Origin of the sequence: Streptomyces sp. GQFP, from assembly GCF_021545335.1 — a bacterium.
Lineage (GTDB): Bacteria > Actinomycetota > Actinomycetes > Streptomycetales > Streptomycetaceae > Streptomyces.
Genome location: NZ_CP089312.1, coordinates 2,526,800 through 2,642,142, shown reverse-complemented (window position 1 = coordinate 2,642,142; position 115,343 = coordinate 2,526,800). Strand labels below are relative to the sequence as shown.

The 115,343-nt window shown below is 69.8% G+C and carries 100 protein-coding genes, 5 tRNA genes and 2 pseudogenes (2 of these 107 running past the window's edge); 70 read left to right on the top strand and 37 right to left on the bottom strand.

What is annotated here, in order from left to right:
• Both LUX31_RS11395 and LUX31_RS11390 read right to left on the bottom strand, forming a co-directional pair.
• Positions 1-567, bottom strand: the beginning of a protein-coding gene (locus LUX31_RS11395) for a multicopper oxidase family protein (RefSeq protein ID WP_235474665.1). 987 nt of this gene lie to the left of the window's left edge; only the first 567 of its 1,554 coding nucleotides appear in the window; the start codon lies at positions 565-567; the stop codon falls past the left edge of the window.
• Between the two features lie 211 nt (positions 568-778).
• A complete protein-coding gene (locus LUX31_RS11390) occupies positions 779-1,531 on the bottom strand; it encodes an N-acetylmuramoyl-L-alanine amidase (RefSeq protein ID WP_235474664.1) in 753 nt (250 codons plus the stop codon).
• A 59-nt stretch (positions 1,532-1,590) separates the two neighbouring features.
• Between LUX31_RS11390 and mnmA the strand changes: the two genes are divergently transcribed.
• Complete coding sequence (gene mnmA / locus LUX31_RS11385) at positions 1,591-2,715, top strand: tRNA 2-thiouridine(34) synthase MnmA (RefSeq protein ID WP_235474663.1); 1,125 nt, start codon at positions 1,591-1,593, stop codon at positions 2,713-2,715.
• A 210-nt stretch (positions 2,716-2,925) separates the two neighbouring features.
• Here mnmA and LUX31_RS11380 read toward each other — a convergent pair whose 3' ends face one another.
• The gene (locus LUX31_RS11380; protein WP_235474662.1) at positions 2,926-3,567 is read right to left on the bottom strand and encodes a hypothetical protein; all 642 of its coding nucleotides are present in this window, start codon (positions 3,565-3,567) and stop codon (positions 2,926-2,928) included.
• A gap of 40 nt (positions 3,568-3,607) precedes the next feature.
• Entirely contained in the window at positions 3,608-4,012 is a 405-nt protein-coding gene (locus tag LUX31_RS11375; RefSeq protein WP_235474661.1) for a hypothetical protein, read from the bottom strand.
• A 244-nt stretch (positions 4,013-4,256) separates the two neighbouring features.
• On the opposite strand from LUX31_RS11375, the gene LUX31_RS37450 reads away from it, so the two are divergent.
• Complete coding sequence (locus LUX31_RS37450; RefSeq protein WP_268828143.1) at positions 4,257-4,391, top strand: hypothetical protein; 135 nt, start codon at positions 4,257-4,259, stop codon at positions 4,389-4,391.
• On the opposite strand, the gene LUX31_RS11370 is transcribed toward LUX31_RS37450, so the two are convergent.
• Complete coding sequence (locus LUX31_RS11370) at positions 4,378-4,707, bottom strand: DUF427 domain-containing protein (RefSeq protein ID WP_235474660.1); 330 nt, start codon at positions 4,705-4,707, stop codon at positions 4,378-4,380. The genes LUX31_RS37450 and LUX31_RS11370 overlap by 14 nt on opposite strands.
• Positions 4,708-4,777: 70 nt before the next feature.
• Between LUX31_RS11370 and LUX31_RS11365 the strand changes: the two genes are divergently transcribed.
• From LUX31_RS11365 to gatB, 9 genes are all read left to right on the top strand, one after another.
• Complete coding sequence (locus LUX31_RS11365) at positions 4,778-5,317, top strand: TIGR00730 family Rossman fold protein (RefSeq protein WP_235474659.1); 540 nt, start codon at positions 4,778-4,780, stop codon at positions 5,315-5,317.
• Between the two features lie 18 nt (positions 5,318-5,335).
• Entirely contained in the window at positions 5,336-6,034 is a 699-nt protein-coding gene (locus tag LUX31_RS11360; RefSeq protein ID WP_235474658.1) for an SDR family oxidoreductase, read from the top strand.
• A gap of 345 nt (positions 6,035-6,379) precedes the next feature.
• A complete protein-coding gene (locus LUX31_RS11355; RefSeq protein ID WP_235474657.1) occupies positions 6,380-7,381 on the top strand; it encodes a methionine synthase in 1,002 nt (333 codons plus the stop codon).
• 15 nt (positions 7,382-7,396) lie between these two features.
• Entirely contained in the window at positions 7,397-9,610 is a 2,214-nt protein-coding gene (ligA, locus tag LUX31_RS11350; RefSeq protein WP_235474656.1) for an NAD-dependent DNA ligase LigA, read from the top strand.
• A gap of 218 nt (positions 9,611-9,828) precedes the next feature.
• Positions 9,829-12,162, top strand: a complete 2,334-nt coding sequence (locus tag LUX31_RS11345; protein ID WP_235474655.1) for a putative bifunctional diguanylate cyclase/phosphodiesterase — start codon at positions 9,829-9,831, stop codon at positions 12,160-12,162.
• A 148-nt stretch (positions 12,163-12,310) separates the two neighbouring features.
• Positions 12,311-12,607 carry an Asp-tRNA(Asn)/Glu-tRNA(Gln) amidotransferase subunit GatC gene (gene gatC / locus LUX31_RS11340; RefSeq protein WP_037622623.1) on the top strand — a complete coding sequence of 99 codons (297 nt, stop codon included), beginning with the start codon at positions 12,311-12,313 and terminating at the stop codon, positions 12,605-12,607.
• A gap of 5 nt (positions 12,608-12,612) precedes the next feature.
• Complete coding sequence (gatA, locus tag LUX31_RS11335) at positions 12,613-14,106, top strand: Asp-tRNA(Asn)/Glu-tRNA(Gln) amidotransferase subunit GatA (protein WP_235474654.1); 1,494 nt, start codon at positions 12,613-12,615, stop codon at positions 14,104-14,106.
• A gap of 5 nt (positions 14,107-14,111) precedes the next feature.
• A complete protein-coding gene (locus LUX31_RS11330; RefSeq protein WP_235479877.1) occupies positions 14,112-14,345 on the top strand; it encodes a hypothetical protein in 234 nt (77 codons plus the stop codon).
• A 16-nt stretch (positions 14,346-14,361) separates the two neighbouring features.
• Positions 14,362-15,879 carry an Asp-tRNA(Asn)/Glu-tRNA(Gln) amidotransferase subunit GatB gene (gatB, locus tag LUX31_RS11325; RefSeq protein ID WP_235474653.1) on the top strand — a complete coding sequence of 506 codons (1,518 nt, stop codon included), beginning with the start codon at positions 14,362-14,364 and terminating at the stop codon, positions 15,877-15,879.
• A gap of 66 nt (positions 15,880-15,945) precedes the next feature.
• Here gatB and LUX31_RS11320 read toward each other — a convergent pair whose 3' ends face one another.
• Positions 15,946-16,731, bottom strand: a complete 786-nt coding sequence (locus LUX31_RS11320; RefSeq protein WP_235474652.1) for an SAM-dependent methyltransferase — start codon at positions 16,729-16,731, stop codon at positions 15,946-15,948.
• A 191-nt stretch (positions 16,732-16,922) separates the two neighbouring features.
• On the opposite strand from LUX31_RS11320, the gene LUX31_RS11315 reads away from it, so the two are divergent.
• From LUX31_RS11315 to LUX31_RS11280, 8 genes are all read left to right on the top strand, one after another.
• Entirely contained in the window at positions 16,923-17,231 is a 309-nt protein-coding gene (locus LUX31_RS11315) for a hypothetical protein (protein WP_235474651.1), read from the top strand.
• Between the two features lie 220 nt (positions 17,232-17,451).
• On the top strand, positions 17,452-19,746 hold the full coding sequence (locus tag LUX31_RS11310) for an MMPL family transporter (RefSeq protein WP_235474650.1): 2,295 nt from the start codon (positions 17,452-17,454) through the stop codon (positions 19,744-19,746).
• Positions 19,724-20,299, top strand: a complete 576-nt coding sequence (locus LUX31_RS11305) for a GNAT family N-acetyltransferase (RefSeq protein WP_235474649.1) — start codon at positions 19,724-19,726, stop codon at positions 20,297-20,299. Before LUX31_RS11310 ends, LUX31_RS11305 begins: the two co-directional genes overlap by 23 nt.
• Positions 20,300-20,334: 35 nt before the next feature.
• On the top strand, positions 20,335-20,946 hold the full coding sequence (locus LUX31_RS11300; RefSeq protein WP_235474648.1) for a hypothetical protein: 612 nt from the start codon (positions 20,335-20,337) through the stop codon (positions 20,944-20,946).
• Between the two features lie 213 nt (positions 20,947-21,159).
• Complete coding sequence (locus LUX31_RS11295; protein ID WP_235474647.1) at positions 21,160-21,345, top strand: hypothetical protein; 186 nt, start codon at positions 21,160-21,162, stop codon at positions 21,343-21,345.
• A 143-nt stretch (positions 21,346-21,488) separates the two neighbouring features.
• Positions 21,489-24,530: a helix-turn-helix transcriptional regulator gene (locus tag LUX31_RS11290; protein WP_235479876.1), complete on the top strand. Its 3,042-nt coding sequence runs from the start codon at positions 21,489-21,491 to the stop codon at positions 24,528-24,530.
• A gap of 45 nt (positions 24,531-24,575) precedes the next feature.
• Positions 24,576-24,779 carry a DUF6191 domain-containing protein gene (locus tag LUX31_RS11285; protein ID WP_235474646.1) on the top strand — a complete coding sequence of 68 codons (204 nt, stop codon included), beginning with the start codon at positions 24,576-24,578 and terminating at the stop codon, positions 24,777-24,779.
• 6 nt (positions 24,780-24,785) lie between these two features.
• A complete protein-coding gene (locus LUX31_RS11280) occupies positions 24,786-25,043 on the top strand; it encodes a hypothetical protein (RefSeq protein WP_235474645.1) in 258 nt (85 codons plus the stop codon).
• A gap of 15 nt (positions 25,044-25,058) precedes the next feature.
• Here the strand turns inward: LUX31_RS11280 and LUX31_RS11275 are convergent, their stop codons facing one another.
• Together LUX31_RS11275 and LUX31_RS11270 are read right to left on the bottom strand one after the other, a co-directional pair.
• Complete coding sequence (locus tag LUX31_RS11275) at positions 25,059-26,264, bottom strand: PQQ-dependent sugar dehydrogenase (RefSeq protein WP_235474644.1); 1,206 nt, start codon at positions 26,262-26,264, stop codon at positions 25,059-25,061.
• Between the two features lie 103 nt (positions 26,265-26,367).
• Positions 26,368-27,366 (bottom strand): aldo/keto reductase, encoded by a 999-nt coding sequence (locus LUX31_RS11270; RefSeq protein ID WP_235474643.1) that lies wholly within the window; start codon positions 27,364-27,366, stop codon positions 26,368-26,370.
• Between the two features lie 99 nt (positions 27,367-27,465).
• On the opposite strand from LUX31_RS11270, the gene LUX31_RS11265 reads away from it, so the two are divergent.
• The 6 genes from LUX31_RS11265 to serA all read left to right on the top strand — a co-directional run bounded on the left by LUX31_RS11265 (position 27,466) and on the right by serA (position 37,623).
• A complete protein-coding gene (locus tag LUX31_RS11265) occupies positions 27,466-28,416 on the top strand; it encodes a 2-hydroxyacid dehydrogenase (protein WP_235474642.1) in 951 nt (316 codons plus the stop codon).
• Between the two features lie 402 nt (positions 28,417-28,818).
• A complete protein-coding gene (locus tag LUX31_RS11260) occupies positions 28,819-31,863 on the top strand; it encodes a putative bifunctional diguanylate cyclase/phosphodiesterase (RefSeq protein ID WP_235474641.1) in 3,045 nt (1,014 codons plus the stop codon).
• A gap of 249 nt (positions 31,864-32,112) precedes the next feature.
• Complete coding sequence (locus tag LUX31_RS11255) at positions 32,113-33,966, top strand: acetolactate synthase large subunit (protein WP_235474640.1); 1,854 nt, start codon at positions 32,113-32,115, stop codon at positions 33,964-33,966.
• Positions 33,967-33,986: 20 nt separating this feature from the next.
• Positions 33,987-34,514, top strand: a complete 528-nt coding sequence (gene ilvN / locus LUX31_RS11250; protein ID WP_105970583.1) for an acetolactate synthase small subunit — start codon at positions 33,987-33,989, stop codon at positions 34,512-34,514.
• Positions 34,515-34,633: 119 nt separating this feature from the next.
• Positions 34,634-35,632 carry a ketol-acid reductoisomerase gene (gene ilvC / locus LUX31_RS11245; RefSeq protein WP_235474639.1) on the top strand — a complete coding sequence of 333 codons (999 nt, stop codon included), beginning with the start codon at positions 34,634-34,636 and terminating at the stop codon, positions 35,630-35,632.
• Between the two features lie 401 nt (positions 35,633-36,033).
• Positions 36,034-37,623: a phosphoglycerate dehydrogenase gene (gene serA / locus LUX31_RS11240; RefSeq protein WP_235474638.1), complete on the top strand. Its 1,590-nt coding sequence runs from the start codon at positions 36,034-36,036 to the stop codon at positions 37,621-37,623.
• Positions 37,624-37,926: 303 nt separating this feature from the next.
• Here serA and LUX31_RS11235 read toward each other — a convergent pair whose 3' ends face one another.
• The gene (locus LUX31_RS11235) at positions 37,927-39,432 is read right to left on the bottom strand and encodes an MFS transporter (protein WP_235474637.1); all 1,506 of its coding nucleotides are present in this window, start codon (positions 39,430-39,432) and stop codon (positions 37,927-37,929) included.
• A gap of 96 nt (positions 39,433-39,528) precedes the next feature.
• Between LUX31_RS11235 and LUX31_RS11230 the strand changes: the two genes are divergently transcribed.
• Positions 39,529-40,119, top strand: a complete 591-nt coding sequence (locus LUX31_RS11230; RefSeq protein ID WP_235474636.1) for a TetR/AcrR family transcriptional regulator — start codon at positions 39,529-39,531, stop codon at positions 40,117-40,119.
• Between the two features lie 109 nt (positions 40,120-40,228).
• Here the strand turns inward: LUX31_RS11230 and LUX31_RS11225 are convergent, their stop codons facing one another.
• Positions 40,229-41,443 (bottom strand): PucR family transcriptional regulator, encoded by a 1,215-nt coding sequence (locus tag LUX31_RS11225; RefSeq protein ID WP_235474635.1) that lies wholly within the window; start codon positions 41,441-41,443, stop codon positions 40,229-40,231.
• 112 nt (positions 41,444-41,555) lie between these two features.
• Between LUX31_RS11225 and LUX31_RS11220 the strand changes: the two genes are divergently transcribed.
• The 4 genes from LUX31_RS11220 to LUX31_RS11205 are packed head-to-tail and all read left to right on the top strand — an operon-like array spanning position 41,556 to position 45,050.
• On the top strand, positions 41,556-42,482 hold the full coding sequence (locus LUX31_RS11220) for a proline dehydrogenase family protein (protein ID WP_235474634.1): 927 nt from the start codon (positions 41,556-41,558) through the stop codon (positions 42,480-42,482).
• 32 nt (positions 42,483-42,514) lie between these two features.
• Entirely contained in the window at positions 42,515-44,146 is a 1,632-nt protein-coding gene (pruA, locus tag LUX31_RS11215; RefSeq protein WP_235474633.1) for an L-glutamate gamma-semialdehyde dehydrogenase, read from the top strand.
• A 44-nt stretch (positions 44,147-44,190) separates the two neighbouring features.
• Positions 44,191-44,835 (top strand): alpha/beta fold hydrolase, encoded by a 645-nt coding sequence (locus LUX31_RS11210; RefSeq protein WP_235474632.1) that lies wholly within the window; start codon positions 44,191-44,193, stop codon positions 44,833-44,835.
• The gene (locus LUX31_RS11205) at positions 44,769-45,050 is read left to right on the top strand and encodes an alpha/beta fold hydrolase (RefSeq protein WP_235474631.1); all 282 of its coding nucleotides are present in this window, start codon (positions 44,769-44,771) and stop codon (positions 45,048-45,050) included. The genes LUX31_RS11210 and LUX31_RS11205 overlap by 67 nt, the downstream gene beginning before the upstream one ends.
• Here LUX31_RS11205 and LUX31_RS11200 read toward each other — a convergent pair whose 3' ends face one another.
• Positions 45,051-46,973, bottom strand: a complete 1,923-nt coding sequence (locus LUX31_RS11200; RefSeq protein ID WP_235474630.1) for a glycoside hydrolase family 97 protein — start codon at positions 46,971-46,973, stop codon at positions 45,051-45,053. It abuts the gene before it with no gap.
• Positions 46,974-47,108: 135 nt separating this feature from the next.
• Between LUX31_RS11200 and LUX31_RS11195 the strand changes: the two genes are divergently transcribed.
• Positions 47,109-47,651: a GNAT family N-acetyltransferase gene (locus LUX31_RS11195; RefSeq protein ID WP_235474629.1), complete on the top strand. Its 543-nt coding sequence runs from the start codon at positions 47,109-47,111 to the stop codon at positions 47,649-47,651.
• A gap of 244 nt (positions 47,652-47,895) precedes the next feature.
• Complete coding sequence (locus LUX31_RS37445) at positions 47,896-48,027, top strand: hypothetical protein (protein WP_006374903.1); 132 nt, start codon at positions 47,896-47,898, stop codon at positions 48,025-48,027.
• 22 nt (positions 48,028-48,049) lie between these two features.
• Here LUX31_RS37445 and LUX31_RS11190 read toward each other — a convergent pair whose 3' ends face one another.
• A complete protein-coding gene (locus LUX31_RS11190) occupies positions 48,050-49,606 on the bottom strand; it encodes a purple acid phosphatase family protein (protein ID WP_235474628.1) in 1,557 nt (518 codons plus the stop codon).
• Between the two features lie 143 nt (positions 49,607-49,749).
• On the opposite strand from LUX31_RS11190, the gene LUX31_RS11185 reads away from it, so the two are divergent.
• The 7 genes from LUX31_RS11185 (at position 49,750) to LUX31_RS11155 (ending at position 59,588) form a co-directional block, all read left to right on the top strand.
• Complete coding sequence (locus LUX31_RS11185) at positions 49,750-50,790, top strand: 3-isopropylmalate dehydrogenase (protein ID WP_235474627.1); 1,041 nt, start codon at positions 49,750-49,752, stop codon at positions 50,788-50,790.
• A gap of 255 nt (positions 50,791-51,045) precedes the next feature.
• The gene (locus LUX31_RS11180; protein ID WP_235474626.1) at positions 51,046-52,134 is read left to right on the top strand and encodes a branched-chain amino acid aminotransferase; all 1,089 of its coding nucleotides are present in this window, start codon (positions 51,046-51,048) and stop codon (positions 52,132-52,134) included.
• A gap of 173 nt (positions 52,135-52,307) precedes the next feature.
• Positions 52,308-53,384 (top strand): hypothetical protein, encoded by a 1,077-nt coding sequence (locus LUX31_RS11175; protein ID WP_235474625.1) that lies wholly within the window; start codon positions 52,308-52,310, stop codon positions 53,382-53,384.
• A gap of 15 nt (positions 53,385-53,399) precedes the next feature.
• Entirely contained in the window at positions 53,400-54,725 is a 1,326-nt protein-coding gene (locus LUX31_RS11170; protein ID WP_235474624.1) for a KamA family radical SAM protein, read from the top strand.
• Positions 54,726-54,896: 171 nt separating this feature from the next.
• Positions 54,897-56,207 (top strand): TolB family protein, encoded by a 1,311-nt coding sequence (locus LUX31_RS11165; RefSeq protein WP_235474623.1) that lies wholly within the window; start codon positions 54,897-54,899, stop codon positions 56,205-56,207.
• A gap of 308 nt (positions 56,208-56,515) precedes the next feature.
• Positions 56,516-58,129: a citramalate synthase gene (cimA, locus tag LUX31_RS11160; RefSeq protein ID WP_235474622.1), complete on the top strand. Its 1,614-nt coding sequence runs from the start codon at positions 56,516-56,518 to the stop codon at positions 58,127-58,129.
• A 97-nt stretch (positions 58,130-58,226) separates the two neighbouring features.
• Complete coding sequence (locus tag LUX31_RS11155) at positions 58,227-59,588, top strand: hypothetical protein (RefSeq protein WP_235474621.1); 1,362 nt, start codon at positions 58,227-58,229, stop codon at positions 59,586-59,588.
• 264 nt (positions 59,589-59,852) lie between these two features.
• Here LUX31_RS11155 and LUX31_RS11150 read toward each other — a convergent pair whose 3' ends face one another.
• From LUX31_RS11150 to LUX31_RS11130, 4 genes are all read right to left on the bottom strand, one after another.
• On the bottom strand, positions 59,853-60,638 hold the full coding sequence (locus tag LUX31_RS11150; RefSeq protein WP_235474620.1) for a serine protease: 786 nt from the start codon (positions 60,636-60,638) through the stop codon (positions 59,853-59,855).
• Positions 60,639-60,837: 199 nt separating this feature from the next.
• Positions 60,838-61,335, bottom strand: a complete 498-nt coding sequence (locus tag LUX31_RS11145; protein WP_235474619.1) for an N-acetyltransferase — start codon at positions 61,333-61,335, stop codon at positions 60,838-60,840.
• A gap of 396 nt (positions 61,336-61,731) precedes the next feature.
• Complete coding sequence (locus LUX31_RS11135) at positions 61,732-61,932, bottom strand: DUF397 domain-containing protein (RefSeq protein ID WP_235474617.1); 201 nt, start codon at positions 61,930-61,932, stop codon at positions 61,732-61,734.
• Complete coding sequence (locus tag LUX31_RS11130) at positions 61,929-62,750, bottom strand: helix-turn-helix domain-containing protein (RefSeq protein WP_235474616.1); 822 nt, start codon at positions 62,748-62,750, stop codon at positions 61,929-61,931. The genes LUX31_RS11135 and LUX31_RS11130 overlap by 4 nt, the downstream gene beginning before the upstream one ends.
• Before the next feature lie 112 nt (positions 62,751-62,862).
• Between LUX31_RS11130 and LUX31_RS11125 the strand changes: the two are divergent.
• The 3 genes and pseudogenes from LUX31_RS11125 to LUX31_RS11115 all read left to right on the top strand — a co-directional run.
• Positions 62,863-63,030, top strand: a pseudogene (locus LUX31_RS11125) (ATP-binding protein); the annotation flags it as partial.
• Positions 63,031-63,566: 536 nt separating this feature from the next.
• Positions 63,567-65,369: a reverse transcriptase/maturase family protein gene (locus LUX31_RS11120; RefSeq protein ID WP_235474615.1), complete on the top strand. Its 1,803-nt coding sequence runs from the start codon at positions 63,567-63,569 to the stop codon at positions 65,367-65,369.
• Positions 65,362-65,736 carry an ATP-binding protein gene (locus LUX31_RS11115; RefSeq protein ID WP_235474614.1) on the top strand — a complete coding sequence of 125 codons (375 nt, stop codon included), beginning with the start codon at positions 65,362-65,364 and terminating at the stop codon, positions 65,734-65,736. The genes LUX31_RS11120 and LUX31_RS11115 overlap by 8 nt, the downstream gene beginning before the upstream one ends.
• Position 65,737: 1 nt before the next feature.
• On the opposite strand, the gene LUX31_RS11110 is transcribed toward LUX31_RS11115, so the two are convergent.
• Complete coding sequence (locus tag LUX31_RS11110; protein WP_235474613.1) at positions 65,738-67,951, bottom strand: tetratricopeptide repeat protein; 2,214 nt, start codon at positions 67,949-67,951, stop codon at positions 65,738-65,740.
• A 210-nt stretch (positions 67,952-68,161) separates the two neighbouring features.
• Here LUX31_RS11110 and LUX31_RS11105 point away from each other — a divergent pair, with 210 nt between their 5' ends.
• Positions 68,162-69,649 carry an ATP-binding protein gene (locus LUX31_RS11105; RefSeq protein WP_235474612.1) on the top strand — a complete coding sequence of 496 codons (1,488 nt, stop codon included), beginning with the start codon at positions 68,162-68,164 and terminating at the stop codon, positions 69,647-69,649.
• A gap of 2 nt (positions 69,650-69,651) precedes the next feature.
• Here the strand turns inward: LUX31_RS11105 and LUX31_RS11100 are convergent, their stop codons facing one another.
• On the bottom strand, positions 69,652-70,866 hold the full coding sequence (locus LUX31_RS11100; RefSeq protein WP_235474611.1) for a Cmx/CmrA family chloramphenicol efflux MFS transporter: 1,215 nt from the start codon (positions 70,864-70,866) through the stop codon (positions 69,652-69,654).
• Positions 70,867-71,199: 333 nt separating this feature from the next.
• Here LUX31_RS11100 and LUX31_RS11095 point away from each other — a divergent pair, with 333 nt between their 5' ends.
• Positions 71,200-71,826, top strand: a complete 627-nt coding sequence (locus LUX31_RS11095; protein ID WP_235474610.1) for a YdeI/OmpD-associated family protein — start codon at positions 71,200-71,202, stop codon at positions 71,824-71,826.
• A gap of 120 nt (positions 71,827-71,946) precedes the next feature.
• Here the strand turns inward: LUX31_RS11095 and LUX31_RS11090 are convergent, their stop codons facing one another.
• Positions 71,947-72,555, bottom strand: coding sequence for a YceI family protein (locus tag LUX31_RS11090; RefSeq protein ID WP_235474609.1), 609 nt, complete (start codon positions 72,553-72,555; stop codon positions 71,947-71,949).
• A 311-nt stretch (positions 72,556-72,866) separates the two neighbouring features.
• Between LUX31_RS11090 and LUX31_RS11085 the strand changes: the two genes are divergently transcribed.
• Together LUX31_RS11085 and LUX31_RS11080 are read left to right on the top strand one after the other, a co-directional pair.
• The gene (locus LUX31_RS11085; RefSeq protein WP_235474608.1) at positions 72,867-74,474 is read left to right on the top strand and encodes an acyl-CoA carboxylase subunit beta; all 1,608 of its coding nucleotides are present in this window, start codon (positions 72,867-72,869) and stop codon (positions 74,472-74,474) included.
• Between the two features lie 71 nt (positions 74,475-74,545).
• On the top strand, positions 74,546-74,734 hold the full coding sequence (locus tag LUX31_RS11080; RefSeq protein WP_235474607.1) for an acyl-CoA carboxylase subunit epsilon: 189 nt from the start codon (positions 74,546-74,548) through the stop codon (positions 74,732-74,734).
• 208 nt (positions 74,735-74,942) lie between these two features.
• Here the strand turns inward: LUX31_RS11080 and LUX31_RS11075 are convergent, their stop codons facing one another.
• From LUX31_RS11075 to LUX31_RS11040, 8 genes are all read right to left on the bottom strand, one after another.
• Entirely contained in the window at positions 74,943-75,524 is a 582-nt protein-coding gene (locus LUX31_RS11075) for a GTP-binding protein (protein WP_006375305.1), read from the bottom strand.
• Positions 75,505-76,101, bottom strand: coding sequence for a DUF742 domain-containing protein (locus LUX31_RS11070; protein ID WP_235474606.1), 597 nt, complete (start codon positions 76,099-76,101; stop codon positions 75,505-75,507). Before LUX31_RS11070 ends, LUX31_RS11075 begins: the two co-directional genes overlap by 20 nt.
• 97 nt (positions 76,102-76,198) lie before the next feature.
• Complete coding sequence (locus tag LUX31_RS11065; protein WP_005479603.1) at positions 76,199-76,612, bottom strand: roadblock/LC7 domain-containing protein; 414 nt, start codon at positions 76,610-76,612, stop codon at positions 76,199-76,201.
• A gap of 10 nt (positions 76,613-76,622) precedes the next feature.
• Entirely contained in the window at positions 76,623-79,964 is a 3,342-nt protein-coding gene (locus LUX31_RS11060; protein ID WP_235474605.1) for a sensor histidine kinase, read from the bottom strand.
• Between the two features lie 378 nt (positions 79,965-80,342).
• The gene (locus tag LUX31_RS11055; RefSeq protein WP_006375318.1) at positions 80,343-80,918 is read right to left on the bottom strand and encodes a GTP-binding protein; all 576 of its coding nucleotides are present in this window, start codon (positions 80,916-80,918) and stop codon (positions 80,343-80,345) included.
• Positions 80,899-81,297 carry a DUF742 domain-containing protein gene (locus LUX31_RS11050; RefSeq protein WP_235474604.1) on the bottom strand — a complete coding sequence of 133 codons (399 nt, stop codon included), beginning with the start codon at positions 81,295-81,297 and terminating at the stop codon, positions 80,899-80,901. The genes LUX31_RS11055 and LUX31_RS11050 overlap by 20 nt, the downstream gene beginning before the upstream one ends.
• 108 nt (positions 81,298-81,405) lie before the next feature.
• Entirely contained in the window at positions 81,406-81,819 is a 414-nt protein-coding gene (locus tag LUX31_RS11045) for a roadblock/LC7 domain-containing protein (RefSeq protein ID WP_044471908.1), read from the bottom strand.
• A gap of 9 nt (positions 81,820-81,828) precedes the next feature.
• Positions 81,829-85,722, bottom strand: coding sequence for a sensor histidine kinase (locus LUX31_RS11040; RefSeq protein ID WP_235474603.1), 3,894 nt, complete (start codon positions 85,720-85,722; stop codon positions 81,829-81,831).
• A gap of 609 nt (positions 85,723-86,331) precedes the next feature.
• Here LUX31_RS11040 and LUX31_RS11035 point away from each other — a divergent pair.
• The 3 genes from LUX31_RS11035 (at position 86,332) to gltX (ending at position 88,928) form a co-directional block, all read left to right on the top strand.
• Positions 86,332-86,520 carry a hypothetical protein gene (locus tag LUX31_RS11035; protein ID WP_235474602.1) on the top strand — a complete coding sequence of 63 codons (189 nt, stop codon included), beginning with the start codon at positions 86,332-86,334 and terminating at the stop codon, positions 86,518-86,520.
• Between the two features lie 151 nt (positions 86,521-86,671).
• Complete coding sequence (locus LUX31_RS11030) at positions 86,672-87,451, top strand: fumarylacetoacetate hydrolase family protein (protein WP_235474601.1); 780 nt, start codon at positions 86,672-86,674, stop codon at positions 87,449-87,451.
• Positions 87,444-88,928 (top strand): glutamate--tRNA ligase, encoded by a 1,485-nt coding sequence (gene gltX / locus LUX31_RS11025; protein ID WP_235474600.1) that lies wholly within the window; start codon positions 87,444-87,446, stop codon positions 88,926-88,928. The genes LUX31_RS11030 and gltX overlap by 8 nt, the downstream gene beginning before the upstream one ends.
• Before the next feature lie 63 nt (positions 88,929-88,991).
• Here gltX and LUX31_RS11020 read toward each other — a convergent pair whose 3' ends face one another.
• The gene (locus tag LUX31_RS11020) at positions 88,992-89,276 is read right to left on the bottom strand and encodes a hypothetical protein (protein ID WP_235474599.1); all 285 of its coding nucleotides are present in this window, start codon (positions 89,274-89,276) and stop codon (positions 88,992-88,994) included.
• A gap of 49 nt (positions 89,277-89,325) precedes the next feature.
• On the opposite strand from LUX31_RS11020, the pseudogene LUX31_RS11015 reads away from it, so the two are divergent.
• The 6 genes and pseudogenes from LUX31_RS11015 to LUX31_RS10990 all read left to right on the top strand — a co-directional run.
• Positions 89,326-89,575 (top strand): annotated as a pseudogene (locus tag LUX31_RS11015) (HAD family hydrolase); the annotation flags it as partial.
• A 91-nt stretch (positions 89,576-89,666) separates the two neighbouring features.
• Positions 89,667-89,738, top strand: a tRNA-Gln gene (locus LUX31_RS11010).
• Between the two features lie 49 nt (positions 89,739-89,787).
• Positions 89,788-89,860: transfer RNA gene (locus tag LUX31_RS11005), tRNA-Glu, on the top strand.
• A 62-nt stretch (positions 89,861-89,922) separates the two neighbouring features.
• A tRNA-Glu gene (locus tag LUX31_RS11000) sits at positions 89,923-89,995 on the top strand.
• A gap of 20 nt (positions 89,996-90,015) precedes the next feature.
• A tRNA-Gln gene (locus LUX31_RS10995) sits at positions 90,016-90,087 on the top strand.
• Between the two features lie 44 nt (positions 90,088-90,131).
• Positions 90,132-90,204, top strand: a tRNA-Glu gene (locus LUX31_RS10990).
• Between the two features lie 64 nt (positions 90,205-90,268).
• Here LUX31_RS10990 and LUX31_RS10985 read toward each other — a convergent pair.
• Entirely contained in the window at positions 90,269-90,910 is a 642-nt protein-coding gene (locus LUX31_RS10985) for a MerR family transcriptional regulator (RefSeq protein ID WP_235474598.1), read from the bottom strand.
• A 238-nt stretch (positions 90,911-91,148) separates the two neighbouring features.
• Positions 91,149-91,865 carry an IclR family transcriptional regulator NdgR gene (gene ndgR / locus LUX31_RS10980; RefSeq protein ID WP_210588063.1) on the bottom strand — a complete coding sequence of 239 codons (717 nt, stop codon included), beginning with the start codon at positions 91,863-91,865 and terminating at the stop codon, positions 91,149-91,151.
• Positions 91,866-92,059: 194 nt separating this feature from the next.
• Between ndgR and leuC the strand changes: the two genes are divergently transcribed.
• The 4 genes from leuC (at position 92,060) to LUX31_RS10960 (ending at position 95,387) form a co-directional block, all read left to right on the top strand.
• Positions 92,060-93,490 (top strand): 3-isopropylmalate dehydratase large subunit, encoded by a 1,431-nt coding sequence (gene leuC / locus LUX31_RS10975; RefSeq protein ID WP_235474597.1) that lies wholly within the window; start codon positions 92,060-92,062, stop codon positions 93,488-93,490.
• 6 nt (positions 93,491-93,496) lie between these two features.
• Positions 93,497-94,090 carry a 3-isopropylmalate dehydratase small subunit gene (gene leuD / locus LUX31_RS10970; RefSeq protein ID WP_235474596.1) on the top strand — a complete coding sequence of 198 codons (594 nt, stop codon included), beginning with the start codon at positions 93,497-93,499 and terminating at the stop codon, positions 94,088-94,090.
• Positions 94,091-94,379: 289 nt separating this feature from the next.
• Positions 94,380-94,610 carry a hypothetical protein gene (locus LUX31_RS10965; RefSeq protein WP_235474595.1) on the top strand — a complete coding sequence of 77 codons (231 nt, stop codon included), beginning with the start codon at positions 94,380-94,382 and terminating at the stop codon, positions 94,608-94,610.
• A gap of 138 nt (positions 94,611-94,748) precedes the next feature.
• Positions 94,749-95,387 carry an HU family DNA-binding protein gene (locus LUX31_RS10960; protein ID WP_235474594.1) on the top strand — a complete coding sequence of 213 codons (639 nt, stop codon included), beginning with the start codon at positions 94,749-94,751 and terminating at the stop codon, positions 95,385-95,387.
• A 158-nt stretch (positions 95,388-95,545) separates the two neighbouring features.
• Here the strand turns inward: LUX31_RS10960 and LUX31_RS10955 are convergent, their stop codons facing one another.
• Both LUX31_RS10955 and cofC read right to left on the bottom strand, forming a co-directional pair.
• On the bottom strand, positions 95,546-95,758 hold the full coding sequence (locus tag LUX31_RS10955; RefSeq protein ID WP_235474593.1) for a hypothetical protein: 213 nt from the start codon (positions 95,756-95,758) through the stop codon (positions 95,546-95,548).
• Positions 95,759-95,767: 9 nt separating this feature from the next.
• Complete coding sequence (cofC, locus tag LUX31_RS10950) at positions 95,768-96,406, bottom strand: 2-phospho-L-lactate guanylyltransferase (RefSeq protein WP_235474592.1); 639 nt, start codon at positions 96,404-96,406, stop codon at positions 95,768-95,770.
• Between the two features lie 215 nt (positions 96,407-96,621).
• Between cofC and LUX31_RS10945 the strand changes: the two genes are divergently transcribed.
• From LUX31_RS10945 to LUX31_RS10935, 3 genes are read left to right on the top strand one after another with little or no spacing between them, the layout of a single operon-like run.
• Positions 96,622-97,461 carry a lysophospholipid acyltransferase family protein gene (locus LUX31_RS10945; protein WP_235474591.1) on the top strand — a complete coding sequence of 280 codons (840 nt, stop codon included), beginning with the start codon at positions 96,622-96,624 and terminating at the stop codon, positions 97,459-97,461.
• Entirely contained in the window at positions 97,458-98,468 is a 1,011-nt protein-coding gene (locus tag LUX31_RS10940; protein WP_235474590.1) for an NAD(P)H-dependent glycerol-3-phosphate dehydrogenase, read from the top strand. The genes LUX31_RS10945 and LUX31_RS10940 overlap by 4 nt, the downstream gene beginning before the upstream one ends.
• 59 nt (positions 98,469-98,527) lie before the next feature.
• Positions 98,528-99,685 (top strand): D-alanine--D-alanine ligase family protein, encoded by a 1,158-nt coding sequence (locus LUX31_RS10935; RefSeq protein WP_235474589.1) that lies wholly within the window; start codon positions 98,528-98,530, stop codon positions 99,683-99,685.
• Positions 99,686-99,770: 85 nt separating this feature from the next.
• Here the strand turns inward: LUX31_RS10935 and LUX31_RS10930 are convergent, their stop codons facing one another.
• Both LUX31_RS10930 and LUX31_RS10925 read right to left on the bottom strand, forming a co-directional pair.
• Positions 99,771-100,280 carry a DUF3515 domain-containing protein gene (locus LUX31_RS10930; protein ID WP_235474588.1) on the bottom strand — a complete coding sequence of 170 codons (510 nt, stop codon included), beginning with the start codon at positions 100,278-100,280 and terminating at the stop codon, positions 99,771-99,773.
• A 14-nt stretch (positions 100,281-100,294) separates the two neighbouring features.
• A complete protein-coding gene (locus LUX31_RS10925) occupies positions 100,295-100,528 on the bottom strand; it encodes an Lrp/AsnC family transcriptional regulator (protein ID WP_003997603.1) in 234 nt (77 codons plus the stop codon).
• A 230-nt stretch (positions 100,529-100,758) separates the two neighbouring features.
• On the opposite strand from LUX31_RS10925, the gene LUX31_RS10920 reads away from it, so the two are divergent.
• Entirely contained in the window at positions 100,759-101,724 is a 966-nt protein-coding gene (locus tag LUX31_RS10920) for a thiamine-phosphate kinase (RefSeq protein ID WP_235474587.1), read from the top strand.
• A 14-nt stretch (positions 101,725-101,738) separates the two neighbouring features.
• Positions 101,739-102,524, top strand: a complete 786-nt coding sequence (gene thiD, locus LUX31_RS10915) for a bifunctional hydroxymethylpyrimidine kinase/phosphomethylpyrimidine kinase (RefSeq protein WP_235474586.1) — start codon at positions 101,739-101,741, stop codon at positions 102,522-102,524.
• Between the two features lie 88 nt (positions 102,525-102,612).
• Here thiD and rpmB read toward each other — a convergent pair whose 3' ends face one another.
• Positions 102,613-102,798: a 50S ribosomal protein L28 gene (rpmB, locus tag LUX31_RS10910; RefSeq protein WP_105970634.1), complete on the bottom strand. Its 186-nt coding sequence runs from the start codon at positions 102,796-102,798 to the stop codon at positions 102,613-102,615.
• Between the two features lie 276 nt (positions 102,799-103,074).
• On the opposite strand from rpmB, the gene LUX31_RS10905 reads away from it, so the two are divergent.
• On the top strand, positions 103,075-104,796 hold the full coding sequence (locus LUX31_RS10905; protein WP_235474585.1) for a DAK2 domain-containing protein: 1,722 nt from the start codon (positions 103,075-103,077) through the stop codon (positions 104,794-104,796).
• Between the two features lie 206 nt (positions 104,797-105,002).
• Here LUX31_RS10905 and LUX31_RS10900 read toward each other — a convergent pair whose 3' ends face one another.
• Positions 105,003-107,939 carry a tetratricopeptide repeat protein gene (locus tag LUX31_RS10900; RefSeq protein ID WP_235474584.1) on the bottom strand — a complete coding sequence of 979 codons (2,937 nt, stop codon included), beginning with the start codon at positions 107,937-107,939 and terminating at the stop codon, positions 105,003-105,005.
• Positions 107,936-109,780: an HSP90 family protein gene (locus LUX31_RS10895; protein ID WP_235474583.1), complete on the bottom strand. Its 1,845-nt coding sequence runs from the start codon at positions 109,778-109,780 to the stop codon at positions 107,936-107,938. Before LUX31_RS10895 ends, LUX31_RS10900 begins: the two co-directional genes overlap by 4 nt.
• A gap of 171 nt (positions 109,781-109,951) precedes the next feature.
• Between LUX31_RS10895 and recG the strand changes: the two genes are divergently transcribed.
• The 5 genes from recG to LUX31_RS10870 form a co-directional block, all read left to right on the top strand.
• Positions 109,952-112,174: an ATP-dependent DNA helicase RecG gene (recG, locus tag LUX31_RS10890; RefSeq protein ID WP_235474582.1), complete on the top strand. Its 2,223-nt coding sequence runs from the start codon at positions 109,952-109,954 to the stop codon at positions 112,172-112,174.
• A 142-nt stretch (positions 112,175-112,316) separates the two neighbouring features.
• Complete coding sequence (gene rsmD, locus LUX31_RS10885) at positions 112,317-112,928, top strand: 16S rRNA (guanine(966)-N(2))-methyltransferase RsmD (RefSeq protein WP_268828254.1); 612 nt, start codon at positions 112,317-112,319, stop codon at positions 112,926-112,928.
• Between the two features lie 26 nt (positions 112,929-112,954).
• Positions 112,955-113,434, top strand: a complete 480-nt coding sequence (coaD, locus tag LUX31_RS10880) for a pantetheine-phosphate adenylyltransferase (protein WP_235479875.1) — start codon at positions 112,955-112,957, stop codon at positions 113,432-113,434.
• A 114-nt stretch (positions 113,435-113,548) separates the two neighbouring features.
• Positions 113,549-114,625 (top strand): ATP synthase F0 subunit B, encoded by a 1,077-nt coding sequence (locus LUX31_RS10875; RefSeq protein WP_235474580.1) that lies wholly within the window; start codon positions 113,549-113,551, stop codon positions 114,623-114,625.
• A 129-nt stretch (positions 114,626-114,754) separates the two neighbouring features.
• Positions 114,755-115,343 carry the 5' portion of a YceD family protein gene (locus LUX31_RS10870; protein WP_235474579.1) on the top strand. It continues 62 nt past the right edge of the window, so 589 of the gene's 651 nt are visible here — the first part of the coding sequence; its start codon is at positions 114,755-114,757; the stop codon falls past the right edge of the window.

Below are 115,343 nucleotides of genomic sequence, written 5' to 3'. Positions count from 1 at the left end.
GTGGTACCAGAGGGTCTTGGCCTCGTCCTTGATCTCGAAGGTCGGCGACCAGGTCTCGCCGTCGGCGAAGGCGTTCTGCGGGCCGCCGTCCATCTCGGCCGGGATGTGGGCGCCGTGGAAGTGGACGCTGGTGTCGTCGCCCAGGTTGTTGGTGATGTTCAGCAGGACCGTGCTGCCGTTGGTCCACTTCATGGTCGGGCCGAGGATCGACCCGTTGTAGCCGGCCGTCGTACTCGTGACACCGCTGATCACCTCCGCCGTGCCGGTCTGCGCGGCCAGGGTGAAGGTCGTGGTGCCGTCGGCGGTGGTGCCCTCCAGCAGGTCCGGGATGTTCAGGGTGGTGTCGGCCGCGGCGGCCTTGAAGGTGTTGCCGTCGGTCAGCAGGGCGAAGGTCCCCGTCGCCGCGCCGACGGCCGCGAACCCGACCCCGGCCATGCCGCCGAGGAACTTCCGCCGGTGCAGGCCCTTGCGGTGTCGTTCGCCCTTGTCGCCGCCCCGGTCGTGCTTCGCGTGGGCACCCTTGCGCTGCTGTTCCGTCGAGTCGACGGGCTCGTTTGTGTGGCTCATGGCAGCGGAGCCTTGGCCTAAGGACTGTGTAAAGACTGAGGCGAACCTAGGAGCCCCCGCAGCAACCTGTGGAACCTGAGATCGCCGACCGGATCGTCAACTCCATGAGAGACAAGGCGAGTTGGCGTCCCGCAGGTCAGGATCGGCGGGCGGGACAGTTCGGGCGACCCGCTCTCATCAAAGGCTCATGATCCGAGGTGTGTGATGTGTGTCACGCTGATTGCTGGGTGAGCGCAGTGCTCGCCCGGGCGACGAGCCCCATGTACTTCTCCCAGTCCCACCCCTCGCCCGGGTCGGTGTGGTCCGTCCCCGGCACCTCCACGTGCCCGATGATGTGCTCCCGGTCGACGGGTATGCCGTACCGCGCGCAGACCCTCGCCGTCAGCCGCGCCGAGGCCGTGTACATCGCGTCCGTGAAGTTCTCGGGCTTGTCCACGAAGCCCTCGTGCTCGATGCCGACGCTCCGCTCGTTGAACTCCCGGTTGCCCGCGTGGAACGCCACGTCCAGCTCGCGGATCATCTGGGTGACGTGCCCGTCCTTACGGACGATGTAGTGCGCCGCGGCCCCGTGCGCCGGGTTCTGGAAGACCTTCACCGCGCTGTCGAAGCTGCCCTGGGTGACATGGACGATCACCCGGTCCACGGCGTAGTCGTCGGGCCGGTCCGCCATCCGCCAGTTCGCCGAGGAGGCCGCAACCCAGCGCGCCCCCGTGTAGTCGACCTCGCCCTCCTTGCGCGGCTTCGCCATCCCGGGCACCCGCCACCACATGCGCCCAAGCTCGTCCCGCGCGAGCACGCCCGTTGCCACGGCGGCCACCGCGCCGCCGATGAGCAGGGCCCGCCGCCCGATCCGCCGGTCGCCGTCCTTCGGGGCAGCTCTCCGGTGGCCCTCGCCGCGCGACTGCCGGGGAATGTCCTGTGGAAGGCCTTGGCCGGTGTCGTGACGAGCCTGTGTTTCCTCCATGTGATCCCAACGGATACTCGCGCGCCCCGGTTCCCGGCGCCCCGTACCCTGGAAGGGTTATGACTCACACCTCGCAGCAGCCCCTCCGCGTACTGGCCGCCATGTCCGGCGGCGTGGACTCCGCCGTAGCCGCCGCCCGGGCGGCGGAATCCGGCCATGACGTCACCGGCGTCCATCTCGCCCTGTCCGCGAACCCCCAATCGTTCCGCACGGGTGCGCGTGGCTGTTGCACCATCGAGGACTCCCGCGACGCCCGCCGCGCGGCCGACGTCATCGGCATCCCCTTCTACGTCTGGGACCTCGCCGAGCGCTTCCGCGAGGACGTGGTGGACGACTTCGTCGCCGAGTACGAGGCGGGCCGTACCCCGAACCCGTGTCTGCGCTGCAACGAGAAGATCAAGTTCGCCGCGCTCCTCGACAAGGCCCTCGCCCTCGGCTTCGACGCGGTCTGCACCGGCCACTACGCGCAGGTCGTCACCCTGGCCGACGGCACCCGCGAGCTGCACCGCGCCTCGGACATGGCCAAGGACCAGTCGTACGTCCTCGGCGTGCTCGACGACCGTCAGCTCGCCCACGCGATGTTCCCCCTCGGTGACACCCTCACCACGAAGGACGAGATCCGCGCGGAGGCCGAGCGGCGCGGTCTCGCGGTCGCCAAGAAGCCCGACTCGCACGACATCTGCTTCATCGCCGACGGCGACACCCAGGGCTTCCTCGCGCACCGCCTGGGCAAGGCCGAGGGCGACATCGTCGACGAGTCCGGCGCGGTCGTCGGCACCCACGAGGGCGCGTTCGGCTTCACCATCGGCCAGCGCAAGGGCCTGCGCATCGGCACCCCGGCCGCCGACGGCAAGCCGCGCTACGTCCTCGACATCTCCCCGGTCGACAACACGGTCACGGTCGGCCCGGCCGCCTCCCTCGACGTCGACGCCCTCACCGCGATCAGGCCCCGCTGGTGCGGAGCGGCCCCCACCGGGCCCGGCACCTACACCGCCCAGCTGCGCGCCCACGGCGGCGAGACCGAGGTGACCGCCGAACTCGTCGACGGCACCCTGGAGGTCACGTTCACCGAGCCGGTGCGCGGGGTGGCACCAGGCCAGGCGATCGTCCTGTACGACGGCACCCGCGTGGTGGGGTCGGCGACGATCGCCACGACGGTGCGGGCGACGGCGTCGGTCGGCTGAGGGGAACCCGGCAGAGCGAGGGGCCGTTTCGGCTTGCTGGGGCGACGTATTCCGCTGTCCTCGGGGTCGACACGCCCGGCTGCCAACGGTCGCTGACGCCCTTCGGCAGCAAGTCGCTCTTCGGCATGTGCTTGTTCCTGGGCTCCGACGGCATGCTGATCGCCGCCCCCGAATACGTCGAGGTCGAGGAGGGCGGCGGCCCGGACGACTTCAATGGGCCGTCCCGGGGAGTCGGAGCGTCCGCGCGAAGTCGTCCAGTGCCTCCATCGCGGCGGCGATCACTTCCGGATCGTCGTGGTGGCCACGGAGGACGACGTCGGGGAGGCCGGGCGGGGTGTGCCAGTGGTACGTCACCGAGGTCATCATGATGGTGCTGTCCGCAGGGTAGGAGCGGGTGACCCGGACCCCGTCAGACCCCAGGTGCGGAGAGGCGAATGGCATGCTGCCGGTTCGCTGCTGCCACTCGGGGATTTCCGGGTGCGGCACTGTGAACGCGGTGCTTCCCTCGCAGGAGGCCGCGTCAGGGGCCTCACACTGGAGGCGGGTGGCGTGCATGACCAGCGGCATGTAGGTCAGTGGAACGGGGTGGTAGACGAATGCCTCGTCGGCCTGGAGTTTGTCCCGGAGGGTGACGATCGTCTGCTCGTAGAAACTCTTGTGGAAACGCCGCAGTTTGCGGGTGAGTTCTATGTCGTGGACAGCGGCCAAGCCAGTCAGGTGCAGGCCCAGCCATTCCTTGAAGTTCTTCTTGTCGATCTGGAGGTGAAGATAGCCCCAGAGGTCTGGGCTGGCATCCGTGTCGATGTGGAGCGGGGCGCCGAGGTCGGTGCTCCACAGGGTGCCTTCGGACATGGGCGGTCTCTTTCTTCGGGGGTACGGCAGAAGGGAGCCGTCAGGCGTAGGTCCAGCGGAAGGTGCCCATCACGGCATCGAACAACTCCACGAGGGTGTCGTAGAAAGCGGGATCCGATCCGGGCGCGATCAGGGCACTGAAGGAGAAGGCGAGGTACTGGTCGGGCGTGCTGTCCGGGATGGGAAGGAAGTACTCGACCCGGCGGTGAGCGACGTCGACGCCCTGCGCCGCGTCGGCGGGTACGTCTCGCTCCGAGCGCAGGGCCGCGGTGCCGTCCAGCGTCCGCGTCTCGGCACCGGGGATCTCGGAGGCGAGCGCGGCCAGGACTGCCTCCGGGCCGCTGTCGGGCCTTACCCGGGGGATCTCGATCGCGGAGCGGATACCGCCCGTGCGGCTCACCGCGGCCGACTTCCTGGACGCGTCCTCGCGAACCCGGACGTCCATGGTTCGTCCGCGAACGCGATCTGCCCGGTGCCGCGTTGGGCCTGTTCTGGGTAGCGGGCGGGATCGGTCTGCTGATCGGTGCCCGCAGCGCGCGGTCCATCGCGGCCCATCGCGGTGCGGTGCGGCTTCGGCCAGGAACATCCTCGGACTCGCCGGGATGTTCCTGGCCCCGGCGGGACCGCCCGTACCCCTCGTCGGCCGGGGGCCGTGGCTTGATGCTGCGGGCGCCGGGTGGTGCCTGGCCATGTTCAAGGTGGGCATGGCCGACGTCCTCGGCGTCAGCCTGTCCACGGTCCGGGTACGCAGGGTCCTGCCGGACCCGGTCCGCGAGCCGCCCCGCACGCAGGGGGCGCAGGGAGCGCCGACTACGCCCGCGTGAACTCCACCTCGTAGAAGCAGAGGTGGTCCTTGATCTGGGCCACCTCGGGCTTCGGCTCGGGGTACGCCCAGACGAGGTCGGCGGAGTCAGGGAGGGACCAGTAGGACGCCGTGCCCTTGAAGGGGCAGTACGTGTGGGTTTCGGAGGGGGTCAACAGGTCGAGGCGGACGTCCTCCGCGGGGAGGTAGTAGCGCGGGGGACAACCGGTCTCACGCAGGACGAGGGCCCGCTCGCTCTCGGCGAGCACCTCGCCGCCGTGGACGACCCGTACGCGGTCGTCGGTCTGCTCGATGGTGATCGTGTGTCCTTCAGCCATATCCGAAGAGCGTTCGGGAAGGCCGGATTGTTCCCTGAACGACCATGGTCCTCCCGCGTACGGTGACGGCATGAACATCTGTGTCTTCCTCTCCGCCGCCGACCTGGACGACCGCTACACGCGCCCCGCGCGGGAGTTCGCGAAACTGCTGGGCAAGGGCGGGCACACCCTGGTCTGGGGCGGCTCGGACGTCGGTCTGATGAAGGTGGTCGCGGACGGGGTCCAGGAGGCGGGCGGCCGGCTGCTGGGCGTCTCGGTGGACTTCCTCGCGGCGAAGGCCCGGCCGGGCGCGGACGAAATGGTGATCGCGGGGGACCTCGCCGAACGCAAGCGGCTCCTGCTGGAGAAGGCCGACGCGGTCGTGATCATGGTCGGCGGGACCGGGACGCTCGACGAGGCCACGGAGATCCTGGAGCTGAAGAAGCACGGTAAGACGGACAAGCCGGTGGTCCTGCTGAACACCGCGGGCTTCTACGACGGCCTGAAGGAACAGTTCCGCCGCATGGAGACCGAGGGTTTCCTGCCCCGGCCGCTCACCGACCTGGTGTTCTTCGCGGAGGAGCCGGTGGGGGCGCTGGCGTACCTGGAGGAGAGCCAGGGCGTCGAGTGAGCACTGTGTGATGCGAGCATGGCGGGCATGGCTACACATGTGATCACCGGGGCGGGGTCGGGTATCGGGGCGGCGGTCGCGCGGCGGCTGCACGCGCGCGGGGACGAACTCGTGCTGCACGCGCGTGACGCGGGGCGGGCGAAGGAGTTGGCGGCGGAGTTCCCCGGGGCTCGGACTCTGGTGGGTGACCTGTCGGACCCGGATCGCCTGTCCTGGGCGTTCTCGCACCAGTCGCTGCCGGACCGGGTGGACTCCCTGCTGCACATCGCGGGCGTGGTGGACCTCGGCCCGGTGGGCGACCTGACCCCCAAGACCTGGCGCCACCAACTGAACGTCAACCTGATCGCCCCCGCCGAACTGACCCGGCACCTGCTGCCCCAACTCCGCCTCTCCCAGGGCCAGGTGATCTTCGTCAACTCGGGCGCGGGGCTGAGCGCGAGTGCGAACTGGTCGGCGTACGCCGCGTCGAAGCACGGGCTGAAGGCGCTGGCGGACTCGTTGCGGCAGGAGGAGCGGGGCGCGGGGGTGCGGGTGACGACGGTCTATCCCGGGCGCACGGCGAGCCCGATGCAGGCGAAGGTCCACCAACAGGAGGGCAAGGAGTACGACCCGTCGAAGTGGATCGACCCGGAGTCGGTCGCGACGACGATCCTGCTGGCACTGGACCTGCCCCGGGACGCGGAAATCAACGACGTGACGGTACGCCCGGGCCACTGACGGATTGTTCCTCGCCCCCGCCGCCCCTACCCGTCCCATCCCTGGGGGCTGCGCCCCCAGACCCCAGCTGTCGGCCTGAACGGCCTCGTCCTCAAACGCCGGACGGGCTGAGTGGTGCCGGCCGGTGCTGAAGTGCGGCGGGGGTGGGTGGGCGGGGAAAAGGATGGGCTGAGCGCGGTTGTCCTCGAACGCCGGCCCGCACCCCCACCCAGCCCGTCCGGCGTTTGAGGACAAGGCCCGTTCAGGGCCGGAGCGGGGGTTTGGGGGCGCAGCCCCCAGAAGGATGGGACGGGTAGGGGCGGCGGGGGCGAAAAACCGCCCCGCGGACTACGTACGCTTCCCCACGTGAACGCGAACCCCACCTTCGGCCCCGCCACCGGCATCGGTTCCCTCCCCGGCGGTGATGCCCGGGAAGCCGTGAAGGCGGCCACCGGGTCCTTCGACGACTTCCCCTTCCTGCCCGAACTCCCCGCCCGAGGCCCCGGCGCCGACATGATCGGCCGCACCGCCGGACTCCTCGTCGAGATGTACGCACGCGTGGAGCCCAGCGGCTGGAGATTGGGGGACAGGCCGGGGCGCGACACCAAGCGCGCCCGCTCCTGGCTCGGCGAAGACCTCGACGCGCTGGAGGAGTTCACCCAGGGATACGAGGGGCAGGTGAAGGTGCAGGCCGTCGGGCCTTGGACACTGGCCGCAGCCATCGAGCTCAGGAACGGCGAACTCGCCCTCTCCGACCCCGGCGCCTGCCGCGACCTCGCCGGCTCCCTCGCCGAGGGCATCCGCCTCCACCTCGACGAACTCCGCCGCCGCATCCCCGGCGCCCAACTCGTCCTGCAACTCGACGAACCCTCCCTCATCGCCGTACTCCGAGGACAGGTCAAGACCGCCAGCGGCTACCGCACCCACCGTGTCCCCGACCGCCAGGTCGCCGAGGCGATCCTCCGGGACGTCATCGGCGTGCACGACGGCGGGCCCGTCGTCGTCCACTCCTGCGCGCCCGACGTGCCCTTCGCCCTCCTCCGCAGGGCCGGCGCCGCCGCCGTCTCCTTCGACTTCTCGCTTCTCACCGAGCGTGACGACGACGTGATCGGGGAGGCCGTCGAAAGCGGTACGCGGCTCTTCGTCGGTGTCGTGCCGGGCACGGATGCCCCGTTGTCAGACCCTGCCGGTAGCGTCAGTGGTGTCAGGTCGTTGTGGCGCAGGCTGGGGCTGCATCCGGGGCTTCTCACGGAGGCGGTCACGGTCACCCCGGCGTGCGGACTCGCGGGCGCTTCCCCGCAGTACGCACGCAAGGCACTCGCCCACTGCGCCCAGGCGGCGAGATCACTCGCGGACAACCCAGAGTAACGGGAGGACAACACGGTGGCCGGCGAACAGCACGCACAGACCACATCGGTGCCCGCCGAGGCGCGCGACAGGCACGCCCAGCTCGCCGAGCGCATCGAGGAACACCGCTTCCGGTACTACGTGAACGATGCTCCGGTCGTGAGTGACGCGGAGTTCGACAAGCTTCTGCGTTCACTGGAGGCGCTGGAGGAGGAGTATCCGGAGCTGCGTACGCCCGACTCGCCGACCCAGAAGGTCGCGGGCGCGTACGAGACGGAGTTCACCTCCGTGGAGCACCGCTCACGCATGCTCTCCCTCGACAACGCCTTCGACGACCTGGAGCTGGCGGCGTGGGCGGAGCGCGTCCACAAGGACGTCGGAGCCTCCGAGCACCACTTCCTGTGCGAGCTGAAGGTCGACGGCCTCGCCGTCAACCTGACGTACGAGAACGGCCGTCTCACGCGCGCGGCGACCCGCGGCGACGGCCGCACCGGCGAGGACATCACGCCCAACGTGCGCACGATCGCCGAGATCCCGGACCGGCTCAAGGGCGACCGTGTCCCGGCGCTGGTCGAGATCCGCGGCGAGGTCTACTTCCCGATGGACAAGTTCGCCGAGCTGAACGCCCGGCTCGTCGAGGGCGGCGACAAGCCCTTCGCCAACCCCCGTAACGCGGCGGCCGGTTCGCTCCGCCAGAAGGACCCGCGCATCACGGCCTCCCGTCCGCTGCACATGGTGGTCCACGGCATCGGCGCCCTGGAGGGCTTCGAACCGCTGACCCGCCTCTCCGCCGCGTACACCCTGCTGCACGAGTGGGGCCTGCCGACCACGCGGTACGCGAAGCTGGTCGACGACCTCGACGGCGTACGGGCGTTCATCGCCAACTACGGCGAGAACCGGCACTCCGTGGAGCACGAGATCGACGGCGTCGTCGTCAAGCTCGATGAAATCCCGCTGCAGGGGCGCCTCGGGTCGACCTCGCGCGCCCCTCGCTGGGCCATCGCCTGGAAGTACGCGCCCGAAGAGGTCAACACCAAGCTCATCAACATCCGTGTGGGCGTGGGGCGTACGGGTCGCGTCACGCCGTACGCGCAGGTCGAGCCGGTGACGGTGGCCGGCTCCGAGGTCGAGTTCGCCACCCTGCATAACCAGGACGTCGTCAAGGCCAAGGGCGTCCTCATCGGCGACACCGTGGTGCTGCGCAAGGCCGGTGACGTCATCCCGGAGATCCTCGGCCCGGTCGCCGACCTGCGCGACGGCACGGAGAAGGCCTTCGAGATGCCGGCCAGGTGTCCCGAGTGCGGCGAGCCGCTCCGGCCGATGAAGGAGGGCGACATCGACCTCCGCTGCCCCAACGCCCGTACCTGCCCTGCCCAGTTGAGGGAGCGGCTGTTCTATCTCGCTGGGCGCAAGAGCCTGGACATCGAGAACTTCGGTTACGTGGCCGCCGCCGCGCTCACCAAGCCGCTGGAGCCTTCCGAGCCGCCGCTCGTCGACGAGGGCGACCTCTTCGACCTCACCATCGAGCAACTGCTGCCCATCAAGGCGTACGTCCTGGACCAGGACAGCGGGCTGCCCAAGCGGGACCCGAAGACCGGCGAGGAGAAGATCGCCACGGTCTTCGCCAACCAGGAGGGCGAACCCCGGAAGAACGCGGTCGCGATGCTCGCCAACATCGCCGCCGCCAAGGACCGTCCGCTGGCCAGGGTCCTCACCGGGCTGTCGATCCGGCACGTCGGTCCGGTCGCCGCCGAGGCGCTGGCCCGTGAATTCCGCTCGATCGAGCGCATTGAGCAGGCCTCCGAGGAGGAGTTGGCCACCACGGACGGGGTCGGCCCGATCATCGCGGCCTCCCTCAAGGAGTGGTTCGCGGTCGACTGGCACCAGGAGATCCTGCGCAAGTGGCGGGCCGCCGGGGTCCGGATGGAGGAGGAGGGCTCCGGCGAGGACGAGGGACCACGCCCGCTCGAAGGGCTCACCGTCGTGGTGACCGGCACCCTCGAACACCACACCCGGGACGGCGCGAAGGAGGCGCTGCAGAGCCGTGGAGCAAAAGTGACCGGTTCTGTTTCGAAGAAGACGTCTTTCGTGGTTGTGGGTGACAATCCTGGTTCGAAGTTCGACAAGGCGATGCAGTTGAAGGTGCCTGTTCTGGACGAGGACGGCTTCGCCGTCCTGCTGGAACAAGGTCCCGATGCGGCTGTCGATGCGGCACTTCCGACCGAAGCGGCACTTCCGGCAGAGGAGTAGCGGTTGAAGACCACCCGATCGGCGCATACCAGATGCATACGGGTGGCCGGGTCGCATTCGGGCAACCGTCGGCGACCGCTGCCCGTGGAAGCCTTCTGCGGCCTACTGTTGACGTATGCGCCTGCCGTGCCCGGATGCGGTTCGGACGCGGTCCCGTCGACGGTTGACGGACATCGGACCGCGTGGCGTGGGCACCGCCGGCTGTGAGAGGGACGGGAATGGAACCGACCGATAGCGCCGCCCCTCCTTCACGGCTGCGCGGAAGCCGGATATCCGGCGCCTGGCGCCGGGGTTCCGCCCTCTTCAAGAGCCGTCGCCCCGAACCCGGCCAGGAACAGGGCATGGTCCGCCGCACGGCACGGTTCCTGGAACGGGCGGGCGTCGGCGGCCGTACGACCGGACCGGTGAGCGGGGCCGGCGGCACCGGACAGCGCATCGTCGCCGACAGCAGGGTCTCGCCCCAGCTGACGGCCCACCTCACCGCCGAGCAACGCGCCGCACAGCTCCACGCCCAGGACCCCGAACGCCAGCTGTCCTGGCCCGCGCTGCCCGCGGCGGTCGTCGCGGCGGCCGGGTTCGTCCTCGGCGCCGGCTTCTACCGCGGCTTCACCGGCCACAACGCGCTCTTCCCGTCCGGCACCGTCGGCTGGGCCCTCGCCGTCCTCACCGGCGTCATCGTCGGCCACCTCGTCGCCCTCGGCCGCGCCCGCTGGTGGGGCGGCACCGGATCGGGCGCCGCCCTCACCCTCGCCGTACTCCTGCTGTACGGCTGGGTCCCGGCCGGCATGGTCAGCCTCACCGTCGTCGTCCTGGTCGGCATAGCCCGGCGCCACCGCTGGCGTCAGGGCGTGCTGGCCGGCGCGGTGGACATCCTCGGCATCGGTGCCGGCGCGCTGGTGCTCGCCGCGTTCGGCCGGGTCCCGTCCGTCGAGACCCCGTGGAACCCGCAGACCTGGAGCGTCTACACGGCACCCGAGGTGGTGCTGATCGCGATCACCTACCTCGGGGTCACCCGCACCCTCCTCTGGTATCTGCACACCCCGCGCGGCGGACTGCCCACGGTCGCCCGCTCCGCCCTGGTCAGACAGGGCCTGGTCGCGGTCGCCCTGCTCGCCATCGCACCCCTGATCTGCGTCGTCGCCGTCGCCCTGCCGGTCCTGCTGCCGCTGTTCGCCATCCCCCTCATCGCCCTCGACTCCACCCTGTGGATAGCCAGGGCCCGGGCCGAGGAACAGCTGCGCGACCCGCTCACCGGACTGCCCAACAGACAGTGGCTCCTGGAGCGCACCTGGACGGCCCTCGACGATGCCGAACGCATCGACGCGCGGGCCGCGTTGATGCTCATAGACCTCGACCGCTTCCGCTCCGTCAACGACACCCTCGGCCACCTCGCAGGTGACCGGCTCCTCCTCCAGATAGCGGACCGGCTGCGGCTCGCCCTGCCGCGCGGCGCGGAGGCGGCACGGCTCGGCGGCGACGAGTTCGCCGTCTTACTGCCGGTCGTCGACTCCACGACGTCCGCCACCCGCGTCGCCCGCAACCTGGTCACCGTGCTCGGCTCCCCGCTCGACCTCGACGGACTCACCCTCGTCCTGGAGGCCAGCGCGGGCCTCGCCGTCTTCCCCGACCACGCGCTCGACGCGGAGGGGCTGCTGCGGCGCGCGGACGTCGCCATGTACCAGGCGAAGCGGGACCGTACGGGCGTAGAGGTGTACGAGTCCAAGCGCGACTCCAACACCCCGGACCGCCTCGGCCTGCTGGGCGATCTGCGGCGCGCGCTCGACGCGCACGAGGTCGAGCTGCACTACCAGCCCAAGGTGCGCTTCGACGGACAGGTCGCGGGCCTTGAGGCGCTCGTGCGCTGGGTGCACCCGGAGCGCGGGAAGGTGCCGCCGGACGAGTTCATAGCGATCGCCGAGTCCTCCGGGCTGATGCCCCACCTCACGGAGTACGTGCTGGAGACGGCGCTGGAGCAGGTCGCCAAGTGGCGTGCCCAGAAGCTGTTCGTCCCCGTCGCCGTCAATGTCTCCCCGCGTGACGTCCACACCCCCGGCTTCGCCGGTTCCGTCGCCGCGCGCCTTGCCCGCCACGGGGTCCCGGCGGGGTCGCTGCAGCTGGAGATAACGGAACACGTGCTCCTGGAGGACCCGCAGAAGGCCGCGGCCACGCTGGCCGCGCTGACCGCGCACGGCGTGAAGATGTCCCTGGACGACTTCGGCACCGGGTACTCGTCGCTGGTGCACCTGCGGCGGCTGCCGGTGAGCGAGCTGAAGATCGACCGGTCGTTCGTGGCACGGCTGGCGGTGGACACGGAGGACGCGGAGATCGTGCGGTGCACGGTCGATCTCGCGCACTCCCTGGGGCTGCTCGTCGTCGCCGAGGGCGTGGAGGACGACGAGACGTGGGAGCGGTTGCGGGATCTCGGGTGTGACGCCGTGCAGGGGTGGCTGGTCGCCGCCGCCATGCCTCCCGAGGAGGCCACCGCGTGGTTGCTGGCGCGGGGGACCCGCGGCTGGCAGCGTCCGCGGGCGGCCCTGCCCGCCGCGGAATAGAGGCGGAACCGGAGCCGGGGGAGAAGGCGGAACAGGGGGAGATCTCCCGCCCGCGCACCACCCGTGGCAAACCCGTGCGCGGGTTGTCTCCCGTGCCCCCTAGGATTGGGGCCAAAACCACACCGCACTCACCCCAGAGGATCGCTGCATGCCTGGCATCACGCGCGAGGAGGTCGCCCACCTCGCACGGCTGGCGCGTCTGGAGCTGAAGGGCGAAGAGCTCGACCACTTCGCAGGCCAGCTCGACGACATCATCGGCGCGGTCGCCCGCGTCAGCGAGGTCGCCGACCAAGACGTACCGCCGACCTCGCACCCGCTGCCGCTGACGAACGTCATGCGCGTGGACGAGGTCCGTCCGTCGCTCACCCCCGAGCAGGCGCTCTCCGGCGCCCCGGCCCAGGAGCAGCAGCGTTTCAAGGTGCCGCAGATCCTGGGGGAGGACTAATCACCATGACGGACATCATCAAGCTCACGGCCGCCGAGACCGCCGCGAAGATCGCCTCCGGCGAGCTGACCGCCGTACAGGTCACCGAGGCGCACCTCGCCCGCATCGAGGCCGTCGACGAGAAGGTGCACGCCTTCCTGCACGTCGACCGGGAGGGCGCCCTCGCCCAGGCCCGTGCCGTCGACGCCAAGCGCGAGCGCGGGGAGACGCTGGGCCCGCTGGCCGGCGTACCCCTCGCGCTCAAGGACATCTTCACCACCGAGGGGATCCCGACCACCGTCGGCTCCAAGATCCTCGAAGGGTGGATCCCGCCGTACGACGCGACCGTCACCCGGAAGCTGAAGGCGGCCGACGTCGTCATCCTCGGCAAGACCAACATGGACGAGTTCGCCATGGGGTCGAGCACCGAGAACAGCGCGTACGGGCCGACCGGCAACCCGTGGGACCTGACCAGGATCCCCGGTGGTTCCGGTGGCGGGTCGAGTGCCGCCCTCGCCTCCTTCCAGGCGCCCCTCGCCATCGGCACGGACACCGGCGGTTCCATCCGCCAGCCCGCCGCCGTCACCGGCACGGTCGGCGTCAAGCCGACGTACGGGGCCGTCTCGCGGTACGGCATGGTCGCGTTCTCCAGCTCCCTCGACCAGGGCGGGCCCTGCGCCCGTACGGTCCTGGACGCCGCGCTTCTCCACGAGGTCATCGCCGGGCACGACCCGCTCGACTCGACCTCGATCGACGCGCCGGTCCCGGCGGTCGTCGAGGCCGCCCGCAACGGCAGCGTCGCGGGCATGCGCGTCGGCGTCGTCAAGCAGTTCCGCGGCGAGGGTTACCAGGCCGGCGTCATCCAGCGCTTCGACGAGTCCGTGGCCCTGCTGAGGGACCTCGGGGCCGAGATCGTCGAGCTGGACTGTCCGTCCTTCGACCTGGCGCTTTCTGCCTATTACCTGATCGCGCCCTCCGAGTGCTCCTCCAACCTCGCGCGCTTCGACGGCCTGCGCTACGGCCTCCGTACGGGCGACGACGGCACGCACTCCGCCGAAGAGGTCACCTCGCTCACCCGCGCGGAGGGCTTCGGCCCCGAGGTCAAGCGCCGCATCATGCTCGGCACGTACGCGCTCAGCTCCGGCTACTACGACGCGTACTACGGCAGCGCCCAGAAGGTCCGTACGCTCATCACGCGGGACTTCGAGAAGGCGTTCGAGTCGGTCGACGTGATCGTGTCGCCCACGACCCCGACCACCGCCTTCCCGATCGGCGAGCGCGCCGACGACCCGATGGCGATGTACCTCGCGGACCTCTGCACCATCCCGACCAACCTGGCCGGCAACTCGGCCATGTCCCTGCCCTGCGGTCTCGCGCCCGAGGACGGACTGCCGGTCGGGCTCCAGATCATCGCCCCGGCGCTCCAGGACGACCGCCTTTACAAGGTCGGCGCCGCCGTCGAGGCCGCCTTCGTGGAAAAGTGGGGGCACCCGCTGCTAGAGGAGGCACCGTCGCTGTGAGCGCCATGGCCAAGAAGGCGAAGAACTTCAAGAAGTCGAAGACCGGGCTGTACGTCTCGCTCGGCAGTACCGCGTTCGGCGCGATCAGCGTCGCCAAGCAGGTCAAGCTGGCCCGCGAGGACGGGGACACCCTGCGCCTGATCGACGCCGCCGTATCCGCCGCCGCCATCGTCACCGGCCTCGCCATCCTCTACCGCGAGCTGAAGCGGCTGGGCGACGACGACGTCCTGCTGGGCTGAGAGGGAAGTTTTCACCGTGACCACCACGACCGACGAGTTGGTGTCGTACGAGGACGCCCTGGCGACCTACGACCCCGTCATGGGCCTCGAAGTCCACGTCGAACTCGGCACCAAGACCAAGATGTTCTGCGGCTGTTCGACCGAGCTGGGCGCCGAGCCCAACTCGCAGACCTGCCCGACCTGCCTCGGCATGCCCGGCTCGCTCCCGGTCGTCAACGCGACCGGCGTCGAGTCCGCCATCAGGATCGGCCTCGCGCTGCACTGCGAGATCGCCGAGTGGTGCCGCTTCGCCCGGAAGAACTACTTCTATCCGGACATGCCGAAGAACTTCCAGACCTCCCAGTACGACGAGCCGATCGCCTTCAACGGCTACCTCGACGTCCAGCTGGAGGACGGCGAGACCTTCCGCGTGGAGATCGAACGCGCCCACATGGAGGAGGACACCGGCAAGTCGCTGCACGTCGGCGGCGCGACGGGCCGCATCCACGGCGCCTCGCACTCGCTGCTCGACTACAACCGCGCCGGCATCCCCCTCATCGAGATCGTCACCAAGCCGATCGAGGGCGCCGGCGAGCGCGCTCCCGAGGTCGCCAAGGCGTACGTCGCCGAACTGCGCGAACTCATCAAGGCCCTCGGTGTCTCCGAGGCCCGCATGGAGCAGGGCCAGATGCGCTGCGACGTCAACCTGTCGCTGCGCCCGCACGGCCGCGAGAAGTTCGGCACCCGGAGCGAGACCAAGAACGTCAACTCGCTGCGTTCCGTGGAGCGGGCGGCCCGGTTCGAGATCCAGCGGCACGCCGCCGTACTGAACTCGGGCGGGACGATCATCCAGGAGACCCGGCACTTCCACGAGGACACCGGGTCGACGACCTCGGGCCGCGTGAAGGAGGAGGCCGAGGACTACCGGTACTTCCCCGAGCCGGACCTCGTACCGGTCGCCCCCACCCGCGAGTGGGTCGAGGAGATCCGTGCCGGGCTGCCCGAGCTGCCGCTGGTCCGCCGCAACCGGCTCCGCGAGGAGTGGGGCATCAGCGCCACCGACATGCAGTCGATCCTCAACGCCGGTGCGATCGACCTGATCGTCGCCTCGATCGACGCCGGTGCCGACGCGGCCTCCGCGCGCAAGTGGTGGATGGGCGAACTCGCGCGCAGCGCCAACGAGTCGGGCACCTCGCTCGACGCACTGGCCATCACGCCCGAGCAGGTCGCCCGCGTCACCGCGCTGGTCACCTCCGGCGACCTGAACGACAAGCTGGCCCGCCAGGTCATCGAGGGCGTCCTCGCGGGCGAGGGCACCCCGGACGAGGTCGTCGAGAAGCGGGGCCTGAAGGTCGTCTCCGACGACGGCGCGCTCACCACCGCCGTCCAGGAGGCCATCGCCGGCAACCCGGGCATCGCCGACAAGATCCGCGGCGGCAAGGTGGCCGCGGCGGGCGCCCTGGTCGGCGCGGTCATGAAGGCGACCCGCGGCCAGGCCGACGCGGCCCGCGTCAAGGAACTCATCCTTGAGCAGCTGGGCGTCAGCGAGGGCTGAGTCACACGACAAGGCTGAGGGGCGCATCGGGATTCCGATGCGCCCCTCAGCCGTCGCTTCACTCGATCACGTACGACGGCCCACGACCCGTACGAAGCCCAGGGACCGCCCCTGGTCGGCGCGCACCAGTTCCACCGACTCACGGGCCATGTTCGCCATGAACTCCTCGCTGCTCTCCGCGGCGCAGACCTCGCTCCACAACAGCCAGTCCCGCCAGCCGTCGGGCAGCCAGTCGGCGGCCTCCACCGTCACGGCCCCGCTGCGTGTCCACTGGCGCCGCCACCAGTCGGCGGAGTGGAACGCCCAGAAGTCCGGGTCCCAGAACGGCTTGAGATGCTCGGGCGGCTCCACGCCGTCCGGCTCCTCGCGCAGGGCCGGCATGACGACCCCGATCCGCCCGCCCGGCTTCAGCAGCCGGGTGAGACTCGGCAGATACAGGTCGTTCGTGCCGAAGTACTGGTACGCGTCGATGCTCACGATCGCGTCGAACGACCCGTCGCCGAACGGCAGCTGATGTGCCTCGGCGTACACGGGCAGCACCCGGTCGCCGACGCCCGCCTCGGCGATGCGGCGCGCGTTCTTGCCGGGCTCGATCCACAGGTCGGCGGCGGTGACCTGGACGTCGTACTCCTTGGCGAGGAAGACCGACGTCATGGCCTTGCCGCAGCCCAGGTCGAGCACGCGGGCGCCCGGCGGGAGGGTGTCGAGGCCGAGCGCGGGGGCCAGCCACTCCAGCAGCCAGAGAGCGTGCGGGCCCATCTGGTTGTCGATGGTCCAGCGGGCGTCGTAGCGGCTGCTGCGTGGGTAGTTCGGGTGGTTCAGGCGGTCAGTCCTGGATGTGATGTCGGACATCGGTGAACGGGCTCCTTGGGTTCTGCAAAAGAGAAGAACGGGACGCTTCGGAGCTCGGTCGGACCTTCAAAAAAATGCACCTGCTCGGGTCGCCGGCGAAGCCGGATACGGACAGTCGACGGCCGGACGCTAACAGTGGGCCTCCGCGACCGCATCCGGATTCTCAGGTGGGCGCGCTACGCTCCCGCGCCATGGACGTGCACGAGAATGTGGGTGAGAACGGGGAGGACCACGAGGAGTACGAGGACGCGGAGCTGGACGCGCGGCGGGCCCGTTGGACGGCGACCGGAACCGGGGCGCTGCTGGCCCTCGTGGGGCTCGCGGCCTCGACGCTCCGCCTCACGGGCTCGGCGCCCGCGCTCGTACCCGGTGCGTACGCCTTCGGCGCCGCGGTCTGTGCGCTCGCGTCGGTGCTCGGGGCGCGGGGGCGTACCCGGAGGGCACTATGGTTGTTGATCGTCGGGGTGATGGTGATGGCCCTCGGAGACCAGTTCGACTGAGTTGCTTATCGCGCTTTTACCGGGGCGACAGAGCTCATCTGATTGTCCTGTGATGTGACTCGCAGTCTTGTGAGTAAGGGCACGAACGTCTCAAACGATCATCATCGCCTGCGAGAGTGGTTGGCATCGTTCTTGCCTCTTTTCGTTTCTTTGCGGGCCGTTCTGTTCATTCACGACTGTTCCCGGTCAAAGATCCATATGTCACCCAGGGAGCACGTCTGTGGCAGTCCTCGCACGCTGGTGTGTCAGGCACCGCCTCGTCGTCGTACTGATCTGGCTCGCCGCCTTCGCCGGAGTGACCGCCGCCGCGGCCGTCGCCGGCTCGGCGTACTCGAACGACTACGAGGCACCCGGCACCGAGTCGGGCCGCGCCACCCAGCTCCTCGAGGACGGCTTCCCCGGTCTCGGCGGCGACACAGACACCGTCGTCTGGCACACCGGCTCCGGCACGGTCCGTGCCGCCGACGTCGAGCAGACGATGAGCGACACCCTGGACCGGATCGCCGACCTGCCCGGCGTGGCCTCGGTCGTCAGCCCGTACGAGGGCCGCGGCGGCAGCCAGATCAGCGGCGACGGACGTACGGCGTACGCCACCGTCACCTTCGAGAAGTCCGCCGAGGACATCGACGCGGGCGAGGCGCGGGCCGTCGTCGACGCGGCCGAGGCCGCCCGGGCCGACGGGCTCCAGGTGGAGCTGGGCGGCAGCGCCATCGCGCTCACCGAGTCGTCCGGCGGACACCTCGCCGAGGCTCTCGGCGTGGTCGTCGCGGCCGTCGTGCTGTTCCTCGCCTTCGGCTCGCTCGCCGCCTCCCTGCTGCCCATCGCCACCGCCCTGGTGAGCGTCGGCACGGCGTACGCCGGGATCGTGCTGCTCGGCCACATGATGACCGTCGCCGACTTCGCGCCCATGCTCGGCATGCTGATCGGGCTCGGCGTGGGCATCGACTACGCCCTGTTCATCGTCACCAGACACCGACGCGGCCTCAAACGCGGCCTGTCCGTGACCGAGGCCGCCACCAACGCCGTCACGACCACGGGACGCGCCGTCGTCTTCGCGGGTGCGACCGTTTGCATCGCCCTGCTCGGGATGCTGATCCTGCGCCTCGGTTTCCTCAACGGCGTCGCGATCGCCGCCTCCCTGACAGTGGTCCTGACCGTCGCGGCCTCCGTGACCCTGCTGCCCGCCCTGCTGTCCTTCATCGGACCGCGCGCCCTGAGCCGCCGCGAACGGCGCAGGCTGGCCGAGCACGGGCCCGAGCCGGAGCTGCCCACCGGGCTCGCCGCCCGCTGGTCCGCGTTCGTCGAGCGCCACCCCAAGCTGCTCGGCGCCGCCGCCCTGGTCGTCATGGCGCTGCTCGCCCTGCCCACCCTCTCGCTCCACCTCGGCACCTCCGACCAGGGCAACAACCCGAGCACGACGACCACACGCCAGGCCTACGACCTCATCGCCGACGGTTTCGGCCCCGGCGTCAACGGCCCGCTCACCCTTGTCACGCCCGTCGCCGACGCCGAGGACCAGCTCGTCCTCGACAACCTCGCCGCGACCCTCAGGACCACCAAGGGCGTCGCGTCGGCCTCGCCGGTGACCTACAGCGCGGACGGCTCCACCGGGTACCTCACCGTCGTACCGACGTCCTCCCCGCAGTCCGCGAAGACCAGTGACCTGGTGGAGCGGCTGCGCGAAAAGGTGCTCCCGCGCGCGGAGACCGGCACCTCCCTCGACCTCCAGGTCGGCGGGGTCACGGCGAGTTACGACGACTTCGCGGATGTGATCGTCGGCAAGCTGCCGCTGTTCGTCGGGGTCGTCATCGGCCTGGGCTGTCTGCTGCTGCTTCTCGCGTTCCGCTCGATCGGCATCCCGCTCAAGGCCGCCGCGATGAACGTCGCCGCTGTCGCCTCCGCGTTCGGGGTCGTCGTCGCGATCTTCCAGTGGGGCTGGGGGAGCGAACTCCTCGGCCTCGGCAGCGCGGGCCCGATCGAACCCTTCCTCCCCGTGATCATGGTCTCGGTCCTCTTCGGGCTCTCCATGGACTACCAGGTCTTCCTGGTCAGCCGGATGTACGAGGAGTGGCTGGAGACCGGCGACAACCGGCGGGCCGTCCGGGTCGGCCTCGCCGAGACCAGCCGCGTGATCAACTCCGCGGCCGTCATCATGATCTCCGTCTTCCTCGCCTTCGTCCTCTCCGGCGACCGCGTGATCGCCATGTTCGGCATCGCCCTGGCCGCCGCCGTCGCCCTCGACGCCTTCGTCCTGCGTACGCTCCTGGTGCCCGCCCTGATGCACCTGCTCGGCGGCGCCAACTGGTGGCTGCCCCGCTGGCTCGACCGGCGCCTGCCGCGCATCAGCATCGAGCCGCCCGAGTGCCGCGTCCCCGCAGGCGAATTGGCGGGCGTCGAGGAGGCCGCCCGTGCGAGCATCGCCGACGTAACCGATGCACCTGACGTGGGCGTCATGGACGTACGAGATGTACTCGTGAAGGAGCGACCGCAGGATGTACGCGATATCCCTGGGTGACGACGGCGCCGAACTGCGGCCCCTGGAACCCTGGCACGCCGAGGAGTTCCTCGCGCACCTCGACCGGGGGCGGGAGTTCATCACCCGGCACATCCCCTTCGGCATGAACTCCACGGACGTCGACTCCGCCCGGGAGCAGCTCCAGGGGTACGCGGACCAGCGCGCCGCCGACACCGGGTCGCTGCACGGGATCTGGCTGGACGGGAAGCTCGTCGGCGGGGTGCTGTTCCTCAACTTCAGCGCGGAGCACGGCAACTGCGAGGTCGGCTGCTGGCTGGAACCGGCCGGCACCGGACGCGGCCTGATCACGCGCGCGATGCGGGTCCTCATCGACTGGGCGATTGACGTACGGGGCATGCACCGTGTGGAGTGGCACGCGTCGTCCGTCAACGAAGCGAGTATCAACGTGGCGCGACGGCTGGGCATGAGCCGTGAGGGCCTGCTGCGGGAGAACTACCCGCACCGGGGGGTCCGCGCGGACACCGAGATCTGGTCGGTACTCGCGCCCGAGTGGCAGGCCGCACGCGCGCGTGCCGCTCACAAGGATCATTAAGAGACTTCTCAGACGACGTCCGTACGGTGCGAGGTATGGGAACCAAGACAGCAGACGAGACCGGCGCCGAGACCGGTACCGAGGCACAGAGCGACGACGCCAAGAGCGGCAAGGAGACGGTGGACATCACCAAGGACGAACAGCCGACGGAGGCCACGGCTGAGACCGAGGCCGAGGTCCTGGGCGACGCGGACGAGTACGAGGGCGAGGACCTCGACGAGACGGACCTCGCGCCCGAGAAGGAGAGCCCCTCCGGCGTCGGCCAGGGTGCCGCCGCCGTCGTGGCCGCCGTACTCGGCTTCGTCTCGCTCACCGGCAGCTGGCTGGGCACGGTCGCCTCCGCGCGCGCGAACATCACGGGCCAGCTGGAGATGCAGAGCGCGACGTCCGCGAGCGTCGCCGCCCAGATCGACGCGCTCTACGGCGACGCCTGGCAGGCCACCGCGCTGTGGGGCGGCATCTTCGCGCTCGCCGCGCTGCTCGTCGGTGTCGCGGTCCTCGCCCGGCCCGCGTTCGGCACCCCGGGCAAGCCGCAGGCCGTCTGGATCAAGTCGGTCTCCTGGGCGGGCGTCGCGCTCGGCGTCCTCGGGCTGCTTCTCGCGGTCCTGAAGTACACCGACGTACTGCTGAGCCTGCCCTCGGCCTGATCCGGGGCGGAATCACCGCAGGTCATGAGGGGCCTTAGGCCGGTCGTAAGCACCTTACGGCCCGTCTGAGGCCCCTCACCTGTTTCTAAGGCCCCCACCCCCTCGGAAGATGCGGAACTCTCCCGATGTGGCGGACCCCCCTGGGAGACGAAGGTTGGGACATCGCAGAAAGCGAAGTCCGACCGATCTCGTCACAGACCCGAGGGACACCACATGTTCGAGTACGAGCTCCAGCAGATCCGTTCCGCCGAACTGCGCCGCGAGGCCGCGAACGAGCGCCTCGCCCGGCAGGCGGTCCGCAGCGCCCGCGCCGCCCGTCGCGAGGCAGCGGGCCGAGCCGCGGAGGGCGAGGTGCATACCGACCACCGGCGCCGGCACTGGTTCACCCGGGCCGCGTGAACACCGGGGGACGGGCGGACGGTCGTACGGCGGCGCTCCTCCCCGCGCACGCCTCGACCGTCCGCCCGACCGTCCCCACCGCCCCCACGGTCGTTCCGGCGGACGGCGCGATAACCAGTCCCGCGATGTCAGAGCCCTGTGCGATGCTCTGGCCCGTGGAGACCAGGTCCGTCAGTCCGGTGTTCGTCGGTCGTGTCGACGAGTTGGGGGTGTTGCGGGACGCGCTCGACCGTGCCGACGGCGGTGAGCCGCAGGCCCTGCTGCTCGGCGGGGAGGCCGGGGTCGGGAAGACGCGGCTGGTCGAGGAGTTCGCGACCGTGGCCTGCGACCGCGGTGCCGTCGTCGTGCTCGGCGGCTGTGTCGAGATCGGCGCCGACGGGCTGCCCTTCGCGCCCTTCTCCACCGCCCTGCGCGCCCTCCTGCGGGCGCTGCCCGACGAGTTGGCCGCCGCCGCTGCCGGACAGGAACAGGAACTGGCCCGGCTGCTCCCGGAGTTGGGCGAGACCGGCGCCGGACGGCACGACGAGGAGGGCATGGCCCGCCTCTTCGAACTCACCGCGCGCCTCCTGGAACGCGTCGCCACCGACCGTACGGTCGTCGTCGCCCTCGAAGACCTCCACTGGGCCGACGCCTCCACCCGCCACCTCCTCGCCTACCTCTTCCGCACCCTGCGCACCGGCCGTCTCGTCGTCCTCGCCACCTACCGCGCCGACGACATCCACCGCCGCCACCCCCTGCGCCCCCTCCTCGCCGAACTCGACCGGCTGCGCACGGTCCGCCGGATCGAGCTGAGCCGCTTCAACCGCGCCGAGGTCTCCTGCCAGATCGCCGGCATCCTCGCCGCCGAACCCGAACCGGCCCAGGTCGACGAGATCTTCGACCGCTCCGACGGCAACGCCTTCTTCGTCGAGGAACTCGCCGTCGCCGCCCACGAGGGCTGCCGCACCCGCCTCACCGACACCCTCCGCGACCTGCTCCTCGTCCGAGTCGAAAGCCTGCCCGAGAGCGCCCAGCGGGTCGCCCGGATCGTCGCCGAGGGCGGCTCCACCGTCGAGTACCGACTCCTCGCCGCCGTCGCGGGCCTCGCCGAGGACGACCTCATCGAGGCGCTGCGCGCGGCCGTCGGCGCCAACATCCTGCTCGCCACTCCGGCCGGCGACGGCTACCGCTTCCGCCACTCCCTGGTCCGCGAGGCCGTCGGCGACGACCTGCTCCCCGGCGAACGCTCCCGCCTCAACCGCCGCTACGCCGAGGCCCTGGACGCCGACCCGGCCCTCGTCCCCGCCGACGAACGCACCATGCGTCTGGCCAGCTACTGGTACCACGCCCACGACCCGGCCAAGGCCCTCCCCGCCGTCCTGGACGCCTCGGTCACCGCCCGCCGCCGGTACGCCTACGCCGAGCAACTACGGCTCCTGGAACGGGCGATGGAGCTGTGGGACGTCACTCCTGACGCCGTACGGGCCACACTCCGCCCCGTCGACTACACCGAGGTCTACCCGCCCTGCGGCTGCGACCCGGCCACCACCCCCCTGAGCTACCTCGACCTCATGGCCGAGGCCGCCGTCGCGGGCCGGCTGTGCGGGGAGCGCGAACGGGCCCTGAAGATCACCAAGCGCGCACTGCACCTCCTGGAGGACGACGGCGACCCCCTGCGCGCCGCCTGGTTCTGGTGCCAGCGCTCCCGCCTGGTCCAGGCCCTGTCCCGGGGCGACGGCTGGCAGGAACTGGGCACCGCCCAGGAACTCGTACGGGGTCTGCCGCCCTCGGAGGTCCACGCCGAGGTCCTGGCCAGTGTCGCCACCTGGTCGATGCTGCACTGCCCGGGTCCCGAAGCCCTCACCGCCGCCGAACAGGCCGTCGAGTACGCGTGCATGGTGAGCGCCCACGAGACCGAGATGGGTGCGCGTATCACCCTCGGTGTCCTCATGGCCCAGTCGGGCGGTATCGAACGGGCCCTCGCGGAGATGCACGAGGTGAAGGAGCGCGCGGTCGAGGGCCACATGCCGTTCGTCGTGGGGCGCGCCTATGTGAACCTGCCGGGCTCCCTCGAAGGGGTCGGCCGTTCCCGCGAGGCCGTTCCGATCCTGGAGGAGGGGATCGCCTACACGCGGAAGTTCGGGCTGCTGGACTCCGAGGCATGGATGTGGGGCAACCTCTCCGAGTCGCTGTACTCCCTCGGCCGCTGGGACGAGGCCGTCGAGGCCGCGGCGAACGCGCTGCAGCGCGGCCAGAGCGACAACCCTCAGGGAGCCAGCGCCATCTGTCTGGCCCATCTCGCGCTGAGCCGGGGGGACGTGACCGAGGCGGCGAACCGACTGGCCGCCGCCCGGGCCCACTTCGGCTCCCACGACCGCATGCCCCAGCACTCGCTCCCGCTCGCCCACATCGCCCTCGGCGTCGCCGCCGCGGAGGGCCGCCTCCTCGACGCCCGCACGGAACTGGGCCAGGTCCTGGACGCAGGCTTCCCGCCCGGCACCCACAGTTACGGCTGGCAGCTGCTCCTAGCCGCCGCCACCGCCGAGGCAGACGCCCGCGACCTGCCCGCCGCCGAGGCAGGCCGCCGCGAAACCCTCGAACGCATCCTCGACACCGTCAAGAAGCTCACCACGGACGCCCCCGTCTGGCTCGCCCATGAGCAGTGGGTCCGCGCCGAACTCCGGCGCGCCGACGGCACGGCAGAACCGGACACCTGGTCGCCGGTCGTCACCGCCTTCGAGGCCCTGGAGCGCCCGTACGACCTCGCCCGCGTCCGCCACCGCCTCGCCGAGGCTCTGCTGACGGACGGCGCCGACCCCGACGACCGCGCCCGTGCGACGGACCTCCTGCGCCTGTCCGCCGCCGTCGCCGACCACCTGGGCGCCCGCCCCCTCGCCGACGCCGTCACCCTTCTGGCTCAGCGCGCCCGCCTCACCCTGACCGGCGCCCCGGCCCGCCCGGCCCTCGACCCGGCCGAGTCCCTGGGCCTGACCAGTCGCGAACGGGACGTCCTGCGCCTGGTCTCCGCAGGCCGCACCAACCGCCAGATCGCCGAGGAACTCTTCATCTCCCCGAAGACCGCGAGCGTCCACGTCTCCAACATCCTGGGGAAACTGGGCGTCTCGGGGAGGGGTGAGGCTGCGGCGGTGGCGCATCGGCTCGGGCTGTTCCCGCCGGGGGCGGTCGCCGCCCGGACGGCCGGGTGAGGGCGAGAGTTACGCTGCAAGGGACTCAGGCCCAGGGGAGGCCCCGTGTTCAACATGTTCGAGGAGCTCTTCGCACCGGGACGCAAACACACCCGCGACGAACAGAACCGGCTGGAGCTGACCCGCGAGGACGTCGGCGACGGCGACCCGGGCCGCGGCCCGATAGACCTCGCGTCCGGAAAGGTCGTCGTACGCCGGGCCGAGCAGCCGGAGGATCCGGAGCGGCCGGATGCTCCGGAGGTCACCTGAGGAGCCGTGTTGTACCAGATCGAATTCACCGAACGCGCTGCCGCGAAGCGCGACGCACTCCCCGAGGACCGGCGCGGGCTCCTGGAGCGCGGACTCCAGAAGCTGACCGAGGACCCCTTCACGCCGGTCTCCCAGGCGGTGAGCGGCGAGGACATCCGTGTCGTGTCCGTCGCCACGGGCCTGACCGTCGGCTACATGGGCCACCGGGCCTTCCTGATCCTCGTCTCCGTGGCGAACCTCGACCAGTCGTTGACGGACGAATAGGCCACCGCCGGACCGCTACGTCACCTGAAGCTCCAGGATCCGGTCGTCCCCGTCCTTCGGGTCGCCCCGCCCGTCCGTCGCGCTCGTCACCAGCCACAGCTTGTCGCCGCCCGCCGAGACCACCGTACGGAGCCTGCCGTACTCGCCCGTCAGGAACGCCTGTGGGTCGGCCGCGGCCTTTGTGCCGTCCAGGGGGATGCGCCACAGGCGCTGGCCCTTCAGGCCCGCCATCCAGATGGAGCCCTCGGCGTAGGCGATGCCGCTGGGGGAAGCGTCGTCCGTGCGCCACTGGGCGAGGGGGTTGTGGAAGGCGTCGTCGTCGCTGTCGCCCTCCGCCTCGGGCCAGCCGTAGTTGTCGCCCGGCGCGATCTGGTTCAGCTCGTCCCAGGTGTCCTGGCCGAACTCCGAGGCGAACAGCCGCTGTTCGGAGTCCCAGGCGAGGCCCTGCACATTGCGATGGCCGTACGAGTACACCGCGGAGTCGGGGAAGGGGTTGCCCGGAGCCGGTTCGCCCTCCGGGGTCATCCGCAGGATCTTGCCGCCCAGGGAGTCCTTGTCCTGGGACAGCCCGGTGTCACCGCTCTCGCCGGTGCCCGCGTACAGCATCTTGTCAGGGCCGAAGGCGATCCGGCCGCCGTTGTGGATGTATCCCTTCGGGATACCCCGGAAGACCGTGTTCGGGGCGCCCAACTGCTCGCCCGCCGGCTTCTCCTCCTCGTACAGCATGCGGGCGATGCGGTTGTCCGACTCCGTCGTGAAGTACGCGTAGACCATGTGGTCCGACGCGAAGGAGGGGGACAGGGCCAGGCCCATCAGGCCGCCCTCGCCCGCCGGGGAGACCCCGGGCACCTCGCCCAGCTCCGTCTTCTTCCCCGTCTCCGTGTCGACCCTCGTGATCGTGCCCTCGTCACGGGAGGAGACCAGCAGGTCGCCGTCCGGGAGCGGGGCCAGGCCCCAGGGGCTCTTCAGGTCCTCCGTGACCGTCCGCAGCACCTTCACCGTGCCCTTGGCCGGCGGGGCGGCCTGCGCGGTCGCCCGCTCGGAGGGCGACGACGTGGACGGCGTACGCGTACCGCTCGGTGACGCGCTCTCGTCGCCTCCTCCTCCCTCGTCGGAGGAGCAGCCGGCCGTGAGCAGGAGCGTGGCTGCGGCCAGTACGGCCGTCACAGCTCGACGTTGCACGATCATGGTCCCTTCGACGCGGCACGTTCTCCTTGTCATACACCGCTCGCGCCCCACGAGTTCCCGATCCCCGAAGCCTGATGCCCCGGCCCGGGTTCCCGCGGTACCCACTTGTCTACTTATCCACCCGCATCGGTCCGTATCAGTCCCACGATCCCTGCGCCCGGGGCAGTTCCGCGACCTCCGTCAGATCCGCCGCCGACAGCCGCAGCTCCGCCGCCCGCGCGTTCTGCGCCACCCACCGTTCCCGCTTGGCCCCCGGTACCGGCACCACGTGCCGGCCCTGCGCGAGCACCCACGCCAGCGCCACCTGGGCCGTTGTGACCTCCGGACCGAGACGCGCCGCCACCCGGCGCAGGCCCGCCACGATCGGCTGGTTCGCGGCCATCATCTCGGCCGTGAAACGGGGGTGGCGGGCCCGGATGTCCTCCGGCTCGAAGCCCCCGCCCGGTGTCAGCGTCCCGGTCAGGAAACCGTTGCCCAGGGGCATCGCCGCCAGAAAGCCCACCCCGCGCGCGGAGCACCACGGCAGCAGCGACTCCAGCGCCTCGGTCGACCACACCGACAGCTCGGCCTGTACGGCGCTGACCGGAAACACCTGCTGTACGCGCTCCAGTTGACGGATCGTCGCGTCGTACAGCCGCGCCTGCGACCGGCGCCCGGTCCGCGCGCCCATCGCGGACAGCCCCAACGCCCGTACCTTTCCGGCCTGTACGAGTTCCGCCAGCGCGCCCCAGGTCTCCTCGACGGGAACCTCCGGGTCCGCGCGGTGCAGCTGGTACAGGTCGATGACGTCCGTCTGGAGCCGGCGCAGCGACGCGTCGCACGCCCGTCTCACGTATCCCGGGCGGCCGTTGGCCACGATGTGCTGATCGCCCACCAGCAGACCGACCTTCGTCGACACGAAGGCGTCCGGGCGCCGTTCCCGCAACACCCGCCCCACCAACAGCTCGTTGGTGAACGGCCCGTACATGTCGGCCGTGTCCAGGAGCGTCGAGCCCTCGTCCAGGGCCCGGTGCACAGCCCGCACCGACTCCTCGCCGCGCTGCCTGGACGCGCTGTACGCCCAGCTCATCGGCATGCACCCGAGGCCCACGGCCCCCACTTCGAGCGCCGCCGCGCCGATCGTCCTGCGCTCCACCTGGTCGTGAACCTCTCTCTCCCTGCGCCCCAAACCTAACCTCTGTACGCACAGGGGTTCGCCCAGGACCGATCGACCATCTGCCCTAGCCTCGTGACCATGACTGCTGACGTGTGGCTTCCCATCCCGCCGGAAGAGATCGAGGGCCTCCCCGAAGGGCCGAACTACCTCTTCTGGAACGGCGATCACGACTACCCGGGGGACCCGGCCGACTGCGCGTTCTACGTGGTGCCGTACATGAAGCCCGTCGAGGTGTGTGTACGTCCCCTGCCGGAGATGACCGGCGTCCAGGTGCTGCAGACGCTGTCCGCCGGCGTCGACAACATCCAGCCGGGGCTCGGCCGACTGCACCCGGGCGTACGGCTGTGCAACGCGCGCGGTGTGCACGAGGCGAGCACCGGTGAGCTGACCCTCGCCCTGATCCTGGCCTCGCTGCGCGGCATCCCCGACTTCGTGCGGGCGCAGGCCAAGGGGGAGTGGCTGGGCGGGTTTCGGCCGGCGCTCGCCGACAAGAGCGTCCTCATCGTCGGGTACGGCTCGATCGGCGCCGCCATCGAGGACCGGCTCGCGCCCTTCGAGCTCGCGCGGGTGGCGCGCGTCGCGCGCTCTGAGCGCACCACGGCGCGCGGACCGGTGCATCCGCTCACCGAACTGCCCGCCCTGCTCCCCGAAGCCGACATCGTGATCCTCGCCACGCCCCTCACCGATCAGACGAGAGGACTGGTGAACGGCGACTTCCTGGCGCGCATGAAGGACGGCGCACTCCTCGTGAACGTGGCCCGCGGGCCCGTCGTCGACACCAAGGCGCTGCTGGCCGAGCTGGAGGCCGGGCGCCTCACGGCCGCCCTCGACGTCACCGATCCGGAACCGCTGCCGCCGGGACACCCCTTGTGGCAGGCGCCCGGCGTGCTCATCAGCCCCCATGTCGGCGGCCCCACCTCCGCGTTCCGGCCACGCGCCGAGCGGTTGCTGGTGGACCAGTTGAGTCGTTTCGTGAACCGGGAACCGCTGCGGAACGTGATCCTTACGACGGGGACGATCGACACATAATCCGGTTCGGGCACCCTCCGCATTCCCCCGGATGCGAGGTGTGTCCGTATTGCCGCTGATCGTCACGGAGAGTAGAGGAACTATGTCCCTGAGTGACGAGACTGGTGTATCGTCCCGACAGGGGCTGCGCCGCGAACCGTTCGGCGCCGGGGACGGACATTTCAGACTGTGAGGGGGGCGACGGGCGATGCACGGCCTATGGGCGAACGATCCGACGCGGCGGGGCCGCCGACGGCGACCCTGGCGCACGGCCGCGCGCAGACGCGGTCACTGCAGCCATCACCACCACCGCCGGCACAGCGGTCGCCGGAGGCACACGCACGCCTCGCCCCCGGTACCAGGCGCGCACCCGGCGCACCGGGTCGCGCGGGACGCGGGAGCGGCGCGGGTCCGGAGGGTCCGGTGAGTTCCCCGGGGGCGCTGTTGAGCCGCCGCCGGCCGGTCTCCGGCGGGGGGACGAGCCTGGTCTCGCAGCTCGTACTGGCCTTGGTCTGCGCGGGATACGCCTTCGGTTCCGCGCTCGGCTGGGGCTCCCCCCGACTCGCCCTGATCATGGGCGACTTCGGGCTGAGCGCGGCGGCGGCCACCGCGGCCGTGTCCTGCTTCCTCTACGCCCGCAGCCGTATCCGCTTTCGACCCGCGTGGCTGCTGTTCGCGCTGTCGTCCGCCATGGCCTCCGTGGGCAATCTGATCTGGGGCTGGTACGAGGTCGTGCTCGGCGTGGCCGTGCCCAGCCCGAGCTATGCCGACCTGTTCTTCCTGTGCTTCGCCCCGCCCGCCATCGTGGGACTCCTGGTCCTCGCCAAGCGGCCGGTGACGAAGGCCGGCTGGGTCTGCATGGTCCTGGACGCCTGGCTGATCGGCGGCTCGCTGCTCACCCTGTCCTGGAGCCTCGCCCTCGCGCAGACGGCGAAGTTCGACGGACCGAGCGTCGCGCACACCGCGCTGTCACTGGCGTACCCGCTGCTCGACATCGCTCTCGTCAGCATGGTCCTCGCGCTGCACTTCCGGCGCTCCACCGTGAACCGTTCCGCGGTCAACACCGCGATCGGCGCCCTCGCCCTGACCGTGGGCTGCGACGCCCTGTTCACCTCGCCCCTGATGCACAACAACTACCACTCGGGCCAGTTGCTCGACGCGGGCTGGTTCGCCGGCTCGCTGCTGCTGGCGTACGCGCCATGGGTGGGCTCCGGCCACGAGGGTCCCGGTGAGTCCGGCGGGCACACGCGCGTGGTGCACGAGCACCTCCCCGGACAGCAGCGCCCGGGCGGCCGTCCCGGCGGCCACCAGCACCCGTCCCACACACCTCACACGCCTCGCCAGGGCCATCCGTCCGCTCCGGGGCAAGGGCATCCGCCCGCACCGGGCGGTGATCACAGCCGGTATCCGGCCACCCGGCCCATCACCGGCTCGCTGGCCGCGCTCACGCCGTATCTGGCCGCCGCGGTCTGCACGCTGGGCATCCTCTACAACGTCCTCAACGGCCGCAGCCCCGACCGCGTGGTGCTCATCACCGCGGGCGCCGTCGTCCTCGCGCTCGTCGTGCGCCAGGGCATCATGCTGCTCGACAACATCACCCTCACCCAGGAACTGGCCCAGAAGGAGAACCACTTCCGCTCCCTGGTCCAGGGCTCCAGCGACGTCATCATGATCGCCGCACCCAACGGGATGCTGCGGTACGTCAGTCCGGCCGCCGCCGGGGTCTACGGCCGGCCCGCGGAGGAGCTCGTCGGCACCGAACTGGCCCATCTCATCCACCCGGAGGACCTGGGCTGCGTGGTGCACGAAGTGCGCCGCTTCCTCGCCGCCAGCCCCGGCGAAGAACCCACGACCCGTATCGAGTGCCGCTTCAAGTCCGGCGACGGCGGCTGGCTGAACGTGGAGTCCACGGTCAACCGGCACCACGGCGGCCTCATCTTCAACAGCCGTGACGTCACCGAACGGGTGCGGCTCCAGGCCCAGTTGCAGCACAACGCCGAGCACGACCCGCTCACCGACCTGCCCAACCGCGCGCTGTTCACCCAGCGGGTGCAGCAGGCTCTGTCCGGCCGCCGCTCCACCGACCGCGGCACGGCCGTCCTCTTCATCGACCTCGACGGCTTCAAGGCCGTCAACGACACGATCGGGCACCAGGCCGGGGACGAACTGCTCGTCCAGGCCGCCCGCAGACTCCAGGACGCGGTCCGGTACGGGGACACCGCCTCCCGCCTCGGCGGCGACGAGTTCGCCGCCCTGATCGTCGGCGACGGCACCCGGGACCGTACCGCCCGCGAGCGCCACATAATGGAACTGGCCGACAGGCTGCGGCTCACCCTCTCGCAGCCGTACGACATCGACGGCAACGACGTCCGGGTCAACGCCTCCATCGGCGTCGCCTTCGCCGAACCCGGTCTCGGCGCCGGCGAGCTGCTGCGCAACGCCGACCTGGCGATGTACCGCGCCAAGGCCTCCGGCAAGGGCCGCGTCGAGCTGTACGCGCCCCAGATGCAGCAGGACGTCGTACGGAAGGCGGAACTGGCCACGCGGCTGCGCGCCGCACTGCACGACGGCGAGTTCGCGCTGCTGCACCAGCCGGTGGTGGCCCTGGAGAACGGCCGGATCACGTCGGTCGCCGCCCAGGCGCGCTGGCGCTCCTCCCAGGGCGTGCTGTTCACGCCCGCCGAGTTCCTGCGCGTCGCCGAGGACAGCGACAAGACCGCCGAGCTGGACCGCTGGATGCTGGAGGAGGCCGTGGAACAGGCCGCCGAACGCGCCGCGACCGGGCTCGCCGTACCCGTCGCCGTCCGGATGAGCGCCCGGCGGCTCCTCGACCGCTCCCTGCCCCTCGGATCGATCGAGACCCTGCTGACCCGGCACGGGCTGCCCACCGGCGCCCTGATGATCGAGCTGGCGGACACCGACCCCCGGGTCTCCCTGGACGAGCTGGAACGCCGGCTGAACGCCTTCAGACGGCTCGGCGTACAGATCGCGCTGGACGGCTTCGGCAGCGGCTACGCGGCGATCACGGCACTGCGGCGGCTCCCCGTCGACGTCCTGAAACTCGACCGCGGGCTGGTCGAGGGCGTCGTCGAGTCCGCGCGGCTGCACAAGATCACCAGCGGGCTGCTCAGAATCGCGAACGACCTCGGGCTCCAGTCCGTGGCCGACGGCGTGGACCTGCCGGAGCAGGTGACCGCCCTGCGCGCGATGGGCTGCACACACGGGCAGGGCATGGCCTTCTCCGGGCCGCTGGACGAGTACCGGCTGCGCCGGGCCCTGTCCACCGGCCGCTATCCCGTGCCCAATGGTCCGGCCGAGCCCGCGTTCGCGGGAGGCGGCTCCGGGGTGTACACAAGTACGGGTGTGTCCGCCGGTACAACCGTGTCCGCGAGTACGGCCGTGCCCGCCGTTCTCGGGGGCGGAACGGCCCTCCGCTCACATAATGAGACTCCCGTCCCACCCACTTGACAGTCGGTGCGTGCCGGGGAGAGGGTCGACCTCATGCGCACCCGAATTCTCGTACTTGGAAAGCGCGTCGGCTGACGCTGGTGAACGTTTCGGACGGACCCGGAACTCCCAGCGACCGCACCCGGCGCGCTCCCCTCGCTTGCCTCACGGCACGAGGGGTTTTTTGTTGCACCGACACCAGTCGGGCCGCGACGAAAACGCAACGCACACCGCACAAAACTCGCAAAAACCCTCAGCATCGAGAAGAGAATGCCGATGACCGAGCAGGCCACCGGGGCCCATCACCCGCAGCCGCGGCCCCGTTCCGGAGGACAGCAGTCCGCCCCCGAGCACGTCACGGGTGCGAAGTCCCTCATCCGCTCGCTTGAGGAGGTCGGGGCCGAGACGGTATTCGGCATTCCCGGCGGTGCGATCCTTCCCGCGTACGACCCGCTGATGGACTCCACGCGGGTGCGGCACGTGCTCGTGCGGCACGAGCAGGGCGCGGGCCACGCGGCCACCGGCTACGCGCAGGCCACCGGCAAGGTCGGCGTCTGCATGGCGACCAGCGGCCCCGGCGCCACCAACCTGGTGACCCCGATCGCCGACGCGCACATGGACTCGGTGCCGCTCGTGGCGATCACCGGGCAGGTCGCGTCCAAGGCGATCGGTACGGACGCCTTCCAGGAGGCGGACATCGTCGGCATCACCATGCCGATCACCAAGCACAACTTCCTGGTCACCAAGGCCGAGGACATCCCGAAGACCATCGCCGAGGCCTTCCACATCGCCTCCACAGGGCGGCCGGGTCCGGTCCTGGTCGACATCGCTAAGGACGCCCTCCAGGCCCAGACCGTCTTCCAGTGGCCGCCGGCCGCCGACCTGCCCGGCTACCGCCCGGTGACCAAGCCGCACGCCAAGCAGATCCGCGAGGCGGCCAAGCTGATCACCGCCGCCAAGCGGCCGGTCCTCTACGTCGGCGGCGGTGTCATCAAGGCACAGGCCACCGCCGAGCTGAAGGTCCTCGCAGAACTCACCGGAGCGCCCGTCACCACCACCCTGATGGCGCTCGGCGCATTCCCCGACAGCCACCCGCTGCACGTGGGAATGCCGGGCATGCATGGTGCGGTCACCGCCGTCACCGCGCTGCAGAAGGCCGACCTGATCGTCGCCCTCGGAGCCCGCTTCGACGACCGCGTCACCGGCAAGCTGTCCAGCTTCGCCCCGCACGCCAAGATCGTCCACGCCGACATCGACCCGGCGGAGATCGGCAAGAACCGCGCCGCCGACGTCCCGATCGTCGGCGACGCCCGCGAGGTCATCGCCGACCTGGTCCAGGCCGTGCAGAAGGAGCACAGCGAGGGCCAGACCGGCGACTACACCGCGTGGTGGAAGGACCTCAACCGCTGGCGCGAGACCTACCCGCTCGGCTACGAGCAGCCCGACAACGGCTCGCTCTCCCCGCAGCAGGTCATCGAGCGCATCGGACAGCTCGCCCCCGAGGGCACGATCTTCGCGGCGGGCGTCGGCCAGCACCAGATGTGGGCCGCGCACTACATCCAGTACGAGAAGCCCGCGACCTGGCTGAACTCCGGCGGCGCCGGAACGATGGGGTACGCGGTCCCGGCCGCGATGGGAGCCAAGGCCGGCGCCCCGGACCGTACGGTCTGGGCGATCGACGGCGACGGCTGCTTCCAGATGACAAATCAGGAACTCACCACCTGCGCGCTCAACAACATCCCGATCAAGGTCGCCATCATCAACAACGGCGCCCTCGGGATGGTCCGCCAGTGGCAGACCCTGTTCTACAACCAGCGGTACTCCAACACCGTGCTGCACTCGGGCCCGAACGACGTCAACCCGGACGCCAAGGGTACCCGGGTCCCCGACTTCGTGAAGCTGTCCGAGGCGATGGGCTGCTACGCGATCCGCTGCGAGTCCCCCGACGACCTCGACAAGGTCATCGAGGAGGCGAACTCGATCAACGACCGCCCCGTCGTGATCGACTTCATCGTCCACGAGGACGCCATGGTGTGGCCGATGGTCGCCGCAGGCACCTCCAACGACGAGATCCTGGCCGCCCGGGACGTCCGCCCCGACTTCGGCGACAACGAAGACGACTAAGAGAGAGCCTTGTCAACGCCATGAGTAAGCACACACTCTCCGTCCTCGTCGAGAACAAGCCAGGTGTCCTCGCCCGGATCACCGCCCTGTTCTCCCGGCGCGGCTTCAACATCGACTCGCTCGCCGTCGGCGTCACCGAGCACCCCGAGATCTCCCGCATCACCATCGTGGTCAACGTGATCGAGGAACTCCCCCTCGAACAGGTGACCAAGCAGCTCAATAAACTCGTCAACGTGCTGAAGATCGTCGAACTGGAATCCGGCTCGGCCGTTCAGCGTGAACTCGTTCTGGTGAAGGTGCGCGCGGACAACGAGACGCGTTCCCAGATCGTCGAGATCGTCCAGCTGTTCCGCGCCAAGACGGTCGACGTCTCCCCGGAGGCCGTCACCATCGAGGCCACCGGCAGCAGCGACAAGCTGTCGGCGATGCTCAAGATGCTGGAGCCGTACGGCATCAAGGAGTTGGTGCAGTCCGGCACGATCGCGATCGGGCGCGGCGCGCGCTCGATCACGGACCGGTCGCTGCGCGCGCTGGACCGGTCGGCCTAGCCGACGGATTCGGGCGGTCGGGGGACCCCGGCCGCCCGTATTGCGAGACCCCCGAACTTCACTTCCCCCCGCCGTCATACGGTGGGACGCAACACCTGCACTCAAGGAGAGAACCCAAAGTGGCCGAGCTGTTCTACGACGCCGACGCCGACCTGTCCATCATCCAGGGCCGCAAGGTCGCGGTCATCGGTTACGGCAGCCAGGGCCACGCCCACGCGCTGTCGCTCCGTGACTCGGGTGTCGACGTCCGCGTCGGTCTGCACGAGGGCTCCAAGTCCAAGGCGAAGGCCGAGGAGCAGGGCCTGCGCGTGGTGACCCCCGCCGAGGCCGCCGCCGAGGCCGACGTCATCATGATCCTCGTCCCGGACCCGATCCAGGCCCAGGTCTACGAGGAGTCCATCAAGGACAACCTCAAGGCGGGCGACGCGCTGTTCTTCGGCCACGGCCTGAACATCCGCTTCGACTTCATCAAGCCCCCGGCCGGCATCGACGTCTGCATGGTCGCCCCCAAGGGTCCGGGCCACCTCGTGCGCCGCCAGTACGAGGAGGGCCGCGGCGTTCCGTGTATCGCGGCCGTCGAGCAGGACGCGACCGGCAACGCCTTCGCGCTCGCCCTCTCGTACGCCAAGGGCATCGGTGGCACCCGCGCCGGCGTCATCAAGACGACGTTCACCGAGGAGACCGAGACCGACCTGTTCGGTGAGCAGGCCGTTCTCTGCGGTGGTACGGCCGCGCTGGTCAAGGCCGGTTTCGAGACGCTGACCGAGGCCGGCTACCAGCCGGAGATCGCGTACTTCGAGTGCCTGCACGAGCTGAAGCTGATCGTCGACCTGATGTACGAGGGCGGCCTGGAGAAGATGCGCTGGAGCGTCTCCGAGACCGCCGAGTGGGGCGACTACGTCACCGGTCCCCGCATCATCACGGACGCCACCAAGGCCGAGATGAAGAAGGTCCTCGCCGAGATCCAGGACGGCACCTTCGCGCGTGAGTGGATGGCCGAGTACCACGGCGGTCTGAAGAAGTACAACGAGTACAAGTCGCAGGACGAGGCGAGCCTCCTGGAGACCACGGGCAAGGAGCTGCGCAAGCTGATGTCCTGGGTGAACGACGAGGCGTGAGTCTGTTGGTCGGGCCGTGACGCCGGTGCGGTTCACCGGGGTCACGGCCTGGCTGTCTGCCGGGGGCGCGCGCCGCGGGGCTCTGCCCCGGACCCCGCTCCTCAAACGCCGGAGGGGCTGAACCAGGCACGTGCGAGTGATCCTTCTGCGCAGGCGCAAGAACGTCCTCGCCGCGCCACTACACTGCCGTACTACATTCGCGTCAGGCCCACAGCGTCGTGCGTCTCCAACGCGGCTAAGCGACACCAGCGAATTTCAGGCACGCCCCCACGCCGCCCGGCACGCCGAGAGCACGCACCGAACGACGCGGGAGCACACCTGAAATTCCCCGGCGCCGCTTCCCCCTCCACCGCCTGCGGCCGTCGGGACGGCCGTCCGCAAAGGACTGAGTGAGGACTCACGTGAGCTCGAAACCTGTCGTACTCATCGCTGAAGAGCTGTCGCCCGCGACCGTCGACGCGCTCGGCCCGGACTTCGAGATCCGGCACTGCAACGGAGCGGACCGAGCCGAACTGCTCCCCGCAATCGCCGACGTCGACGCGATCCTGATCCGCTCGGCCACCAAGGTCGACGCGGAAGCGGTCGCCGCCGCACGCAAGCTGAAGGTCGTCGCACGAGCCGGCGTCGGCCTGGACAACGTCGACGTGCCGTCCGCCACCAAGGCCGGCGTGATGGTCGTCAACGCCCCCACCTCCAACATCGTGACCGCGGCCGAACTGGCCTGCGGTCTCCTGCTCGCCACCGCCCGCCACATTCCGCAGGCCAACTCGGCGCTGAAGAACGGCGAGTGGAAGCGCAGCAAGTACACGGGCGTGGAGTTGGCCGAGAAGACCCTCGGTGTCGTGGGTCTGGGTCGGATCGGTGCGCTGGTCGCCCAGCGCATGTCCGGCTTCGGTATGAAGGTCGTCGCGTACGACCCGTACATCCAGCCCGCGCGTGCCGCGCAGATGGGCGTCAAGGTCCTGTCGCTGGACGAGCTGCTCGAGGTCTCCGACTTCATCACCGTCCACCTGCCGAAGACCCCCGAGACGGTCGGTCTCATCGGCGACGAGGCGCTGCACAAGGTCAAGCCGAGCGTCCGGATCGTGAACGCCGCGCGCGGCGGGATCGTCGACGAGGAGTCGCTGTACTCGGCGCTCAAGGAGGGCCGCGTCGCCGGCGCCGGTCTCGACGTGTACGCGAAGGAGCCCTGCACGGACTCCCCGCTGTTCGAGCTGGACCAGGTCGTCTGCACCCCGCACCTCGGCGCCTCCACGGACGAGGCGCAGGAGAAGGCCGGTATCGCCGTCGCCCGCTCGGTGCGGCTCGCGCTCGCCGGTGAGCTGGTCCCGGACGCGGTCAACGTCCAGGGCGGGGTCATCGCCGAGGACGTCAAGCCGGGTCTGCCGCTCGCCGAGAAGCTCGGCCGGATCTTCACCGCGCTCGCGGGCGAGGTCGCGGTCCGCCTCGATGTCGAGGTGTACGGCGAGATCACCCAGCACGACGTCAAGGTGCTCGAACTCTCCGCGCTCAAGGGCGTGTTCGAGGACGTCGTCGACGAGACGGTGTCGTACGTCAACGCCCCGCTGTTCGCGCAGGAGCGCGGCGTCGAGGTACGGCTGACGACCAGCTCGGAGTCGGCCGACCACCGCAATGTGGTCACCGTGCGCGGCACGCTCAGCACCGGCGAGGAGGTGTCGGTCTCCGGCACGCTGGCCGGTCCGAAGAACCACCAGAAGATCGTCGCGGTGGGGGAGTACGACGTGGATCTGGCGCTCGCCGACCACATGGTCGTGTTCCGGTACGTCGACCGTCCCGGTGTCGTCGGCACGGTCGGGCGCATCTTCGGTGAGGCGGGCATCAACATCGCTGGGATGCAGGTGTCCCGGTCGGTGGCCGGTGGGGAAGCGCTGGCTGTCCTGACCGTCGACGACACGGTTGCCCCCGGGGTGCTGACGGAGGTCGCCGAGGAGATCGGCGCGACGTCTGCTCGATCGGTCAACCTGGTCTGAGGGTGACCGTCGTCTGGGGGCTGCCGCCCCCAGGCCCCCGCTGTCGGCCCTGAACGGGCCTTGTCCTCAAACGCCGGACGGGCTACTGCATCTCCCGGGGGATACCCCCCGGACCCCCAGCCGAAAGCGGGTTGGCTGGGGTGACCGGCGCGGCTGCTGTGAGCCGAGCCCAGGCACCCCAGCCCGTCCGGCGTTTGAGGACGAGGCCGTTCAGGCCGAAAGGGGGGTCTGGGGGCGCAGCCCCCAGGGATGGGACGGGTAGGGGCGGCGGGGGCGAGAAAAAGCGCGACGAGCCGAGGCCCCTCACTCGTCCGGCGTTTTCACCTTCAACGCCAGCACCGCCGCCCCCAGCAACACCACCACCCCCGCGACCGCAGCCGCCTGCATCCCGTGGACGTACGCCTCCCTCGCCGCCATGACCAGCGCGTCTCCCGTGCGCGCCGGAAGCTGCTGGGCCACCGCCAGCGCGCCGCCCAGGGTCTCCTGGGCCGGGGCGGGCGCCGAGGACGGGATGCCGTGGCGGTAGACCGCCGTACCGATCGAGCCCAGTACGGCCATGCCCAGCGCGCCGCCGAACTCCGCGCCCGTCTCCAGCAGGGAGGCCGCGGTGCCCGCCTTGTCGACCGGGGCGGTGCTCAGGCCCAGGTCCATCAGCTGGGACATCACGGTGACGATGCCGGCCGCGAGGACGCCCGCGCCGGCCAGGACCAGCCACAGGGAGTCGGTGCCCACCAGGGCCAGCAGCCCGTATCCGCAGGCCGCCGTCACGAAGCCGCCGGCGACGACATGGGCGCGCGGTACGCCCCGCTGGACCAGGGCCGCGGCGACGGGGGCCGCGACACCGACCAGGACCGTCGGCAACAGGCCCCACAGCGCGGCCTCCAGGGAGCTCTTGCCCAGCACCGACTGGAGGTACTGCGTGGTGAAGTACGCCGAGCCCATCATCCCGAACGCCGAGATCAGGTTCAGGGAGACGGCCGGGCCGAAGCCCCGCCCCCGGAACAGCGCGGGGGAGATGAGCGGTGAGGCGGCCGTGCGCTGGCGCTGGACGAAGAGGTACGCGAAGAACAGGCCGACGGTGACCGACATGACGTACCGCGTGTGCCAGCCCTCCGCCGCGATCTCCTTGAGGCCGTAGATCACGGGGAGGACCGCCGCCATCGACAGGGGGACGCTGAGGAGGTCGAAGCGGCCGGGGTTCGTGGTCTTCGACTCGGGGAGCAGGGCCGGGCCCAGGATCAGGAGCAGGGCCATCGCGGGCAGGTTGACCAGGAAGACCGAGCCCCACCAGAAGTACTCGACGAGCAGTCCGCTCATCACCGAGCCGAGGGCGACGCCGCCGGTCATCACACCGGACCACATGCCGATCGCCTTGGCGCGCTGGCCGGGGTCGCGGAACATCGTGCGGATCAGGGCCATCGTCGACGGCATCAGGGTCGCGCCGCCGATGCCGAGGACCGCGCGGGCCCCGATCAGGGTCTCGGCACTGTTCGCGTACGCGGCGAGCAGGGAGCCCGCGCCGAAGGCGGCGGCGCCGATGAGGAGGAGCCTGCGGCGGCCGACGCGGTCGCCCAGGGAGCCCATCGTCATCAGCAGGCCGGCCAGGACGAAGGCGTAGATGTCGAAGATCCAGAGTTGCTGGGTGCCGGTCGGGGCCAGGTCCGCGCTGATCGCGGGGACCGCGAAGTAGAGGACGGAGACGTCCATCGAGACCAGCAGCAGCGGCAGCATCAGCACGCCGAGCGCGGTCCATTCGCGGCGGCCGGCCCGGGGGCCGGGGGAGGTCGTCATGCAGGTCGGGTTCGTCATGGCGAGCAATGTACGGGTGTTTTAAACGTTCGTCTAGGACGGGTGTGTAAATCGGTTGTCTAGGACGGTTGTATGGATCGCGGGTAGGGTGGCCGCATGGGACACCGTGAGGATCTGCTCGAAGGCGCCAGGCGCTGCCTGCTGGAGAAGGGGTTCGTGCGCACGACCGCGCGCGACATCGTCAAGGAGTCGGGGACCAACCTGGCGTCCATCGGCTACCACTACGGCTCGAAGGACAAGCTCCTCGCGGAGGCGTACGTCTCCCTGGTGGAGGAGCTCTCCGACGACTTCGCGCCTGCCGTGGGGCCGGCCGAGGGCAGTGAGCCCGGCTCGCTCGACCGGTTCCAGGATGTCTGGTCGAACATCATCGGCACGATGCAGAGGCCCGGTTCGCTGTGGCGACTCAGTGTGGAGATCGTGGCCATGGGGGATCAACTGCCCGCGGTCCGCGACCACTTGGCGCTGGCCCAGCGTGAGGCGGCGCGCGGGATCATCCCGCTGTTCCTCGGTGGCCGCGAGGAGGACGTCCCGGAAGAGGACGTCGACTCCGTCGGCAAGTTCTACAACACCCTGATGACCGGGCTGATCACCCAGTGGGTCTTCGATCCGGCCACGGCGCCGACCGCGGATCAGCTCACCGAAGGACTGCGGCGGGTGATCGGGGCGTCGGCGGAGGCGGCGGGCTGATCCGGGGTGGCGGGCTGGCCGGAACCCGTCGGCCGGGCGACGGATTTCGCCCGGCGGCTGTCCGGACCGACGGAACTCCGACAGGCGGGGCCGGCCGAACAGCCTGCGGTCACAGCCGCGCCCCCTTCAGCGCCATGTGCAGCAACAGCCTGTCCTCGCCCTCGTCCAGATCCAGGCCCGTCAACCGCTCCACCCGGGACAGGCGGTAGTACAGGGTCTGGCGGTGGATGCCCAGCGCCGCCGCCGTACGTGTCGCCTGGCCCGCGCAGTCGAGATACGTCTCGGCCGTGCGGGCCAGTTCGCGATGGGCGGGGGAGAGCAGCGGGGTGACCGCCGGGTCGTGGGTCGCGTCCGGGGGGAGTGCCGTCAGCAGGCGGTACGGGCCGATCGTCCGCCACTCCGCGACCGGGCCGAGCCCCGGTTCCGCGCCCACCGCCCGCGCCGCCGCCGACGCCTCCCGCCAGGCCGCCCCCAGCTCCGCCAGACCGACCCGCGCCGCCGCGATGCCGGCCCCGCCCCGCTCACCCGCCCGCTCCAGCAACCGCCCCGCCGCTGTCGTCGCCGGCGTCAGCGTGTCCGGTGCGCGCAGCCGGAGCAGCACCGCCAGGGACTGGGCCGAGGTCCCCCACGGCATCGTGCACAGGGCCGTCGCACCCTGCACCGTACGCACGGAGGGCGCGTCGGACGACGGCCAGGGGGCCACACAGATCAGCGTGTGGGGAGCGTCGGCCCGCGGCCCGAGCGCCGTACGGAGTTCCGCGATCGCCGTGTCCCGCTGCCAGTCGCGCTCCGCCGTGAGGACGGCCCGCAGCTCACGGGTCAGATCCGTGCCGTGCTGCGCCTCGTCCGCCAGCAGCGCGCCGATCCGCGCCGTCACCGCCATGGCCGTGGCCAGCTGGGCGTCGGACGGGCCCGGGTCGTCGTCCAGCAGCCAGACATAGCCGAGGACGACACCCCGATGGCGTACCGGGAGACAGATCCGTCCCCGGTAGACCCCCGCCTCGGGGGTGGGCGGGATGCGCACCGGCCCCGTCGCCCGGGTGATCCCGAAGCCCTCGAACCACTCCCGGACCACCGTCGTCGAGCGCCGGGTGAGGATCGAGCGCGTGCGTACAGGATCCAGCGCCGACTCGTCCAGCTCGCCCTCACTGTCGTACGCGCCGAACGCGATCAGCTCGAAACCCCGGTTCTCCAGGGTCGCGGGCGCCCCGAGCAGCTCCGAGATCTCGTCGACGAGGTCCTGGTAGTCACCGGCGTGGTGGGAGGAGGCGGCATCGGCAGTCACCCGCCCATTCTCCCCTGCCCGATGCTCACCTTCATACATCTGTCTGAGATCCGTGGCACGGATGCGTGACAGCTGTCGATGGCTGACGATCGGAGGGATCCTTAGATTTCACGGTGGTTCTCCGTTTACCGGCCTTTTGTGGAGGTGCCCCGTGCTGGGTCCCGTGATTCTCGCCGCCTCGCGCAGCGACCGGATGCGCCGAGTGATCTCGGCCGCCCCGGTGACCAGGCCGGTCGTCGACCGCTTCATCCCCGGCGAGACGGTCGACGACGTCGTCCCGATCGTCCAGGACCTCACCGGCCGGGGCCTGGAAGTCACCCTGGACGTGGTCGGCGAGGACATCACCACCCCCGAGCAGGCCGCCGCCGCCCGGGACGCCTACCTGGAGCTGGTCGAACGGCTCGGCGAACTGGACCTCGGCACCCGCGCCGAGATGTCCGTCAAGCTGTCGCTCTTCGGCCAGGCACTGGAGGGCGGCCACGACCTGGCCCTCGCCAACATCCGGCCCGTCGTCGAGGCGGCAGCCGCGATCGGTACGACGGTCACCCTGGACGCGGAGGACCACACCACCCTGGACTCGATGTTCGCCATCCACGACGAACTCCGTAAGGACTTCCCGCAGACCGGCTGCGTCATCCAGGCCTACCTGTACCGCACCGAGGCCGACGCCCGCCGCCTCGCCGACAACGGCAGCCGCGTACGGCTCGTGAAGGGCGCGTACAAGGAGCCCGCCGAGGTCGCCTACCAGCAGAAGTCCGAGACCGACAAGGCGTACGTCCGGATCCTCCGCATCCTGATGGAGGGCACCGGGTACCCGATGATCGGGTCCCACGACCCCCGCCTCATCTCCATCGCCCAGGAACTCGCCCGCCGCGCGAGCCGCAAGCCCGACGAGTACGAGTTCCAGATGCTGTACGGGATCAGGAGCGACGAGCATCTGCGCCTCGCCGCAGAGGGGCACCGGATGCGCGTCTACACGGCGTACGGGACGGACTGGTACGGGTACTTCATGCGGCGGCTCGCTGAACGCCCCGCCAACCTGCTGTTCTTCGGCCGCTCGATCCTCACCAAGGGCTGAAACCCCCCGCTCGCAAAGGAGTTACGGACACCATGGACGCCGTCACCCAGGTCCCCACCCCCGTCAACGAGCCGGTGCACGGCTACGCCCCCGGATCGCCCGAGCGCGCGCGGCTCGAAGCCAAGCTGAAGGAGCTGGCCGAGAACCCCGTCGACCTGCCGATGACCATCGGCGGCGAGCGGCGCATGGGCGGCGGCGAGCGGGTCGACGTCGTGCAGCCGCACAACCACAAGGCCCGCCTCGGCACCTACGCCAACGCCACCCAGCAGGACGCCCAGGACGCGATCGACGCGGCCCTCGCAGCGGCCCCCGCCTGGCGCGCGATGGCGTTCGACGACCGCGCCGCGATCATCCTGCGCGCCGCCGAACTCCTGGCAGGACCCTGGCGCGAGACCCTCGCCGCGTCCACCATGCTCGGCCAGTCGAAGACCGCCCAGCAGGCCGAGATCGACTCCGCCTGCGAGCTGATCGACTTCTGGCGCTTCAACGTCAAGTACGCCCGCGACCTGCTCGCCGAGCAGCCGCCCGCCAACTCCCCGGGCGTCTGGAACCGCCTCGACCACCGCCCCCTCGAAGGCTTCGTCTACGCGATCACGCCCTTCAACTTCACGGCGATCGCGGGCAATCTGCCGACCGCGCCCGCGCTGATGGGCAACGTGGTCGTGTGGAAGCCGTCCCCGACGCAGACCCATGCCGCTGTCCTCCTCATGCAGCTGCTGGAGGAGGCAGGTCTTCCCAAGGGCGTCATCAACCTGGTCACCGGTGACGGCATCGAGGTCTCCAAGGTGGCCCTGGAGCACCGGGACCTGGCCGGCATCCACTTCACCGGTTCGACCAAGACCTTCCAGTACCTGTGGAAGACGATCGGCTCGAACATCGAGAAGTACCGCTCGTACCCGCGGCTCGTCGGCGAGACCGGCGGCAAGGACTTCGTGGTCGCCCACCCGAGCGCGGACAGGGCGGTGTTGAAGACGGCCCTCACCCGAGGCGCCTTCGAGTACCAGGGCCAGAAGTGCAGCGCGACCTCCCGCGCCTACATCCCCGCGTCCATCTGGAACGACGGTTTCCGTGAGGAATTCGCCGCCGAGGTCGACTACTTGACCATGGGTGACGTCACCGACCTGTCCAACTTCATCGGCGCCGTCATCGATGAGCGGGCCTTCGCCAAGAACAAGGCCGCCATCGACCGCGCGAAGGCCGACCCGACGTGCACGATCGTGGCGGGCGGCTCGTACGACGACTCGGTCGGCTACTTCGTCCGCCCGACGGTCGTGGAGTGCACGGACCCGGCCAACGAGGTCTTCACGACGGAGTACTTCGGCCCGTTCCTGGCCGTGCACGTCTATGAGGACGGGGCGTACGACGAGATGCTGACCCAGATGGAGTCCGTGTCCGACTACGCCCTGACCGGCTCGGTCATCTCCGGTGACCGCGCGGCAGCCGCGTACACGATGGAGAAGCTGCGCTACGCGGCCGGCAACTTCTACATCAACGACAAGTCGACCGGCGCGGTCGTCGGCCAGCAGCCGTTCGGCGGCGGACGCGCGTCCGGCACCAACGACAAGGCGGGCGCCCCCCAGAACCTGATGCGCTGGACCCTGACCCGCGCCATCAAGGAGACCCTGGTCGCCCCGACCGACTACACGTACCCGCACATGGGTTGAATCGCCCTCGCACAACAGGTCGTGGGCCGGGCAGACTTCGGCCCATGACCTGGACGGAGAGTGTGCTGACCAGTGACGGGACCGGGCTGTGGGCCCGTCGTTCGGGGCGCGGCGCGGAGCCGCTGGTGCTGTGCCACGGCGGGCCCGGCCTGTGGGACATGTTCGAGGACGTCACCGAACTCCTCGGCGACCTGGCCTCGGTGATCCGCTGGGACCAACGCGGCTGTGGCCGCTCGGACCCGTCCGACGGGCCCTGGACGAGCGAGCAGGCAGTCGCCGATCTCGACGCCGTACGGGCCCACTTCGGCCTGGAACGGATGACCCTGCTCGGGCACTCCTGGGGCGCGCAGCTCGCCCTCACCTACGCGCTGACCCATCCCGAGCGGGTCCGGGCCCTCGTCTATGTGAGCGGTACGGGAATCGGCCCGGACGCCGACTGGCACGACGCCCACCATCGCAACTTCCGCGCCCGGCTTGCCGAGTCGCCCGAACTCCTCGCCCGCTGGGGCGAGTTGACGGACCGTCGGTCGCAGCTGTCGGACGCGGAGGCGCGGGAGGTCGCCGTACTGCGGTGGTCGGCCGAATTCCCGGACCGGGAGCGGGCGTTGGAGATGCGCGGCGCATGGCCGAACCCTGGTTCGGCGTCAACTTCGCCTGCAACCAGGCCTTCAACGCCGAGCGGAAGCTGATCTGGGGCACTCCCGACCTGTACGACCGCTGCCGGGCGCTCGACGTCCCCGTGGTCATCGTCGACGGGCCGGCGGACATCCGCCCCCGAACGGCGGTGGACTCCCTGGAGCGGGCCCTGCCACGCGTACGCAGGGCGGTCCTGCCGGAGGCCGGTCATCTCCCCTGGGTCGAGGATCCGACCGGCTTCCGGCAGGCGGTCGCATCAATACTGTGATCAGTTCTCGCAGGTCGTACGGCCCGGGTGCCACCGGCAGGCCAGCGCGGCGAAGCCGCCGTCCGCGATCACCGGTACGGCGATGGTCGCGCCGCCCTTCGCGACCTGCGTCCCGCGCACCAGGCCCGCCGAACCGTCCGTCACCGTCTCCACCAGCCAGCGCCCGGCGCCGAGCCGCAGCGGTACGTCCGCCGTGTGCGCCGCGCCCGCGAACGTACCGCCGATGAACCACCGTCCGTCCGCCGCCCGTCGGGCGAGTACGGCGGCCCGGCCCGGGTCACCGGTCAGCAGCCGTGTCTCCTCCCAGCGCGCCGGCAACTGCTCCAGGTAACTGCGGGCCTCGGGACGCGCCTCGTACGACTCCGGAGTGCCGGCGAGGTTCTGGATGCCCGACTCGTACAGCACCGTCAGCCCCAACTCACCCGCGTCGGAAGCCACGTTGGGGCGGAACGGACGGTGGAAGGCACCCGGGGTGAAGTCCATCGAGCCGATCACATTGCGGGTGAAGGGGAGTGCGGCCAGCTGCTCGGCCGTGTTGTTGCGCTTCTCCTCGCCGCCCACGCCCTCCATCGTCATGACCTGCGGCCAGGTGCGCTGCATGCCCTTGGGGATCGTGGAGCCGTGGAAGTTGACGAGGAGGTGGTGACGGGCCGTCGACTCCAGGGCCTCGTCGTACCAGCGCATCCGTTCCTGCGACTCCGAGTCCATGAAGTCGATCTTCACGCCCTTGACGCCCCAACTCGCCAGCGTGCCAAGCCACTTCTCGCGCTCCACCGGGTCGGTGAGGAGCGTGTAGTGCAGCCAGACCTGGACGCCGACGCCCTTCGCCGCCGCGTACCGCACCAGCTCCGGCATCCAGCTGTTCGTCTGCCAGTCGGGGTCGATGACGTCCCACTCGCCGGGCTTGTAGTACCAGCCCGCGTCGACGACCTCGTACGGCCACTTCCGCTCGGCCGCGTAATCGACGTATTCCTTCTGCGCCGCCAGGCTCTGCCCGGCCTCCTTGCCGCCCGCGAGCCAGGTCCACAGGGCCGGGCCCGGCTTGATCCAGGACGTGTCCCGGACCTTGGACGGCGGCGCGAGATCGTCGACGAGGGTCGACTCCGTCACGGTGGTCAGGTCACCGGTGACGATCGTGCGCCAGGGCGTCTTCAACGAGCCCTCGACAGCGACGGGTTCGTCGTTCCAGAGGCTAACCTTGTACGTCGGTGAGTTCGCCTCGTGCGTCAAGTGGGCGCCCGCGTAGGAGCCGTTGAGGTCCGACTCCGCGATCAGCGCGTAGCCGCCGGGTGTGTTGAACAGAGCCTGCATCGAGTACGGGCCCGCCGGTGCCGTCGCCGCCGACTCGTAGCGTTTGAAGGGGAGTTCGTTGTCGGCACGGTAGGCGTTGACGACCGCCTGGCTGTCCGTGGGGAGCGTGAAGGCGGAGGCCTCGCGCAGGACGTTCCCGGTGCTGCGCGGCAGGACGTAGCGATAGGCGACGCCGTCCCGGGCCACCCGCACCAGCAGGTCGAGCCGGGCGCCCTCGGCCGTACGGAAGCGGAAGCGGGCCTCGGTCATCCGGGCAACCCGCTCGCGGGACTTGCCCGTTGTGGACGTATAGCGCTCGGTGACCGTCCGGGTCGTGCGGCCCGCGTACTCCAACCCCTTGGAGAAGTCGGCCTGTTCGGTGACCAGGCCCAGCGGCGAGGGGGCGAGGACCTGTTCGCCGGCGCGTCTCACGGTGAGGGTCGGGTGGCCGTCGGCCGGGTCCAGCGCGACGACGGCCGTGGGGGAGGAGCCGGGCGGGGCCTTCACCTCCCAGGCCGCCGCCGAGTCGCCGGTATGCGCGCCTGCCGGGAGAGCCGTCACCGCGGTGGCGAGTAATGCGGAGCAGAGAGTCAGCGCGATCGACATGAAGTACCCCTTCAGCCGTTCAGTCATCCGATGACTGTGAGGCTGCTGGGTGGAATTGGGGCTGTCAAGGTGTCGCGCAGCGCTATCTGTGGGCTGGAGGTCGGATCAATCAGGTCTGGAAGTGTCGGTGAACATCCTGCGACGGCTCGGGATACTGGACCCATGGCCCCCACCCTGCGCACCGCCCACACGGCCGACCTCACCCCCGCCGAACTCGCCGCCGCTCGTGACCTCATGGACGCGGCCTTCGACGGAGGCTTCGCCGACGAGGACTGGGAACACGCGCTCGGCGGCATCCACGCCCTCGTCCACGACGAGACGGGCCGCCTTCTCGCCCATGGCTCGGTCGTCATGCGCCGCGCGTTGCACCGGGGCCACTGGCTGCGCGTCGGCTATGTGGAGGCGGTCGGGGTCCGCGCCGACGCCCGCCGTCGAGGCCTCGGCGGGCTGGTGCTGGGGGCGCTGGAGCGGATCGTCGACGGCGGCTACGACTTCGGCGCGCTGTCCGCGAGCGCCGACGGCGCCTCCCTCTATCTCGCCAGGGGCTGGCAGCTCTGGCCGGGCCGGATCAGCGCCCTCGGCCCGGACGGCGTGGTCCACCTTCCGGGCGAGGAGGGCGATGTCTTCGTACGCCCTGCCGCAGTCGGGTCGCTGGACCCCTCCGACGGTCTGGTCTTCGACTGGCGGGACGGTGACGTGCTGTAGGGCGTGCAGCCAAAAGGCCAGGTCAGGTGGGCGTGACCCAATCCGCCGTCTCAGATAGTAGGAAGTCCGACTAATTGTGGAGACAGATGCCCTGTCCTCACTTAGCTTTGTAGAAGCCGAACGTGTCGCTGGACCAAGCGAATGACGGTCGCGAGCCGGAGCCCGTGCAGGCAACCCCTGTGGCACCGACGCTCCCCGTCCGACCCGGCGTCTCGAATCCCCCCTCCCTAGGAGTCGATTTCCCATGGCCGAGACGACCGTCCGCCGCCGAGTCCGCCACGTCTCCCCGACGAGCGAGTCCGACCGCAAGAACGCCGCAGCGGCGCTCCAGCGCGCCCTCGACCGCAGGGACAACGGCGGCCAGACAGGCCACTGAGGACCGCCTCCGAGCGGTCTCGTTACGCCCGCCGCACCTCGAAGTGGTCGATCCGCTCCCCGCTCTCCGCCAGCGCGGACACCTTGAGCCGGGGAGCCGCGCCCGGTGCGCCGGCCTCCGCCTCCACGGAGAGGAACGAGTAGCCGGTGTAGCGCACCCGCGACCACTCGACGGTGTCCTCGTGCCGCTCCTGCGACTTGGTCCAGTAGTAGCTCTCCACCGACTCCCGGTCGACGACCTTCCCCTCGAAGCTGTCCTTCACCCCGACCGGGAAGCTGTACAGACTCCGGCCCGCGCCGCCCGCAGTGACGTACACGGTCCCGTCCCGCGTCGGATCGGTCGACGCGCCGACCGGCACCTTCCTGCCCACCCGGCCGCCCCTCAGGGCATCCGTCCGCTCGTACACATGGTTGTGGCCGTTGATCACCAGATCGACCTGGTGCTTGTCGAAGAGCGGCAGCCAGGCGTCCCGTACCCCGCCGTCGGAGGCGTGGGTGGACGTCGAGTACGTGCAGTGGTGGAAGAAGACCACGACGAAGTCGATCCCGCCCGACGCGCGCAGCTCGGCCAGCCGCCGGTCCAGCCACGCCGTCTGGCGGCCGTCCGTGTGCCCCAGGTTCGCGGGGATCTCGTACGACACGTCGTTCGCGTCCAGCGCCACGACGCCGACATTGCCGTACGTGAACGAGTAGGCGCCCGGGGTGTTCCGGGCGTCGAAGCCGTTCTCCGGGAGCGACCAGCGGGCCGACTGGCCGCCGTAGCCGTTCGGTGAGTACCAGGCCTCCATGTCGTGGTTGCCGGTCGTCACCATCCACGGCACCGACTTCGCGACCGTCTCCGTCTGCTTCAGGAACAGGTCCCAGGCGGTCGGGTCGTAGGTGTCCGACTTCTCGCCGTGGCCGGTGACGTCCGCGTAGCAGATGTCCCCCGCGTGGAGATGGAAGGCGGGCTTCCGGCCGAGGATCAGCTTGTCGTTGGCGAGCGCGTCGGGCGTCACGCCCTGGTCGCCGAAGGCCGTGAACACGAAGCTCGCGGGCGCGGTCGCGGGCGCCGTACGGAACGTGCCCAGGGTGGACCGGTGCGCGCTCGACGCCGGGTCGAAGCCCTCGTGGCCGACGCCGTAGTAGTACGTCGTCCCGGGGCGCAGCCCGTCGAGCGCCGCGTGCACGTAGTACTGGTCCAGGTCGAGGCGGATACCGGGCAGGCCCGGTGTGTGCAGCGGGCGCAACTCGGCGTCGATGCGGCGGCTCAGGTCGCCGGGCGTCGGTCCGACTCGCACGTACGGCTTCCTGACCGCGAACGGGACCTGCCAGGAGATCCGCATCTGCGTCTTCGGGTCGGCGCCGAAGGCCAGATGGCGGCCGAAGGGCGTGACGGCGGAGCCGGGCACCTTGCTGGTCGCCGGGTTCGCCGTGCCCGTGCTCGACGAGCAGCCGGTGAGCAGCCCGCCGCCGGCCAGCGCGCCCGCCGTCACCAGCGCGCGGCGCCGCGTGAACCGCGTCCGCAGATACTCGTACTGCTCCGCCATGCTCATCCGGCGGGCCAGTTGCGGCGGAATGCCGACGTTCGGGGTGTCCATAGGATGCGAACTTCCCAGCAATCCCCAACGTCCGCCACACATACGGGTGAACGGCAGTCGAAGAGCGGTCGCCGCGGCACGCCCTCGTGTCCGTATCGCGGACATGGCGTGTCATCCCATGGGACCAGGAGTACGGTGCCGTTATGTCTCGCAGCATCAATCTCGCAGTGATTCCCGGTGACGGCATCGGCCAGGAGGTCGTGGCCCAGGGGCTCAAGATCCTCTCCGCCGTCCTTCCGCAGGATGTGAAGCTGGAGACCAAGGAGTTCGACTTCGGTGCCCGGCGCTACCACGCCACCGGTGAGACCCTCACCGAGGCCGACCTGGACGCGCTCAAGAAGCACGACGCCATCCTGCTCGGTGCGATCGGTGACCCGAGCGTGCCGTCCGGTGTCCTGGAGCGCGGCTTCCTGCTGAAGCTCCGCTTCGCCTTCGACCACCACGTCAACCTGCGTCCGTCGAAGCTCCTCCCCGGTGTCGCCACCCCGCTGGCCGGCCAGCCCGAGATCGACTTCGTGGTCGTCCGCGAGGGCACCGAGGGCCCGTACACCGGCAACGGCGGCACCATCCGCAAGGGCACCCCGCACGAGGTCGCCACCGAGGTCTCCGTGAACACGGCCTTCGGTGTCGAGCGAGTCGTCCGTGACGCCTTCGCGCGTGCCCAGGCCCGCCCCCGCAAGAAGCTGACGCTGGTCCACAAGAACAACGTGCTGACCTTCGCGGGCCACCTCTGGACGAACATCTTCAACAAGGTGGCCGAGGAGTTCCCCGAGGTCACCACGGACTACATCCACGTGGACGCGGCGACGATCTACCTCGTCACCGACCCCGCCCGCTTCGACGTGATCGTCACCGACAACCTCTTCGGCGACATCATCACCGACCTCGCCGCGGCCGTCTCCGGCGGCATCGGCGTCGCCGCGAGCGGGAACATCAACCCGTCCGGCGAGTACCCCTCGATGTTCGAGCCCGTGCACGGCTCGGCCCCGGACATCGCCGGTCAGGGCAAGGCCGACCCCAGCGCCACCGTCCTGTCCGTCGCCCTTCTGCTCCGCCACCTCGGCTACGAGGCGGAGGCCGTCCGTATCGAGGACGCCGTCACCGCCGACCTCGCGGAGCGCGGCACCACGACCCGTACGACGGACGAGATCGGCGACGCGCTCGCCGTACGAGTAGCCGGCTGACCCCGCGGCGCTCCACTCGAAGTTTCGAAGCCGCCGGGTCGCATATGCACCCGGCGGCTTTTCCTACGTCCCCGCCGGGTGTCACCATCATCCCCTGGGTCGCATTCACGCCCTTTTCGTCCATGGCCTCGCCCACGCGATAATCGAACGCGGAGCCGCGGACTGAGGGAATGCTCGGACGTCCTGACACTGGCCACTGGCAGTAGAGGCGTGAGCGCGGCCCGTCACACACAAACCGGTGAAGGACACCCACTCATGACGACGCCCACGATCGAGCTAAAGCCCTCGGCCTCGCCACTTTCCGGCGCGGAGCGCGAGGCGATCCTGGCCAGCCCCGGCTTCGGCCGCCACTTCACCGACCACATGGTGACGATCAAGTGGACCGAGGGCCGCGGCTGGCACGACGGCCAGCTCGTCCCGTACGGCCCGCTCTCCCTCGACCCCGCCAACATGACCCTGCACTACGCGCAGGAGATCTTCGAGGGACTCAAGGCCTACCGCCGTCCCGACGGCACCGTCGCCACCTTCCGCCCGGAGAAGAACGCCGAGCGCTTCCAGAACTCCGCGCGCCGGCTCGCGATGCCCGAGCTGCCCGTCGAGACGTTCATCGAGGCCATTGACGCGCTGGTCCAGCAGGACCGCGACTGGGTGCCCGCGCACGGCGGCGAGGAGTCCCTCTACCTGCGCCCCTTCATGATCGCCACCGAGGTCGGCCTGGGCGTCAAGCCGGCCAACGAGTACCTGTTCCTGGTGATCGCGTCCCCCGCCGGCGCCTACTTCCCCGGTGGCGTCAAGCCCGTCTCCATCTGGCTCTCCGAGGACCGCGTCCGCGCCGTCCCCGGCGGCATGGGCGACGCCAAGACCGGCGGCAACTACGCGGCCTCCCTGCTCGCCCAGGCCGAGGCCGCCGAACAGGGCTGCGCCCAGGTCTGCTACCTCGACGCCGTCGAGCACAAGTGGATCGAGGAACTCGGCGGTATGAACCTGTACTTCGTGTACGGGGACCGCATCGTCACCCCGTCGTTGACGGGCTCCATCCTGGAGGGCGTCACCCGCGACTCCCTCCTCACCGTCGCCCGCGACCTCGGCTACACCTCCGAGGAAGGCCGTATCTCCATCGACGACTGGCAGCGCGACGCCGAGAACGGCTCCCTGACCGAGGTCTTCGCCTGCGGTACGGCGGCCGTCATCACCCCCGTCGGCACGGTCAAGCGCACCGGCGCGGAGTGGCAGCAGAGCGGGGGCGAACCCGGCGAGGTCACGCTGCGCCTGCGTGAGGCGCTGCTCGACATTCAGCGGGGTACGGCGGAGGACGCGCACGGTTGGATGCACGTTCTCGGCTGAGGGCTCGGCGGGGTGGGTTGTTGTTTGGCTGCCGGCCGGTGGGGGCTGGTCGCGCCCCGCGGCGGAGCCGCAGATCGACACAGCCCCGCGCCCCTTCGGGGGCGCCATTCGCACCCGGCATAACGCGGTCCCCCGGTGGGTATCCACTCATTCCACCGGGGGAGGGGGAACACATGACCGCACGGCCGCCGCGCCGCTCGCGTCTGCGTGGGCTCCTGCGTGAGTTACGTAAACCCCGGCGCCCGCAGAGCCTCTCCGTGCTCGTCCTGCTCGCCGCGCTGGCCGGATTCCTGCTCTGGAACAGCTCCGGCATGGACAACTACGGCGAGAACCTCGCCCTCAACCTCGGCACCGACATCCTCGGCGTCGCCGTCACCGTCTTCGTCATCGGGCCGCTGATCAGCCGCGCCCAGGAGGGCCGGGTCCGCGAGCACACGCGGCTCGACTACGAGTGGTTCAGCGCCCAGGTGCACGGCTCGAACTCCAACGTGAAGATCCTCGACACCTTCTCCAACGTCTTCGGCCCCCAGTTCTCCGAGCGCCTCTTCCGCGGTATCCGCTCCGCCACCGCGCACGGCGCCCGCGTACAGATCCTGCTCCTCGACCCCGACTCCCTCGCCGTCCTCCTGCGCGGCCAGGAACTGGGCGAACGGCACGCCGACATCCGCCGGGACATCCTGCGCAACCTCCGCACCCTGCACTCCTTCCGGGACCGCCTCGACGACCACGCCCGCACCCTGCTCGACGTACGGCTGTGCTCGACCTCGCCCGGAGTGACCCTCTACCGCTGGGACGGCCACTCCCTCGTCTCCTTCCTCACCGTCGGCCGCCTCTCCGGCGAGGGCGTCCAGCTGGAGGTCGCCGTCCGCTCCCCGCTCGGCGCGTTCGTCGAGCAGCGGTTCGACGAGCTGTGGCAGCAGAGCAAACCCATGGAACGCTTCACCCACATGCCGGTCACCCTGGTCGACGCGGCCGCCGCCCGGCGGGAGTTCACCTGCCGGTTCGTGGTCGTCGACGAACGGTGGTACGTCGCCGGGCACGACCTCGTGTCCTACCTGGCCCGCCACCGCCTCGACCAACTCTCCGCGTACAGCGACGCCTTGGGGACACCCTCGGCCGCGTACGAGGTGATCGTGGTCGACGACGAGACCGAGCTGCACGCGCAGCTCACCACGCACTACGCGGAGAAGTACGATGCACCAGCGGCGGCCTTCGTCTGGCTGCGACCGCCGGCCCTGGTCACGGAATAGAGGCCCTTGCACAGCATGCGCTCATCGCACGACCCGGCCCCGCGCGGCGGCCCGAGATTCCGCGCCCTCACCCCCCGTGACCTGGACGGTCTGCTCCAGCGCGTCGGCGCCTTCTCGCCCGCCGACCGGCTGGCGCTGCGCGCGGTCGCGACGGTGCTGCCGTTCCGTACGAACGCCTATGTCGTCGACGAGTTGATCGACTGGTCGGCCGTACCCGACGGCGACCCGATCTTCCGGCTCACTTTCCCGCAGACGGGCATGCTCCCCGCACCGGACGTCCGCGAGATGGCGGACCTGCTGGCCACCGGCGCCCCCGCCCGCGAACTCCAGCGCGCGGCCCACGAGATCCGGATGCGCCTCAACCCGCACCCCTCCGGCCAGTTGGACGCCAACGTCCCCGTGCACGAGGGCGTCCGGCTGCCGGGCCTCCAGCACAAGTACCCGGAAACGGTGCTGGTCTTCCCGCGCCAGGGCCAGACCTGCCACGCCTACTGCACGTACTGCTTCCGCTGGCCGCAGTTCGTCGGCGAGTCCGAACTCCGCATCGCCACCGACGACATCATCACCACCACGGCCTACCTCCGCGCCCACCCCGAGGTCAGCAGCGCGCTGATCACCGGCGGCGACCCGCTGGTGATGAGTACGGAGGTACTGAGCCGGTACGTCGACCCGCTGCTGGAGATCGAGAGCATCCGCTCGATCCGCGTCGGCACCAAGTCCCTCGCTTTCTGGCCGTACCGGTTCACCACCGACCGGGACGCCGACGACCTGCTGCGGCTGTTCGAGAAGGTCGTGGCGAGCGGCCGTCACCTCGCCCTCATGGCCCACTTCACGCATCCGCAGGAGCTGCGCCCGGCCGTCGTACGGGAGGCCATGCGGCGCGTGCGCGACACCGGCGCCGTGATCCGCTGCCAGGGGCCGCTGGTGGCCGGGATCAACGACAACGCCGACGCCTGGGCCGAGTTGTGGGACGTGACGACCACACTGGGCGCGGTGCCGTACTACCAGTTCGTGGAACGGGACACGGGCCCGCAGGGCTACTTCGGCGTCCCGCTCGCCCGCGGCCACCAGATCTTCCGGGACGCCCACTCCCGCGTCTCCGGCCTCGCCCGTACCGTGCGCGGCCCGGTGATGTCGGCGATGCCCGGCAAGGTGTGCGTGGACGGTGTCGCGGAGGTGGCCGGCGAGAAGGTCTTCGTGCTGCACCTCATCCAGGCGCGCGATCCCGCCCTGGTCGACCGCCCGTTCTTCGCCGCGTACGACGAGGACGCGACCTGGTTCACCGACCTCAAACCGGCCTTCGGGGCAGCGGAGTTCCTGCCCGGCCTGCAGGCGGGATGAGAACCACACGGACGCGTGAACCCTCGTCCAGGTTGTACGCAATAAGACCGATTGACCCTTACCGTGAAGGTGCGTTTGCATCGCAGTGAGCCCGCGGCACGGGGCCGGGGGAACAGTGCACAGGGGAAATGTGCACAGGGGAAATGTGCACCGGGGGAAACGGGGAAACACATGACCAGCAGAGCCATGCGGTTCGTGCGGGCGACGACCATCGCCGCACTCGCCGTCAGCACACTCGCACTTCCCACGACCACGGCGTCGTCGGCGCCGGGGAAGGCGCCACGACCGGGCGTCACCGAGCGGGTCACCGTGTCGGCCAAGGGCGTGCAGTCCGACGGCGACTCGGGCGGGCCGACCCTCAGCGACGACGGCCGCTTCGCCGCGTTCGCCACCTACGGCACCACCATCGTGCCGGGCGACACCAACGGCGACGGGGACGCGTTCGTGCGCGACCTGCGCACCGGAAAGGTGACCCGCGTCAGCGTCGCCTCGGACGGCACCCAGTCCACGGGCGGTGACACGCACAACGCGCGCATCAGCGGCAACGGCCGGTACGTCGTCTTCACCTCCGACGCGACGAACCTCGTCGACTGGGGCGGAAAGCCGCCCACCGGCTTCTCCCACGAGGACGTGTACGTCCACGACCGCCGCACGGGCCGCACGGAACTGGTGAGCACGACACCCGACGGCGGGACCGCCAACGCGTACGGCAGCGTCGGGATCTCCGACGACGGCCGGTACGTCGCCTTCAACGCCCCGATCGCCCGCGTGGAGGGCGGCACGAGCTACCACCTCGCCGCGTACGTCACGGACCGCCGCACCGGCAAGGTCACCCGGATCAGCCACGAGCACCCCGAGTGGACGGTCTACAGCACCGGGATCAGCGGCAACGGCCGCTATGTCGAGTACGAGATCCGCCACCCGCGCGGCGGCCCGAGCGAACTGATGGTGTTCGACCGCCGGACCGGCAAGGAGGAACAGGCCAACGTCGACAGCGCGGGCTCGCCGTCGCAGGCCGACGCCGGCGCCGTCGGCGGGTCGCTCTCGGACGACGGCCGGTACATCGCCTTCAGCTCCCTCACCGACCTGGTCGGCGACCCGACCCCGAACGGCTTCTACCTCTACGTACGGGACCTGCGCACGGACGTCACCCGCCGTATCCAGCACGACGGCCCGGGGGAGCGGAGCCTGAGCGGCAATCTCCTCAGCGGCGACGGCCGGTACCTGGCGTACAACTTCCCGGTGCGGACACCGGCCGGCGACTACGTCGACAACGTCTATCTGCACGACCTGCGCACCGGAGCCACCCGCCTCGTCAGCAGGACGATCACGGGCGGTATCGCGACCGAGCCGACCGGGTACAGCGCGCCCTCGTCGCTCAGCCGCGACGGCAGGCTGGTGGGCTTCCTGTCGTCCGCGACCGACATCGTCAAGGGCGACACGAACGGTCACTCGGACGGGTTCGTCCGCCGTGTGAGCTGAGCACCGGGGGTTCGCATACTGAGACACCCACGAGGCGCGGGGACGGTCTGTGCCAGACTGCCCCCGTGCTCTCGTTCGCCACGATTATTGGCAGCAGGCGCGCCGGTCCGCAGTGACCGCCTCGTACGACCAGGTACGGGCGGCCATCGTCGTCTTCGACCCGCGCGCAGACCTCTCGCACCCGCGAGGGGTTTTTCGCTTTTCTGGCCCACATTCAGCCGGAGAAGAAGCGTGAGGGATCATCGGAGGACGGTGGAGCCGGTCATTCCGGTACAGACCGAGATCGACATCCCAGGAGCCTTGAGATCATGACGGAATCCAGCGAACCCAGCGAACTCGACGACTCGTTCCACGTCTTCGACACCACCCTGCGCGACGGCGCCCAGCGCGAGGGCATCAACCTCACCGTCGCCGACAAGCTGGCCATCGCACGGCACCTGGACGACTTCGGCGTCGGCTTCATCGAGGGCGGCTGGCCGGGCGCCAACCCGCGCGACACCGAGTTCTTCGCCCGCGCCCAGCAGGAGATCGACTTCAGGCACGCCCAGCTGGTGGCCTTCGGCGCCACCCGCCGGGCCGGCGGCAAGGCGAGCCAGGACCCGCAGGTCAAGGCCCTCCTCGACTCGGGCGCGCCCGTCATCACCCTGGTAGCCAAGTCCCACGACCGCCATGTGGAACTGGCGCTGCGCACCACGCTCGACGAGAACCTGGAGATGGTCCGGGACACCGTCGCCCACCTCCGCTCCCAGGGTCGCCGGGTCTTCGTCGACTGCGAGCACTTCTTCGACGGCTACCGCGCCAACCCCGAGTACGCGAAGGCCGTCGTCCGGGCCGCGTCCGAGGCCGGCGCCGACGTCGTCATCCTCTGCGACACCAACGGCGGGATGCTCCCGGCCCAGGTCCAGGCGGTCGTCGCCACGGTCCTCGCCGACACCGGAGCCCGCCTCGGCATCCACGCCCAGGACGACACGGGCTGCGCGGTCGCCAACACCCTCGCCGCCGTCGACGCGGGCGCGACCCACGTCCAGTGCACGGCGAACGGCTACGGCGAGCGCGTGGGCAACGCCAACCTGTTCCCGGTGGTCGCGGCCCTGGAGCTGAAGTACGGCAAGAAGGTCCTCCCTGAGGGCGCGCTGCGCGAGATGACCCGCATCTCCCACGCGATCGCCGAGGTGGTCAACCTGACGCCTTCGACCCATCAGCCGTACGTGGGAGTCTCGGCCTTCGCCCACAAGGCGGGCCTGCACGCCTCGGCGATCAAGGTCGACCCGGACCTCTACCAGCACATCGACCCCGAGCAGGTCGGCAACACCATGCGGATGCTGGTCTCCGACATGGCGGGCCGCGCGTCGATCGAGCTGAAGGGCAAGGAACTCGGCGTCGACCTGGGCGACGACCGCGAGCTGGTAGGCAGGGTCGTGGAACGGGTCAAGGAACGCGAACTGCAGGGCTACACGTACGAGGCGGCGGACGCGTCCTTCGAACTGCTGCTCCGCGCGGAGGCCGAGGGCAGGGCCCGTACGTACTTCGAGGTCGAGTCCTGGCGCGCGATCGTCGAGAACCGCCCCGACGGCAGCCACGCCAACGAGGCCACGGTCAAGCTCTTCGCCAAGGGCGAGCGCATCGTCGCGACGGCGGAGGGCAACGGCCCGGTGAACGCCCTCGACCGCGCCCTGAAGGTCGCCCTGGAGAAGATCTACCCGCCGCTCGCCAAGCTGGACCTGGTCGACTACAAGGTCCGCATCCTGGAGGGCAAGCACGGCACCCAGTCCACGACCCGAGTCCTCATCTCGACGTCGGACGGCAAGGGCGAGTGGTCGACGGTGGGCGTGGCCGACAACGTGATCGCCGCGTCGTGGGAGGCCCTGGCGGACGCGTACACGTACGGGCTGCTGCGGGCGGGAGTGGAGCCGGCCGAGTAGCGGAGACGGTGGGGGGTGGACCCCAGACCCCAGGGCCCACCCTCCCACTCCCCCCGAGGGTGCCCGTTTCCGTCCCGTTTCGGGTAGCTTCGAAGATATGAAGGCCGTACTGGTCCGTCCTCTCGTACGCCTACTGCTGGTGCCCTTCGTAGCGACACTCGCGGTACTCGCGCTGCTGACGGCCGCCGCGCCCGGCGCCCAGGCGGCCACCGACCTATCCAAAGTCGCCGAGGCACTGCGAGCGGACCCGGTGTACGTGGACCCGGAGGCCAAGGACCTCCTCTCCTCCGCCGACGCGGACGCGCTGGCCGCCAAGATCAAGGACGCGGACAAACCGCTGTTCGTGGCCGTTCTCCCGGCCGACTACCCGGCGGAGAACCTCTTCACGAACCTCCGTACGGAGACGGGCATCACGGGCCTGTACGCCGTACGCCTGGGCGACCTTTTCAGCGCACGGGCCGACAGCGGCGTGCTGAGCAAGCCGGCGGTAGCCAACCTCGTCACAGCCGTGCAGGGCACGGACGACCCGAAGGCCCAGCTCAACGACTTCGTCGACGCGGCACTGCGCGGCAGTGTCGGCGGTTCGGCACCGGCCACCTGGAGCGGTGGGGACTCCGGTGGCGGGGTGGACGCCGGTGCGCTGATCGCGGTAGGCGCGGTGCTGGCGGCGGGCGGCGCGGGCGCGTACGCACTGGTCCGGCGCAACCGGCGACGGCACGAGGAGGAGCAGCGGGCAGCCCTCGCCAAACTGTCGGTCGTCGTGGACGAGGACATCACGGCGTTCGGCGAGGAACTGGACCGGCTGGACTTCCACCCCGCCGAGACGGGCGCCGACGACGCGATGCGCGCGGACTACGAACGAGCGCTGGACTCCTACGACAAGTCGAAGTCACTGATGGCGGCCACGAGGCGCCCGGAGGAAGTACGCGCGGTGACACAGACGCTGGAGGACGGCCGCTTCTCGCTGGCGCAACTGGCGGCACGCCGCGAGGGCCGCCCGCTGCCCGAACGCCGTGGCCCCTGCTTCTTCGACCCGCGTCACGGCCCGTCGGTCACCGACGCGACCTGGACCCCGGCGGGCGGCGCACCCCGGGAGGTCCCGGTCTGCGCGGCCGACCAGGCCCGCCTGGCCGACGGCCGGGACCCGGCAGTCCGCGAGGTGGAGACGGCCTCGGGCCCCCGCCCGTACTGGGACGCGGGCCCGGCATATGGCCCCTGGGCAGGCGGCTACTTCGGCGGCGGCATCCTGCCCGGCCTCCTGGTCGGCACGATGCTCGGCAGCATGATGGCCACCCCGTCCTACGCGGCCGACTACGGCGAGGGCTACGGCGACTTCCGAGGCACCGCCGGCTCCGATGGCGGCGACATGTCCGGCGCGGACTTCGACTCCGGGGACTATGGCGGCGGTTTCGGCGGAGGGGACTTCGGGGGTGGCGGGGACTTCGGCGGGGGGTTCTGAGCAAGTGCCGGGTGGGCATCACCCAGCCCGCCCTTCTGCGGTACAGGCGGTGCCTCTTCAGCGCCGGCCGGGGCATTTCAGCCCGTCCGGCGTTTGAGGACGAGGCCGTTCAGGCCGAAAGGGGGGTCTGGGGGCGCAGCCCCCAGGGATGGGAACGGGTAAGGGCGGCGGGGGCGAAAAACTCCCCACGACGTACGCGCACGGACCCGGCGCCGAAAAGCGCCGAGCCCGTGGACGTCGTACGGAGCCTGATACGAAGGACCGTCAGAGAGTCGCAGCCGCCGCAGTGATCGCCGAGGCGAAGGTCGAGACCTCGGAGTAGACACCGGGCGCGTTGGCCCGAGCGCAGCCGATACCCCAGCTGACGATGCCGACCTGCACCCACTCGTTGGCGCTGTCCCGACGGAACATCGGACCACCGGAGTCACCCTGGCAGGTGTCGACGCCACCGGACGCGTATCCGGCACAGATCTCGTCAGCCGCGACGAGCCCGCTGTAGCCGCTGTAGGACCGGCAGGTGGCGTCGCTCACGAACGGCACGGTCGCCTTGAGCATGTACCGCTGCTGGGCGCCACCCTCAGAGGCCGAACCCCACCCGGCGATGGTGAAGGTGCCGGTGTTGTAGGCCGTGGTGGTGGCGATCTTCAGCGTGGACTGGGTGGTGATGGGCGAGGCGAGCTTGATGAGCGCCCAGTCCTTGCCGTTGCCGTTGTAGCCGGGGGCCTGGTACACGTACGTGGACCTGACCTGGACCCGGCCGGTGGTCGACTGGAGGTCCACGACACCGGCGGTCGCCGTGATGCTGGTGTTGGCGCCGGTGCCGCTCACACAGTGCGCGGCGGTGAGCACGATCTGCTGGGTGAGCAGCGAGCCGCCACAGCCCATGGAGAGCCGGACCATGAACGGGAACTCGCCCTGCGCGGCCCGGGTTCCACCGACGACGGGCGCCGGAGCGGCCTGGGCGGAGGAGAGGGGCTGCAGGCTGATGATGGCGAGCGCGGCGGCGCCGGCGGCTGCGGCTCTCTTGAGCGCGGTGATGAGCTTCTTCAACGTGATGCCTTCCGTGGGGGGTTGGACATACGCAGAAATGTCAGGCTCATGCCAAACAAACAGAAAGAACTCGTGCACTTGATGGCATGAGCTGGTCAAAATCTGTTGAAGGATTATGGGAACGCTGTGAGCGCGCCCACAAGGGGCGAAATCCAGCCGCGCCCATCGAGCCACCGGCCCCGGCCGGGGCTACACAGGCCTACGCACCGGCGTCGGGCAACCGCAGCCACTCCGCCCAGGACAGATCACGCCCGATGAACCGAGGCCGGACGAACGGCCACTCATCCCCGATCCACCGAGGCACAAGCTCATCAAGCGCCTGCTCGACCGCACCCCCCACGGCACTGTCGACAACCCACCAGGAGACCTCGGCATCGGCCCCGGCCTTCTCGGGCGGATCGATGTACACACACCCGAGTTCGACGGTCTCCTCGCCATTGAGCAGCACGTAGTTGAAGGACTCATGGGCGTCGATCTCGGCGGCATGCCGCTCCAGATCGGCGAGATTGGCCTCGTACGTGATGGAGGCGGCCGGCCACCCCCAGGCCTCCCCGAAGATGCCCCACAACCGCTCACGCGACCCCATGACAGTCGGGTAGTCGATGACGGCATCGGCCCCACGAATCGGCCGCAGGTGATACCCACCGGCCACGTCGACGTGCAGCGGGTGAACGAAGTCGCGGGGGAGCCAGGTCATGACCGGAGGCTAACGCCCACGTGGGCGCCTCGCACCGGGATGTCCCGGGGGAGTGTCCACCGACGACCGTACCGCTCCCCGGCGGCGTGCCACCAGGCGGGCGGGGAGACGCCGTCGCCGCGAGGGGCCGACGCCTGCCCGGGATGCAGTCCGACGGCGAGTAGTGCGTCCGACGCCACGTACACGGTGAACCATCCGCGCCAGTGCCCATCGACTCCGGGCTCGCACGCGAGGTCGTACCGAACCTCGTCAGGCGCGAACGGCATCCAGTCGATACCGCGTTCCCGCAGTCAAGCGCGCAGGGCGGCGAGGGGGCCGGGATGCCCGGGAAGGTTTTCGCAGGAGGTGATGGTGATCCACGCTGTGTTGTCCATGGGGCGGTCGTCCTCTGGGTGGTCAGGCCCGGTCCAGGAACGCGGTCCAGGTGCCGGGGGCGACGGTGAGGACCGGGCCGGAGGGGTTCTTGGAGTCACGGATGTGGATGGCGGAGGGGTTGGCGGCGACTTCGAGACAGTTGCCGCCCTCGTTGCTGCTGTAGCTCGACTTGAACCACGCCAGGTTGCCCGCGGGGAGGTGTTGTCGCGCTGCGGTGTTCATGACTCTCCAAGCAGTCTGTCCAGGAGGCATGCGCTCTCTTCGGGGGAGAGGGCCTGTGACCGCAGCATTCCATATTTCAGCTGATACACACTTACTTCGGCAGGATCATCGACCAGGAAGCTGGCGCGCTGCACTTCCAGGTACACCATGTGGTCGTGGTCCGGGTTCTCCAGCAGCAGCATGGGGCCCGCAAGGCCAGCGTGTGGCACGCGCCCCATGGGCATGACCTGAATCCCTACGTGGTCGAGGTCGCTGTACTCGCGCAGCGCGCGGATCTGCTCGCGCATCACGTCACTTCCGCCGAGGGCTGTGCGCAGGATCCCCTCCTCCAGGATGAAGTGGCCGAACGGGGGCTGCCTGCGCTGCCAGATCTGCTGCCGCTCGATGCGAGAACTCACCCATTGCTCAGCCGTCTCGTCCTCGAAGCGCGGGAAGCGGGAGTCGAAGGAAGCGCGGCAGTAGTCCTTGGTCTGGAGGAGCCCCGGCACCATCTGTGTCTCGTACGACAGAACACTGACGGCCTCCTGCTCGATGTCGACGAGCCCCTGCGCGAACGTCGGAATCCGCTCCCGCATCGGCATCTTGGCCACGGCGATGGCCAACACCCCACCTGTACACAGCAGTTCGTCGAACTGTTCGGCCCGATCCAGTTGCAGGGCAAGTCGTCCCTGCTCAATCGACCCGACCGTGTCGACGTGGAGGTTCGCCAGCTCGGCGAACTGCTCCTGAGTGAGCCGGGCCGCCCTCCGGAAGTGGGCGACCAGCGCACCGATGGCCTGCCATGAACTGCCCCGCTTGGGCTTCTTCGCCGAATGCATGCGTGTCCCTTTCCCCCGTTTCCACCCGAACCCCTCGTAGTGGAGTCGTAGCAATCGGAACTACGACTTCACGTACTGCTCCACAGTAGTGACTCCCTGTGACAGTGGCCTCATGAACGCACAACCCCAACTCCTCCACGCCCGCCAGGCGTTCTACCGCCGCGACCGCAGGTCGGTACGCCTGGCCCGCGACTTCACCCGCGAGACCCTCACCGACTGGGGCACCCCCGAGCGCACCGACGACGTGCTGCTCTGCGTGAGCGAACTGACCACGAACGCCCGTGCGCCATGAGGCGCTCTGTTGTATCCCCGGTTGAGCCGGGAGGAACTGAAGGGAGGTTCTTGGGCCTGATGACTTACCTGGACTCGAAAGGGGAAGGGGACCGCAGCATGTCAGGAAACCAGCGATCGTGTTCAAGTGTGGAAGCGATGCGCTGGGGGGCCCGCGCGATATGGCGAAAGCTGGATTGCCTGAACCCCAATCTCCAAAGGATGAAATGTGTCGCATCCGCCGGAAACCTGCACTTGCCACCGGCGCCGCATCCTGCGGTGGAGTAAATGCGTATCCACCGCACCCTTCGGATAGCGGAATGATTCCCAATGAGGGAATTCAAGGAGATGAGTGGGGCGCCTAAGTCGCGCTAGACACGTACAACAGAGACGAACATGGGATCACCTAAAGGATGCGAATCCCAAGGTGACGGAGGCCCCGTAGTAGTCGCAGGAGTAACGACCTGCCAAGGAGGACGGGAAAGCCGTCTACAGGGCGAAGGGGGCCAGGTGATTCGGACATCACGATGCTGGGAGGTATGCGTAATGCAGAGCGCCGAAGCGGTACTTGATGTCCTGCGTGAACGCGGCAGGCGCGGCCTGCCGTGCGATGAGCTGTATCGACAGCTGTTCAACCCGAACCTGTATCTGCTGGCCTACGGGCGCGTCTACGCCAACCATGGCGCGATGACCCCCGGGGCCTGCGGGGAAACCGCAGACGGCATGTCCGAAGCCAAGATCGGGCACATCACCGAAGCCATGCGCCACGAGCGCTACCGCTTCCGTCCGGTACGGCGCGTCCACATTCCAAAATCCAACGGAAAGACGCGCCCCCTCGGCCTGCCGTCCTGGTCGGACAAACTTGTCGGCGAAGTAATGCGTCTCCTGCTGGAGGCATATTATGAGCCGCGGTTCTCCGGCCGCTCCCACGGTTTCCGTCCCGGCCGGGGCTGCCACACGGCACTGTCCGAGGTGGCACACAAATGGACCGGGACAACCTGGTTCATCGAGGGAGACATCTCCGACTGCTTCGGCTCGCTCGACCATGAGGTCCTGCTGGCCATCCTGTCGGAGAAAATCCGCGACAACCGGTTCCTCCGCCTCATCCAACAGATGCTCAAGGCGGGATACCTGGAGGACTGGAAATGGCACGCCACCCTGTCGGGTTCCCCGCAGGGAGGTGTCCTCTCTCCACTCCTGTCCAACATCTATATGGACCGGCTGGACACCTTCGTCGAAACAGTTCTCATCCCGGAATACACCCGAGGGACCACCCGGAGGAAGAATCCGGAGTACCAGAAGCTGGAAAACGCGATCTGGAACACCCGGCAGCGGCTCGCCAAGAGAAAGGAGCACACCGAGTCCGCTCAAGTCCGCCAGTGGCGCAAGGAGTTGCGCCGTCATCCGGTCGGTGATCCGCATGATCCCGGCTACCGGCGGCTGCGCTACATCCGCTACGCGGACGATCACCTCCTCGGGTTCACCGGTCCCAAGGCCGAAGCCGAGACGGTCAAACAGCGCCTGGCCGCGTTCCTGCGTGACGATCTCAAGCTGGAGCTCAACCAGGGCAAGACGCTGGTCACCCACGGCCGCACCCAGGCGGCCCGCTTCCTCGGCTACGACATCACCGTTCAGCACGCCGACGCCAAGGTCTCCCGGGGCGGCCGTGTCAATCGCGGCATGCGCTCCATCAACGGGAAGGTGTCGCTCCGCGTGCCCAAGGACGTGATCAAGGCCAAATGCGCCCCGTTCCTCAAGCGCGGCAAACCCGCGCACCTGGACCCGCTGACTGGATGCACACCCTTCGACATCGTCAGTCTCTACGGAGCCCAGTACCGGGGCATCGTCCAGTACTACCTGCTGGCCGGCGACGTCTGGAAACTCGACCGGCTCAAGGGGGTCATGCTGACCTCCCTGCTCAAGACCCTGGCCGCCAAGCACCGGTCAAGGGTGACCTCGATGGCCAACCGCTACAAGACGACTATCAAGACACCCCAAGGACCGCGCAGGTGCTTCGAGGCCAGAATCGAACGAGAAGGCAGGAAACCACTGGTCGCACGGTTCGGTGGAATTCCCCTCACCCGGAAACGGACGGCCGTCCTCGACGACCTTCCGTCCACTATGTTCACCCCGCGCAGCCGCCCGCGCGGCAGCCAACTCATCGATCGGCTCCAACGCGGACGGTGTGAACTCTGCGAGAGGCGAACTGAGGTGCAAGTACACCAAGTTCGTTCCCTCGCGGAGCTACACGGCCAGAGAGAACAGCCAGCCTGGACGCTACTGATGCTCAAGAAGCGGCGCAGAACGCTCGTGGTCTGCCCGCCTTGTCACGGAAGCATCCATGCATGACCCGGGTGACGAACACGCAGTAGTCACTGGAGAGCCCGCTGCACCGAAAGGGTGCACGGCGGGTTCGGGCCGGAGGCCACTGGAAAAGGACCCGCACAGCGGAAACCTCGCCAGTGGCCTACCGGTACTCCTGCACGGCGTACCGCCGGGCCGGGGCTTCCTCCTGCAACTGGCCCTGGCCACCGACGGCGTACTGCGCGTCGAGGTCCACGACAGCGGCACGGGCGAGATCCGTATGCCGGACGTCGGCCCGGAGGCCGAGGCGGGGCGGGGGCTGCTCATCGTGGCGGGGCTGGCGGACAGGTGGGGGGTGGGGGAGCGGAACCCGGGTAAGTCGGTGTGGTGCGAGTTCAGGGTGCTGCGGTGAGTCATTCGGCGTACTGGCGTGCCTCGGTGGCCAACTGCTCGTCCCCGGCGAGGTCATAGGCGTCGGCGGAAGACATCCAGGCGGCCTTTGCGCGGAGGTCTTGACCTTGCGCTGCATGCAGCTTTGCGATGTTCCATCGAACATGTCCCACGTGGTGCCAGTCACTCAGGGAGACAAAGACGGCCTCGCACTTGTGAAGTGCCTCTGATGCCGATTCGAATTCTCGAAGAGCGGTCAGGAGACTGCCTACATGGTTCCAAGCCGAGGCTTCTCCATACCGGTCGTGCTGCTCGGCGAAGAGGTCGGCGGCGTTCAGGTATGCGTTGGCAGCGTCGTCGAATCTGGACACCTCTCTCAAAGCTGCGCCCAGATTGAGCCATGCCGTCGCCTCGCGTTGCCGATCTCCCACCCGGTGGAATGCCTGCTGGGCGCGGTTGTGAGCCCGCACGGCTTCATCGAACCGCCGAAGCTTCAGAAGCGGCATGCCCAGGGTGTTCCAAGCCATCGCTTCGCGGTGCTCATCGCCTACCTGGGCGAACATCTCCTGCGCCCGCCCGAGCATCTGAGCCGCAATGTCGTGCTGTCCCCACTCGTGCATGCAAAAGCCGAGGTTGCTCCAGCTGGTTGCTTGGGCGCTGCGATCTTCGAGCGCGTAGGCAAGTCGTAGTGCGTTGGTGTGGACGATGGCTGCCTCACGGTACTGGCGCAACTGGTGCCGGGAATTCCCCAGGGCGGACAAGGAGAACAGTTCCAGGATCCGGTCCTCCTCGCGTCTGGCCGCCGTCAGTAGAGTTTCGGACACTCGGGTTCCATCGGTGAAATGTCGCTGGACGTGCAGATACCGGTCGATGCAGACGCCCAATGCGGTGGCGAATCTGCTGTGCTCGGCCATCTCTGCCCACTGAACGGCCCGTACGAGGGAAGTGTGCTCGGAGTCCAGCCAGGCGAGTGCGGCATCCCGGTCAGGGAAGAGATCTGGCGCCTCTGCAACCAGTTGGCCGTGGAGATGTTGGTCGGCGGAGGCCGCTCGTAGGAAGAACTCTTGGAGCAAGCTGTTCCTGGCATCCGTGGCTTCGTGGGCGAGTACGGGCTCGGAGGTGCTCAGAGTGGCGGCGTACACGCGTAGCAAGTCGTGCATCACCCAACGGTCCGCGGCGGGCGATGCACTGATCAGATAGACGGCTGCCAGATCCTCAAGTCTCTCCATGATGTCGGCCGGAGACACTCCGGAGAGAGCCACCGCGGTGGGTTGTCCGAAGTCCGACGTCGGAGCCTGGGCCAAGAGCCGGAACAGCCTGGCCTGGTCCGCGTCGAGCCGTTCGTACGTGACGTCGAACACCGGGCGCAGCACCAGGTCTCTGTCGTACTGGTCCCTGCCGGGTGCTCGCAACGCGCGCACCCGGTCGATTGCTGCTTCAAGATCCGCGACGAGCGTGGAGACCGCGCGCGGTTTACGCCGGCGGAGCTGAGCCGCCGCGATCTGAAGCGCCAGCGGAAGCCGGCCGCACAGGTCGACGAGCCGCCGAACGGCATCAGGCTCTGCGGACGCCCGGGAGTCGTCAGGATCGCTGATGCGCAGGGCCCGCTCGACCAGCGCGACCGCCTCGTCCTGCGTAAGCGAGTCGAGCGTGATCGACCGCGCGGTCAGCGAGTCGAGCGAGTCCCGGGAGGTCACCAGAACCCGATGCCGCGTACTGCCAGGCAGCAGCGGTACGACCTGTGCGGCATCCGAGACGTTGTCCAGCACGATCAGTACGGAACCCCGCTCGTCCAGAGTCGACCGGTACAACGCGTACAATTCCTCTGGCGTGGAAGGAAGGCTGTCGCGTCCGATGCCGAGAGCGGTGAGGAGGGACTCCACCGCCTGCTCCGGCGCCGTAGGGGCGTTGTCGTAGCCCCGCATATTGACGAAGAGCGTTCCGCCGGGGAACCGAGCACGCGCGGCGTGCGCAACGTGCAGAGCCAGCGCGGTCTTCCCCACACCGCCGAGCCCGCCGACCGCCGAGATCAACACGGCGTCTGTACGGGCCTCTGTGTCGGGATCGAGTACGTCCAACAGAGCCTTGACGTGCTGTTCACGGCCGGTGAAGGCCGTCGGAGGAGCAGGGAGCGCGGACATGGCGGTGAAGGCCGGGCCGTGGCCGTGCTCGGCCCGTCCGGTGACGGGGCCGTGGAAGGTGCTGCCCCGAAAGTCGTAGTGATCTCCGTCGCCCACCGATTCCGCCCGTCCCACTACACAGCCCCCGACTCTTTGCGTTCGCCCTCATCATGGCCCGCCGTCGTGCAAAGGGAGAGGGAGATCGGGGGGGAGGCCGGACCAGTTGCTCTCTCGTCGGCTGCCGTGACCCATCCCGCGCCCAGGCAGTTAAGGGAAACGTACTTCTGGGAAACGTATTTCCCTAAGTGATCCTGCTGGAGGCCAACCATGCCCCGCCCGACCCGCGACCAACTCCCCAAACCCACCGACATGTTCGACCGTGACTGGGAGTGGAGCGAACTGACGGCCTTCGCGTCCGACACCGGCCCGGAAGCCACCCTGGCCGTGGTCTCCGGGCGTCGCCGCCAGGGCAAGTCCTTCCTTCTCGACTCGCTCGCCCGTGCCGCCGGCGGTTTCTACTTCTGCGCGTACGAGGCAACGGAAGCGGAGTCGCTCCGCCGCTTCGGCGAGGAACTCGGCCACTACACCGGCACCGTCGCCCCCATGCGCTTCGACCGCTGGGAACAGGCGATCGATGCCCTGCTCGCACTCGGCGCGGAACGCCCCCTCCCCGTCGTCATCGACGAGTTCCCGTACCTGGCCCGGGCCACCCCCGCCCTCCCCTCCATCATTCAAGTCGCCTACGGACCACGCCGACCCGAGCGTCTGAACTCCCGTACCCGCCTGCTCCTCTGCGGCAGCTCGCTCTCGTTCATGGGCAAGCTGCTCAGTGGTACGTCACCCCTGCGCGGCCGGGCCGGGCTCGAACTCGTCGTCCATCCCCTCGACTTCAGGCAGGCCGCCGCCTTCTGGGGCATCGACGACCACCGCCTGGCGCTCCTCGTGCACAGCGTCGTCGGCGGAACTCCCGCCTACCGAAGGGAGTTCGTCCGCGACGACGTCCCCGTCGACCTGGCCGACTTCGACGCCTGGGTCTGCCGTACGGCGCTGTCCCCGCGCTCCCCGCTCTACCGCGAGGCCCGTTATCTCCTCGCCGACGAGTCGGACCTGCGGGACCGCGCCCTTTACCACTCCGTCCTCGCAGCACTGGCCTCCGGAAACGGCACGGCGGGCCGGATCGCCGGCTGCCTGGAGCGGCCGATCAGCGACATCACACACCCGCTGACCGTCCTCCAGGACTGCGGACTCGTGCGGAGGGAGACGGACGCGTTCCGCGGGAACCGCAGCATCTACCGGGTGGGCGAGCCGCTCATCGCCTTCGACCACGCCATCTCGCGGCCGAAGCTCGCCCTGCTGGACCGGGGGATGGCCGAGCACGTCTGGGAGACCGCCAGGCCCCGCTTCCTCTCAGCAGTCGTCGGCCCGCACTTCGAACAGGTCTGCCGTGAGTGGGTGGCCCACTTCGCGGCGCCGGACACCTTCGGCGGCATGCCGATCGACGTCTCGTACGGGACGGTCCCTGACCGGACCGCCCGTACCAGCCACGAGATCGACGTGGTCGTACGGGGCGCGGTGGGCCAGGACAACGGCGTACTGCTCTCCCTGGGGGAGGCCAAGTGGGACCAGGTGATGGGGACGGGGCACCTTGAGCGCCTGCGGCAGGCCGAACGGCTGCTGGCGGATCGCGGGGTCGACACGTCCGCCGTACGGCTCGCCTGTTACAGCGGGGCCGGTTTCACCGGCGATCTGCGGGCTATGGAGAGGCGGGGAGAGGTGATCCTGGTCGACCTGGAGCGGTTGTACAAGGGGGAATGAGGTCACCGGACCTCCCTCACGCTTTCGCGCCCGCAGGCGGTGCGTAGGTGCCCGACAGCCATGGCAGCGACCGCAGTCGCAGCCAGCCCGGCGCTGACCCACACGGCCCCCCGGTAGTCCCCCGTTACCCCGGTCGCCGCCCCGGCCAGCAATGGCCCCAGGACAGCCCCGGTGTTCAGCGCGACCGTGGCGAACGACCCGCTGAGCGCAGGGGCGTTGGAGGCGACCCGCATGACACGGTTGACGAGAGTCGACCCGATCCCGAACGACAGCCCGCCTTGGACGGCGGCCCCGATGAACAGCGTCGTGGGATGCGCGCTGACCAGGGCCAGCACCGCCCACCCGACCGGCAGCGCCCACAGCGCGAGTCCCAGGCCCGGACGCGGAGCCAGGGGGTGCCGGAGGCGACCGTCACCCGTATGACCGCTCGTACGGGTTGCCGCACGACCGGCTGCCGTCACGCCGACGAAGGCGCCCGCGCCGAACGCGGCGAGCAGTCCCGGGACCGCCTCGCCGGGCAACCGGGCGACGTCCGTGGCGATCACCGCGAGATAGGCGAAGGTCGCGAAGGTCGCCCCATTGACCACGGCCGCGAGTGCCATCGCCACCTGCACCGGCCGCGCCTTCAGTACGCGTACCTCCCGCTTGATCGAGATCTCGTGCGGACGGGTCGACCCGGCGGGAGCCGACCGGAACACGAGCGCCAGCGCGGGCAGGCACAGTGCGGCGACCGCCCAGAACGCCGCACGCCAGTCGTACCAGTCCCCGAGCAGCGCGCCCGCGGGTACGCCGACGACGCACGACAGCGTGACCCCCGACAGCAGTACGGCGGTGGCCCGGGCCTGCCTCGCCGGAGCGGCGAGGGAGGTCGCGGCAGACATCGCGACCGAGAGAAATCCGGCGTTGACGATCGCGGCGGCGATCCGGGTGCCGAACAGCACCGCGAAGTCCGTCGTGAGCGCACCGACGACATGCACGACGACGAACGCGGCCAGAAAGCCCGCCAGCGCGCGAGGACGTGGCCATCGCGCGCTCAACGCGGCCGTCACCGGCGCTCCGACGACCATTCCGACGGCGTACGCGGATGTCAGGCTCGCGGCGGCGCTTACCGAGATGGACAGGTCATGGGCGATGTCCGGTACGAGACCGGCCAACATGAACTCGGAGGTTCCCTGCGCGAAAACGGCAAGGCTGAGGACATACACGAACAGGGGCAAGGGATCGGCTCCAGCGCTGGGACGAACAAGCGGAGACGTCCGCGCGCTGGGCATCGAAACGGGACCGGGCACGCGGAACGGGCACGCACGTCAGGTCACTGGAAGCGAGATCGAGCAAGACCGACCGAAGGCCGACGGAGAACGGCCGAACGATCGGTTACTGGTCAGATGACGATCCGCCGCCGATGACCGGCGGCTCCGTTCTGTCCGACTCGGGGCTCATCACCCGAGGAATGCTACGCATGGGCCAACGGCCCATCAACCGGTTTTTCATCCACGTGGACGACGACATCTAGGACAGTTTCTGGCCTATCTCCCACGTACCGTCCCCACATGCCCACCACCCCCGACACCCCACCGAACGACACCCCCGACACCCCCGACGGCATCCCGGTCAAGCCCTTCGCCGACGCCCCCGCCCTAGACGCCTGGCTCGCCGCCCACCCGTCCCCGCAACCCGCCGCCCTCTGGGGCAAGGTCGCGAAGAAGGGGTCGGGGTTGCCCTCCGTCGACTTCGCCGAGGTCAATGACGTGGCCCTCTGCCACGGGTGGATCACCGGTCAGCGAAAGAGCCTCGATGCCTCGTACTTCCTTCAGAAGATCACCCCGCGTCGGCGGGGCAGTACGTGGTCGATGGTCAATGTGCGGCGCGTGCCGGAGCTGGTCGAGGCCGGGCTCATGCGGCCCGGTGGGCTCGCGGAGGTCGATGCCGCGAAGGCGGACGGGCGGTGGGAGGCGGCGTACGAGTCCCAGCGGGACGCCTCCGTGCCGGACGACCTCGTCGCCGCGCTCGAGCGCGAGCCCCGCGCCAAGGCCGCCTTCGAGGCGCTCGGCAGGACGGGGCGGTATCAGGAAGTGATCCTGCCGCTGCTCACCGCCCGTACGCCGGCCACCCGGGCCGCGCGTCTCTCGGCGGCCGTCGCCAGGCTGGCGGAGGGGGCCGCGGATCCCCGGCCCTGAGCGGCCACCGGCCGGTCACCCGTCATCCGTCACCCGGTACCCGTCACCCGGTACCGCTCCACCTCCGCCCGCCCGAAGTCTCGCGCGGAACCAGTGGAACCAGTGGAACCACGCGTCGCGTCACGCGTTCCGGATCGCCGAGATGTCGAAGTTCAGCTTGATCTTGTCCGACACCAGCACGCCACCCGTCTCCAGGGCCGCGTTCCACGTCAGGCCCCACTCCGAGCGCAGGATCTCGGCCTTGCCCTCGAAACCCACGCGCTCGTTGCCGAACGGGTCCTTCGCCGCGCCGTTGAACTCCAGGTCGATGGAGATCTCCTTGGTGGTGCCGAGGATCTCCAGGTCGCCGGTGATGCGGTAGTCGTCGCCGCCGAGGGACTCCGCCTTGGTCGAGCGGAACGTCATCGTCGGGAACTCGTCCGTCCGGAAGAAGTCCGCGCTTTTCAGGTGGCCGTCGCGGTCGGCGGAGCCCGTCTCGATGCTGTCCATCTTGATGTCGAGGGACGCCGTCGAGTTGGACGGGTCGGTGCCGTCGAGGTGCAGGGTGCCCTCGAACTCCTGGAAGCCGCCCTTGACGTTCGTCACCATGGCGTGCCGGGCGACGAAGCCGATGGTCGTGTGCGACGCGTCGATCGTGTAGTCGCCGGTCAGCGCGGCGAGCTCCGGGGTGACGACTCCGGTGGCCGTGGCTGCGTCGCCGTCGGTGGTCTTGCGGCCGAAGATACCCATGACGTGCTCCTTGGGGACGGGTTGTTGAAGCTTTAATCAATCCAACGAGAGGAACCGTAGTCCTATTCCGTTCAAGATTCAACATCATCCGGGGAGTGTCGGTGACGTTACTCCGGGTGTCGTAACCTCACCCGGTGCGGCAGGGGTGTCGCCTCGACGGCTTTGTGTGACTCCCACAACCCGACCGCCCCCTGAGCAGTCGGGTCGGCTGCATGCCTGCGTTGTTCTGTTCAGGGGTACCAGGAAAACGCGCCGGAGACTGTACGGAGTCGACGGCCCGGTTTTCTTGCTCGACTTCGTATGGTCACTACATGACCTTTATCGACGAGGCGCAGGGTGGGTCCGCGGGCGAGCCGACAGGAGAGCCGACGGACGCACGCGGGCGCGTGGCCGAGCTGCACGAGATCCGTGCGCGGGCTCTGGCCGGCCCCAGCGAGAAGGCCACCGAGGCGCAGCACGCCAAGGGCAAGCTGACCGCCCGGGAGCGCATCGAACTGCTCCTCGACCCGGACTCCTTCAACGAGGTCGAGCAGCTGCGCCGGCATCGCGCGACAGGCTTCGGCCTGGAGGCCAAGCGGCCGTTCACCGACGGTGTCATCACCGGCTGGGGCACGGTGGAGGGTCGTACGGTCTTCGTGTACGCCCATGATTTTCGGATTTTCGGTGGTGCGCTCGGTGAGGCCCACGCCACCAAGATTCACAAGATCATGGACATGGCCATCGCGGCCGGGGCCCCGCTCGTCTCCCTCAACGACGGCGCCGGCGCCCGTATCCAGGAGGGCGTCTCCGCTCTCGCCGGGTACGGCGGCATCTTCCAGCGCAACACCAGGGCGTCCGGGGTCATCCCGCAGATCTCCGTGATGCTCGGCCCGTGTGCGGGTGGCGCGGCCTACAGCCCCGCCCTCACCGACTTCGTCTTCATGGTCCGCGAGACCTCGCAGATGTTCATCACAGGCCCGGACGTCGTCAAGGCGGTCACCGGCGAGGAGATCACCCAGAACGGCCTCGGCGGCGCCGACGTGCACGCCGAGACGAGCGGCGTCGCGCACTTCGCGTACGACGACGAGGAGACCTGCATCGCCGAGGTGCGCTACCTCCTCGCGATGCTCCCGCAGAACAACCGCGAGAACCCGCCGCGTGCCGAGTCCGAGGACCCTGCCGACCGGCGCGGCGAGATCCTCCTTGACCTCGTCCCGGCCGACGGCAACCGGCCGTACGACATGGCGAAGGTCATCGAGGAGATCGTCGACGACGGCGACTTCCTTGAGGTCCACGAGCGTTGGGCCCGCAACATCATCTGCGCGCTCGGCCGGCTCGACGGCCAGGTCGTCGGCATCGTCGCCAACCAGCCGCAGAGCCTCGCCGGGGTCCTGGACATCGAGGCGTCGGAAAAAGCTGCACGGTTTGTCCAGATGTGCGACGCTTTTAACATCCCGATCGTCACGCTGCTGGATGTCCCCGGCTTCCTTCCGGGCGTCGACCAGGAGCACGGCGGAATCATCCGGCACGGCGCGAAGCTCCTCTACGCCTACTGCAACGCGACCGTTCCGAGGATCTCGCTGATCCTGCGCAAGGCGTACGGAGGCGCGTACATCGTCATGGACAGCCAGTCCATCGGCGCCGACCTCACCTACGCCTGGCCGACGAACGAGATCGCCGTGATGGGCGCCGAAGGTGCCGCCAACGTCATCTTCCGCCGTCAGATCGCGGACGCCGAGGACTCCGAGGCGATGAGGGCTCGGATGGTCAAGGAGTACAAGTCCGAGCTGATGCACCCCTACTACGCCGCCGAGCGCGGACTGGTCGACGACGTCATCGACCCGGCCGAGACCCGTTCGGTGCTCATCAGGTCGCTCGCGATGCTGCACACCAAGCACGCCGATCTGCCTTCGCGAAAGCACGGCAACCCCCCGCAGTGATCCCCGCGTGGTAACCCAGCGGATCCTTCGCGGTACGCCCGCGGAAACCTCTCTCACGGAGACTGTGACCTATGAACACCTCTGACATTCGCGTCGAGAAGGGCCATGCCGAGCCCGAAGAGGTCGCCGCTATCACGGCGATCTTGCTTGCCCGCGCGGCGGCCGCGCCGGCGGCGCCCGTGGCCCATCGGCGCCCGAAGGCCGGCTGGCGTCGGCTGGAGCGCGAGGGCGGCTTCCGTGCTCCGCACAGCTGGCACTGAGCCTTCTGAGCCTGGGTTTTGAAAGGGCCCCCTTCCGCAGTGCGGGAGGGGGCCCTTTCGTATGTGCGTCGGCCGCGGGCCGGTGGGGCTTCTCGCGCAGTTCCCCGCGCCCCTGAAGACGGGGCTCTGCCCCTGTCTTCAAGCCACTGGGCTGCCGCAGACGGCCTACAACCGTCCGAGGCAGCCCAGTAGCCGCAAAACCACGTACCTACCGCAGTCGAGCCATCAGCGCGTGCTCCACGAGCGTGATGAGCGCGCTCTTCGCGTCCGCCCGGTGCCGCGCGTCCGTCGTGATGATCGGAGTGTCCGGGCCGATCTGGAGCGCCTCCCGGACCTCGTCCGGGTTGTACGGCTGGCTGCCGTCGAACCCGTTCAGCGCGATCACGAAGGGCAGGCCGCTGTTCTCGAAGTAGTCGACAGCCGGGAAGCAGTCAGCAAGGCGCCTCGTGTCGACGAGGACGATCGCGCCGATCGCGCCGCGTACCAGGTCGTCCCACATGAACCAGAAGCGGTCCTGGCCGGGCGTACCGAAGAGGTACAGGATCAGGTCCTGGTCCAGGGTGATACGGCCGAAGTCCATTGCCACCGTCGTGGTGGTCTTGTCCCCCGTGTGCGTGAGGTCGTCGATGCCCGCGGACGCGGACGTCATCACGGCCTCGGTACGCAGCGGATTGATCTCCGAGACGGCCCCGACGAACGTGGTCTTTCCCACGCCGAAGCCGCCCGCCACCACGATTTTCGCGGACGTGGTGGAGCGGGAAGGCCCTCCGCTAGAGCTTGCGAAGTCCACTGAGCACCCTTTCGAGCAAAGTCACGTCTGGCTGGCCGCCGGCGTTCTCGTCGCCGCCGGGCTGATGAATGGCGACCAGGCCTGCCTCCGCCAAGTCGGCGACGAGGATCCTGGCCACGCCGAGGGGGATGGTCAGCAACGCCGAGATTTCGGCCACCGACTTGATCTCTCGGCAGAGGTTGCAGATCCGCTGATGCTCGGGCAACTGGCCCTGCATCTGGTGCGGCTGCGCAGTGGTGTGCACCAGCGCCTCGATGGCGAGCTGGTAGCGCGGGCGGGTCCGGCCGCCCGTCATGGCGTACGGACGCACCAGGGGGTTGTTTGCGCCCCCTGCGGGCGACGGCTCCGGAGAGCGCCGCTGCGGCTGCACTGGCTGAATACGGGGGGCCGGCGGCTGGTCGTACGGCGACGGCCCGGGACCCTGCGGGTTCTGGGGTGCGTACGGCTGCTGCCGACGGTGGCTCGGTGCGGAGGGGAAGTTGTACCGGTTCTGGTCACCCTGACCCTGGCCGCCCTGACCCTGGCCGGGGCCGTACGACCAGTTGCCCGAGGACGAACCGCCTGGGGGTGTTGCCACTTTCTTCTCCTCCTCCGACTGTGCCGGGGCACCGCATCACTGTGGAGCCGCGTCCGAAACCTACCGTCCCGGGACGCCAAAACGCACCGTCTGTCTGCTAGTTGAGAAGGCTCCCTTGGAGCTCCGCACGCAGATCGGGTGTCAGGACCGTACCGGCACGGTCGACCAGAAGCGCCATCTCGTACCCAATGAGACCGATGTCGGCCTCCGGATGTGCAAGGACCGCGAGCGAAGAACCGTCGGAGACGGACATGATGAAGAGGAATCCCCTCTCCATCTCCACAACTGTCTGGTTCACGCTGCCGCCCTCGAAGATGCGCGAGGCACCCGCGGTGAGGGAGGTCAGACCGGAGGCGACAGCGGCGAGCTGGTCCGCACGGTCTCGCGGAAAACCTTCGGACATCGCCAGAAGGAGTCCGTCGGCGGAGACCACCACCGTGTGGGACACCCCAGGGGTGTTGTCCACGAAGTTGGTGATCAACCAGTTCAGGTTCTGCGCCGCCTGGCTCATCGGGCTCACACTAACGCTCCTGGTTGTAGGTGCTGTCAGGCCCACCGTGGTGATTCCTGGTGGCCTGGCCGTTCGTGTCACTACCTGCGGTGCGTCCCCGCTGGACGCCCTGGCGCAGGTTGCTCAACCTGCCCCGGATGTCCTCGGGGGCGCGGGAGACCGACGGGCCGCCCTGGGGAGTCGCTTCCGCGGCACCCTCGATCAGATTGGCCTTCGGTACCCGGCGCGGCAGGCCGGAGGAGGTTACCCCGCCCGCCTTGGGCTTGCGGAGCGCTGACGCCTGCTGCCAGCGCTCGTCGTTGGCCGAACGCCAGTCGTCGGGACCGGTTCCGTTGCCGTTCGCATTGCCGTTCGCGTTGCCGTTCTGCTCCGCGGGAGCCGGCGCCGGAGTCTCCTGGCCCACGTGCTGCCGGGAGGCGCCGTTGCCGGTGCCGCCCGAGGGGGATCCACGGCGGGGGAGCCCGGCGTCGGTCAGCGTGTGCGGGGCGGAGGGGGCCGGTCCCGGACGCTCGAAGCCTACGTGATTTCGCTCACTCACGTCACCGGCCTGCGCGGACTCCGCTTCCGGAGCGTACTCGGAGCGGTGCCCGTTCTGGTAACTGTCCGGCTGCGGCCAGTCGTCCTGGTAGCGCCGCTCCTCGAAGGCCGAGAAGGACTCCGGGGTGGAGGCGTGCGCCGGCGCGGGCTCTTCCTGGCCGGGCTCCGCGTACGCGGGCTCGGGGTAGCCGCCGGTGCCGTTCGTGGACGGGTAGCCGTTCGTCGACGGGTAGTCGCTGCCGGCCGAGGTGAAGTCGTCCGTCTGCGGGAAGCCGTTGCTCCCGTTGTAGTACGGCTCCTCGTACGACGGCTGCTGCCGTTCCTCGTACGCCGTCTGCTGGTCGTAGCCCGCGAAGGGCTCCTCCAGGGCCGGGGTCTGGCCGTTCGGCGCCGCCGCGAAGTCGTCGCCGTACGCGGGGACCTCGCCGGCCTCGTGCTGGCCCGGCTCGGGGTGCGTCTGGGCCTCCAGCTGCGCCCGGCGCTCCTCGCGCATCAGGGAGCGGCCTACGGGGTCCAGCTCGCGTATGTCGTCCGGGACCTCGGTGTAGCGGCTGTCGTCGAAGCCCAGCTCGGCCGCCGTACGCATCGGCTGCTGCTGGACGGCTCCGAAGCTCTCGCCGACGTACTGCTGCTGCGGCTGCTGCTCCGGGATGATCTGGGAGACGGTGAACTCGTCGCGCTGCAGCTGCTGCTCGCCACCGCCACCGTGGGTGATGGCGTCGGGGAGCATGACCAGCGAGGTCGTACCGGCCTGCTCGCCCGAGGGGCGGAGCTGGACGCGGATGCCGTGCCGGTCGGACAGCCGGCCGACCACGAACAGGCCCATGCGCTGGGAGATCGCGGCGTCCACGGTCGGCGGGTTGGCCAGCTTGTGGTTGATGTCCGCGAAGTCCTCGGCGGTGAGGCCGATGCCCTTGTCGTGGATCTCGACCATGATGCGGCCGTCCGGGAGACGGGTCGCCGTGACGCGGACCTTCGTCTGGGGGGACGAGAACGTGGTGGCGTTCTCCAGCAGCTCCGCCAGCAGGTGCACGAGGTCGGTGACCGCGCGGCCGTGGATCTCGGCCTCCGGTACGCCCGACAGCTCGATGCGCTCGTACTGCTCCACCTCGGAGGAGGCGGCGCGCAGGACGTCGACCAGCGGGACCGGCTGGTCCCAGCGGCGGCCCGGCTCCTCGCCGGCGAGGACCAGGAGGTTCTCGCCGTTTCGGCGCATACGGGTCGCGAGGTGGTCCAGACGGAAGAGGTTCTCCAGCTGGTCCGGGTCGGCCTCGTTGTTCTCCAGGTCGGTGATGAGGGTCAGCTGGCCCTCGATCAGGGACTGGTTGCGGCGCGACAGGTTGGTGAAGATCGCGTTGATGTTGCCCCGCAGCAGGGCCTGCTCGGCGGCCAGTCGGACCGCCTCGCGGTGGACCTGGTCGAAGGCGCGGGCGACCTCGCCGATCTCGTCCGTGGTGTTGATGGGGATGGCGGCGACCCGGGTGTCGACCCGGCCGGGGTCGGTGCGCGACAGCTGGTCGACCAGCATCGGCAGGCGCTGCTCGGCGATACCGAAGGCGGCGTTGCGCAGCTGGCGCATCGCGCGGCTCATCTGGCGGGCCACCATGCCGGCCAGGATGAACGCGGCGAGCAGGGCGACCACGACGGCCGCACCCACGATGATCGCGTCGCGCTTGGCGTCGTCGGAGATGCTGGACGCCTCGGCCACCGCGGACTTGGAGAGGTCCGACTCCAGCTTGAGGTAGGCGTTGTACTTCAGCGTGTTGACCGCCCACCAGTTCTGGGGCGTGATGCCGTCCGCCGCGAGCTCGGCGCGGGCACTGGCGTCGGTCGTGGGAAGCGCGGCCAGGGCCGAGATCATCTTGGTGGGGTCGGCCGGCGGCGCGACATACGTCTCGCCCTTGGCCGCGGCGGCCTGGGCGGCCTGCTCGGCCATCTCCTTGCCGGTGGCCGTGACCTGTGCGGTCGCGTCCTCCAGCTTCTTGGCGTCCTCGGCGGTACCGCCCGCGATGTACTCCGCGATGGCGATCCGCTCCAGGTACGCGTACGAGGAGAGCGCGATGCGCTGGCTCTGGAAGCTGGTCTGGTTGGGGCCGGGCTTGATCAGCAGGTGCATGCCGATGGAACGCTCCAGCGACACGGAGGCCTTGGTGAGCGAGAGGGCGTACACGGTCCGGCCGTAGGCGGTGATGTTGCCCGTGCCCAGGCCCAGCTCGTTGGAGAACTCCATCAGCGTGTGCGTGATGGCGGTGTAGCTCTCCTCGGACTGCACACCGGTGAGCTTCGAGGTGTAGGCAGCCGCGCGGATCGTCTCCAGCTGCGGCTCGACCTCGCGGAACAGCTTCAGCCGGCGCTCGACACTCGGCTTGTCCGGGATGCTCTGCGCGGCGGTGTCGAAGGCGTCGGCGGCCTTGTCGGTGGCCGCACGGGCCTTCACGACCGTCGCGTCGTCCTCGCCCTTGCCCTGGAGCAGGGGCGCCGCGGTGATGTCACGCTCCTGGAAGAGCGCGTCGCCGTAGACCAGGGCGGCCTGCACGAGGCGGGCGGTCTTCTCCGCGTCCTCGGCCTCCTGCCAGGTGTCGATCGAACTCTTCACCTGGAAGCCGCCCATGACGAGGCCGACCACCACGGGTATGAGCAGGATCGCGTTCAGCCTGGTCGGCACGCGCCAGTTGCGCGGGGAGAAACGGCTGCCGCTCGGAGCGGGTGGCGCCATCGGCTCCGAACCGGGCACAGGGGCGGACGCCCCTCCGCGCGGCGGCGGGGTGAAGTTGCCCCGGGCCGACGGCTCGGGACCGTTCTTGCTTCGCCTCACTCGACCAACAACCTCTCGGCGGAAGGCACCAACGTTGTGCCGCAGTCTCTCAGAGCCGGTAAGTCAAAGACCCCCGGTGGGGTTACGTCTTTGACTATTAGGCAGTTCAGGCATTCCAGCACGTCAGCCTTCGCACTTCCAAACAGTGGAATGCGAAGATCCGTAGTGATGTAAGCCCCAGATAAAACGGTCATAAAGAACGAGCCCCGCCAAAAGGCGGGGCCGATGTGAGCACAGCGAGACCGGATGACCGCGACGCGTGGCCATACCACCGGATATCTCTGTCGAAACGTTATGAACACCGGGGCCGACCGTGTCAAAGGCCACAGTCGGCTCCGGTGTATCTACGACAACTGCCGTACGGCATCGTTGACTTGGTTACCGCAGGCGCGCCATGAGCGCGTGCTCGACCAGCGTGATCAGCGCGCTCTTGGCATCCGAGCGGTGCCGGGCGTCCGTCGTGATGATCGGCGCGTCCGGGCCGATCTGGAGCGCCTCGCGCACTTCCTCGGGGTTGTACGGCTGGTGCCCGTCGAAGCCGTTGAGGGCGATGACGAACGGCAGGCCGCTGTTCTCGAAGTAGTCGACCGCGGGGAAACAGTCCGCGAGCCGGCGGGTGTCGACCAGGACCACGGCGCCGATCGCGCCGCGCACCAGGTCGTCCCACATGAACCAGAAGCGGTCCTGACCCGGCGTACCGAAGAGGTACAGGATCAGGTCCTGGTCCAGGGTGATACGGCCGAAGTCCATGGCCACCGTGGTGGTGGTCTTGTCCCCGGTGTGGGTCAGGTCGTCGATACCCGCCGAGGCCGACGTCATGACGGCCTCGGTGCGCAGCGGGTTGATCTCCGAGACGGCGCCCACGAACGTGGTCTTGCCCACGCCGAACCCGCCCGCGACCACGATCTTCGCGGAGGTGGTGGCCCGGCCCCCGTCAGAGCTTGCGAAGTCCACTGAGCACCCTTTCGAGCAGTGTCACCGCTGGTGCACCGCCGTTGTTCTCGTCGCCGCCCGGCTGGTGGATGGCGACCAGTCCGGCCTCGGCGAGGTCCGCGACCAGGATGCGGGCCACACCGAGCGGCATGGCGAGGAGCGCCGACACCTCTGCCACCGACTTGACCTCACGGCACAGGTGGCAGATGCGCTGGTGCTCGGGGAGCAGTCCCATGAGCGCCGCCGGGTCGGCCGTGGTGCTGATCAGGGCCTCGATGGCGAGCTGGTAGCGCGGCCGGGTCCGGCCGCCGGTCATGGCGTAGGGCCGTACCAGCGGCTGGTCGCCCTCGTCCTCGTACGTATGAGCGTACGGATCGTGAGAGGCGGTGGGCGGGGTCATGAATCCTCCGGGCGGGACAGCGTCGGTCAGTCGTGCCGTCTGACATGGCCGGTGGGGGGATTGTGTCGGCCGGACGGTGTTTTGGTGAGACGGGTGGATCCGGAGCGGTCAGTGGAGCAGACTGCCCTGTAGTTCGGCGCGCAGGTCCGGGGTGAGCACTGCGCCCGCCCGGTCGACCAGGAGCGCCATCTCGTAGCCGACAAGGCCGATGTCGCAGTCCGGGTGGGAGAGGACCGCCAACGACGATCCGTCCGAGACGGACATGAGAAAGAGGAAGCCGCGTTCCATCTCGACGACCGTCTGGGCCACCGTGCCGCCCTCGAAGATGCGCGAGGCACCCGCGGTGAGCGAGGTGAGCCCGGAGGCGACGGCGGCGAGCTGGTCGGCGCGGTCCCGCGGGAAGCCTTCCGACATCGCCAGAAGGAGACCGTCGGCGGACACGACGACGGTGTGGGACACACCCGGGGTGTTGTCCACGAAGTTGGTTATCAACCAGTTGAGGTTTTGTGCCGCCTGGCTCATCTGGCTCAACTAACGCTCCTGCTGGTGAGTGGGGCTGGGGAAGCTGCCGGTCTGGTCGGAGCCGGTACCGGCCTGCCGACCCTGGGCGATGCCCCTACGGAGATTGGTCAGCCGGCCGCGCACGTCATCGGGCGCGCGTGAGACCGCAGGACCGCTTTGGTGCTGTTGCTGCTGAGCCGTACCCGGTACGAGGTTCGCACGCGGGACCCGGCGCGGAAGGCCGGAAGTCGTGACGCCACCGGCGGCCGGCTGGCGGACGCGCTCGGCCTGCCGGATCAGCTCGTCGTTGGGCGAGCTGCGCCAGGAGCTGGTAGCGGCCGGCGCGGTCGCCGGACGCGGGGGAGTCGGCGCGGAGGACGGCTGCGGGGGAGCCGAACCGTTCCCGTTGCTGACGCCGTTGGTGCTGGTGCCGTTGGTCGTCTGCGGTCGGCCGCCCTGCTGACCCTGCCCGTGGAACCAGTTGGTCTCCAGGGTGTCGTACAGCGGCGTCCGTCCGTCACCCGGGCTGCTCGCCGGCGGCAGGGCCTCCGGCTGCGGCGGGCGCGGCGGGACCGGCGGACGCGAGCCGCCGAAGTCACCGGGGCCTTGGCCCGCGCCCGGCTGCGGGCGCTCGAACTGGCCGGTGGACGACGGGTCCTGCTGGCGGCGCGGCACCGGACCCCGGTTGTCGAAGGGGGCCGGCGGCGCGGGGAACTGGCCGGTCGAGCCGTTGTCGTACCCGGTCGGCGCCGGGAACTGGCCCGTCGAACCGTTGTCGTACGACGGCGGCCCGAACTGCCCGTTGTTCTGCGGGCTCTGCGGTCCGCCCGCCGGGGCGCCGAACACGTCCGAGCGGACGAACGACCCGGTGTTCTGCTGGCCGTTGGTGTCGGCGGGGCCGAAACCGGGCACGGCGAACTGGCCGGTGTCCGAAGGACCGCCAGGACGCGGGGCGTTGAAGTCGGGGCGGGCGAACTCGGAGGTGGCGGCCGGGTTCTGGAGATCGTCGATGCGCGGAAGCGCCGGCATCTCCGAGGTCGCGGCCGGGTCCTGGCGGCTGTCGATGCGAGGCATCCGCGAGGTGGAGTCCGGCTCCTCGTGACCGCGCGGGGTGTCCAGCGAGGCACGCGGCACCGGAGGCTGCGCGTTCTCGTCGCTCCAGCTCGGCCGCGACGGCGCGTTGCCGTTGCCGCCGGGCAGCTCCGGACGGGCCGCACCGCCACGCGGCGGAAGCTGCGGACGACGCCCGCCGCCCTGGCCCTCCGGGCGCTGCGGGGGTACGGGGCCGCGCGAGCCGCCGAAGCCGTCCTGACGTGAGGTGCTGTTGCCGAAGGCGTCCTGGCCCTGGCGTGCGCCCGGACCGTCACCGAAGCCACCGGCGGCCTGCATGCCCTGCGGAGCACCCGGCGCCTGGCCGCCGAAGCCGCTCAGGCCACCCGCACTGGCACCGGCCGGAGCCGGCCTGCCGCCCTGCTGCGGTGCGCCCGGACCCTGCGGTCCACGCGGCGCTCCGCCGGGTCCACCCGGGCGACCGCCCGAGTCCCGGCCGGGCAGCGCGGCCCGCGGTCCCTGGCCGGAGCCGACCTGGCCGCGCGGAGCGGCACCGGCGCCGAGGAGTCCGCCACCGGCGGGAGCACCCTGGCCGGCGCCCCGGCGGGCCGCGGCCACACCGGCGGCGGCCTGCGCGGCGGCGGGTCCGCCCTGGGGGGCACCCTGGCCGGGCTTGCCCGGAGCGGGCTTCTTGCCGCCCTGGGCGACGTCGACGGGGAGCATGACCAGCGCGGTCGTACCACCGGAGTCGGAGGGACGCAGCTGGATCCGGATGCCGTGGCGCTGCGAGAGGCGGCCGACCACGAACAGACCCATGCGGCGGGAGACCGACACGTCCACGGTGGGCGGTGCGGCGAGCCGCTCGTTGATCGCGGCGAGGTCCTCGGGGGAGAGGCCGATGCCGGTGTCGTGGATCTCGATCAGGACGCGGCCGTCGGGCAGCGCGTGACCGGTGACCTTGACCTTGGTCTGCGGGGAGGAGAACGACGTGGCGTTCTCCAGCAGCTCGGCGAGGAGGTGCACGAGGTCGTTGACCACTCGGCCGGCGACCTCGGTGGTCGGCACGGACGACAGTTCGATGCGCTCGTACTGCTCCACCTCGGAGGCGGCGGCGCGGAGCACGTCGACCAGCGGGACCGGACGGGTCCAGCGGCGGCCGGGCTCTTCACCGGCGAGGACGAGAAGGTTCTCGCCGTTCCGGCGCATACGGGTCGCGAGGTGGTCGAGCTTGAAGAGCGAGGACAGCTGGTCCGGGTCGGCCTCGCGGGACTCCAGTTCGGAGATGAGCGAGAGTTGACGCTGGATGAGGCCCTGGGAGCGGCGCGAGAGGTTGGTGAACATCGCGTTGACGTTGCCCCGGAGGAGGGCCTGCTCGGCGGCGAGGCGGACGGCCTCGCGGTGCACGTCGTCGAAGGCCGCGGCCACCTGGCCGATCTCGTCCCGGGAGTGCACACCGACCGACTCGACGGAGGTGTCGACGTCCTGCGGGTCCGACTCCGAGAGCTGCTTGACCAGCTCGGGCAGCCGGTCCTGGGCGACCTTGGTCGCGGTGTCCTGGAGGCGGCGCAGCGAGCGGATCATGGACCGGGCGACGACGAAGGCGCCGACCAGCGAGACACCGAGGACGAGCAGGATCAGCGCACCGGAGACGATCGCTTCCTGCTCGGCTTCGTTGCGCAGTTCACGAGCCTTCTGCTCCATCTCGTTGAGGAGCGTCAGCTCGATCTTCTTCATCTGAAGGATCTTGGCCGAGTCGTCGTCGATCCAGTCCTTGTAGGAGCGCTTCTGCAGCCCCTGGATGCCGTCCCTGCTCTGCAGGATGCGCTTGGCGTAGAGGTCGGCCGCGGTGATCGTCGGGTTGCCCTCGTCGATCGACTGGAGCATTTCCTCGGCGCCGTCGCCGTAGATGCTCTTGAAGCTGTCCAGCTCGGATTCCTGGCTGCTCAGCGCGGAATCGGCGTAGAGCCGGTCGTTCTCCGAGAGGTCGCCGACGGTCTTGTTGTCCTCGGGCAGTGCCGCCGCGATGACCGCGCGCTGGATGGACGCGTACTCCTTGGCCGAGGAGAACGCGGCCAGGGAGCGGGTACGGGTGATCATCTCGGGGTTGCTGGTCGCCTCGGCCATGTCCTGGGAGAGGTCGAGCAGCTGGGTGATCAGCCGGTGGTAGGACTCGACCGTCTGCGTCGAGTTGTCCGGGTCCTCGTAGGCGCTGCTGCGGATCTCGCTGATGTTGGCCAGCTCACCGACGAGACCCACCAGGCTGTCGCGGACACCCTCCAGGTTGCCGTTCTTGCTGGCGGTGTCGATCTCTTCGGAGCCGTCGATGAAGTTGGCGAGGGCCCGGTCGGTCTTCTCGCGTACGCCCTTGACGCTGTAGTCCGTGGCGGGCGCGCCGTGCGCGAGGGGACCGGCCGACTGGTCGCGCTCCTCCTGGAGCGCGGCGGACAGCTCGGTCGCCTGCTTGGTGATGTCCGTCAGCAGCCGCATGTTGTCGAGCTGCTGGATGTCGTCCATGTTGTCGCTGATGCGCAGCGCACCGAGCGAGGTCGCGGCGACCACGGGGAGCGCGAGCAGCGAGACCAGACGGGTCGAGATCCGCCAGTTCCGCAGGGCTATTCGCGTACCGGGGCCGCTCGGGCCCTTGGCCGGCTTCACCGGTGGCGGAGCGGCCGAGGGGGCGCCGGTGACCGCGCCCTTGCCGCCGGGCCCGCCGGGCGCACCACTGCCGAGGCGCGTCGACCGCTCGCCGTTGTCGCCGGTCAGAGCTGCCTGGCCCGGGTTCTGGGCGTGCTGGGGGGAGGAACCGTTACCGGCTCCGTTGTGTGGCTCCGGCTCCGCCGAAGCGCTGCCATCCCTCTTGAAACGTCCCTGCACTAGCGTCGCAACCTCTGGACCAGGCGCCCCTCCGCGTGAACGGACGGACGGTGTCGGCGTATAGGGGGCGCCCTGAAATACGCCCCCCATGGTGGTCGTTGAGTAACCCGGCGCTGGTTCCCCCTTACGTGCCGCCGCTCGGCGCTGCGTCGCGCCCCCTGTGCGCCGGCTCGTATCCCGCGGCGGTCCGTGGAATTCCAGCACAGTGCCGGATCTCCAACAAGGCCAATGGGTCACGGTGTGACGACGATGACGCCTTGTGAGCGTCGCGTTACGAGGCGTGCAGAGTGAACCCGCACATAAAGGACGGAGTTCCACGAGTTGCATGGATAGTCGCGGTGTCCAGGTCGCCATGATCAGGAGCGGAATGAGAGCTTCAGTGGAGCAATGTCCGTTTCGTGAGGGGGACTTGAAGGCCGGGATTGACCGGTTTGCCCATGGACTCGTGAGCAAACTCACACGCCGTTCAAGGGGTCTCCGTGACTTCCCCGGGGAATCGGATGTTTAGCCTGACGCTTTACAGGGATGGCAAATCCGACAACCCGCGCGCGGACGGCGGCTCTCCGCCCCGCCGAGCGCCCGGACACGACAGGGTCGAGGACTACAACAGTGAAGACGACGACGATGTTCCACAACATCGCAAACCCGCGGCGCACGACGCTGGCCCACCTCACGGACGCCGACGAACTGACGCCCGTCGAGCAGCCGGAGCACTCCGTAGACCTCCCCACCCAGACCGCCAACCCCCGCCGCACCATCCTCATGGAAGCCCCGGTCGCGGCCTCCGTCGCCGAGTAGTACGCGCGAGTGCCGCCCTGTCATTCAGGGCGGACCCTGTGAATGCCTGTGTGTCAAGGGCGCCTCGCTTATTGCGCGGGGTGTCCGCCCCCGGCGCGTTAGCCTGGAGCGTCAGACTCCAGCCGGACCAGCAGAGGGGCGCAGGAATCCCGTGCGCATCGCCAGATTCTCCATCGACGGGAACGTCGCCTTCGGCGCGGTCGAGGGCGACAAGCCGGACGAACTAGTCCTGGACATCATCAAGGGCATTCCGTACGGCACCGACTTCGAGCTCAGTGGTGTCAAGGTCCCCCTGGACAAGGTCAAGCTGCTGCCCCCGGTCATCGGCCACAAGATCGTGGCGTTCGGGCGCAACTACGCCGACCACGCGAAGGAACTCGGCAACGAGATCCCCGACGCGCCGTTCGCCTTCTTCAAACCGGCCACCTCGATGATCGCCTCCGGCGGCGAGATCCAGTACCCGTCCTTCTCCAGCGAGGTACATCACGAGGCCGAGCTGGCCGTGGTCATCGGCCGCATGTGCCGCGAAGTCCCGCGGGAGCGAGTCAAGGACGTGATCTTCGGCTACACCTGCGCCAACGACGTCACCGCGCGGGACGTCCAGAAGCGCGAGAAGCAGTGGGCGCGCGCAAAGGGCTTCGACACGTCGTGCCCCCTCGGCCCCTGGGTGGAAACGGACCTCGACCCGTCCGACCTGACGATCCAGCTCACGGTCAACGGCGAACAGCGCCAACTGGGCCGTACGAGCGAGATGATCCACTCCATCGAGGACCTGATCGTCAACATCACCGAGGCCATGACGCTGCTCCCCGGCGACGTGATCCTCACGGGCACCCCGGCAGGCGTCGGACCGCTCACCGTCGGCGACGAGGTCGCCGTCACCATCGAAGGCATCGGCACTCTCACCAACAAGGTTGTCAAGCGTGGCTAGCGCACCCGCCCCCGCCGTCCGAGTACGGTTCTGCCCGTCGCCCACCGGTAACCCCCACGTGGGCCTGGTCCGTACGGCCCTGTTCAACTGGGCGTACGCCCGCCACACCGGCGGCACGTTCGTCTTCCGCATCGAGGACACCGACGCGGCCCGCGACTCCGAGGAGTCGTACGAGCAGCTGCTGTCCTCGCTGCGCTGGCTGGGCTTCGACTGGGACGAGGGCCCCGAGATCGGCGGCCCGCACGCGCCGTACCGCCAGTCGCAGCGCATGGACACCTACAAGGACGTGGCGGCCAAGCTCCTGGAAGCGGGCCACGCGTACTACTGCTACTGCTCCACGGAGGAGCTGGACACCCGCCGCGACGCCGCCCGTGCGGCCGGCCGGCCCTCCGGGTACGACGGCCACTGCCGCGCCCTGACCGACGAGCAGGTGTCCGCGTACACCGCCGAGGGCCGCACGCCCATCGTCCGCTTCCGGATGCCCGACGAGACGATCACCTTCACGGACCTGGTCCGCGGCGAACTGACGTTCACCCCGGAGAACGTCCCGGACTACGGGATCGTACGAGCCAACGGCGCGCCCCTGTACACGCTGGTCAACCCGGTGGACGACGCGCTGATGGAGATCACGCACGTCCTGCGCGGCGAGGACCTGCTGTCGTCGACGCCGCGCCAGATCGCCCTGTACAAGGCGCTGATCGAACTGGGCATCGCGAAGCAGATCCCCTCCTTCGGGCACCTGCCGTACGTGATGGGCGAGGGCAACAAGAAGCTCTCGAAGCGCGACCCGGAGTCGTCCCTGAACCTCTACAGGGAGCGCGGTTTCCTCCCCGAGGGCCTGCTCAACTACCTCTCCCTCCTCGGCTGGTCGCTCTCGGCGGACCAGGACGTCTTCTCGATCGACGAGATGGTCGCCGCCTTCGACGTGTCGGACGTGAACCCCAACCCGGCCCGCTTCGACCTGAAGAAGTGCGAGGCGATCAACGCCGACCACATCCGGCTGCTGGACGTGAAGGACTTCACGGAGCGCTGCGCACCCTGGCTCCAGGCACCCTTCGCGCCCTGGGCGCCGGAGGCCTTCGACGAGGCGAAGTGGCAGGCGATCGCCCCGCACGCCCAGACCCGCCTCAAGGTCCTCTCGGAGATCACGGACAACGTCGACTTCCTGTTCCTGCCCGAGCCGGCCACCGACGAGGCGTCCTGGACGAAGGCCATGAAGGAGGGCAGCGACGCCCTCCTGATCACGGCGCGGGAGAAGCTGGAGGCGGCCGACTGGACGTCCCCCGAGTCCCTGAAGGAGGCCGTCCTGGCCGTCGGCGAGGCCCACGGCCTCAAGCTCGGCAAGGCCCAGGCCCCGGTCCGCGTAGCCGTCACCGGCCGCACGATCGGCCTGCCCCTCTTCGAGTCCCTGGAAGTCCTGGGCAAGGAGAAGACGCTGGCCCGGATCGACGCGGCGCTGTCCAAGCTGGCGGCGTAACACCCAGGCACACGCGAGGGGCGGGACCCGGTAGTTCCGGGTGCCGCCCCTCGAACGTGCGGTTCAGACCGCGTCGTTCTCGTCGATCAGGTACGTGAACTCGTCGAAGATCTCCAGTACGACGATGACCATGATGGCCCCCGCGACCATGTACTCCAGCATCACGCCGGCGGCTACGTACGCCTTCCGGAGATGTTCGTCGGGGCCGAGTTGCGCCGTCGCAGCCTTGCGGAAGGGGTCACGCGACAGCACCCGCACAGCCCTGTCCAGCTGGGCTCGACGTTCGCCGGGCAGGCCGTCGTAGGTCGCACGGGCCTCGACGGTGAACTGGACTCGGTACTCACTCATGCACCCAGTGTGCCAGCCCACGGCTGTATCCATCGGGGACAATCCCCGAGCCTCCAGCCACCGGCACGGGTGCTCTCCAACTCCAGCATCCGCGTACAGGACCGCAAGCTGCGCGTGCTCGGCGTCCGCGACCGGTTCGAGTCCGTCCTGTGCGCGGCCGAGCCGTGTGGATCGACCGCGACGGCCTCGTCGGTGCGGAGCAGGCATCCGAGGGCCCGCACCGGATCGCCTCGCTCGCCGAACTCCCCGCGCTCCTCGGCGCCGATACCCGTTTTGGAGCGCCGTCCACCTTCGGGTAATGTTCTTCCTGCGCCGCCGGAGAGCGGGCCGAAAGGCCGGGAACCGGAGGTGCAAGCTAGAACAAAAGCTCCGCAGGGGCTGGCGTTCCAGTGGCCTATGGTGTAATTGGCAGCACGACGGTTTCTGGTTCCGTTAGTCTTGGTTCGAGTCCAGGTAGGCCAGCTCGCAGATTGCTTCAAATCTGCACCCGTGGAGATCAGAATCCACACAGGCCCCCGTTGTGTAGCGGCCTAGCACGCTGCCCTCTCACGGCAGTAGCGCCGGTTCGAATCCGGTCGGGGGTACAGATCCTTCTCGGAGGGTCAGTCCGGGTCGCACCCGCTGACTCTCACGCAGGATCGCTAGGGCCCCCGTTGTGTAGCGGCCTAGCACGCTGCCCTCTCACGGCAGTAGCGCCGGTTCGAATCCGGTCGGGGGTACGCTTTACCTTGAAGTGCCTTGGTCTATGGTGTAATTGGCAACACTACGGTTTCTGGTACCGTCATTCTTGGTTCGAGTCCAGGTAGACCAGCTCGGATCTGCGGCGATGTAGTTTTCACCGCTTGCAAGATCCTCGCCCCCGTTGTGTAGCGGCCTAGCACGCTGCCCTCTCACGGCAGTAGCGCCGGTTCGAATCCGGTCGGGGGTACGTCAGTGCAGGTGGCCCTCCGCTTCGGCGGGGGGCCACTCTGCATTGCCCCTACCTCCCCTGCCTACAGCCCGTACCGCCGTGCCGACTCCTCCTCCTGGGCCAGCCGGTGCAGCGCCGTGAGCACCGGTTCGAAGAGCACCGTCGCCGCGACCGCCGTCTCCACCCGCTCCGCGTCCGACGCGTGCGTCTCGAGGTAGTCCAGGTCCCGTCTCGCCACCTGGTGCATCAACTCCGCGTACGGCGCCATCAGTTCGGCGTCCCAGGGATAGCCCAGCCGGATCAGCGCGGCCACCGCCACCACCAGCGAGCGGTGCACGGGGGAGAGCGCGCTCAGCTCGCGCGCGGTCTCCCAGCCGAGGTTCGCCAGCAGTCGGTCGACCTCCCGGCGGGCGGCGACCACGGCCGGGTCCTCCTCGTCCGGTTCGGCGCCCTGCGGCAACGCCCACAGGGCCGCGCCCAGGCGGATCGTACGGCCCAGGGACTCGTCGTCGACATGGCCGAGCACCTCACGGGCGGTGGCTACGGGGATACGGCCCACCTGGATCAGCGCGCGCACCAGACGCAGACGGCGCAGATGGTCCTCGTCGTACTCCGCGGTCGTCGTGTTGATCTGGCGGCCGGGCGCCAACAGGCCTTCGCGCAGGTAGTACTTGATGGTCGCGGTGGACACCCCGCTGCGCTCGCTCAACTCCGCCAGCCGCATCCCTTGCGCCTTCCCTCGGACAACGGCACGATCCAAGCACGCGGTGGTCGGATAGCGCCGCTAGCCAATGGGGTTCACTGGGGTTCTGTTGTTTTTGCGGGTGCGGGTCCGCTGTGGCTGGTCGCGCAGTTCCCCGCGCCCCTAGGTTGGTGACCTCGCCCCTGACATAGAAGTGCCCTCGGGAAGCGGCCTGCCGCGGCGTTGGGGCCGGCCCGCTTCCTGAGGGCGTTTGTACGTGTCAGCCCGTGCGGCGCAAGGCCTCCGACAAGCGGGCCGCCGCGTCGATGACCGCCTGGGCGTGCATGCGGCCGGGGTGGCGGGTCAGGCGTTCGATGGGGCCCGAGACCGAGACGGCGGCCACCACGCGGTTCGACGGGCCCCGGACGGGGGCCGAGACCGAGGCGACGCCCGGTTCGCGTTCGCCGATGGACTGGGCCCAGCCCCGGCGTCGTACGCCCGACAGCGCTGTCGCTGTGAAGCGGGCGCCCTGGAGGCCGCGGTGCAGGCGCTCCGGCTCCTCCCACGCCATCAGGATCTGGGCCGACGAGCCCGCCTTCATCGTGAGCGTCGAGCCGACCGGGACCGTGTCCCTGAGGCCCGAGAGGCGCTCGGCCGCTGCGACGCAGATGCGCATGTCGCCCTGGCGGCGGTAGAGCTGCGCACTCTCGCCCGTCAGGTCGCGGAGGTGGGTGAGCACCGGGCCCGCTGTCGCGAGGAGGCGGTCCTCGCCCGCCGCTGCCGCCAGCTCTGCCAGGCGGGGGCCGAGAATGAAACGGCCCTGCATGTCGCGCGCCACCATCCGGTGGTGTTCCAAGGCCACGGCGAGACGATGTGCCGTGGGTCGTGCGAGTCCGGTCGCCGCGACCAGACCCGCGAGGGTGGCCGGACCGGACTCCAGAGCGCTCAGGACAAGGGCTGCCTTGTCCAGAACGCCGACGCCGCTACTGTTGTCCATGAAACGATACTCGCGTCTCACTCTGTGAAACGCAAGTTCATTTTCCGGTGGAACGCGCCACTCTGGAAGACACAGCGGCCCGCCGACCAACGGGCCCGGCGGCGGATGTCCGACGAGGGGTATGGGCGATCGCCTCCACAAGATCTCTATCTAGTTGGGCCGGCGCCCGAACGGGCCGGCCTGGAGGGAAAGCGATGGGTAGGACACTCGCGGAGAAGGTCTGGGACGACCATGTCGTCCGGCGCGCCGAGGGCGAGCCCGACCTCCTTTTCATTGATCTGCATCTGCTGCACGAGGTGACCAGCCCGCAGGCCTTCGACGGCCTCCGTCAGGCGGGGCGTGCCGTGCGGCGTCTCGACCTCACCATCGCGACCGAGGACCACAACACCCCGACCCTCGACATCGACAAGCCCATCGCCGACCCGGTCTCCCGGGTCCAGCTGGAGACGCTGCGCAAGAACTGCGCCGACTTCGGTGTGCGGCTGCACCCGCTGGGCGACGTCGAGCAGGGCGTCGTCCACGTCGTGGGACCGCAGCTGGGACTGACCCAGCCGGGCACCACCGTCGTCTGCGGCGACTCCCACACCTCCACGCACGGCGCCTTCGGCGCGCTGGCCTTCGGCATCGGCACCTCGCAGGTCGAGCATGTGCTGGCCACCCAGACGCTGCCGCTGGCCCGCCCCCAGACCATGGCCATCACGGTCGACGGCGAACTGCCCGACGGCGTCACCGCCAAGGACCTGATCCTCGCCATCATCGCGAAGATCGGCACGGGCGGCGGCCAGGGCTACATCCTGGAGTACCGCGGCTCCGCCATCGAGAAGCTCTCGATGGAGGCCCGGATGACCATCTGCAACATGTCGATCGAGGCCGGCGCCCGCGCGGGCATGATCGCCCCCGACGAGACCACCTTCGAGTACCTCAAGGGCCGCCCGCACGCGCCCGAGGGCGCCGACTGGGACGCGGCGGTGGAGTACTGGAAGACCCTGAAGACCGATGACGACGCCGTCTTCGACGCCGAGGTCGTCATCGACGGCGCCGCGCTCTCCCCGTTCGTCACCTGGGGCACCAACCCCGGTCAGGGCGCGCCGCTTTCGGCCGCCGTCCCCGATCCGGCTTCGTACGAAGACGCTTCGGAGCGCCTCGCCGCCGAAAAGGCCCTGGAATACATGGGGTTGGAGGCCGGACAGTCGCTGCGCTCCATCAAGGTGGACACCGTCTTCGTAGGTTCGTGCACCAACGGCCGTATCGAGGACCTGCGCGCCGCCGCCGAGATCGTCGAGGGCCGCAAAGTCGCCGACGGCGTACGGATGCTGGTCGTACCCGGCTCGGTGCGGGTCGGTCTGCAGGCCGTCTCCGAGGGGCTTGACCTGGTCTTCAAGGAGGCCGGCGCCGAATGGCGGCACGCGGGCTGCTCGATGTGTCTGGGCATGAACCCCGACCAGCTGGCCCCCGGTGAGCGCTCCGCGTCCACCTCCAACCGCAACTTCGAGGGCAGGCAGGGCAAGGGCGGCCGTACGCACCTGGTGTCGCCGCAGGTCGCCGCCGCGACGGCCGTACTGGGCCACCTGGCCTCCCCGGCCGACCTGTCCGACGCCGATGCCCGTACGCCCGCTGGAGTCTGATCAGCCATGGAAGCATTCACCACGCACACCGGCCGAGCCGTCCCGCTGCGCCGCAGCAACGTCGACACCGACCAGATCATCCCTGCTCACTGGCTCAAGAAGGTCACGCGGGACGGGTTCGAGGACGGGCTGTTCGAGGCCTGGCGCAAGGACGAGAACTTCATCCTCAACCGGCCCGAGCGTAAGGGCGCGACGGTCCTGGTCGCCGGTCCCGACTTCGGTACGGGCTCCTCGCGCGAGCACGCGGTCTGGGCGCTGCAGAACTACGGCTTCAAGACCGTCATCTCGTCGCGCTTCGCCGACATCTTCCGAGGTAACTCGCTCAAGAACGGCCTGCTCACGGTGGTTCTGGAGCAGAAGATCGTGGACGCGCTCCAGGAGCTGACGGAGAACGACCCGCAGGCCGAGATCACGGTCGACCTGGAGGCCCGCGAGGTGCGCGCCGAGGGCATCACCGCCGCCTTCGAGCTCGACGAGAACGCCCGTTGGCGGCTGCTGAACGGGCTGGACGACATCTCCATCACCCTGCAGAACGAGGACCAGATCGTCTCGTACGAGGCGAAGCGGCCCTCGCACAAGCCGTGGACGCTCAAGGTCTGAGGTTCCTTTCAAGGACCGCAGTCGTCCGAAGGCCGCTCGCAAGTCGAGTTTCGGCCACTGCAACACCCCGTCTGTACCCCCGATCGCCACGATTGGGGGTACAGCTGTTTCTGCCTCCCGACCCCCTCGCGCACCGTCCCGTGGCCTCTCAACTCCCCATGTTAGAAAGGGTGTTGATTGGGTACCCGGGTCTTGACACCGCGACTCCGAAGCCGGCGCGGAAGGCCGTTTGAGGCGGCAGTTGCCCCCTGAGCAGGCGACAACTCGCCCCAGATGGCACAATCTGTGCATGGAACACGACGGCCAACTCGAGCTCTACACGGCGGTCGCGGCCCAACTCAAGGAAGCGCACACAAGAGTGCGCGCACTGCAAGTCCCGGAGGGCGTACGGATGGCGCTGACCCGGAAGCTGCTGGTCATTACGGCCGCGGCCAAGCACGATCTCGCCGATGCGACAAGGCGGCTGGAACGCTTCACGGCGGACCTCGACGAGGGTCGATTCCCCGACGAGGGCCGCTGAGGAACTCCGTGACAGCCCGAGTTCGTTGCGGCACAAGGGTGATTAGCCCGTTTCGTGTTTGATTTGCGGTATATATCTGCCTAACGTGCGAAAAAGCTTGAACACTTTCGTTCTGGCAATGTCTCCGAAGGGGAAGACGTGAACAAGGCGCAGCTCGTAGAAGCCATTGCGGACAAGGTCGGTGGCCGTCAGCAGGCCGCCGAGGCGGTCGACGCGGTCCTGGACGCCATCGTCCGCGCGACGGTCAGTGGGGACCGGGTGTCGGTCACCGGCTTCGGTTCCTTCGAGAAGGTCGACCGTCCGGCCCGTTACGCCCGCAACCCGCAGACGGGCGAGCGGGTTCGGGTCAAGAAGACCTCCGTCCCCCGCTTCCGTGCCGGCCAGGGCTTCAAGGACCTGGTGAGCGGCTCGAAGAAGCTCCCGCGCGGTGGCGAGGTCGCGGTCAAGAAGGCGCCCAAGGGCAGCCTGACCGGCGGTGCTGCCGCAACGGTCAAGAAGGCCGCGGCGAAGAAGGCCACGACCGCCAAGCGTGCGACGGCGGCCAGGAAGACCGTTGCCAAGAAGGCGGCGCCGGCGAAGAAGACCACGACGGCGAAGACGGCCGCGGCCAAGAAGACCACCGCGAAGTCCGCGGCGGCCAAGAAGACCACGGCCACGGCGAAGAAGACCGCCGCGAAGAAGGCCCCGGCCAAGAAGGCGACGGCCAAGAAGGCCCCCGCCCGCAAGACGGCGGCCCGCACGACCACCGCCAAGAAAGCCACCGCCCGCAGCAAGTAGGGGCGCGAGGGTACTCACGCGCCGGGCCGGACTCCCTTGGGGAGTCCGGCCCGCGGCGTGTTCGGTTCATTTTTTGCTGCGGGCCCGGTGGGGGCTGGTCGCGCAGTTCCCCGCGCCCCTGTCGGGGCGCTGCGCGCGCCCGACTTCGGCCAGGTCCGTTAGAAGGTCTGCAGGGTGACCAGCGTGATCCGGAGGCCGCCTGCGACCCCTGTCGCTCCCTCGGTCTCGATGCGCACCCGTTGCCCCGGTCGCAGCAGCCTCAGTCCGCCCGCGTCGAACGCCGGTGCGTCGAAGGGGACGGGGGTGCCGTCGTCGAGCAGCACACTGCCGCTGCGCGTCTCGGCGTCGTACGTGTACGCGGTCGCCTGCATGGCGGCAGCCTACTGGCCCGCGATCAGCAGCCCCTCGACCACGGCCGCCGTCCGCGCCCCGACCCCCAGGGCGAGCGCCGCCCGCAGATCGTCGCCGGTGTCCACGTCCTGGCGTACGGAATTCACCGTCGTGAGTCCGATTTCCACGGCGCCCGATTCACGATGGCGGGTCCGGGAATGCGGGCCGAAATGCGGAGACAATTCCTGACCGGGTCCTGCGGTCAGCAGAGTGGTGCCGACGGTGGCCGCGTCCGCGAGGAAAGCGCGGGGGAATTCGGCGGCCGCATCCAGGACCCGGGCCAGTTCCAGCGGGCGCAGGGCCGGCAGATCGGCGTTCAGGGCCGCCACGGGGCTGTCCGGCCGTCTTGTGCGCACGGCCGCCGCTCCGTGCGCCAGAGCGGCGTTCAGGCCGCCCAGGGGCTCGTCGGGGACGATCGCGGCCCCCAGCGCGGCCAGCTCGCGGGCGGCGAGGGCGTCGTCCGTGACGACCGCCACATCGCGGACCGCCGTGCAGGCGAGCACCGCAGCCACCGTGTCCTGTGCGAAGGCCAGGGCGAGGCCGGGGCGGAGCCCGTCGTGGGCTGTGTCCGCGAGCCTGCTCTTGGCCCGCGCCAGGGGCTTGAGGGGTATGACCACTGTCCACTGCACGAGCGTTCCGTACCTCCCTCGGCCACCCCGGCTGCTCACCCGGCGCTCTCCCGGTCGCAACCATTGTCACCTGGCTGTCACCAAAGCCCATCCGGCGGTGTCGGTGCCGGGGCGTACGGTGTTCTCGACAGACCGGAACCCTGGGGCGACACTTGTGCGGCCCCCAGGTCAACCGGCCGGAGGTCCTGGCCCAGGCCCTAGAGGAAGGTGTCCGCGTGCCCCGCCGCAGAATCGGCTTCTGGTACCGCCTTGCAGCGGTCATCTGCAAACCGCCGCTGGTGGTTCTGATCAAGCGGGACTGGCGCGGATCGGAGAACATTCCGGCGGCTGGTGGATTTATCACCGCGGTGAACCACAATTCGCATGCCGACCCCTTCGCCTACGCGCACTACCAGTACAACAGCGGCCGTGTTCCGCGTTTTCTGGCGAAGAGCGGGCTTTTCAAGAAGGGATTCGTCGGCACCATGATGCGTGGCACCGGACAGATCCCCGTCTACCGCGAGACCACCGATGCGCTGAGCGCCTTCCGCGCCGCGATCGACGCCGTGGAGCGCGGTGAGTGCGTCGTCTTCTATCCCGAGGGCACCATCACCCGCGACCCGGACCAGTGGCCCATGACCGGCAAGACCGGCGCCGCCCGGGTCGCCCTGCAGACCAAGTGCCCGGTGATCCCGGTGGCCCAGTGGGGCGCGAACGAACTGCTGCCGCCGTACGCCGGAAAGCTCAACGTCCTTCCGCGCAAGACCCACCACGTCCTCGCAGGCCCGCCCGTTGACCTCACGCGGTTCTACGACCAGGAGATGAGCCCCGACCTCCTGAAGGAGGCGACGGAGGCCATCATGGCCGCCATCACCCGCCAGCTGGAGGACATCCGCGGCGAGAAGGCGCCCAAGACGCCGTACGACCCGCGCCAGGAGCGGATCGAGCAGCGCCGCCGTACGGCCGCGGAAGAGGCACAGGACGCGCGGGACGCACAGCACGCGCTGGACGCCTTGAACGCGGTACCAGAAGCAGCACAGGCACGGGAAGTTCAGGAAGAGGGGCAGGGCAAGTGAGCGAGCCGGTCAAGGCGGCGGTGTTCAGCGCGGGATCGTGGGGGACCGCCTTCGGCATGGTGCTCGCCGACGCCGGCTGCGAGGTGACCCTGTGGGCCCGCCGCCCCGAACTCGCCGAGGCGATCAACTCCACGCGTACGAACCCGGACTACTTCCCGGGAGTCGAACTCCCGGGGAACCTCCGCGCCACCACGGACCCCGCACAAGCCGCCCGCGACGCCGACTTCACGATACTCAGCATCCCCTCGCAGACCCTGCGCGGGAACCTCGCCGAGTGGACGCCCCTGCTCGCCCCCGACACGGTTCTCGTCTCCCTCATGAAGGGCGTCGAACTCGGCTCCGCGATGCGGATGAGCGAGGTCATCGAGGACGTCGCCAAGGTCGGCCAGGACCGGATCGCGGTCGTCACGGGCCCCAACCTCGCCCGGGAGATCGCCGCCCGGATGCCGGCCGCAGCGGTGGTCGCCTGTACGGACGACGCTGTGGCCCAGCGCCTCCAGACCGTCTGCCACACCCCGTACTTCCGCCCGTACACCAACACCGACGTCGTCGGCTGTGAACTGGGCGGCGCCGTCAAGAACGTGATCGGTCTCGCCGTCGGAATCGCCGACGGCATGGGCCTCGGCGACAACGCGAAGGGCTCGCTCATCACGCGCGGCCTCGCCGAGACCACCCGCCTCGGCCTCGCGATGGGCGCCGACCCGCTCACCTTCTCCGGACTCGCGGGCCTGGGAGACCTGGTGGCGACCTGCTCCTCGCCCCTCTCCCGCAACCACACCTTCGGCACCAACCTCGGCAAGGGCATGACCCTGCAGGAGACCATCGCGGTCACCAAGCAGACCGCGGAGGGCGTCAAGTCCTGTGAGAGCGTGCTGGATCTGGCCCGCAGGCACGGTGTCGACATGCCGATCACGGAGACGGTCGTCGGCATCGTGCACGAGGGCAAGGCGCCAGTCGTGGCCCTGAAGGAACTGATGTCGCGCAGCGCCAAGCCCGAACGACGCTGAGCAACAGGGGTCTGCGGGCGCTGACTCAGCGCCCTACCACCGGGTACCCTCAACGCGATATGAGCACCGAGAACCTCCCCCAGAGCCCCGGGCAGCCGTCCCGCAAGCCGCGCGTGGCCGTCGTCTTCGGCGGTCGCAGCTCCGAACACGGGATCTCCGTGGTCACCGCCGGCGCCGTGCTGCGTGCCATCGACCGGACGAAGTACGACGTCCTGCCGATCGGCATCACCCAGGACGGCCGCTGGGCGCTCACCGCGGACGAACCGGAGCGCATGGCGATCGTCGACCGCAAGGCGCCGAACGTCGACCAGCTGGCTGAGTCGAGGGAGGGCGGAGTAGTCCTCCCCGTCGATCCCTCGAACCGCGAAGTCGTCTACAGCGAACCGGGATCGGTGCCCAAGGCCCTCGGCGAGGTGGACGTCGTCTTCCCCGTGCTGCACGGCCCCTACGGCGAGGACGGCACCCTCCAGGGACTGCTGGAACTCTCCGGTGTCCCGTACGTCGGCGCGGGCGTGCTCGCCTCGGCCGTCGGCCAGGACAAGGAGTACATGAAGCGGGTGTTCACGTCGTTCGGCCTCAAGGTCGGCCCGTACGTGGTGATCCGGCCGCGTGAGTGGGAGCGCGACGAGTCGGCCGCCCGCAAGAAGATCATCGACTTCGCCGGCGAGTACGGCTGGCCGCTGTTCGTGAAGCCCGCGCGCGCGGGATCGTCGTTCGGCATCACCAAGGTCGACGAACTGAGCGGCCTCGACGAGGCGATCGCCGAGGCCCAGCGCCACGACCCCAAGATCATCGTGGAGGCCGCGCTGCGCGGGCGCGAGATCGAGTGCGGGGTGCTGGAGTTCGAGGACGGCCCGCGTGCCTCCGTACCCGCCGAGATCCCGCCGGTCCAGTCGCACGCCTTCTACGACTTCGAGGCCAAGTACATCGACTCGGCCGACGGAATCGTTCCCGCCCCCCTCACCGAGGAGCAGACGGCGGACGTACGCCGCCTGGCGGTGGAGGCCTTCGACGCGGCCTCCTGCGAGGGCCTGGTCCGCGCGGACTTCTTCCTCACGGAAGACGGCGAGTTCGTCATCAACGAGATCAACACGATGCCCGGCTTCACCCCGATCTCCATGTACCCGAGGATGTGGGAAGAGACGGGCGTGGACTACCCCGAGCTGGTGGACCGCCTGGTACAGGCAGCCCTGCGCCGCTCAACAGGCCTGAGGTAGAGGAGCGCCCCAAAGGGGCGCGGGGAACTGCGCGACAAGCCACAACGGACCAGCACCCGACAACGCAACAGCCCCACTACGGCGCCTAGTCGGCAATCCCCACAGGCACCGTCTTCTTAATAGCGGCAGCCAGATCAACAAGCGCCCCAGAGGTGTCCCGCCCCGACGGAACAGTCACCTCGACATAGGCAAGCCGCGAGGACGTGGTGAACCGGGACGACCTGTCGTCCCGTTTCTCCATCAGCCACCCGACCCCGTTCACCTCACCCCCCACCGCATCAGGATCCGCCCCCGTGGCGACCTTGGGGTCGGTCATCTTGGGCGGCCTCACAACACCGCAGCGCAGTATGATCGCCGGGCTGCCCCAGCCCGCGGTCAGTGCGGACCGGGGCTCGGGGTCGTCCCGGTCAAGACCGTCCACCTTCGCCGGCAGCGCCTCGTCCAGGTTCCGGCACAGCTTCATCGCCTTCCCGTCCGGCTCGGGAACCGTGACCGAGGTGCTGTCGTCTGCGGAGGAGCAGCCCGTGACGACGATCAACAGGGCGAGCACGGGCAGAGCGAGCGGCCGGTGACGGAAGAAGAAGTGCACCGGCACAGGGTAGACGGGGGCTACAAGTGCACCACCGGGCAGGTCAGGGTGCGGGTGATGCCGTCCACTTGCTGGACCTTGGCGACCACCATGCGGCCGAGGTCGTCCACTGTGTCGGCCTGGGCGCGCACAATCACGTCGTACGGTCCTGTCACATCCTCGGCCTGGATCACCCCCGGGATCTTGCTGATCGTCTCGGCGACGGTCGACGCTTTGCCGACCTCCGTCTGGATCAGGATGTACGCCTGTACCACGGAACCTCCAGGGCGGCCACGAGGATCATGTGGGGAAAAGGAACGCCACGGTATCGCGTCGCCGCGCGCCAGGGGGAGACCCGCGGCGGCCGGGGCACCCGCGCCGGGGTGCGCACGAAGCACAGGTTGACGGTCACCTCGACCGTACCGAGGCCGACGGGGCCTCGCGACCGGGCACGGACAGCAACACGGGCAGCAACGGGGACAGCACCAGAAGGGGACGTACGTCTATGAAGGGCACTGTGGGAGAGCTGGGGGAGTTCGGGCTCATCAGGGAGCTGACCTCCCGGCTCACCACCACCCCGGCGGTCCGGGTCGGCCCCGGCGACGACGCCGCCGTGGTCGCCGCGCCCGACCGCAGGGTCGTGGCGAGCACCGACATCCTCCTGGAGGGGCGGCACTTCCGCCGGGACTGGTCCACCGCGTACGACGTGGGCCGCAAGGCGGCCGCCCAGAACCTCGCGGACATCGCCGCCATGGGCGCCGTACCGACCGCACTGCTGCTCGGCCTGGTCGTCCCCGCCGACCTTCCGGTCACCTGGCCCGTCGAACTGATGGACGGTCTGCGTGACGAGTGCCAGGTCGCGGGCGCGGCCGTGGTGGGCGGTGATGTCGTGCGGGGGGACACGATCATGGTGTCCATCACCGCGCTCGGTGATCTGCGCAACCACGAGCCGGTCGTCCGGGGCGGTGCCCGGCCCGGTGACGTCGTCGCGGTGACCGGGTGGCTGGGCTGGTCGGCGGCCGGGCACGCGGTGCTCTCGCGCGGTTTCCGCTCCCCGCGCGCCTTCGTCGAGGCCCACCGGCGCCCCGAACCGCCGTACCACGCGGGCCCGGCGGCGGCCGGTCTCGGCGCGACCGCGATGTGCGATGTGAGCGACGGGCTGATCGCCGACCTCGGGCACATCGCGGAGGCCAGCAAGGTCCGGATCGACATCCGGTCGGGCGCGATCGACATCCCGTCCCAGATGAACGACATCGGGCAGGCCGTCGGCGTCGATCCCATGCAGTGGGTGCTCACCGGTGGCGAGGACCACGCGATCGTGGCGACCTTCCCGCCGGACGTGAAGCTGCCGGCCCGCTGGAAGGTGATCGGCGAGGTCCTCAACCCGTCGGCGCTGCCCCAGGTGACGGTCGACGGCGCTCCCTGGACCAGCAAGGGCGGCTGGGACCACTTCGCGGACATCGAGTCGTGAGCGGAGCCAGGAGCGTGCCTCCGCGCGTGCTGACTGTCGCCGGCTCCGACTCCGGCGGTGGCGCGGGAATCCAGGCCGACCTGAAGACGATGCTGGCGCTCGGCGTGCACGGCATGAGCGTGCTCACGGCGGTCACCGCGCAGAACTCCCTTGGTGTGCAGGGTGCTTGGGAGCTGCCGGTGGAGGCTGTGCTGGCCCAGTACCGCAGCGTCGTCGACGACATCGGCGTACAGGCGGTCAAGACCGGGATGCTCGCCTCGGCCGAACTGGTCGAGGCGGTCGCCGAGTTGCTCGCGGCGACGGACGTGCCGACGGTCGTCGACCCGGTGGGCGTCTCCAAGCACGGGGACCCGCTGCTGGCCGCCTCCGCACTGGACTCCGTACGGACGAAGCTGCTGCCGGTGGCGACCGTGGCGACGCCGAACCTCGACGAGGTGGCCCAGCTCACGGGTGTACGGGTCGAATCGGAAGGTCAGTTGCGCGAGGGCGCGGCGGCCGTGCTGGCGTTCGGGCCGCGGTGGGCGCTGATCAAGGGCGGGCATCTGCCCGGCGAGGCCGTGGACCTGCTCACGGACGGCTCCGAGGAGCACTGGCTGCGCGCCCCGCGCCACGACAACCGGCATACGCACGGCACGGGCTGCACGCTGGCGTCGGCGATCGCGTCGGGACTGGCGAGGGGTGAGTCGGTGCCGGCGGCAGTGACGGCGGCGAAGGAGTACGTCACCGGGGCGATCGCGGCCGGGTTCGCGCTGGGGGGCGGGATCGGGCCGGTGGATCACGGCTGGCGGTTCCGTACATAGACGGTATCTGGGTACGGCAAAAAGCCGGTCCACCGAGGTGGACCGGCTCTGAGCAGCGAACCAGCAGTGGCCGCGCGCTAGCTGAGCGTCAGCGCGAGACCTTGCCGGCCTTGATGCACGAGGTGCAAGCGTTCACGCGCTTCGGCGTCCCACCGACCACGGTACGTACGCGCTGGATGTTCGGGTTCCAGCGACGGGGTGTACGGCGGTGCGAGTGGGAGATGGCGTTGCCGAAGCCCGGCCCCTTGCCGCAGACGTCGCAGTTGGCAGCCACGGGTCACTCCAAAGACTTCAGATGCTCTTACGGGTTGATCCCGGCATGCCGGGATCAGGATCGTAGGATCTGAGTGGCGGTGCCAGGGAGAAGGCCCGATGTGCGAAGACCATCTGGGATGGCCGTCTCGATCGGGCAACCGGAGCAGCATACAACGACTGCGCCAGTACAACGAAACTACCATGGCTGATCAGGGCCTCGCTCCCGCCCCGGGCCACCAGGCATTCACCCGGGGTCTACGCTGCGTGCCACGTCCAGCAGCTCAAGGAGGCACAGGTGCCGCAGGTGCCGCAGACATTCTTCGATGCTCTCGCGGTCCGCACCTGGTGCGGACTCGCGCTGGCCGCGCTGGGGCGGGCGCGCGAGGAGATCGACGCGATCAATGTCTACCCGGTGGCCGACGGCGACACCGGCACCAACCTGTATCTGACGCTGGAGTCGGCGTACGCGGCGGTAGAGGCGGCGTTCGCGGGGCACGAGGCGGGGGCGGGCGCGAGCGGTCCCTCCGGGGCTCCCACGCTGGCAGACGCGGCCCGGGCGATGGCCCACGGCGCGCTGATAGGGGCGCGCGGCAACTCCGGCACGATCCTGGCGCAGCTGCTGCGCGGCATGGCCCAGGTGCTCGCCGCCGACGCGGAAGGCGAGACGGGCGGTGAGAGTGCTCACGTCGGCGGTCCCGCTCTGTGCCTGGCTCTGCGGCGCGCGGCCGACGCCGCCCGGGAGGCCGTGGTCCATCCGGTCGAGGGCACGGTCCTCACGGTCGCCTCGGCCGCCGCCGACGCCGCGGCGGGGGCGGAGGGCGACTGCGGGACGGTCGCCAGAGCCGCGTACGAGGGTGCCTCGACCGCGCTGGCCGCCACCCCGGGGCAACTGGCCGTCCTGGGGCGCGCGGGCGTCGTCGACGCGGGCGGGCGGGGGCTGGTGACGGTGCTCGGGGCGTTGGTGGAGACGTTCCGGGGGGAGGCGCCGGGGGGTGGTGGTGGCGGTGCGGGGGCGGCACGCGTGCGCGTGCCTGTGCGCTCCTCCGACGCTCTGGACGATCCGGTCGACTGTGTCGACGAGGACGGCGCCTCCGGTCCCGCCTTCGAGGTGATCTACCTCCTGGAGGCGGAGGACGCGGCCGTCGCCCGGCTCCGGGAGCGGCTCGACCGGCTAGGGGACTCGCTCGTGGTGGTCGGCGGCGACGGGCTGTGGAACGTGCACGTCCATGTCGACGACGCCGGTGCCGCCGTGGAGGCGGGCGTCGAGGCGGGGCGGCCCTACCGGATCCGGATCACGCACTTCGGGGTCGGCGACGTGCACACCGGGGGCGCCGGACGGCCGCACCGGGAGCGGGTGCAGCGGGCTGTCGTGGCCGTCGTGCCGGGGGAGGGGCTGGCCGGGCTGTACGGCGAGGCCGGCGCGACCACCGTGCTCGCGCGGCCGGGCGAACCCCCCGCGAGCGGGGAGCTGGTCGAGGCCGTACGGCGGGCCCACGCGCGCGAGGTCGTGCTGCTGCCCAATGACGCCGATCTGCGCCACACCGCTGCCGCGGCTGCCGAGCAGGCCCGCTCGGAGGGGATCCGCGTGGCCCTGATCCCGACCCGCTCGGCGGTCCAGGGCATCGCCGCGCTCGCCGTGCACGAACCGGAGCGGCGGTTCGACGAGGACGTCGTCGCGATGACCTCGGCGGCGGGCGCGACCCGCTACGCCGAACTCGCCGTCGCGGAACGGCAGTCCTGGACGATGGCCGGGATCTGCCAGACCGGCGACGTCCTCGGCCTCATCGACGGCGACGTAGCCGTGATCGGCTCGGACGTCACGGCTACGGCGGTGGCGGTCATCGACCGGATGCTCCAGGCAGGCGGCGAGATGGTGACCCTGGTCCTCGGCGACGAGGCACCAGAGACAATCGCGACGCACCTTGAAGCACGGGTCCGCGAGGGCTACTTGGCTGTCGACACGGTGGTGTACCGGGGGGGACGGCAGGGGGCGCTGCTGCTCATCGGCGTGGAGTGACTCGCCCCCGCCGCCCCTACCCGTTCCCATCCCTGGGGGCTGCGCCCCCAGACCCCCCTTTGTCCTCAAACGCCGGACGGGCTGACTACTCAGCCCGTCCGGCGTTTGAGGACAAGGCCCGTTCAGGGCCGTAGCGGGGGTTCGGGGGCGGCAGCCCCCGAGGATGGGACGGGTAGGGGCGGCGGGGGCGAGGAAACTTGGGGCCCTTACTCGGCCTCCTGTTCCTCCATCAGTTGGAGCATCTGTTCTGCCTCGGCCCGTCGGGCCCGGACCGTCTCGGCGTCCGGGTCCTCGGCGGAGCCGCCGTACGCCCGCAGCACCCCACGCGCGCGTGCCGCCGCCTCCGCAGGCCGGCTGAGGTCCGCCTCCAGCCAACCCGCGGCCAGCTCCGCGCCGGTGCGGCCGTGGAGGCCCTCCTCACCCAGTGAGGAGAACACCGCGATCGCCTTCGTCATCTGGGCCAGCGCCTCCTCGAAGGCGGCCTCGATCGCACCGTCCTCCGCGTCCTCGGCGGCCGAGCGGGCCAGCAGGTCGCCGAACTGGCGGTGGGAGTGGGCGAGTTCGGCGCCGAGCTGCTCGCGGGACTCCAGGTCGTCCGCCTCCGACAGGGCCTGCGTGCACTCGCGCACCGCGTCCTGCATCCGGAGGCGTGCCCCCGTCAGACCCGCCTCCGTGCGCAGCGCCAGCCACGCGCGGGCGCGCAGGGCACGCACCAGGCCGTGCACATTGCCGAGCGAGCGCCACAGGTCGCCGGCGCGTTCGTAGGCCTGGTCGGCCTCGGCGGGCAGCCCGGCCTGACCGAGGGACTCGGCGGCGAGGTGGGCGAGGGTCGCGTGGTCCTGCTGCTCCGGCCAGTGCCGGGCGATCTCCGCGGCCTTGAGACGGCGTTCGGCCGACTCGCGGTGCTCGCCCAGCTCGGCCAGGCAGTCGGCGAGCCACCACAGCGTCTGGACGACCGCTCCGTCGCCGTGCGATTCGGCGCTCAGATCGGGCAGCGCCGACTCCAGCACCTCGGCCGCCTCCGCCCACCGGCCCTGCCGGAGGAGGAAACCGCCGAGCAGATGCCTGGCCCAGGCCCCCAGCGTCGGGCCCTCGCCCGCCTCGTCGGCCCAGTGCGCGGCCTCCAGGGCGTGGTCAGCAGCCTCGCCGACCTCGTCACGCGCCCCGAGGATCTCGGCGAGCTGGAGGTTCAGCTGGGCGTGCCCCGCCGCCTCCAGATACGTCCCGCCGTGCTCCAGGGCTCCCCGCAGCGCCCGCTCGGCCCCGGCGATGTCGCCGAGATGGTGGGAGAGTCCGGCCAGCCGGGCCTCGTACTCCACCGCGAACCACGGCAGCCCCGCCGCGACGAACGCGTCCGTGGCCCAGGTGAACAGCTCCGCGGCGCCTTCCAGGTCCCCGGCGCGCGTCGCCAGTTCACCGAGCATGGCCTGGGCCTCCGCGCCCCGTGAGGCGAGCCGTACGTCGTCCCCGGCGTGCCCGTCGACGAGCGCCAGCAGCTCCCGTACGGCGTTCTCGGCGGCGGCCAGGGCACGGTCGGTGCCGGTCTCCTCGACCTGGCGCATGAGGATGCGGGCGCGCCCCATCAGGACCGCCGCGGCCTGCCGTACGCCGGTGCCCTCGTCGGAGTAGAGCGCGAGGACCTCCTCGTACGGCTCGGAGACGGCGGCCAGGGCCGCGTCCACGTCGCCCTCCAGGGCGCGGGCGTACGCGGCGCGGGCGCGGGCTGCCAGGGCCTCGCCGGGGTCACCTGCCTCGGCGTACAGCTCGGCGGCCCGCTCGAAGAGCGTGATGCCCTCAGGACCGCCCTCCATGGCCTTGTGGTCGACGATCTCCGCCTGGTCGGACACCGATAGCTCGACGCCCTCGGCGGCCCGGGAGACGGCCGCCCACGCCTCCATCGCGTTCGGGAGCAGCCCGTCCGACATCCGGCGGGCCTCGGCGAGCAGCGCGGGCAGGTCGTCCGGCGCCGGCGCCTGGGCCTGCGGCTCGGCGGGCCGCGTCACCGGCGCCCTGCGGGGCGCGGGGACGCCGGACGCCCGTACGCCCAGCGGCAGCCGGTCCACCAGGGGAACCTGCGCCATGCGCGCGCGGACGTCATCGCCGACGTACGACGTGCCGTTGCGGGCGTCGAAGCGCGCGGAGAGCGAAAGGGCCTCCTCGCGCGCGTGGACGGCGAGTTCGCGGGCGGTCCAGTCGCGTCCGGCCGGGCCCGGCACCGACTGGGCGCCCATGCCCAGCCCGGTCAACCGGTCCATCAGGAGTGCCACGGCGGCCATGAAGTCCATCTGGCTGCGCGGCTGCCCGGAGTCCGTGAAGTACGCGGGACGCTCCGCGAGCAGCTCCAGGCCCCGCGCCTCGTTCCCGGTGAGCGCGCAGAACTCGACGTGGTCCGCGTACGCGCCCCGCATGCTCTCCATGGGCCGCACCAGCCGGAAGCCCCGCAGGTGGTGCGCGCGGGCCTCGTCCAGGCGGCCCAGGCGCAGCAGCGGACCCAGGGAGGACGCCAGGACGGTGTGCGGCTCGTGGGCGCACGTGAACTCGCCCTCCAGGACCGGCCGCCACAGGTCGAGCGCCTCCGCGTCCGCACCCCGCTCGGCCTGCCACCAGCCCTGGCTGTGCAGTTCGCAGGCATGGCAGTCGGCCATGCTGTCGCGGTCGGCGGCCAGCCAGGCCGCGTACGCCCGTTCGGCCCGCGCCAGGTCGCCGACATGCGCGGCCACACTGAACTCGGCGCCGCGCACGGCCCGTTCGGAGTGTCCGGCGAGCCGGTAGCGGTGCTCCATCTCGCCGAGCCACTTCTCGATGGAGGCCAAGGGGATGTGCGGCTGGTCCAGCATGCCCGTGGTCATCCACTTGAAGACCCAGTGCAGCGTGTGGACCTCGTACTCGTCGAAGTCCTCCGGCCGCTCGTCCCACATGCGCAGCAGACGCGCGAAGGGGACGAACATCCGGTCCTTCTCGGAGCTGTAGTTGTAGGCCTTCAGCTGGTGCCCGAGCGCCTCGATCACGGCGAGCGGGATGTTCAGCTTCTCGGCCTCCGCGAGCAGCTGCTCCGCGCGCGCGTTGCGGGCCGGTCCCTCGGGCTGCTCGGAGTTGAGTGCCATGGCCTCGCGGAGCGCGTCGAAGTCCTTGATCTCGTTCATCGCCGGCCGTCCTCCGTGGGCTCCGTGGGATCGCTGTGGGTGGCCCACTCCAGGAGGCCGATGAACGCACGGTTCAGCAGCGCGGAGTCCGCGGGCCGCAGCGGGCGCTGCGCCATGAGCAGCGCCTGCCCGTACAGGGACTCCGTGGCGGTGCCGATCAGTTCCGGGTCGTCAAGGGAACTGATCCTCCGGATCAGCGGGTTGAGATGGTTGAGCACCAGCCGCGCGCGCGGGGCGCTGCCCCGCAGCGAGCCGAGGATGCCGGCCCACAGGTCGTCGGCCTGCTCCTCGGCCTCCGCGCGGGCCTGCTCGTGCCGGGCCGCCCGGTCGTCCAGGTGCAGCGCGGGCACCGACAGCGGGTGGAAGGCGCGCAGGACGACATCGCACCCCAGGGGGTCGAGTCTGGCCCGCGCGGCCCCCATGAACGCCGCCAGGGCCAGCTCCTCGGCCGGGTCGACGGCGTCCAGGTGGGCGGTCACGGTGTCGGCGTCCAGCTCGGCGACCACGGTCCCCGGGCGCACCGACGGCAGCGCCTCGATCAGCTCACTGTCGTACGTGTAGCCGCCGTTGACGACACCGACGCCCTGTGCGGACGCGATCGGCGCGACCTGCCGGTACTCCTCGACGCTCCGGGTGAAGTGCACCACCGGATGCCGCTGCGCGAACTCCTCCAGGGACAGCTGCCCGTCGGTCGTCTCGAAGGGGAGCCACGGCAGCATCGTGCGCAGCATCTCCTTGTCGTGCCTGGCCAGGGACTTGACGCCCAGGTGGTGCACCGACAGGAACGCGGCCAGCCGCTCCGGATCACCGGCGGCGAGCCCGGTCAACCAGGAGCGAATCCTTTCCCCCAGCGCCTCGCGTACGGCGGCCAGCGTCTCGTCCTCGTACAGCGACTCGCGCGAAGCCGTCGGCCGCAGACTGTCCGTGTCCAGCACGCACCGCACGAAGAACGCCCAGTCGGGCAGCAGCTGTTCGGCCCGCTCGGTGAGCAGCATGCCCTTCAGATGCACACGGTGACTCGCGCGCTGCGCCGGACTCACCGAGGACGGCAGGACGTACGCCACCCCGCGGATCCCCGCGAGCGGCACGTCCAGGTCGATCGAGTCCAGCGGCGAGAACCCGAACAGGTCGTGACAGTGCCGCTGAAGAGCCACCCTCCGGGTGGCGGGCGACGGGTACGGACGGTTCCAGGGCGCGGGCAGATCGGTGACGGCCTCGTCGCCCACCCGCACGTCGTACGGCAGCAGCGACCCGAAGTCCCGCGCCAGCGCCAGCACCCGCTCCTCGGTGAGCCACTCACCCGCCCCGGGCCGCGCCACCAGGTGCACGGTGGTGCCCGGTTCGGGCCGGGCGTCGTCGGGGAGCGTACGCACGGTGTACGAACCGTCGTCCGCGGCCGTCCACTCCACGGGCGGCGCGTCCGGCGTACGGGCGCTGCGGCTGACGACCCTGATCCGCTCGGCCACGACGAAACAGGCCAGCAGCCCGATCCCGAACTGGCCGAGGAACTCCGAACGCGCCTCCTGGATGTCGCCGGGGTCCGCCCGCTTGGAACTGCGGCCGATGGTCGCCAGCAGGTTGTGCACGTCCGCCTCGGTGAGACCGACCCCGGAGTCCTCGACCCGCAGGGTGCCGCCCTCGGCGTACAGCCGCACCCGCGCCGGGGCGTCGGGCTGCTCCGCGCGCCGGGCGGTGATCGCGTCCACGGCGTTCTGCAGCAGCTCGCGCAGATAGACCTTGGGGCTGGAGTAGAGGTGATGGGAGAGCAGGTCCACGAGGCCGCGCAGGTCGACCTGGAACGTATGCGGTGACTGGGATGACTGTGAGGTCTGGGAGTCCATCGTCGCAGCGCCGGAGGGGGGACCAGGTTCTGGCGACGGCGCGGGGTCGGGCGGTCCCGGTGAGGCGGTGACCGCGGGGGATGGCCGGGCGCGCCATCCTAGGCCCCGAACGAGCCGTCTGACCAGCGGATTCGCTATACGTATACGGGAATGTCAGTGGTGTGGTGTGCAATGGATCTCGTGCCCGCACTGGAAGAACCACTGAAGCAACCACTGAAATCAGTGCTCGGCCCCGCCACCGCGAAGGTGATGGCCGAGCACCTCGGCCTGCACACCGTCGGCGACCTCCTGCACCACTATCCGCGCAGGTACGAGGAGCGGGGCCAGCTCACCCACCTGGCCGACCTCCCCATGGACGAACACGTGACGGTGGTCGCCCAGGTGGCCGACGCACGCCTGCACACCTTCGCCTCCTCGAAGGCCCGGGGCGGCAAGGGCCAGCGACTGGAAGTCACCATCACGGACGGCAGCGGCCGGCTCCAACTGGTCTTCTTCGGCGCCGGAGTCCACAAACCCCACAAGGAACTCCTCCCCGGCACCCGAGCCCTGTTCGCCGGCAAGGTCTCGGTCTTCAACCGCCGTCTCCAACTCGCCCATCCGGCGTACGAGTTGCTGCGCGGCGACACCGACGAGGCGGCGGAGACGGTCGGCTCCTGGGCGGGCGCGCTGATCCCGCTGTACCCCGCCACGGCGAAGCTGGAGTCCTGGAAGATCGCCAAGTCGCTGCAGACGGTGTTGGACCTCGCCCAGGAGGCCGTCGACCCGCTGCCCCCCTCCCTTCGGGAGGGCAGGGGCCTGGCCACCCTCCCCGAGGCCCTCCTGAAGATCCACCGCCCGCACACCAAGGCGGACATCGAGGACGCGCGCACCCGCCTCAAGTGGGACGAGGCGTTCGTCCTCCAGATCGCCCTGGCCCGCCGCCGCCACGCGGACGCCCAACTCCCGGCGGTCCCCCGCAGACCGACCCCGGACGGCCTCCTCACGGCCTTCGACGCGAAGTTGCCCTTCACCCTCACGGAGGGCCAGCAGAAGGTCTCCAAGGAGATCTTCGACGACCTGGCGGCGGAGCATCCGATGCACCGGCTGCTCCAGGGGGAGGTTGGTTCGGGGAAGACAATGGTGGCCCTCCGCGCCATGCTCGCCGTGGTCGACGCGGGCGGTCAGGCCGCGATGCTCGCGCCCACCGAGGTGCTCGCCCAGCAGCACCACCGGTCGATCACCGAGATGATGGGGGAGTTGGCCGAGGGCGGGATGCTCGGCGGCGCGGACAAGGCCACCAAGGTGGTCCTCCTGACCGGCTCCATGGGCACCGCGGCCCGCCGCCAGGCGCTCCTCGACCTCGTCACCGGCGAGGCGGGGCTCGTGATCGGTACGCACGCGCTGATCGAGGACAAGGTCCAGTTCCACGACCTCGGCCTGGTGGTGGTCGACGAACAGCACCGCTTCGGCGTCGAACAGCGCGACGCACTCCGGGGCAAGGGCAAACAGCCCCCGCATCTGCTGGTGATGACCGCCACGCCCATTCCCCGGACGGTCGCCATGACCGTCTTCGGCGACCTGGAGACGTCCGTCCTGGACCAGCTCCCGGCCGGCCGCTCGCCCATCGCCAGTCATGTCGTCCCGGCCGCCGACAAACCCCATTTCCTGGCGCGCGCATGGGAGCGCGTGCGCGAGGAGGTCGAGGGCGGCCACCAGGCGTACGTGGTCTGCCCGCGCATCGGCGACGAGGAGGACGACCCCAAGAAGGCCAGGAAGTCGGCGGAGGACGAGGCGGAGAAGCGCCCGCCGCTAGCCGTCGTACAGGTGGCCGACCAGCTCACCCGGGGACCCCTCCAAGGACTCAAGGTCGAGATCCTGCACGGCCGGATGCACCCCGACGACAAGGACGCCGTGATGCGCCGCTTCGCCGCCGGTGAGACGGACGTCCTGGTGGCCACGACGGTCATCGAGGTCGGCGTCAACGTGCCCAACGCGACGGCGATGGTCATCATGGACGCCGACCGCTTCGGCGTCTCCCAGCTCCACCAGCTCCGGGGCCGCGTCGGCCGTGGCTCGGCGGCCGGTCTCTGCCTCCTGGTCAGCGAGATGCCCGAGGCGAGCGCGGCCCGCCAGCGCCTCAACGCCGTCGCGGCCACCCTCGACGGCTTCGAACTCTCCCGCATCGACCTCGAACAACGCAGAGAGGGCGACGTCCTGGGCCAGGCCCAGTCGGGCGCCCGCACATCCCTCCGCATGCTCACGGTCATCGACGACGAGGAAATCATCGCGGAGGCGAGAGAGGAGGCGGCAGCAGTCGTCGTCGCCGACCCGGAACTGGAGAACCTCCCGGGCCTACGTACAGCGCTCGACGCCCTACTGGACGAGGAGAGGGAGCAGTACCTGGACAAGGGGTGAGCCATTTTCTCTCCGCCCAGGGGCAGCGCGCCCCAAAGGAGCGCGGGGAACTGCGCGACCAGCCCCCACCGGCCCGCAGTCGCCAACACCACAGCGCACCCCCCCACCCCCTCCTGCGAAACTGAACCCGGCCCCATCCCTCATCCATCCCTCGAACAAGGACCCCCAGATGACCCGCGTGATCGCCGGCACAGCCGGCGGACGACGCCTAGCCGTCCCGCCGGGCACCGGCACACGCCCCACCTCCGACCGCGCCCGAGAAGGCCTCTTCTCCACCTGGCAGGCACTCCTGGGTGGCCCCCTGGACGGCGAACGGGTCCTCGACCTGTACGCCGGCTCCGGCGCCGTAGGCCTGGAGGCGCTCAGCCGCGGCGCAGGCCACACCCTCCTCGTGGAGGCCGACCCCCGCGCCGCCCGCATCGTCCGCGAGAACGTCAAGTCGCTCGGGCTGCCCGGCGCCGAGGTCAGGGCGGGCAAGGCGGAACAGGTTGTTCAGACGGCGTCCACACAGCCGTACGACATCGTCTTCATCGACCCGCCCTACGCCGTTCCGGACGACGATCTTCGCGAGATCCTGCTCACACTCCGGGCGGGGGGCTGGCTCACGGCCGAAGCCCTCGTCACCGTGGAGCGCAGCACCAGAGGCGGCGAATTCGCGTGGCCGGACGGCTTCGAAGCGCTCCGGGCCCGTCGCTACGGCGAGGGAACGTTTTGGTACGGTCGCGCCGCCTCTACGTGCGAAGACGCACGATGACCGGACCGGAGAGCGAGGGATCACTAGTGCGCCGCGCCGTCTGTCCCGGGTCGTTCGACCCGATCACCAACGGACACCTCGACATCATTTCCCGCGCCTCCCGTCTGTACGACGAGGTCTATGTCGCGGTCATGATCAACAAGTCCAAGAAGGGCCTGTTCGAGATCGACGAGCGGATCGATCTGATCCGCCAGGTCACCGCCGAGTTCGGAAACGTCCGGGTCGAGTCCTTCCACGGCCTCCTCGTCGACTTCTGCAAGCAGCGCGACATCCCGGCCATCGTCAAGGGCCTGCGAGCCGTCAGCGACTTCGACTACGAACTCCAGATGGCCCAGATGAACAACGGTCTGTCCGGCGTCGAGACGCTCTTCGTGCCGACCAACCCCACCTACAGCTTCCTGTCCTCCTCGCTGGTCAAGGAGGTGGCCGCCTGGGGCGGGGACGTCTCCCACCTCGTGCCGCCGCTCGTCCTGGAAGCCCTCGACGGCCGCCTCAAGAAGGACTGACCGGCGAGCTGACGAAGAACTGACAAACCGTCACTCGGTGTCGGGCGGGGCGACAGGAGTCGTACAGTCGACCCGTCCGTCTTCATCACAGCTGTAGAGAGTGGCGAGCACACGGTGGACGTGCAGAAGAAGCTCGACGAGATCGTCTCCTCGGTCTCCAGTGCCCGGTCGATGCCCATGTCGGCCTCGTGCGTGGTCAACCGCGCCGACCTTCTCGCGATGCTGGAAGAGGTGCGCGCGGCCCTGCCCGGCTCCCTCGCACAGGCACAGGAGCTGATCGGCGACCGGGAACACATGGTCGAGCAGGCCCGTCAGGAGGCCGACCGGATCATCCGGACCGCCCACGAGGAGCGCGGCTCGCTGATCTCCGACACGGAGGTCGCCCGCCGCTCCCAGAACGAGGCGGACCGCATCCTCGCCGAGGCCCGCAAGGAGGCCGAGGACGTCCGCGCCGAGGCCGACGACTACGTCGACTCCAAGCTCGCCAACTTCGAGGTCGTCCTCACCAAGACCCTCGGCTCGGTCGGCCGCGGCCGCGAGAAGCTCCTCGGCACCGGACCCGGCCTCGACGAGCAGGGGTACGAGGACGAGGATGCCCCCGAGCGCAGCCACGACCCCGAGACCCTGCGCCTCAACGCCGACAAATACGTCGACGTGAAGCTCGGCGCCTTCGAGGCCGTCCTCGCCAAGACCCTGGAGGCCGTCGGCCGCGGCCGGCAGACCCTGCACGGCCGTATCGCCTCCGACGACCTCGGCGCCCTCGGCCAGGACGACGACGGCAGCCCCAGGCAGCACACCAGCGACGCCGACTACCTGGCCGACCTCGCCGACTCCCCGGATTCCCTGGGGGTACAGCCCCGGGCGGCGGAGATCCCGGCCCAGCAGCAGTACGGCCAGCAGGACCAGTACGGCTACCAGCAGCCCGCCGACCCGTACGGCGGCTACCAGCAGGCGTACGCCCAGCAGCCCGCCGACCCGTACGGCTACCAGTCGGCCGACCCGTACGCCTACCAGGGGTACGACGGTCAGCAGGCCGCCTACGACCCCGCCCACGTCCAGCAGGGGCACGTCCAGCCGGAACAGCAGCAGCCACATCAGCCGCACGCCCTCGACGAGACCAGCTTCTTCGACACGACCATGATCAGTGCCGAGCAGCTGCGCGCCTACGAACAGGGTCGCGGCGGGCAGTAAGTGCCCGCACGGGGACCGGATTGGGCCGTGGGCGGAAGGTCCAGTATCCTGGCTCTTCGGTCGCGTGTACCTCTGCGATCACCGCTGCCCGGAAGACGGGCGGCCGAGCATCGAAGATCGAAAGCAGGAATGGCTCTGAACGCCCGCCTCGACCACCGCAACCCTCTTGTGTTCGACACACACGAGCTGGGGCGGCGTCCTGGCGCGCTGCAGCGCCTGACCCGTGAGATCGACGCTCCCAAGGACTTCGGTCTCGCGGGAGTCATCGGAGTGCCGGAAGGCGCGCCGGTGGAGCTCGAACTCCGCCTGGAGTCGGTCATGGAAGGTGTGCTTGTCACAGGCACCGCCCGTGCACGCGCCAAGGGGGAGTGCGTAAGGTGTCTGGAGCCGCTGGAGCAGCAGCTCGAAGCGGATTTCCAGGAGATGTTCTCGTACCCTGACGCCGACGACCGGGGCCGTGTGAAAGCGGAGCCGGCCGACGACGCCGAGGAAGACGAGGACACGCTCTTCATCGAGGACGGCTTGTTCGACCTCGAACCCGTGCTGCGTGATGCGGTGGTGCTCGCACTGCCGATGCAGCCGGTGTGCCAGGACGACTGCCCCGGCCTGTGCTCCCAGTGCGGAGCCCGGCTGGCGGACGACCCGGACCACCACCACGATGCCGTCGACATCCGTTGGGCGGCACTGCAGGGACTCGCAGGTTCACTCGAACCCGGCG

Bases quoted from the DNA above. Each gene is read 5' to 3' on its own strand.
- LUX31_RS11370 (WP_235474660.1), bottom strand. From the start codon at position 4,707: ATGGCTGAAGGACACACGATCACCATCGAGCAGACCGACGACCGCGTA.
- LUX31_RS10900 (WP_235474584.1), bottom strand. From the start codon at position 107,939: ATGAACGAGATCAAGGACTTCGACGCGCTCCGCGAGGCCATGGCACTC.
- LUX31_RS11295 (WP_235474647.1), top strand. From the start codon at position 21,160: ATGTTCGAGTACGAGCTCCAGCAGATCCGTTCCGCCGAACTGCGCCGC.
- LUX31_RS11190 (WP_235474628.1), bottom strand. From the start codon at position 49,606: ATGGACACCCCGAACGTCGGCATTCCGCCGCAACTGGCCCGCCGGATG.
- leuD (WP_235474596.1), top strand. From the start codon at position 93,497: ATGGAAGCATTCACCACGCACACCGGCCGAGCCGTCCCGCTGCGCCGC.
- LUX31_RS10965 (WP_235474595.1), top strand. From the start codon at position 94,380: ATGGAACACGACGGCCAACTCGAGCTCTACACGGCGGTCGCGGCCCAA.
- LUX31_RS11330 (WP_235479877.1), top strand. From the start codon at position 14,112: ATGGCCAAGAAGGCGAAGAACTTCAAGAAGTCGAAGACCGGGCTGTAC.
- LUX31_RS37445 (WP_006374903.1), top strand. From the start codon at position 47,896: ATGGCCGAGACGACCGTCCGCCGCCGAGTCCGCCACGTCTCCCCGACG.
- LUX31_RS11360 (WP_235474658.1), top strand. From the start codon at position 5,336: ATGGCGGGCATGGCTACACATGTGATCACCGGGGCGGGGTCGGGTATC.
- LUX31_RS37450 (WP_268828143.1), top strand. From the start codon at position 4,257: ATGTTCAAGGTGGGCATGGCCGACGTCCTCGGCGTCAGCCTGTCCACG.
- LUX31_RS11265 (WP_235474642.1), top strand. From the start codon at position 27,466: ATGACTGCTGACGTGTGGCTTCCCATCCCGCCGGAAGAGATCGAGGGC.
- LUX31_RS11085 (WP_235474608.1), top strand. From the start codon at position 72,867: ATGACCTTTATCGACGAGGCGCAGGGTGGGTCCGCGGGCGAGCCGACA.
- LUX31_RS10955 (WP_235474593.1), bottom strand. From the start codon at position 95,758: ATGCAGGCGACCGCGTACACGTACGACGCCGAGACGCGCAGCGGCAGT.
- LUX31_RS11155 (WP_235474621.1), top strand. From the start codon at position 58,227: ATGAAGGCCGTACTGGTCCGTCCTCTCGTACGCCTACTGCTGGTGCCC.
- LUX31_RS11210 (WP_235474632.1), top strand. From the start codon at position 44,191: ATGACCTGGACGGAGAGTGTGCTGACCAGTGACGGGACCGGGCTGTGG.
- gatA (WP_235474654.1), top strand. From the start codon at position 12,613: ATGACGGACATCATCAAGCTCACGGCCGCCGAGACCGCCGCGAAGATC.
- LUX31_RS11290 (WP_235479876.1), top strand. From the start codon at position 21,489: ATGCTCTGGCCCGTGGAGACCAGGTCCGTCAGTCCGGTGTTCGTCGGT.
- LUX31_RS11145 (WP_235474619.1), bottom strand. From the start codon at position 61,335: ATGACCTGGCTCCCCCGCGACTTCGTTCACCCGCTGCACGTCGACGTG.
- mnmA (WP_235474663.1), top strand. From the start codon at position 1,591: ATGACTCACACCTCGCAGCAGCCCCTCCGCGTACTGGCCGCCATGTCC.
- LUX31_RS11365 (WP_235474659.1), top strand. From the start codon at position 4,778: ATGAACATCTGTGTCTTCCTCTCCGCCGCCGACCTGGACGACCGCTAC.
- LUX31_RS11230 (WP_235474636.1), top strand. From the start codon at position 39,529: ATGGGACACCGTGAGGATCTGCTCGAAGGCGCCAGGCGCTGCCTGCTG.
- LUX31_RS11105 (WP_235474612.1), top strand. From the start codon at position 68,162: ATGCCCCGCCCGACCCGCGACCAACTCCCCAAACCCACCGACATGTTC.
- LUX31_RS11200 (WP_235474630.1), bottom strand. From the start codon at position 46,973: ATGACTGAACGGCTGAAGGGGTACTTCATGTCGATCGCGCTGACTCTC.
- LUX31_RS11130 (WP_235474616.1), bottom strand. From the start codon at position 62,750: ATGCATTCGGCGAAGAAGCCCAAGCGGGGCAGTTCATGGCAGGCCATC.
- LUX31_RS11170 (WP_235474624.1), top strand. From the start codon at position 53,400: ATGCGCTCATCGCACGACCCGGCCCCGCGCGGCGGCCCGAGATTCCGC.
- LUX31_RS11375 (WP_235474661.1), bottom strand. From the start codon at position 4,012: ATGGACGTCCGGGTTCGCGAGGACGCGTCCAGGAAGTCGGCCGCGGTG.
- LUX31_RS11095 (WP_235474610.1), top strand. From the start codon at position 71,200: ATGCCCACCACCCCCGACACCCCACCGAACGACACCCCCGACACCCCC.
- pruA (WP_235474633.1), top strand. From the start codon at position 42,515: ATGGACGCCGTCACCCAGGTCCCCACCCCCGTCAACGAGCCGGTGCAC.
- LUX31_RS11320 (WP_235474652.1), bottom strand. From the start codon at position 16,731: ATGTCCGACATCACATCCAGGACTGACCGCCTGAACCACCCGAACTAC.
- LUX31_RS11115 (WP_235474614.1), top strand. From the start codon at position 65,362: ATGCATGACCCGGGTGACGAACACGCAGTAGTCACTGGAGAGCCCGCT.
- LUX31_RS11185 (WP_235474627.1), top strand. From the start codon at position 49,750: ATGTCTCGCAGCATCAATCTCGCAGTGATTCCCGGTGACGGCATCGGC.
- LUX31_RS11165 (WP_235474623.1), top strand. From the start codon at position 54,897: ATGACCAGCAGAGCCATGCGGTTCGTGCGGGCGACGACCATCGCCGCA.
- LUX31_RS11315 (WP_235474651.1), top strand. From the start codon at position 16,923: ATGGACGTGCACGAGAATGTGGGTGAGAACGGGGAGGACCACGAGGAG.
- LUX31_RS11120 (WP_235474615.1), top strand. From the start codon at position 63,567: ATGCAGAGCGCCGAAGCGGTACTTGATGTCCTGCGTGAACGCGGCAGG.
- LUX31_RS11305 (WP_235474649.1), top strand. From the start codon at position 19,724: ATGTACGCGATATCCCTGGGTGACGACGGCGCCGAACTGCGGCCCCTG.
- LUX31_RS10935 (WP_235474589.1), top strand. From the start codon at position 98,528: ATGAGCACCGAGAACCTCCCCCAGAGCCCCGGGCAGCCGTCCCGCAAG.
- LUX31_RS11205 (WP_235474631.1), top strand. From the start codon at position 44,769: ATGGCCGAACCCTGGTTCGGCGTCAACTTCGCCTGCAACCAGGCCTTC.
- LUX31_RS10985 (WP_235474598.1), bottom strand. From the start codon at position 90,910: ATGCGGCTGGCGGAGTTGAGCGAGCGCAGCGGGGTGTCCACCGCGACC.
- LUX31_RS11020 (WP_235474599.1), bottom strand. From the start codon at position 89,276: ATGAGTGAGTACCGAGTCCAGTTCACCGTCGAGGCCCGTGCGACCTAC.
- LUX31_RS11195 (WP_235474629.1), top strand. From the start codon at position 47,109: ATGGCCCCCACCCTGCGCACCGCCCACACGGCCGACCTCACCCCCGCC.
- leuC (WP_235474597.1), top strand. From the start codon at position 92,060: ATGGGTAGGACACTCGCGGAGAAGGTCTGGGACGACCATGTCGTCCGG.
- cimA (WP_235474622.1), top strand. From the start codon at position 56,516: ATGACGGAATCCAGCGAACCCAGCGAACTCGACGACTCGTTCCACGTC.
- LUX31_RS11050 (WP_235474604.1), bottom strand. From the start codon at position 81,297: ATGACCCCGCCCACCGCCTCTCACGATCCGTACGCTCATACGTACGAG.
- gatC (WP_037622623.1), top strand. From the start codon at position 12,311: ATGCCTGGCATCACGCGCGAGGAGGTCGCCCACCTCGCACGGCTGGCG.
- LUX31_RS11065 (WP_005479603.1), bottom strand. From the start codon at position 76,612: ATGAGCCAGGCGGCGCAGAACCTGAACTGGTTGATCACCAACTTCGTG.
- LUX31_RS11180 (WP_235474626.1), top strand. From the start codon at position 51,046: ATGACGACGCCCACGATCGAGCTAAAGCCCTCGGCCTCGCCACTTTCC.
- recG (WP_235474582.1), top strand. From the start codon at position 109,952: ATGGATCTCGTGCCCGCACTGGAAGAACCACTGAAGCAACCACTGAAA.
- LUX31_RS11275 (WP_235474644.1), bottom strand. From the start codon at position 26,264: ATGACAAGGAGAACGTGCCGCGTCGAAGGGACCATGATCGTGCAACGT.
- LUX31_RS11345 (WP_235474655.1), top strand. From the start codon at position 9,829: ATGGAACCGACCGATAGCGCCGCCCCTCCTTCACGGCTGCGCGGAAGC.
- LUX31_RS11300 (WP_235474648.1), top strand. From the start codon at position 20,335: ATGGGAACCAAGACAGCAGACGAGACCGGCGCCGAGACCGGTACCGAG.
- LUX31_RS11390 (WP_235474664.1), bottom strand. From the start codon at position 1,531: ATGGAGGAAACACAGGCTCGTCACGACACCGGCCAAGGCCTTCCACAG.
- LUX31_RS10895 (WP_235474583.1), bottom strand. From the start codon at position 109,780: ATGGACTCCCAGACCTCACAGTCATCCCAGTCACCGCATACGTTCCAG.
- ilvN (WP_105970583.1), top strand. From the start codon at position 33,987: ATGAGTAAGCACACACTCTCCGTCCTCGTCGAGAACAAGCCAGGTGTC.
- LUX31_RS11045 (WP_044471908.1), bottom strand. From the start codon at position 81,819: ATGAGCCAGGCGGCACAAAACCTCAACTGGTTGATAACCAACTTCGTG.
- LUX31_RS11090 (WP_235474609.1), bottom strand. From the start codon at position 72,555: ATGGGTATCTTCGGCCGCAAGACCACCGACGGCGACGCAGCCACGGCC.
- LUX31_RS11225 (WP_235474635.1), bottom strand. From the start codon at position 41,443: ATGTATGAAGGTGAGCATCGGGCAGGGGAGAATGGGCGGGTGACTGCC.
- LUX31_RS10920 (WP_235474587.1), top strand. From the start codon at position 100,759: ATGAAGGGCACTGTGGGAGAGCTGGGGGAGTTCGGGCTCATCAGGGAG.
- LUX31_RS11255 (WP_235474640.1), top strand. From the start codon at position 32,113: ATGCCGATGACCGAGCAGGCCACCGGGGCCCATCACCCGCAGCCGCGG.
- ndgR (WP_210588063.1), bottom strand. From the start codon at position 91,865: ATGGACAACAGTAGCGGCGTCGGCGTTCTGGACAAGGCAGCCCTTGTC.
- LUX31_RS11135 (WP_235474617.1), bottom strand. From the start codon at position 61,932: ATGAACACCGCAGCGCGACAACACCTCCCCGCGGGCAACCTGGCGTGG.
- LUX31_RS11380 (WP_235474662.1), bottom strand. From the start codon at position 3,567: ATGTCCGAAGGCACCCTGTGGAGCACCGACCTCGGCGCCCCGCTCCAC.
- LUX31_RS11175 (WP_235474625.1), top strand. From the start codon at position 52,308: ATGACCGCACGGCCGCCGCGCCGCTCGCGTCTGCGTGGGCTCCTGCGT.
- LUX31_RS11235 (WP_235474637.1), bottom strand. From the start codon at position 39,432: ATGACGAACCCGACCTGCATGACGACCTCCCCCGGCCCCCGGGCCGGC.
- LUX31_RS11080 (WP_235474607.1), top strand. From the start codon at position 74,546: ATGAACACCTCTGACATTCGCGTCGAGAAGGGCCATGCCGAGCCCGAA.